The following is a 115,343-nucleotide window of genomic DNA, read 5'->3' as shown; positions in this document are numbered from 1 at the left end:
ATCTTCAGATTCATTTGTTCTGAACGAGGTAAAATTGAAGCATATTTCATATGCTCTTTGTCTTCTTTCCATTTTTATTTTGTTAGGTAATAGTTTAAATCTAAAATCAATATTCATAGAGTATTTATCCTTTGCAATATAGGGAGCTGTTCTTTAGATTAGATCCAAAAATTGACAAGGAAATACTTCAATAACTTTTCCATCTCGGACAATGGTATAATTAAAGGTTATCGCCAAAGACTTTTTAAGTTCTAGCTGAATTAGTTTTGCGCAGACTCCTGAATATTTATAGTACTGTTTAAACACTTCAGGTAAAATAAAGAGTAGCTTTGATTGCACTGCTGATGGTTTATACAGTATTAGATCCTGAGAATCCAATGCAAACCTTTTATTTCCGGAGTTTATTTGTCTTCTAAGCCAGTCTAAAAATTTAGGCAGAGGATTTTTTTTAAATAGTTTCTTCTTTCGTATAGTAATTAAAGGTTGAATTCTATTCTTGTTTTTAAAATTTTTTTTAGGTTCATTTAAAAAAATTTCATAATTACACAAGCTATTTTTTTTATTTATTTCCATACTATTTTTCCTAACCTCATTTAAAATTTTATGATTAATCAGTAAACACAGGCTCCACTTGATTTAATGTCCATGTGTACATTCTTTAGGGCCGCTATTTAGCCACTTAATTATTATTTATTAAATAATTTTTTTACCATGGCAAAAACCATAGTAAAATAACAGCTTGAAATATATCTTATTGTTGTCGTTTGTAGGTGTATTTATGGAACTAAGAAAAATCTATTGGAATGAAATTAGGAAAACAGTAAAAAACATTGATGTTAAATTTACGCAATTAGTTGATGAATTAGGCCCAGGCAATAATTATCCTCTTTATTTAGCATCTTATCATTACGGCGAAACAATTGGTGATAGCAAAGGTACTATTTTAAAAGATGACTTAGGACAATTTTATCACCTTGGAGACTCTAATACACCAAAGGATATATTTAAAAATCTAAGTTATGGCATTAAAAACTCTCCATTAATGATGATTTTAGATAAAAAATTTGAATGGTTTATATCCGATCACCAAAAACATACTTCTTTCCCTATTTACGTTGAAGGCCCTGGATTTTTTATTGGAACACGTCAGCTAATTGCTGAAAAAGCTTCAAGAACTTCTATTTCTAGCTCGATTATGTCTTGTACAGCTGGATCTAGAAGTGTCTTTATGCTTCCAAATATTGGAAATCAAAAAAAGCATATGTACCTTCAACGGCAATTAGGTATTACCTGTTCTACACCAAAAGACATACAAAATCACTGGGAGGTTTTTAAAGAAATAAGCTTATTAAGCAAAAGTACGTGGCGAGCTAACGTTTTATTCTTTTCCTCTAAATGGATTGATAGTCTAAAAAACAATTCTAAATGGATACACTTACAAAAATATCTAATTGAAAAAATGATTAAAAGCTGGGAACATGATAAAAATTATTTTTTTTATAATTTTGCTTTTTCAAAAGCTCAAGAAACTTACAATATTCTCTCTAACCCATATTTGAATGAGACAACTAAACATATACTAGGTATAGCTTTAGGAGCAAATTTAGGTTATAAGCCAGCTACAGATAATTTTTCTATTCCATTAGATGAAATACAATTAGCTTATCAGGAAATATATCGAATTCAACAAACTCCGATTTTGTTAGAACCAGATAAATTTGATATTTACAATAAGCCTCAGCTTCCTATCTATTATTCCTTACAAAAACCTTTTATTTGTTTAGAAAAGCAAACTAAAACTGAAACAAGGGCGTTAGCAAACCTTCATTCTTTGATCAGAATGATAAATAAATTATATGCCTTTTTAGAAGCTCAACAAAACGGAGATTACAAAGGAACATTATTTCAAGAAATAACAGGAAAAATTAAATTTACTTACTTTCATCATTCTCCTGGACAGGATGATAAATGCAAAAGCAATTTTATCATTAATAATTCTTCAGAGATTGCTAAGCAAGACACACGATTTAATTTGAAAAAATATAATATGGAATACCTCTTTCCTGCTGACGCTAAATTTTTTAGAGGTTGTATTAAAATTTCCAAAAATTAATTTTAAGTCTGTTTATCAATTATTATTTAAATTATTTCTATATAAAAAACCATATAAATTATATTAATTTTTCTCATTTAAGAGAACCATAAAAACTATACAATAACTTCAGCTTTTTTGAATAATTCAAAACCAATTATGCAAAGAATAATTGCTAATGATAAAGGCGCGCAAAACATCCAAACATTAATCGTTTTATAATTAACACCAAAGTAGCCTACTAATGACGCCCCAATAATACCACTTACATAATAAGTCATTTTCCAAGTAGCAAATCCAAGTCCTTCTTTTCCTTCTCCCAAACTTATTGCAGCAACTTTTTTTGAAATTGGCGAAAAAACCAATTCTCCAACCGTTGCAAAACAAATAAATAATAAGCTAGGCAAAAAATACGTCGTTAACCCAAAAAATAAATATCCAAATCCTACAAGGCTCCCTCCAATTAATAGTAAAAAGGTATTTGTTTTATATTTTAACTTATTAATAAGCATTGGTTGTAGTAAAACTACGCATAAAGGGTTGGCAGATAAAATTAACCATAAAATCCAGGGATTATTATTAAATCGGACATTTACTTCAAAAGGAAAATAAACTTTGACCAAAGAATAGATTAACCCATACAAAAAAACCACACATACGATCATCATTAAAAGCAGAGGATCAGCCTTATTTTTCTCTAATTTAATCAATTTTCCATTAGATGGATTAAAGCCTTTAATCCTAAATACAAATACACTAGTACAAGCTAGAACTATAGCGCATATAAAAAATAAATTTTTTATATGTTCTGTTTTTAAATAGCAAAGAAGAAAACTAAATATAGACAAAGAAAAATTAAATATCACTGACTGAATAACAAGGATTTTATTTTTCATAATATCATCTTCGGCTAGCTTAATTAGAGCAGTTAAGTTTGCCACCGTAATAAATACCCCACCACAACCACACAAAAGTAAAGTAAACATTAAAGGATAATAAGAAGTAATCATTGATAAGAAGGAAAAACCTAGGGCATAAATAAGAAATCCTAACGCAGCTACTTTAGTAGGATTTAATTTCACAGTTAAATAGCCACTAACTACAGAGCCTGTACAAACTCCAATAGATAATGCTGAGATAAGCTTGCCAACTTGAAAAGAGTCAAAACCTAAGGACTTTCTTAAATAGACTGAAATAAAATAAGTTATACATATAGCAGCTGATTCAATCACTATTAGTGGAATTAATTTACCTGTTCCCGTAGGGGCATTAAAATAAAAGGAGTAAAGTTTTTTAAAACTAGTTTTTAACATTTAATTTATATCTCATTATCTAGCTAACATACACTCAGTTATGAATGAGGAATTAAATCCTATTATCATACCAATAAATACATTAAAAAAAGAATTTATAAATTTAAATGTTTCTTATCTGAAATAGCTAATAACTTTTTTGTTAATTATTGATTTTCATTTAACATACGCCGAAACCAGGGTTTCACTCAGGCTACATTTGCTTAGCCCAACCTAGGCTGGCTTAATTATCAAAGGAATATAGATTTCTTCTAACCCTTTTGACTTATAATAAGCTCATGCCTTAAACCAAGCTGTAAGAGCGGTTCAATCCCAATCATTTATTTTTCAATGTCTACTCCATGATCCATCAACTATATCGAGAAGATACAGATAATGCTGACGACTATGCTGATTTCGTATTAGAATTAATTAAAGAAGTGCGTTCAATTGATACTTCTAAAAGTAATTTATTAAAAATAATTGACTTGGCTATTAGTTCTATTTCTTCCTACAAAGAGAAACATAAAAAATATACCCATGTCATTTAAGAAGTTGGTTAATATGGATGTAACAGCTGTAGAAATTATACTTCATCAGGAAACGAAGGATTTTCTTTTTGAACATTATGTAATATTACGTCGATTGTTCTCCAATGTGTTAGGACAACTCGAGACAGACTACATATCAATTGCTTTAATTAATCAAAACGGGCAACTCTTTTTTCTATCTTCAAAACCTTCTATAGAGCAAAATTTAATTGAAAAAGGGCTTTGGCAATATGACGGCAGTTATCAAGCTGATTTTATTTATCAAGAACAGCCTAAACTATGGGCAGAACTTCTTTGTCTAGATCATGCAGCTCTCTTAAAGCAATATAAGCAACAGAGCCAAGGCTTAGTAATGGGAACTTCAATCCCAACAAACTTTACGGACTATAGAGCTATATTTTCTTTCGGCTTCAAAGGAGAAAATTTTTTCATTCAGAAAAAAGAACCTAGTCAGTGCAATAAACTATTTGCTTTAGGTAATTATTGCTTGAGAGAAATTAAAGATGTTGTACCTTTTCCTGACCAAAAAAAGTGTTATACAACAAAACTAAAACTAAAGATAATTATTAATAATCGGGAACTCTATGAAAAAACTTCTAGATAAAAACGATCCAATTTTAAGACAAACTGCAGAAGCTGTATTAGAAGCAGAATTCGGCAGTGATTGGCTTAAACAACTTACTAAAGATATGTTTGATATTATGGCTGAACAAGGTGCAGTAGGTGTTGCAGCTCCTCAAATTGGGATTAGTAAGCGAGTAATCGTATTTGGAACGAACTACACTAAGCGCAGGCAACCTGAATATCCTATTCCAGATACTGCTTTAATTAATCCTTCTTACAAAGTTCTTTCAGATGCAATTCAAACAGATTATGAAGGATGCTTAAATTGTGGTAAATTAATGGGACAAATTCCGCGCTCTATGGAAATTGAATATACAGGTTTCGACATAGATGGTAATAGAATAACTAAGAAAGCTACTGGACTAGAAGCGAGAATTCTCCAACATGAAATAGATCATCTCGACGGTTTATTATTCTTTGACCACATAGATGAAGAATCCTTAACCACAAGATCAGAGTTACAAAAAAAACAGGCTTAATTTATGAAACATCAAACTCAAATCATTCTAGCAGGTGCGCTCGGTAATTTAGTTGAGTCCTTTGATATGGCTATTTGCGGCTTACTATCCGTTTACATTGCTAAATATCTGATGGGAGATACGTCTCAAGGATTATTTCTTGTATTTTTAACTTTCTTCGCCGGGTATTTAGCTAGGCTATTAGGCGCTATTTTGATGGGATTATTATCTGATATCTATGGTAGAAAAATAATCCTAGCCTACTCTATTCTGACCATGGGGGTAGCTACAATTTTAATTGGCTTTATACCGACAAATAATATGATAGGAGTATACTCTGCTATTACTTTATTAATTCTAAAAATTATTCAAAGCAAAAGTAGCCTTAATGCAACAAAGTGTAATCAAGGTTTATTTATTACAATCCTTCCATTACTATTGTCTTATCCAACCAGCAAAAAAGTTTAAAATGGTAAATTATAGAAAGAGTACCACTCCTGAAGGAACATTTTTCTTCACTGTAACCTTACAAGCTAGGAAATCAAATTTGCTAATTGAGAACATTCATTCACTACTTAAGTAAAGGGCTTATTCCTAAAAATTGGGCTGATTTGATCCTTGAGCCTAACAATGGTTCAGGCTTTGGCGAATAAACCCTGATTATGCTACGCTACATCAAAGCTACGCTGGCTAACTAGTATCCTAGGTGCAGGCCTGTAAGGCCGAAACCCGGGTTTCACTTCGTTTCAAGGGTAGGCTAGCTTAAAGCGTTTTTGTTGACAGAATTTCACTGGCAAATTTTTCGGTAGTATGCTGATTACTAACGCGGTACTCATGAATAAGCTCTAAGACTTCTTCTACCGCCTCTTCAATTTTACCGTCTTGATTCACAATTATCCTATCACCCAGTTGTTGATGCTCAATGATGTCTTTTGCATAAGTCATACGTTTAGCAATTATTTCTCCATTTTCACCACGCGATATTAACCTTATCTTTAATGACTCAAGTGAAGGCGGTACTATAAAGATTGAATAACAATTAGGAATTTTACTTTTCAAATCCAGTATTTGTGAGTAGTCTAAATCAACAATGAGATCAATCCCTTGTTTTAGTTTTGCCAATACTTCTTGCTTTGAAAGACCAAAACCATAAAGCTGATCACTAAATTCCATGTATTCAAGAAAGTCATTGTTTTTAATTTTATCTCTAAACGCTTCTCGGCTAATATAGTGATAGGTTCGATCGGCCTCTTCATGGGCACGTCTCTCGCGTGTTGTATATGCTACAATTTTTTCTAAATGATTATCTTTACTGAGAAGGCTCTCTATGATTGTTGTTTTTCCAACACCAGAAGGGCCTGAAACAATATAAAGACGCCCTCGATAAGATACATTTTCTTTAAAAAATGGTAATGACGTTTTTGCATACATTTAAATTAATTCCTTTGATTTTACTTAAACTGCTCAATCCACTGGCTAAAATCATCAACTGAGTTAAAATTAAAATGGGCACGCTGGGTAGGTTGTTGAACAAGTTTAGAAGAGCACCAACCAACTAATGCACATTTTACACCGGCAGCCATTGCACCTAATACATCGTGATCATGATCGCCCACATGCATAAGAGAGCTTAAAGAAACATTTAATTGTTGTGCCAATAAAAGCAAGCCCTCAGGAGATGGTTTATTTTTTGAAACCTCACAACCTCCTACAAGAGCTTTAAAGAAATGATCTATTTTATGATGTTTTATTATGCGCAAAGCTGAAGCTCTATCTCGTCCCGTCCAAATACCCATGGTTATCTTTTTGTTTTTTAGTTGCTCTAGAATCGGCTTAATTCCTTCAATAAGCAATGTATCAGTTATAGAACGATGTGAGTAATCCCATAGGCGCTTTACTGCAACTTTAGCTTTTGTTTCATCTAATCTATCTCTAAATAACTCGGCAGACGTTAAGGAGCGCATAGTTTCTAATTCTTCTACGGTTACCTGCATGTTATAAATGCTTAACGCATAATTAAAGGCACTCTCCATTAAATGCCCAGAATCGATTAACGTACCATCTAAATCAAACACAATGGTATGAAGTTTCATATAATTTTTGCCATTTTGTAGTTAGCTTAAATACTTTACACCATTATTCATCGCATAATAGTCTTTAGGCGTCTTAATCACTAATGGAAATTGCTCGTGAAGCAGCTGACACATTTTAGTACAAATTTCTTGTACTTCTTGTTCATTGCCCTGATTACTTAACCTGCCAATAAATAATTTATGATAATCTTTTAAATTCATACTAAAAGTAAATGCATTTACCTTAGTAGCTAAATTAAGCATATTTGCATATTCCATTCCTTTCTCTGATAATGTGCGCAGATTATATTCATGCTCAAATGTTTTTTTAAAATCAATAAAATTTAAAATAAATTTTTTTTGTAAGATTTGTTCTTCTGCTGCACCTTGCAAGCGATATAACGTCTCATCCATAGCTTTTGTATTGCTAGAAGTTAAACGTGCAACTTTAGCCTCGGTGTGTGCAACAAACTCAAGACAAGTTTCAATAGTCACTCCGGCAATTAAAAAATCAATGTGTGTAGCAGTGTGGACTGATAGATGTTGGTAAACTTGAGTCATTTTTTTATTATATTCTGTTGCGTCTTTAGGCTGTGTAGAGAATGATAAATAAGTAACTCTTGATTTAAACTCAGCACGCTGCTCATAAGCAGGCCTATCGATATCAATATTAAATTCTTGATAAAGTGCTTTTCCTTGTCCCGTTTCTTGAGTCATGTTGAGTATCATGCAACCTGGTTTTAAGACAAAGAAACCAGTTTCGTCAATTTCACCACCCGCGGACTTTATCAATTTAGTCATTTTTTCTCTATAAAGATTATTTTGTTTCATTTTTTTTAACCTCGCGCCATAACTCTTTAATCCTAATTGGAGTCACGTGTGACCAATTTTGATTATTTTTTTCAAGGGCCGTTTCAATGTGTTTACAACGTTGTAGATACTTCAATACATTTTTTTTCACAATACCTTCAGGGTGTAAGTTAATAAATCGGCATAAGTTAACTAATGAAAAAAGCAGTCCCCAATTTCTTCAATAAAATGTTCGAAGTTATCATTACGATGAGTAAAGGCTTCTCGAAGTTCGGTAAATTCTTCTTGTACTTTTTCCATCACTTGCTCAATAGTTGTGAAATCAAAATCAACCTCAGCTGAATAATCTTGCGCTAGATAAGCTAAATCTAGAGGGGTCGTCGCGTCTTGCATGGCAATTAGTTTTGTTGAAAAATAATGACTAGCATTTGGCTTTAAATTTTTTTCCAAATCTTCCCAACGGTACGGAAGACTTTCAACACAAAGAGCACCCCTTGACAATAACTCTAACAAGCAAGGGTAAAGTAAATGTTCACAACTTAGTTTAAGTTGTTCATGCACTAAAGAAATGTCACGTGTCAACCTACCATTTAGAGATAGTTTCTTAGAAATCATAACAGGCATGCCGCAGTCAACCTCACTATCAACAATATGCGCTGTACTTGCCAAATAAACTTCACCATTATTAATCGCGTCGCGAATAGCATGCATTCCTACATAACGCGGCTTTCCTTGCTCATTTTTAATGGTTAAATCAGCTGGATGGACATTAATTCCTGGGAACTCTTGCACAAAAAAAGAAGGACTAATTTTCATAAAACCAGCATAGATAAGCGTATCAATATTCAGAGATCGCAAATAAACTCCTAATTGCTGAAAATAGCTTTCTCGTTGTGCGTGGGTAGTCACCTTCCCTTCTAAACAAAAATAATCTAATTCATATTTTTCGCTAATTAAACGCGCTTGACTGGTTTTCTGATCAGTACATATCGTGACAAAATTTAAATTCGGATATCGGTAAGCTTGGCTCAATAAAGTCTCGGCATTACTGCCCTTTCCAGACATTAAAATTGCCATACGTGGTGTGCCTTTATAAATTTCGAAAAGACGTTGTGCTAAATTTAACTTAGTGGTAGAGGTGTCAATAATATTATTAGGCTGCATAAATACTCTCATAAGCGACTAGGGATAAATCCCGGTAAAACTCTTTTTTTTCATCATAAAAAGCAAAGCAAGGCTCAAAAACAGGGAATACATCTTTAAATGTCGCTGCATCATCATAATTAATAAAATTTTTATCCAATAAAAGAGCTATAAAATCGTTTTGTACCGTTTTACAAAATTGAATATTTTCCATTTTTATTTCTTCTTTAATTTCTACTAAATAATCTATAATCATTTTTTGATAGTCTTTAGCTTCTTTTATTACCTCCTCAAAGCGGACAAATAAGAGTAATTGACCCATCATGTATTTAAACAACGCTTTACGTTGGCGTTTTCCAAAATTATCAAGGCATTCAGTTTTGTATTGTAAACTTTCTCCCACTCGTTGAAAAAGAATGCTAAATATATTATCAATTAGGTCATCTGGGTGAAAAGTGCTCAATTGTAAGGAAAATTCTTCTATTGTATCAATGGCAAGATTTCCCTCATCGCGTAGAGGTTTTACTAATTTCCACCATTTTTTTAGTTCTTTCGAATTAGCTTTAAAACACTGATAGTTATGCTTGGTCCACTTAAAATCTTCACAGAAAAATTTCATATATTTTTCTTTAAATAATTCAAGGTTATTCGAACCATGACGATACTTTTTTGAAAGTTCGTATAAACCACTGTCATTGCCTTTAAGACAAAATTGAACTAAAGCACTTAATATTTTTTTTATATTTTTGAGAAAATCGCTCGTTTGCCTAAGATCAATGTCAAACTCTTCAAAAAGCGGATAAATTTTTCGCTTTGAATAATCATATTCAAAGCCACTCTTTTTAAGGCTATCAACAAACATCATATCAGCTAGAACTAAGGTGAATGCTTCACTCATCATGCGATAAATGATATAAATTTGTTGATTTTCTACTGTATGTTTTCCCGTATATAATAAATCGGGTATTAAGAAATGGCCAAAATCATGTGCCATATAGGTTAATTCATGAATAAGATCTCTTTTAGGTGTTAAAGGAAGACCCGCGTTAAGAGGAGGACACCAGTAATTCTTTTCCCTACGATTTTTTGCCGATTTAAAAAAGACACCACGGTTTAATACGATATAAAATAAATTGGTAATACCATATTGTTTGGCCACAGGATTATTAAAATAGCTATTTTTTCGTATAAAAATCGCTGGATCGTTGCAAAAATCAATACTGGATTGTTGTTCTTGTGGATTAAAATTAAGGTTAGTTGGCCTAGCGTAATGAATTTTATTACAAATAAATTTTGATACTGCCATCGCCTGCGATGTATTTTTCATACCTCGGCATTCTAAATCAGAATAGGTTAAATTAGATTTTTTAAGTATAAATTTTTTGTAAAAAAATTCTGAATGGGGACAAGGGAGTTGAATTTTAGCGTCATCCCAAAAACCTAATGTCGAATAATTAAATTTATTGCAAATTATTTTTCCATTTTTTAGTTGATACGCGTGTAAAATGCAACAATCTTTGACAATCCGCCTAACGGAATTAAACTGCTTATTTGATTCTAAGGTAAAGGTGTTGTGAATTTTTAAGGCAGCAAGTACCTCTTTATTATCAGTCCATTTTTCTTCTAAAAGTAATCTTAATTCTAACTCATTTTGTATTTTAATCGTGGTAATGATGTCAATATCATAACGCTTAAACAGTTTACTGATTTCTTCATACTGCCTTGAGGCATACAGTTGATTATCAGTTATTAAATAAATAACTTGTTTTCTCATTCTACAACTCTTATTTTTATTTTACAAAAAACGAATAAGACATAACACGTTGGTTTAAACGCGTATTAAGAAAATCCATTAGCGCTTTGTAGTCAGGGATTCTATTTCCTCTAAGTACTTCACCTAGCGTTCTGGACCCCAGTCAGTTCGTAATTTTTCTAAATATTGTGATTGATGACATAGATGAACTTGCATGACTGACCAAACAGCAACCTTCGAATCAGTGAGTGGTAGATAAAAGAGCGCTCTAGGGGCTTTTCTCAAGTATATTTAACATCGCCTCTTCTTAACCTTAATTAACTCGAGTAATATGTATTTTTCTTGTAGATAGGCAATAATAAAAATTCAGGATTCAGCCGGAATTTATGTGATGCGCTTTATTCAACCATTACATCGATACTCTAACTATATAATCACGCAAAAAACCGTAATTCTCTTTCAACTAAACAAATTGAATTGCCTCCATAGTGATCATATAGCAGCATTTTAGCAAATAAATAAACACTTAATTATCCGTAAAAACACGGATAATTAATCATATTATTCTATTGCTAAAGGTAGATCATTTGAGAATTGATATTATTCCGTTATTACAGGTAAACGCAGTTTTTAATTTTGATTAAGTTAATTTATCTCTTGCCATTGAAATATGGTACTTACCTTAAGACTAAGTGCCGTAAACACTAAACGCTGGAGCTTAATTCCAGTTTATAAAATAAAATAATTATCATACCCACACTAACAGAAAGGCTACCAAGCAAAAAAAGATGTGAATCCAGCTGAGTAATAATTTTAGATAAATAACCAGAAAGTAGTGCACCAATACTTAATAATAATAACCAACAGCCCATCATCAAACCTTGAGTATCTGGCGATGCAATTTTCGCTATTATGGAAAAACCAATCGGCACTATTAGTAATTCAGAAATGCCTTGCAATAGACTACTTACAATTACCCAATGAATACTAACAAGACTTCTAGACAATAAGATTCCTATAACAACAATAAATAATGAGGCACCCATCGCTATTAATCCGACAGAAAATTGCAAAGCTGGATTTATGTCTACTCCCTTTTCTCTTAGCCATTTAAATAGATAACTAAGTAAATGACCACCTATAATAATTGCTGTGATGTTCACTAACCCAACCCATTGGGGTGGAATTGTAAAAATAAAAAAATGCCTATCAACCTGTCTTTCAATAAACAATGTCAATAATGTAGGCGTTAAATTCTGTAAAGTTGCAAAGATAAGTACAGGTACAACAAATATAAAAAACAGGCCTAATTTATTTTGCAATGGCTTATTACTTTTTTTCATAACAAATGCACTTATTAACATAAACAAAATCAGATTGATAACAAAGAAATATGTTTTATTGATTACTATATTTTGCATTAACTTGCTTAATAAAAATGGCATAAGCATAATACCAAGCAAAGTGATTAACTGTTTTAAAAAAGTTTGATTTGGAACATTATTGTGTTCGAGCTTAAGTTGTTGCCAATTTACAACAATGATTACCCACCCAAGTAAACAGATGATACTCGTAATCATGAACAAGCGTTGATAGTCTTGGTAAATAGTGTAATAACCGCTCAAGAAAAAAGCTGTTAAATAACCAATATTCATTCCACTATAATTGCGAAGAAAGACTGTTTCCCTTTTTAAATTATCATTTTTAAATAAAGTCGTAAGTAAGCAGTTCACAGCAATCGTAGAGGCTGAACCTAGCGCAACAAAAGATATTCCAATGTAAAGATAACTTGGAAAAGTGGCTAAAAGGCAACCTATCATCATAAACAAAGGGCTAAATAACAATAATTGACGATAAGAAAGATGTAGGCCAGCAATATATCCAATTGTAATTCGTAAAATGCCAGTACATCCCAAAAAAAGGGCTATTAAGTTAATAGCCGATAAATCAGAAAGATTAAGTTTATGAGTCGTATATAGAACCAGTGTAGAGCTAATTACTCCAAATGGAATTACTAACAACATTTTAACAAAAAATAAGACTCTTACAGTTAAAAGTGCTCTGTCGGACGCAGGTTTAGTAGAGTGAGGCAAAGTAAGCGGTCTGTTCATACAAGCAGTTATCTGATTATTATTGATATAAATTTTAAAAAAAGTTGGCGCTTATCACACAGAATGATATCTTTGTTCATTTTTATAATCAAATAATCAAAATGAAGGCAAATATAGCTATCTCATCCTGTCATGAAGTTGCAGACATTATAAATCCTAAACTTACACCACATGGTATGACTGTTTTTAATTTTTACAGAATCTATTTTGATGGTCGAATGATACGCTTATCTTCCGATCAAAAATGGACAGAACATTTTTTCCAAAAAAATTACATGAATACAATGACAGTACCCCAATCCTACTTAATCAAACCTTTAAATCATTACATCTGGTTAACTGAAGACTGTCCGGAATTACTGCTTGATGCTGCGCTTAATTTTAATACTTCAAATGGCATTTCAATTGCAGAAAAGCATCAAGAATATATTGATTATTATTGCTTTGCTACCACGACAAACAATACGCGAATTATTAATCATTTTTATTTAAGCAACCTAGATTTATTACATCAATACGGGCTTTATTTTAAAGATAAAGCAAATAAATTAATAAAAATGGCAGAGAAAAGTACGATACAACTTCTTAACCCTGACACCTGTAAGGCGAATAATCGACCAGAAAAACATTCATTAATTAAATTATCTCATCGAGAATCAGAATGTGCGCAACTACTTTTACAAGGTTTAAAGTATAAAGAGATGGCAAAAGAACTTAAAGTATCTCCTCGAACAATTGAATGCTATATAGATAACCTTAAATCGAAACTTGATTGCCAAAATAAAGCTGAGATAATTATTAAACTGTTTAAACTAAATTTACCATTTATCCACAATTCCAATACTCGATAAATCTATCTATAAGAAAAGGGAAGCCTTTTTGATACTATTTTGGAGTATTAATTATAATTTGACCGCAATTAACAGGTATCAATCAACGTTTGTTCCCTTAAAATAATTATGTAAACCATTGGAATGCTTACCGACGCATAACTTGAAAAAACAAAGCAGAAAAGTGCACTGAAGCCATTACTCTAAAAGAGCAATATGCTATTACGATTAATAGTCTTATCTGATAACTAATGGAAATAATTTTTAATTGTAAAGATTGTGCCTAGACTCTAAGCAAGCGTAGCCTTGATGTAACGAAGTGTAATCAAGGTTTATTTATTCCAATCCTTCAATTACTATTGTCTTATCAAGGTGGAAGAAAATTAAAACTTTATTCTCAAACTCCCTACATAAGTCAGGTTTACCATTGCTTAAAACCAAACATAATGAATTTTGCCTCTGGCAGCGACGTTTTTGAGAACATACCATTAAAGATGAGGCAGATTTTATAAATCATGTTAATTATATTCATTATAATCCTATCAAATACGGCTCAGTTAAATCACTACACGACTGGCCTCACTCTTCATTCCATCATTACATAAGTCAAGGCCTTATTCCTAAAAACTGGGCGAATTTGATCCTTGAGCGTACTGCTAATTCTAGCTTTGGAGAATAAAAACCTTGATTACGCTGACGCTGCATCAAGGCTATGCTGGCTGAATCATAAAATGACGAGCGATGTTATTGCAGGCTATATTATTGCGGATGTAGAGCGGTTGAGAAAACCAATGCAACTAATTACCGATTATATTTTAAAGTGTATGGGAATCGTTAAATCGGCTGATATTATTGCCCTACAACCTAAAGAGAAAAAATTAAATGACTGATTTAACTAACCAACATTCAGAACTACTTGCTGCAATTCGAACCACATTAAATGAAGCAAGATCTCAGTTACAAACTACAGTTAACCATACAATGGTTCAAGCCTATTGGAACGTAGGGCGCTTGATTGTTGAACATGAGCAACAAGGGCAAAAACGCGCTGAGTACGGACAACAGCAACTAAAATCACTTTCTAAACAACTCAAAGGTAAGTTTGGAAAAGGCTTTGATGAACGTAATTTAAGAAATATGCGTGCATTTTATTTAGCTTACCCAAAATGGAACGCAGTGCGTTCCGAATTGACCTGGACGCATTATCGAGTGTTGTTAAGGGTAGAAAACCAAAAAGCTAGAGATTGGTATTTACAAGAGTGTATAGAACAAAATTGGAGTGCACGTGCATTAGAAAGGCAAATCAGTACATTATATTTTGAGAGATTGCTGTCAAGTAAGGATAAACAACCGGTAATTGCTGAAGCTAAAGAACATATCCAAGAGCTACAAACAAATCCAAAACACTATTTACGAGATCCCTATATCCTAGATTTTCTTAACTTACCTCATGCCCCACTACTAGAAAACACCATAGAGCAAGCACTAATTGATAACTTACAACATTTTTTACTGGAGCTAGGAAAGGGATTTGCCTTTGTTTCGCGTCAGCAACGAATTAGTACTGAAGATCAAGATTTCTACATCGATTTAGTTTTTTATAATTTTAAACTTAAATGCTTTTTGTTAGTCGATTTAAAATTAGGTAAACTCACCCATCAAGATGTTGGCCAAATAGATACCTATGTCAGAATTTACGACCAACATCGTAAAGGCTCTGACGACAACCCTACCATCGGCTTAATTCTCTGCAGCCAAAAAAGTGAAGCTGTCGCTAAATATTCTGTGTTAACTGACAGCAAACAACTCTTTGCTTCTAAGTACCTCCCTTACTTACCAACAGAGGAAGAATTACGGTTTGAACTAGAACGTGAACGTGCTGCTTTAAGTCAATTACCTGATAGCAAAGAAGAAGAAATTTAGTTCGTTTTTTCGCCACATACAACGTATGTATATTGCGCCCTTAGAAAAATGATTTTCTACGGGATGAAAGAGAATTGAAACCTAACTTGCGCAATCGATAGATACAATAGGAAATATAAAGGATCAACTTAGAAATGAACTAATGGTAATATTACTAATAATTAAATTATCGTAATTAACCTTTTAGATTTCAGTACGGTCCATTTTGAAACTCAGTTATCAAGGATTCCTTGACAGCTGAATTTGTTTTAACAGCATATAAACAAAACTTAATTATAAAAATAAATTTAAATCAGAGCTTATGCAGTAATTTTTTATCGCTTAGAAAATCAACTTTGTTCATTTTTTTAAGTTGTTCATTTTTATTGAACATACCATAATTATGAACAAGAAAGCAGGAGCGATAGTTATGGATACGGAAAAATTGTTGTCTATAATAAAAAACAAGTTAGGCGCTGAATGCAGGTATGACAAACGATCAAATCAGCTCAATATTCGTATTCAACAAAATAATCTTACCTTTAAGCCCGAGATAATTGGCAACATCGATAAATCGAATATTGGTGTAATCACCCACTATCTGCAGCACTTAAATAAAAAAAGTATATTAATTACTAACCACATCAACAAAGTCCTTGCTGAAAAATTACAAAAGGCAAATATTGAATACATTGATTTCTCAGGCAATATGTTTATCAACACAGCCCCCGTTTTTATCTCTATCAAAGGTGAAACGCCTCAGAAGTCACCTATATTAGATACCCAGCATTTTTCACTTAGCGTTGCCAGTATAAAAATTATTTTTACTTTACTAAACATTAAAAGCGCAGTAGATCGCACTTATCGTGAAATTGCAAAAATGAGCGATGTTGCCCTTGGAAGTGTAAGTAAAACTCTTTTAATGTTAGAAAAATACGGTTATATAGTCACAAAAAATCATGGTGAGAAGCATCTCGTTAATAAAGAAGATTTATTTAATAAATGGTGTATTGGATACATAGAAAAATTGCGCCCTAAATTAATAATGGAAAAATTCTCAACAGATAACATAGCTTTGTTAAAAGAAGTAAACCCTACAGATTTTAATTTTCTTTGGGGTGGAGAAATAGCAGCGGCCAAACTAACTACCTATTTAAAACCCGAGTTAATTACCCTCTATGCATATGATAAACTGCCTTTATTACAATACAAATGCCGGCTAAAACGAGATGTTAATGGCAATATTGAACTACTTAAAAAATTTTGGAATTTCGATACCAAAACTTACGAGCAGAATAATGTACCGTTTATCTTAATCTATGCAGATTTATTAAGTTCCTCTGACGAGAGAAATCAGGAAACAGCAGAAATTATTTATGACAAATTTATCAAGAAGCAAATGGAATAATATTTCAGGCAATGATATTGAATTATTTAAACTGATAAATAAAATTATCCTTAGCAATAATTGCCCTTATTTTCTAATTGGGGCAAGAGCAAGAGAAAGGGCTTACTGACTAAAGTAGCTAAAAGTATCGATAAAATAAAAATAAGAGTAGTCTACGCTTTCTATAAGTTCTAAGTATAATCATAAGCCTACTTTTTTCCTAAGCGCTGAACCTCAAAAGGCTTTTGTTTTTTATGACATTGTTAATAAATCAATTTGTTATTCTATTCTAATTAGACATAATTAAGATAAAATCCGCACCTCGAATAAGTAAAACTTAACAAATTGGAGAGGTTGGTTATGGCTAGTAATACAGCTGACATATTAAAACTACTAAGTGATACAAGGTTCTTTAATACTTCAAGACAAACAAGTGTGGTCTTTTCTAATGGCTCATCTATAACATTTAACGAAACTCGCTCTACTAATTTATTAGAAATTGATGGACATCGCTATTCTTTAGATGACCCGAATGCAGTAGTTAATATGCCACAATCAACACGTGAGACTTTCTGGAGTATTTGTTCTGACAAAGCTAAAGACTCTGAATTATACCGCACTTATGCTCGTGCAATCTTAGTGAAAAACGATATCTCTTTAGATAGATTTAGTTCAGAAAAAGTAAAACTAGCTATCATAAACAATGCTTCTGATTTTGCTAAACTAATATCTTCTTGTAAACAGTATGGCCATACAGATGCTTTACAAGACTTGCAAAATTGGGAAGAAGACCAATTGGTAACGCTTGTAAAAAAAGCAAGTAATATTAAAGAATTAGTAAAAATTTTTAATCAATTAGGATATAAATCACCGCTTACTACTTTAAAGAATATAGAGCCCACTTATTTAAATATTTTATTAGAAAATGCTTACAATGCAGGTGAATGTTTAAAAGGATTGATAAAAATTGGTTATCAAGATGCCCTTACATTACTGCTTTCAATGGAGACGCCTAAATTAACAAATCTTCTTAATAATCATTATAATTCGTTAGAGGTAATAAAAGGATTTGCGAAATTGGGGTATCAAAATGCATTTAATAAGTTTATAGAGCTTACCCCTGAACAGAATAATGTGTTTGTGAACAATCATTATAATTGCTTTGAGGTTATAAAAGGCTTTGCGAAACTAGGGTATCAAAATGCATTTAATAAGTTTTTAGCTCTTACTCCTGAGCAGAATAATGTACTTGTGAACAATCATTATAATTGCTTTGAAGTAATGAAGTCTTTATTAAAGCTAGGGCATCGCGATCCATTTGTAACTTTCTTTTCTATAGAGCCACAGAACCGTCAACTTATATTAGATAATCACTATAATTCATTTGAACTTATTAATTTCTTCCAGAAAATAAATTATTCAAACCCATTACAAACTTTTTTTGATTTGGATCCTACTACTCGTCATTTATACCTCAACAATACTTATGCTGCGAAAGAAATCATGTCGGCTTTCTATAAACAAGGTAAGAATGACCCCCTTTCTTATTTAAAGAAATTAGGTAATGATGCATTCATTACTATGGCGAATTCCCAATATGAATATATATCTCGGATTAAGCGTGGTGTAAACTTAGAACTTGAATTCTTACCAGCTGTTTTAGTCGATAATGAATTTAGTTCCGCATTAAAAGCTTTTATAAAAATGTTAGACAAGCAGGAATCAAATACTTCTCTATTAGAAGCTCTTAATGTTGATAATAAACAGCTAGAACAATTTAGAGATTCATATAATCAGAAGATTGTTAACAAGCCAGTTAGACTAGATGGTGATTTATTTGATTTAGACACTTTAACTAGTTTAAGAGTAGATAAAAAAGGATATCGAGCTAATCCTTTAACGCAAGAAAAGTTCTTATTAAGTGATTTACAACCTGCTAAAGATGTTCAACGAAAAATAAGTGAAGTAATTGAACATGCTCAGTTAGAACAATCAAGAAATCAAAGCTTCACTCTTTAGTAATTAAGATTAAAAATTTAATTTATATTATTTTTACATGGGCTTCTTGTTAAGAGAAGCTCTAAGTTAGTAGCGAATTTATAGCCAAAGTGGCTTAAGAACCAGAGCTATCATAGCTTGCATGTTGAGCCCTCATCTGCTGCGCTAAAATTTTATAGAAATAAGGGTTATATCGATATGCCATTTGATGATCCGGATGGCTATGAAGGAGATGCTCGAGATATTGCGGTAGGGAAGATATTATGATTCAAATTGAAAAAATAACGGGTGAATTAGCTCAAGCCATGTGTCAAACAATCACAGAAGATTTACCTGAGTATTTTGGTTTGCCCGAAGCTAACAAGCATTATGCAATAGGTATAAAAAAAAGAAATTGCTTGGAAGATAGCAGATTGGATAAAGAATACAGAAACAGCTGATTTCCAAGCAAAAGGTTTTTATCTCAAACACAGATATGAAGTGTTTTATACTACATAATAAGGCACTCCTCACCACTGCGCTGGGTTTTTAAACCATCAATTATTTGATTTTCCTCTTCAGAGGCAGGCGTATTTAATGTATTAATATAATCTTCGCGTGATACAAAACAGATTTCTGGATTGATTGTTTTTAAACATTCCAAGCCCTTTTCAAAAATTGTTTTATCTTCCATACATTCATGAGTAGGTTGAAAGCCAAAAAGTTTATTCGATGATTTTGTAAAATGTTTATTAAATAGAAATGCATTCACATTCTCGCCTTTTTCAAAAACTTCTATACAATGTGCTAGCATGCCTGCTAAATAAAAAGCGGTGTTAAATTTGAAGAAATATTCTTTATCTTTATATTGTTGGTAATCCAGGTCTGAATATTCTCTGTTTAACTCATTGTAATACTTCGACTCTCCACTTGGACACCGTAAAAAATTCTTTTCTTGTCCATAATAGACATAAGTTGAATCATCATCGGCTAAAATTACATTTTCTAATGTTGTACTATCTGTTACTTTAGTAATGTCTTTTTTAAAATTCCCTGCAGATAGGCCAAAGTTTTCATACATTTGCCTAGATTTAAGTCTATCCTCTGGTGTTAAGTCATCTCTTGATAAAATAATTAATGAAGGTTTTACTACTTGGTATCTGTCCGGACCTAAAGCTTTAATAAGTAATTTTTCTACAAATTCAACATTGCGTTGTTTTTGGCCTGAACTAAAAAAAGCAACTTCAATATTATCTTTACTATAAAGAAAACGCATTAATTCAATAACACCTGGAAAAACTTGATGTTCTCGTTCTGCTGCAGAGATTAAAGCACTTTTTCTAAGAAAATATAACTTTTCTTCATCTTCTATGGATGAATGGCCAGCTAAGGTATCATCTATATCGAAGATAACGGTTAAATTCTTATTTTTGTTTGACAACATTTTTTTCTGTGGATTTATTATATCATTTAAACCTGATTCTACTGCACGCTTTTTTAAAGCCTCTCTAGTATGTTTTGAGATAAATTCTTTAATAATATTTTGAGCGGCTATATATTTACTCTCAAATTCACGCTCAGCTGTTATTGAACTGAAGCTATATATCTTCTTGTCATTAACCATGGCTTTCGCTGAAAGTTGTAAAGGGTTTAATCCATCTTCATCAAGCAGGGTAAAATCAGCGCCTTCCTCCAGTAACAATTTTGTGGAAAGTTGGTTTCCGCAAGCCGCTGCACAATGTAACGGGGTGCGCTTTGTTTTACTTTGACAATTAATATCTGCCCCATGCTTGAGCAAATATTCGATCGCAACTAAGTCCCCTGTTCTAGCCGCTTCATGTAATGGTGTGAATCCATTATCATCAACAGCATTAACATTGGCTCCATGATTCATAAACCGATCCATTACAATCTCGGCTGCTTTTTCTAGATAATTTAAATCTTTTTTATCAATGAGCAACGCTAAAGGAGTCTGTCCATCGCGACCTCCTATTCGGGGATCTGCGCCATTTTCGAATAGAAAATCCAACATTTTTAACTCATCTTGAAAATATTTTTCCGAATCTTCAATCAGCTGTTTTTGTGTTTTTTCAAGCGCATTACGCATATGTGCTGCACCGTAACCACCGCGTACCAGATCGCTCATCGTACTAGTAATATTACTGAAAGATGGTAATGCATATATAGCTTCATTTAATAGTGTACTGCCATATTCACTTTTTACATTAAAATCTGCACCATACTCTTTTAATAAAGTTAACAACGCTATGCCATCTTTTTTGTGCAAAGCGCTGAACATCATGTCAACATACCAAGGGTCTCGACGGAGCTCTTTATGTTCTGGTGTTAAATAACTTTTTCTAATTATTTCATTTTTTATCGTCACTGGGAGCAACATAGCAACAACTTTAGTATTGCCCGCATTTATTGCAAGCTCCAAAGGCGATGACCATTTAAATTTATTGGGATCAGCTTTGTTTTCTAATAGTATTTGGACAATTTTGGTATGCTTGTCTGACATATCCCATTCACTACCAGAGTATTTTGCAGCGATACTTAAAGGGGTTTGGCCATCTTTATTTTCCAGATTGACATCTGCACCCTTTAAAATGAGTTCGCGCACACGCTCCAAATCGCCTGTCTTTATAGCCTTGTGTAAAAGTGTATTTCCATCGTTATCCTGCTGATTTACATCTTGGTTGTCTTGAAGAAACTCGACTATCGCGATATGATTTTGTTTTCTTGCAGCCTCAATTGCCTCAATACTAGCCGTTTTGCTTTTAGCGGCATCCTGATACTGCGAGATAATCAGTGTTTCAATGACATCAAAGTTATTACTGTTAGTAAAAATAGCAGGAAAGTAGTTCCACTCATCGGCAGCCAGTTTAATCATAGGCGTGATAGTTTCTATTAACGCCTTGCGATCAGTTAGATTACTGTATTCAATAAGTTTGATAGACCTATCATGGTTAACAACAACAATAAAGTTTTGATTTTTTGCTTCGGCATCCAAAGCAATAGTTTGGATAGCATTATTTAGTGTATCTTTACCAATTCCTCTAAGCATGTGCATAACTGAGGTCAATTTTTTATTGCCCGGTAAAATAATTTGATACTTATCAGGTGTTAGCGGAATTGAAGTTTTATGTACTCGACCCTTTACCACCGATAGAAATGCTACGCTTGGGTTGTGAGATATAAATTCCCTAGCTTCTGAAATCAAGCGGTTCGCCTTGTTGGCTGTATGTTCAGCGTGTGCATTAAATAAAATTTTCACAATCTCAATGTGACCGTTTTGAGCTGCTGAGACGAGTGGAGATCCATTTTCTAAATTTGGATCTTCACCTGCCTGAACTCTAGCTTTTACCGCCGCTACATCACCGATTGCTGCAGCTCGCTCTAAGGGAATTAAATTGATAACACCATCTTTACTCACCAATCTGCCTTTTTTATCCAGAGCTGTATTTAAACGACTAACTAAACTATCTTTTCTACCTTGATCATCAAGTGCCATTAAATTAAGCGGTGTGAGAATTGCATTTTGAGCACCAGATTTCGCTTCTTTTTCTAAAATTTCTTGAGTTACTGGCTTGCCTGCCACAGAGACACCAATAAAATTCATGCCAGAAACATCTAAATCGCCTAAAAATACTAATCCGCCATATTCTCCAGAAAAAAGACCTGTGCTTTTTGCTTCGAAATCACAACCTATTGCATAATCCATACATATTCTTACAATGCGTGTATATGAATTTTTTAATTTATCTGCTTTTTCTTGTAACTCTCTTTTTTTCTTATCAAACTCTTCTAAAGAATTTAATAAATTGTTCAGATCACGTTTAAGACGATCTTTATCGTTTACGATTATGTTAAATTGCTTAGATAAATTATCTGTAAGTAATCGTAAAAAATTGTCTTTTTCCCTTTCGTTATTCTTTAATTTGTCAACATCCTTTAACAACTCATTCAATTCAGCAAAGAATGCTTTAGCTTTTGATGTTAACGAATAATTAACATTAAAAGTTGATCTATTTTGATAGAAAATATTAAAAGCATATTCAAGCTTGCTTATCCTATCTCTATCACTGTAATTACGCTCTATAGCAGATATGTATTCTCTATATCCATGAACGTAGATTTTTTCATAAGCAAGATTTAGAGTAGATGGTACCTTAGCACCATGTCTAATCAATGATTCAAAAATATGGATATTTCCATCATCAGCAGCTCTGGCTAAGAACGTGGTGCCGCCGTACAACTCTCCCATTGTTCCACCACCGCATAATCCATTAGCGTCTGCGCCACAATCAAGTAAATAGTCAACGATATCTACATGTCCTTCTTTTACGGCGGTTCTTAAGCCATAATTATCGTTCCATCCGTCTCTATTATCGCGTTTGGTTAAATAGATTTTTGCACCATATTCAACCATTAACTTAACGGTACTTAGTCTGCCAGATTGGGCAGCAAAATGAATTAATGGCGCTAAACCACGATTATTATCATCTATGTATGCATAAGCATCTGGTGACAAACCAGCATCAAAAAGAAGTTTTACAATATCTTCATGCCCTGCCAAGATAGCATCGCGCGCTGCGCCTTCTATTAGGTGACTGTCTGTATGGTAATCCCAAAAATAATGCCCCCCTAACCTCGTTTGTTGTTGTGCGAGCAACTCTTTAAGTTCTGTTATTTTATTGTTTTTTGATAAATTATATATTTGTAATGCAGTTTCTTTTTGAATCATTTCAATCTCTTTTTATGGAGGAACAGATATTGGCCTGTGGGATATGCCTATATTTCGGGCAGTATTTTAGTATATTTTTTAATCGATCCGCAAATTATATTGATTTAGTGCATGAAGAAAATTAGTTGCGCTATATATTTTGGCACTCTAAATGACCTTCCAAAGGGCCGTTCATTTCTTATTGAGAACTTTATTATGCCCTTTTGCTTTGTAATGGCCAACGATATTTATTTAATGCTGCAGCAAATCTATTCTTATATTCTTTAAACATTAAATTAGATTCTTCTTCGCAGATTCCTATAATAAGGTTTGGTTTTTTAGGATGGTTATTGATAATAAATTCAGCTCTTAATTCGCTTTCAACGCCCCATAATTCTAACATGAGTGGGATGCCTGTTGCATATACCACTTCTTTTAAGTTCGCCCAACAGCAGGCAGCTGCACACATGCAACAAGGCTCACCGGTAGTATACAGTGTTAACGTATTCCACTTTATATTAGGATATTTTTTTGCACATGCATCAATAGCGAGTATTTCGGCATGATTAATAGGACTTAGATGATTACCACATGCACTTGCTAATAGCTCCCCATCTTCTGAATAAATGGAGCAGCCATATGGCGCAGTTGAATTATTCGTACGCGTATAGGCAATCAGCTCATGCATTCTTTGTTCATGAAAGTTCATAGATTTTAGTAAATTTATAATAAGACGGTCATATTATGAGCAAGATTCAGAAAATACAAGATTTCTTTACGAGATTAATTTTTCTTGCTTTTAAAAGTAAAAATGTTGCGAGGATATTGGTTCACCTCACGACTTATTTCTTGAAAACAACCATTGGCATATTCATTGATAATTTTTCGCCAAAAGCGATAAGCGCCTTCATTACCTGGCATCACAAAAACTTCCCAACGTCCTTGAAATTGATTAAAACAATGAAAAGCAATTTGCCTACCTAACCCACGTCCTTTAAATTTTCTGATGATAAAAAATTGCGCCATATTATAATCATTTTTGATATCACTTACCTCTTTATCGATAATCGCAAATCCAGCTAGTTTACCATCATAACGAATCAAAAATGGATAGGTATTTTCTTTATTAAAATAACGTAGGTAATCTTGGCCAATATCATAAATACCATTTTCTTCCATAGGCCACTGCATGTACTCACTGACATCATAAGCATAATAAGCAGTCATATTTTGAATAATGGGATAATCATCTATAGAAGCAGGTTGTAATTGTATCTGGTCTAGAGAAAGAATGATTTTTTTAATTTCATAACAAGGAACTAGATTATTGCTGAAATTAATCATTCCCAGATAGCTCATACCTGATTTCTCTAACACGTGCCTTGAGCGTTCATTTTCTGGATGAACTCTTGCAATTATCCGATTTAAATTCTTTTCCTCAAAACCCCATTTAATCAAAGCGCTTGCTAATTCAGTTGCATACCCTCGATGCCAATATTCTGGACGCAAGCGATAAGCGAGCTCAATTTCAGGCCGGCTACTATCAAAATCTAAATGAAACAGTCCAGCTTGACCAATAAAAACACTACTATCTTTTTTAAAAACGTTAAACAATCCTAAGCCATGTTTTTTAAAATAATCCGGCGCGGCTTCAATAAGAGGTTGCACTTGTTCCCTTGCTTGTACTACACCATTAGGGCTATATTTCCTTACAGCAGGATTAGATAAAAGAGAGAATATATGTTCAAAATCTTCTCTGGCCATTATTTTTAAGATTAATCTTTTTGTCTCCAAAACAACTGGCATCTTACTTTCTCAATTAATTTTTCTTATCAAATTACTTAAGTTAATAAATACTAACTTTGAGTTCTACTCTCATTTTAAAGGAATATTCTATTTAAGCTGACTACTGTCCCAATAATATTTATGTTCAGATCAGAATTGACTGATATTTTTGCCCAATCCTCATTAAGCGCAATTAACTCAAATTCAGGATTTATCTTTGTAGCAGAAAGCTGTTTATATTTACGAATTAAAATTTCTTTATCTTCATTGAGCTGAGCTACAATAAAATCACCAGGCTTAGGTAATATTTGTGGATCAACAATAAGAATATCCCCTACCCTAAATTCTGGAATCATACTTGAATCTTGCACTTCTAAAGCAAAAGCATATTCACTAATTCGCTCACTTAGCTTTGGCGCAATAGGTATTAAATCGACCTTTTCTGAATAGGTATCTTGTTTAATTTGATCAATATGCTCAACTGGGTTACAAGCTTGTTGATAAGTTAAGATAGGAATTAAAGCACCTAAGCCAGGTGATTTTTTCAAGGCGCCTTGTTTGTCATCTGATAAACACATTAAAAATGCTGCGGATACTTCTAGGGCTTTAGCAAGCTGCTTTATTTCCAGCGGACCTGGCGTTCTTTCACCGCGTTCATAGTTATTAATACGCGATACATTCAGGTCATTCGTTAATTCCGCTAACCCTTTTCGAGTTAAACCTTTTGCTAAGCGTTCATCCTTAATACGCTTTCCTATTTTTTCTTTAATACTCATAAGTTACTCACGATCCATACTGTTAAAAAACATCATATCAGATATTGAATACTTCTCAATATGTGTTAATATTTAATTTTAAATACTCGAAATAAGTATTAATGCACGCTTAGTGTTTTCATGGTTATTTTTCATCATTTTTTCTACCCGAAATGATGTGTAATTGGACTACAAAATTTGAGAGGACGCAATGTACTTCATGATCAATAGAGAAGAATTAGCAGCACTGTATGAATTACCACATATACAGCAGCTTGCTTACTTGAGGCATTAAGCCATATATGAATATAAAGACAGGCGTTGTTGGACTTGATCGGGGTATTAATCACCAATCTATCGCTGAACAACTTTTTGTTGAGTCTCATCAAGGAATAAAGAGTGTAACTTATTCACGTGCCCAGGTTAGACGTGCACTTGCTGGCTTTGAACGCGCCGGCTTAATTCAGCTGCAATCAACAAATGAGAAATTAATTTTAAAATGCTTATTAGCTTCGTTAGATTATTTTGCTCAAAAAAAAGCCGTGTGAAAATTTTAATCTGTTTAAAATTATCAAATAAATTTAATACCATTAAATGCTTATCCTAGAATTGCTCAATAACCTTTGAGGTACGAGTACCGTGCCATATGTTCTAAAACTATTTTTTGATACAACTTTTACCACATAATTATTTGTAATTACGATTAATGGATTTATCTTGAATCATTAAACTAACTTTTAATTGAAAAGGACTTAGTGAAAGAAAAATTATAAATTGTAAGAGATTAACTACCTGATTTAGTTAGGTAATTAAAATCTTACTTTTTTTTTAAACTTCAATTTTACAATTATTGGAGTTTAATACTTATGTATAAAGCAAAAATGTTTCAGCCAAACTCGCCACTTGAATTTACATTAGATGTTGATAGTTTATTGAAAAATTATCTTTATTTAGATAAAGCTTTATTTAAAAAAAGAAAAGATAATAGTATTGAGCAAGGTGATGCCTGTTTTAAAAAATTTTCTAATGAAGGAAAAGGTATTATTTTGCCTTTAAGAATGAAACTAGATGCTATTGCTACTGCTATTAGAGAAAAAGAATTTACGCCTGAAGATACTTTAGGTTACATTGATGTATTTACTTTATATTCTAATCATTTAGACCAACAACGATTTAACGAAAAGCCTGCGCCAAAAGAAAAAGAAAGATTGGTATTAAATTACCTTGAAGCAGCCTTTGCTCTTGATAAAAAATATGATTATGAGCATTTAGAAAAATACAGCCCGAGAGAATTATCTAGTCATGCTCAGTTGCTTCATTATTTAGGTAAAGCACGGCGTTACACAGGAATTTCTGCAAAAGAACGTTTACCTTTACTTTCAAATGCCTTAAAAATAGCTCAATACCTAAGTACTTTGAATTGTGATGAAAAAGAAGACCCTCACAATTATGAAAATCGTATTGCTACTTATGAAATGCCCGTTAATTATTGTCTGCAAGATATGAAACAGTATGATAAAGCCGCTGAATTAATCAAACCTCAACTCGCATTACCTAGTGCCTTTCATCGAGCTCAAGCTTCAATCCAATTAGCGAATATCTATATCAAAAAACATCAGGACTTTGGCTCTGGAATAGAGGTTGCGAAACAATATGCGCTACAGGCTGTCCAAGAAAGTCTTATGCCAGAAAGTAGCAGTTTAGTAAACTTTAATGCACGAGTTTGCTTGATGAATGTTTTAGAAGCTGCAGATGAAAAAGATGAAGCGCAATTAATGGCTAGCAGTATCTTAGAAGAAATGGATAATAATCCTGAGTGCGGTGCTAAACCCACTCATAGGGAAGCAGCAGAAAAAGTAATTAATACTCATAAAACCTGCACATTATAATTAAAAACATGATGCAGGTAATCATCGTCTTACCTGCATTTATTGAATTCTCTTATTGAAGGCTCATTATTTGTTGGGGCTCATGCTCTATAGTAGGCTCTACATATGGAAGCAATAAAGTGATAAATTTGTTCAACCAAGAAGATATTTGCTCTACTGCATTAAAGATAGAAGGATTATAAATATCGTAAATAAAATGAGAATAATTATACAGATTATTGTTAAGTTCAGAAAAACGATCGATATCCATTTTCATTACTGCAAAAATTTTTTCAAGTAGTCTCTGAGCCTTGCCATGGCAATTAAAATAAAGGCTCATTAAATACTGGCTATTCCAATAAATATCCAGATTAATAAAAAAATGCTCAATATATTGTTGTTCTTCAATATAAGGTAGAAGCAATTTAGGATTATCTTTAAAATTAAAATTATCTATTTTTTGTTCAGCAAAAAAATCATGAAGCTTTGCTATTTTCTCTTTAGATAGTCTAGAAGAAAGACAATATTTAGTAACATAAATTTTATCTTTTCGCTCATATTTTTCTGCTGTTCTGTCGTATAAAGGATAAGTAAGTAAATGAGTTACTTGAAATATTTTGGCTAGCTGGTTTTTAAAAAAAGCTAACTCTCGCCAGTCTAAGGAATATAGATGCAAATTAAAATAGACGTCATTTACCCTTTCCAAATAATAAAATGGTTTAGGGCCAAAATAATCAAAGTGAAGATTAAAGAGGGGATCATGCGCTCGTTCCCAAAAGATGTGTGCAGAATTGCCTAAATTAGTTGTTTGCGGTTTGAGTAATTGTAGATGCTTTACATCTACCCGCTTACCAGCAAGATTTACTTCCTCAAAATAATTGTTCCAAAAATAGGTTTGGCAATTAGCCGATTTTTTTACAATTTTATTAATACGATGAATTACATCTAAATAAGTTTGATTCGGCGTTGATAAATAAAGATTTGCCCATACGGGTATCTTATTAATTTCTTTTGTTTCGAGCATTAATAATAAATGTTGGCGTGCTAACAACAATAAAGCTTTTGATTCTTGTTTCACTACCTTTAAAATCAAAGAATCGAAACTTTTAGTAACTTGATCCAATGGAGACAGTTTATCAAACTTAATTAATTTAATGTGTTTAAGTTTTTCGTTGTAAAAGCGGTTATTTAAAGTTTGAATAACAAAATTAATCAATTCTTCTAATAATTCAGCATGGTCTTTCGCAGAGAGCTTTTGGTACATTTCTGGTGGAAACGCATCAACGAGATGTAATGCTTTGATGTGCTCACCCTGCTCAAGTAATTGTTTGGCTACAAAATAAGCAAGCGTACCTCCATAAGAAAACCCTAATAAATTATAAGGACCTTTAGGTTGAATTGTTTTAATCGCTTGTACATATCTACTAGCGGCTTCTTCCAAAGTTTTAGGTAATAATTTGGCGTCATAAATACTCGGATCTGATAAACCATAAACATTGAATTGATAATGAGATAAAAAAACCTGCGCTAATTCTTTATAAGTAAAATAACCCTCTCCTAACAAAGGCGGTAGAAAGAAATAGTTAGCTCTATCATTCACTGGTGGATATAAAGCTCGGACTATAGCACTAGTCTGTGTAGTTTGTTGCATATTTTTTAAAGAAGCTCGTATTTGCCTTAGTGTTAAAGAAGGTAAATTAAGTATTTTTTGATAATTAAAAGTTGGGGCAATATTCTGTTGAATTTGAAAGACTAGTTGGCTTAATTGAATAGAGTCCCCGCCTAAAAAAATAAACTCTTGATCTTCATCGCTCTCAGTTATTCCCAGAACATTACACCAGCTACGTGCTAACTGATCATAACGCTGTAATGTCTCTTTTGCGTCTTGCAAATGATGCGCCTTTACACCACAAAGTGGATTAGCTTTGTAGGCTGCAAGAATTTCTCTGGCTAACTCACACGCTTTATTTTCTTCTTTGTTTTCTATACAACACTTAATATAGGCTATTGCAGCATTACTAAATACAACCTGATATTTATAAAATTGTCTTGCTAATGTAAGCGCCTCGCTAGCCCATTGCAATGCTATCTCAGGTTGCTGAAGAGAGAGTAAAATCCTGGCAATATATGACTTATATTGTATGATATGGAAAACTTCTTGCTTTTCAACAGCCAAAGTAACTTGTTTTTTTGCTAATTCAAGCGCTTCCTGTAAGCTACCTTTATCACACAAACAAAGCATCAAGCCTAGATTATAAGTTAATAATCGGCCTCTAAAATCGTGCTGATCTACGAGTTCTGATTTTTCTTCTAGATAAGAAGCAATCGTTACTGCTGACTTTAGAAATTGACTGCGTTTTTCATGAATATTATCTTTATAACGTAAGGCTTTACCATAATAATGCAGTAATTGAGCATAGCTAGCTAGGTGAGTAAGTGAATAGCCTTCCAAAACAGTCTGCTTGACGTTCTCTTCCAAAAGCTCTAAATATTTCGGAAAAAATTTAGAAACTAACTGATAAGCTGCCTCTAACCATGCCAGGACTTTTTCTTTATTACCATTTAAAGTTAATTCTTGATCAAGATGGTTTGCTGCAAGAACTAATTTATCAATTTTCATAAATAAATCATCTTCAGTAGTGTACTCAATTTGATTATTTTTAATTCTTTCAACAAATTCATTCATTTCATGCATGATAGAAGGCTCTAAACCCATACCACTTGCAGAAAATTTTTCTTTATTTTGTCTTCCTTCATTAAAGAAGAATTCATCTGGATGATCAACTCTGGCAATAAGGGCTCGACGATCTATTTTTTCACTAGGAATTAAACGAGGAAAATCAGATAGTGTAACAATAATAGGTAACTCTTCTTTACGTAGCCATTTCTTCAAATAAGCCATAAAATGAGGTTTAGAAAATTCATGCTGTACTACAAGGTAGGCAAATGGTTTATTATTATTAAGCCAGGGTTTAACGACCACATAAACTTGTAACACATTTTGCCCTATTTCATCATTGTACTTTTCAATACATTGTTGAATGGCATATGGATCTACTTTAACGCCTGATACTTTTATATGTGCATCATTATCTATTCTTCCCTTAAAAATGAGTCGATTATCTTTAACTAAAAATTTATTTTCTGTATTAAAGACACGTACCCAGCGATTATTAATGAATAAAGTCGGGAAATTTTTTTTTGTAAGATCTGGAGCATCAATATAACCAGGCGATAAGAAAGGCGATTCTATATAAAGGCACTCATCAATAATATGAAATTTGACTTCTTCACCTTGGGGAAATCCTATTGGAACGACAAGTTGTCCATTTTCGTCCTCAATTTCCTCATGATTGACACGCAATATACTCATGCCAAACGTAGCTTCAGTTGGGCCATAACAATTCCATAAATTAATATGGTATTTTTCACAAAGCCTCTTTAAGCCCATGCTGCAAGCATCGCCTGTAACCATTAAATGAGTTAAACCAGCTTTAGCAAGTCGCTGTATAAGCGCTTCCTGATTAGGCATAGTTAATTGAGAGGCAATTAATATCAGGCAAGTTATTTTCTCTTGCTCACATCGTTCAATAATCTCATTGAAATCTTTACGTGCTGCTTGCGGCATGAGAACTAAGGTGCTACCTGCTGCAAAACTGCGAACATATTCAGAAATTCTGGCATCATAAGCAGGACTGCGTGTGCATAATATTTTATCTTTAGGTGATAGTTTAAGTAATGACTTTTCTACCTCTGCCCAATAAGTAAGCCCTGGTGAATTAATGGGAATCCATTTCTTATTACTTGATACACCTGATGAAGCAACTATATAGTTAGGAATATCAGGATTACGTTCAATGAGTGGCAAACAAACAGACGTTAGTTCATTATTATTTTTAGGGATAATACCTTGAATAGGAAGATACGATTTAATTTGCTCAGGTATTTCATAATTTTGACAGAGTTCTTCATCAATAACGATTTTATCTAAGTTGAGTTTCTTAATATCAGTTGCTAACTGCGCCGGTGGAATATCAATATCTAATGGTACAACAGTAGCATTAATTTTATCTAATGCGAGGTGTAGAAAAGGATGAAGATCTTCAGTTTTTGTAAGAACTGCGACTCTATTTCCTTGTTGTACGCCTACAAAAATAAAGTACTTTGCCCAAAGCTCGACAAGTTCATCAACTTTCTTATAACTTAACTTTTCTCCATTACTTAAAATGATTGCAATTGAGTCAGAATCTTGCTGAACAGAATGATAAAATATATTAAACATCAGAGTATAATTTGCTGAATAATTCTTTGATTGTAAACTGTCATGATCAAGCTACTTTTACTCGTAGCACCAAATTTCTCTTTAATATTTTCGAGGTAAAATTCGATAGTTGTTTGCTTAAGTCTAAATGTTTCCGCGATCTCTTTAGCATTCTTACCCTTAAGAAGCTCAATAATACATTGAATTTCTCTTTTTGAGAGTGTAATTTTTTTATCATAAATCACCACCGGATAAGAGCGCCTAATAAAATTATTATCCATCTCTTCCTTACTCATAGTAATAGCAGTTTCTAGAGTTAGTTTGAAAGGTAAATATTTTGTTTTTACAACGCCTAATATGGCTATAGGTTTACTTCCTTGGTTAAAGATAGGATAAATTGTCCCAGTCATTTGCTTTCTTAATAATCTATTTTTTTGCGGGAGAATTTCTTCATTGACTACCAAAGATTGCTCTGTTTCAAGAACTTCTTCATCATGCTGTAAATAAATTTTTATTTTTGTGGTATCTCTGCAAAGATCATAATCTGTTTTTTTATAGAGGTTCTTTAATGTATTAAGTCCCATAAGATCTAAAAATTGTTGATTTGCATTTTGATACACTGAGAATTTATTCTTTACAAATATAAAGTTTTCTTTTTCTGATAATAAAGATAGAAAATCTTTTTGTAAGATAGTTAGTTTATAAGAATTCAATTTGCTTATAGTAAAATCATACATCGTTAATATAACCCTAATTAAACAATGAGCATGCTCCTTTGCAAATTTCCCTAGAATTTAATTTAATATTCTCTCTAAGTATTAATTCTTAATAAAAAAATATTAGTGATGAAAGTGGCTGAGAGTAGCATATAAATTGGTTCTGTCGCAAAAAATTTCTATACTGGCCTTTTCATTTGACAAAGTATTCCTAAAGAATTACCGAATAAGAGTTAGAATATTATATTTGATAAACGTTCCTGATTGGGGAAGACCTATTTATAAGCAAGACAACTTGTTTTGCTACTACATAATAAATTTGCTCAAATACCAAGCAAAAGTGTTATAAAATAAAATTTATGCAGTGGAGTACTTATGGTTTTAGAAATTTTGAATTATAGAAGCCGTGTTAAGGTCCTCTGCGATTGATTAATAATGCCCCCGTAAATGAGAAAGACCCGAAAATATTGATTTAACAGACTCTATATCATTTAATATCAGACAATTACATTTTAAAATCGGTACCAAAATCGGTACCAAATATTTATAAATTCAAGCCAGCCAACTTTAAAACTCAATCCAGATCTATGCCGTTGAGCGGAATCGAACCGCTGGCCTATTGATTACGAGACTATTTTCCTCGATTATCAAACAGTATCAAACGATAGCAAATAGATACACTTAAATATTAAATATCAACAACTTATATAAATTTACTGTTGCAAACAGTTGCAAAAAATTGTAAACCAGTACAAAATTAAGTGTACCCATTGGTGTACCCAAAAAGAAGAATAAAAATGGCTACCTTTACTGACACTTACATAAAAAATTTAAAAGCAAAAGATAAACGGTATGAAGAGTATGAAGGAGGAGGATTTGGAATCCGCGTTTCACCCAATCAGCTTAAATCATGGATATACCGTTATAAAATAGGCAATAAAACCGATAAACTAACGTTAGGGCACTACCCTACTATGTCACTTTCTGCAGCTCGAAAGAAATATCTTGAGCTTCAAGAATTAAGACGTACAGGTCAAGCTCCAAAAGTCATTATTCAACAACAAATCGAAAAAAAGAATGACACTGTAGCCAAACTAATTACCTCTTGGTATATCAATTATATTGAAAAAAATAGAAAAAAACCTCTTCAAATTAAACAGCAAATTGAAGCAGATATTATTCCCCTTCTTGGCCATTGCGAATTAGAAAAAATTCAACCTATAGATATTTCTAATGCACTAGATAAGATTGTCCAACGTGGCGCTCCAATTCAAGCAAATCGAGTCTTAAGTACATTAAAGCAAGTCTTCAATTACGCAGTCAGTAGAGGAAGCATGCAAACAAACCCTGCTTCTAATATTCGTGCTCGCGATATTGGCGGGTTAGAAAAACATCGGGAGCGCTATTTAAACCTAGAAGAAATTAAAAAGATTTGGCTTTTTTTAGATAGTTCTCAATGCCAAATGTCAATTCAAACTAAAAGTGCTATAAAGATAATTATTCTTACCGGAGTTAGAACAGCTGAAATACGATTAGCGAAATGGAGCCAGGTCGATTTCAATAATTCACTTTGGATAGTACCACCTGAACATAATAAAGGCGGAATTACTGTTAAAATTCATCTATCAGATTTAACTAAATCAATTTTTAAAGCATTACATGATATTAGCGATTCTTCTTATGTCCTACCAAGTTTAGTTGAAGACAAGCCGCTTGACGAAAATTCTCTGCCAAGAGCTATCAGACGAATTCAATCAAAGGTAGGCATTCCAGAATGGACTGCTCATGATTTAAGACGTACGTTTGCAACTCAGCTTGGTGAAACGCTCCATATTGATCCAGTCGTGATTGAAAAATGCTTAGGCCATAAAATGCCTAAGATTATGGCTACTTATAATAAAAATGAAATGCTACCCCAAAGACAAGAAGCACTTGATAAATGGGCGGCCTATATCCAAAGACATATTACATATCAGCCCACTTTGCAAAAACAAGAGCAATTATGTATAATTTAATTAACATAACCGCCACGCCTAGAGAGTTTCGACTCTTGCGTAACCTTGGCGGTTTTTTTATATATGTATCATGACTACTACCAAAAAAGAAAAGTATCTCAAGCCCTCACTTAATTTCCAAGAACAGTTAGAGAAACTAAAAAAACGAGGCTTGATTATAACAAACGAAGTATTAGCCTTAGACGTTTTATCTAATATAAATTATTATCGTTTAAGTGCCTATTGGCTTCCCTTCAAGCAGAGAGACAAATACGGTAATCTTCTGGAGCAATTCCAAGAAAATGTTTCCTTAGAAAATATTCTAGAATTGTATGAGTTTGATAGAAAGCTAAGGCTCCTTATTATGGATGCTTTAGAACGAATAGAGATATCCATTAGGACACACATTACTTATCATTTAGCTGATTGCTATGGGCCATTTGCTCTTAACAACAGTAGGAATTTTCATAATAAGTTTGACCATAAGACTTGGCTTTTACAAGGCCAAGATGAAATTAAGCGCTCGAAAGAACCATTTATTGAGCACTACATGAATAAGTATGAAGGCTTCCCTAACCTACCTGTATGGATGGCAACGGAAGTTACCTCTTTTGGCTCAATCTCTTTTTTATATAAAGGGCTAAAGAATGAAGATAAGCGCGCTATCGCTAGAAAGCATTATAATCTACACCCAAAAACATTAGCTAACTTCCTACATTTTCTAACCTATGTTAGAAATATATGTGCCCACCACAGTAGACTTTGGAACAAAGAACTTGCAATAAGACCAACTCTCGAAGGGTTAAATGAATTATGGCACCCGCCCATTACTCCTAGAAATGATCGCTCTTTCTTTATTTTGATTACTCTTAAATATTTGTTAAATGAATCAGAAACAACTAGTATTTGGTTGAACACCTATAGAGAGCTTATTCTACCAATATTGAATAAATATCAGTGGAGTGCCGACTCAATGGGTTTACCTAAAAACTGGCAGTCTCATCCAATATTGGCTCTAAAGAAATCTATATCCTAGGATTAATATAAAAATCATATTTTAAACTTATTAACTTAAGCTTTATCAGTACGCCTAGCAAGCTCTATTGTTGCTTCTGTAACATTTAGTGAATAAATTTCAGTGGCACATTCTAGCTTACGAATAAAATGATTATCAAACCATTCAACTTGATATAGAAAGCCAGAACTCTCATTTCCTCTTACATCAACTAAAGTAGCTTTACCATTAACATCAGAAGTTGCATCTTCCTCAGCAACCCGAGCTGCACCATGAGAAATATGGAGATTATTTTCAGTATAAGCGCACATTCCAAAAGTAGTCTTGAAAAATTCAACTGCCCCTGACCAACCAATTACTGGCTTTTTTACATATGTTCCAGCAGGCGCTATACCAATAAATTCTTTCATTTCACTTTGAGGAACGCCGCTATAGGGATAAGCCATTAGCAGTTCAGCCACATTGTGTCGCATATGAGATTCATCAGGTAGATGCATTTTAGCTTCTATTGCCTCATTGCGCTTTATAACTTCTTTAAAGTGCAGTAACTCATAGGCTCGATCTGATGTTTCATTAATATAGCCTTTAGTTTTTAATTGATGTGTTTGCTCAATCTCTTTATTCTTCTGCCAATCAGGCAACATTAAAGCCTGCCTTGGCACTATCTCTACGCCAGAATCAGGCGTAACCAATCCTTGTTGTTTAAGTGTCTGAATACTCGCTTGAACCATAGTCTCTTTTTGTTCATCGGTGATAGCAAAGGTAACTACAGGTATAAAGCTAAATGCTATTAGTACTTTTTTCATATTATTTCTTACCTTAATTTTGATCCCACCAACCGTCATAGATGCTACAGTCTGAAGCTTGGGTATTCGTATCAAGAATTTCGCGGCCACGATCTAGAAAATAGTGAAACCCAGACACAAAATACGTTCCACCAGGTGCAGATTCATTCCAATGTACAGCTGCTTGTCGCCAGGTGTAACCCATGCCTGTATCAATATAATGGTAACCCTTATTTGGATGTTTTAAATCATAGTTATGAAAACTGACAACACGCCAATTGTAATTGTGCCATAGATACCAAGTGATTGACTCATTATTAAAACAATTAGCTCGACTATGGGCAGTAGTTGCATAAACGCCAGCATGAGAAGTAAGAGATAAAGATAATATAAATACTCCTATTATTTTTCTTAGGTACTTCATTGTATAGCCCTCGATATTTCACATTAATTTGTTTCTGGGCTCCATCTATAATTAAATATTTTTAACCTCTAAGGTCTGATTTATCCACTGCTCTATAACTTTATAGTGCCATGACAGAATTGAACCGTTTAGCTTAACTGGCTTTGGAAATTTACCTTCCATCCACCAACGTCGCAGAGTATGACGGTTACGACCTATAAGCTGCTCAACATCATTTATAAATAAAACTTGCTGCTTAAAGCTGCCATGATACATATTTAACTCCTGTTATTTAATTCAACCAAAATACTCGATTCGAGTATAATTAAAACATACCGAGTATTCATATGCAATATATAAATATGATAGGTGATATCCATTAGCAATTTTTTGAAACAACAATATTTTCTAATTAGTTAAATGTCTCAAATTAAAACAGATAGTAGCTCTATACCTCGGGGGATTTTATCAATACAATAGGGATGCAACTTGACTTAAGAGGAAATGGTATGAATTTTTTAGATGAAATTGAATTCGCAGTTGGCAATGAATACTTAAGTGATTATGAATCCATTGATTCAAAATTACTTTCTTCAATCACTAAAGAACAATTAACTAATTTATTAACTCAACCACATTCTAATACAATCTGTGATATAACTGATTAAATGCATACACTCATTGTTGCGGGCTCAGGGATTAAGTCTATTGCCCATTTAACTGCAGAAACTAGGCAGGTTATTAAGAAAGCAGATAAAGTTCTTTATTTAGTTAATGAAAATAATTTCAAAGCCTGGCTTGAGCGCGAAGCAATAGAAGCAGAATCCTTAGAGCCTATTTATTTTAAATCAATTAAACGAGCTGATGCATATAAAGAGATAACCAAGTATATTGTTGATCAATACTATCAAGTAAAAAATCTGTGTGTTATTTTTTATGGGCATCCCACTGTTTTTGCACAATCCGGGTTAGATGCAGTCAAGCAAATCAAAAAAGAAAAAGGAAATGCTATCATTCTACCTGCTGTAACAGCTATGGATTGTCTTTTTAGTGATTTAGAAATAGATCCAGGCCAGCATGGCTGCTTTACAATAGATGCTACAGAGCTTTTAATTTATGAGCGCACTCTAGATGTGCACGGACATCTTCTCATATGGCAAGTTGCCAATTTAGGTCAAGCAGATACTCAGATTTCATCTAAAATAGGTGTCTTGCAAAATTATCTGGAAAGGTACTACTCTAAAGCACATCCTATTTGTATTTATGAAGCAGCTCTTTTACCAACACAGAAACCTAGAGTTGATTGGCATCAAATAGCTGAATTAGGATTGCTAAATATTAATCCCTTATCAACGCTTTATGTTCCACCTACTATACAAAAAAAAGTAAGTCAAAATTACTTAGCCCTTTTAGAAATTGATCCACATAATTTTTAATCATCTACTTAGCTGAACACAACCACGAAATAATTTAGCATCGGCTGAAAATGTCGTGCTATTTTGGCTATAAGAAAATAAGAAGCGTTTGTCTTGTTCTAATAATTCTGCAGGTCCTCTTACCGAATGTTGTTCATTCGCTTGATAATGATAAAATGTAAATTTCAGTTCTTTACTTAAATGGTAAAGAGGACTTCCATAGGCATCACTATTTTCCGCAGTAAATTCCTCTTGATAAGTATGCAAAACATTTTTTAATGTTTCGAGTTCGGTAAGAGTACTATTGCTTTGGTTTGATTTAAAAGTATTAATGTTAGCAAATGGGCACTGTAATGGATAATAAATCATATCTCTACATCCGTTAAGTGAAGCTGGAACCATGACAGTAGGTGTATAAACTAAGCCATAACATTCAGCATAAGCATGCTGAATAGTTTTCAAAGGTAAATATTGCTCATCATTAGCTGGCTTTGCTCCAATACCTGGGCCCATACAAATATTAAAAATGTATTTTGCTGTATCAATAATAAAGGGCGTCGGCCGAAAACGATTCACCTTTTTGGCATTTAAAAATAAATTATTACTCGCCATATCAAACGTATCTCGAGTAATTTTTTTTCTTAACGCTTCAGAAAAATAAAGCTTTAACTTAAGCCAATGTTCGTCATTTTTAACTTTTTCAATAAAAGACTCAGAAAAATATAAAATTTCACTACACCAATCATTTGTCTCATTACGTACTATTTCCTGGAAAACTTGGTAGTGTTCATAAGGTGACTTAGGTGCAGGAGCTGTAATTTTAAAATATTTTTGAATTTGTCCATGCTTTCTTGCACAACCAATATTGGGCAAAAGGTAAGATGAAAGCGCTCCTGAAGAGACAGATAAAACATTATTATCAATGGTCTTATCTTCATCAAATATAATTTTCATATTAAAAATAGCGCCAGGGCCTTGAACGTATTCAGGAAAAATACGCTCATTTTCGCCAAAGTAATGCCATTCACAATATTTATCTAAAATCATACCTAAGGGCAGACTATCTTTACCATAACCTAAATGTTTATATAACTCATTATCAATGGCTGAACTGCCAATTTTAGCAAGCTGGCCAGAACTAGCGGGTAAATAAGCATGATTTTTTACACCAAAATGGGCACCAAATTGGTAATGGGCTAAAAAGAAAGGAATATTATTATCTGGTTGAAGTTGTTCGATAACTTCATAGATGGCGGGATTAACTATTCTAACTTTGTTTTTAACTTCTTCCCAGAATACTTTTTTAATACGGTTCATTCCTAAACACCTTAACAACAGGATGTAAACTTATAACGTCTAAAGAATTAGATAAATAGCAGTAAGTCTTAATAATAGCCATCTTTAATGATAGAGTCACCTTTTTCAGGATGTATAGGATGTAAAAATGAATAAGCAGCAAGCAAGAATGCCCAAAGGAGTTATCCCACTTTATTTTATTAAAGCATATTCCACCTTTTCGTATGCTACCCTTTACTCTTCTTTAGCACTTTTTATTACTAAGGAACTAGGTTTAGAAAGTTCTTTTTCAAATGGTATTGTTGGCTTGTTTTTAGCTTTTAATTATGTCATGCAATTATTTGGAGGAGTATTAGGCGGAAGTTATCTGAGTAATCGAGCATTATTTCTAATCACTGCTGTTATTCAAAGTAGCGGCTTATTTTTTCTCGCCAAATTTCAGGGTAATCTACTTTATATAAGCTTAAGCTTATATTTAGTGGGATGTGGGCTTAATACAACAAGTTACTATAATATGCTGACTCAACGTTTTGACGCAAACGATAATCGGCGTGAGAAAGCCTTCTTTTTTAATTATGCTGTGTTGAATTTTGGTTTTTTTGTAGGTTATTTTTGTAGTGGCTTTTATGATTATTCTAACCATTATGGCCCTTTATTCTATTTAAGCACTTTAGCTAATACATTATCTTTATTTTTTTTGGTCGCTAATTGGAAAGTACTAGCCGATCGAGAAACACCTTTGCTTAAGATTAATAACACATTAAAGCAGCAAGCCAAAAATATTAAAGGCGTTATTCTTATAATGTTCTTAATTCCTTTAATCTTATTTTGTTTTAAGTGGGCAACTTTAAGTAATTACTTAATTATTGCACTAAGTTTAGTCATGTTTGTTTTAATTCTCTATTTAAGAAAACAACAAAAGAACCTTGTCGATAGACAAAAACTACTTGCTTATCTCATTTTAGCAGTTACCTCTATTATTTTTTGGATGATATATTATACAGGCCCTATGGGCATTACGCTTTTTATTAAGAATAATGTGGATAAGCACCTTTTTAATTTTGAAATTGCTACCCAATGGATTTTAAATGTTAACACTGTAGTAATTATTTTAGGCGCGCCCACTCTTTCTATAGTTATCGATAAATTACGCAACAAAGGATTTATTTTCTCAATTTCAAGGCAGTTCTTTAGTGCGTTTGTAATGTTATCATTGTCATTCTTTTGCTTAGCTTATGGAATTAAATTTGCTAATAGCGAGGGCTATAGTAGTGCAAGCTGGGTAATAGGACACTATTTCTTTCAAGCTATTGCTGAGTTATTAATTGCACCTGTAGGGTACGCTATGATAGGACGTATTGCCCCTATAAACTTACAAGGCCTGCTTATGGGAATCTGGACAATGACATCCGGAGTTGCCGCAACATTATCTCATTACTTTTCTAATGCCATGACTAAGGCGTCTTCCATTCACCCATTAATAACTAATAACAACTACTTATATGTTTTTCAAGAACTAGGCATGTGGGCTCTTGCAGGGGCAATCTTTCTTTACTTCATTGCTAACAAAATCAGCCAATACATAGACGATTCTAATCAAGAAGAATCTGTTTTAGCTGATGGAGTTCCTACTTAATTGTATTTTATTAGTAATTTTTTCGAAGTAAAAATACTAATTTTTTCACCGATCCTATTATGGTTAACTTCTGTTTATGAAAACACAGTTCATTGTTGTTAAGTTGTAAACAGGAGTTTTTTACATGGGAAGTCTAGTTAAATTATTAACCTCCACTGATCTAACTATCCAGTATAGAAAAGAAGCTCAGAAATACTTAGTTGAGTTCATATTATTTCAAAGTAATAATGATTTAAAAATGTTAGCTGAGCTTTTAGATGTAAATCCGTTTTATTTAAGCCAAGTTGCCAGTGGCAAAGCTACGTTTGAAGAGGAAGTCGCAAATAAACTATTTAAATGGTTCCTAGTGATTATTAGTGACTAATTCGCTTTGCTAAACAATCACGAGTCCTTATTTTAACTGCGAACTGAGAAAGGACAACAGTAGCGTTAACATTATCTTGCCATTGAATAAAGTAAGTGTTTGAAACCTAACCTTACCGTAAAATATATTTGTTAATAATTCGTAAAAATCCAAAAAATTGCTCTATAACATAACCTTGATATATTAAAATTTGAACAAGTAGATGATGTTATGGAGTGCGAAATGCCAACTAATGCCAAAACTAAAGGAAAGCGAAGCGAGGAACGATCAAATGCTTTAGATAGCAACCCTTGCGGTATATGCCGGGCAATGGGCTCACCTATTTGCAAAGGCCATGGTGGTGGCGGAGGAGGCGGCGGTGGCGATAAAGGTGAAACAGCCCAAAAAGGTAGTGCGCCTACTCCAGAATATAAACCTACAAATCTAGAAGTCAGAGCATTATCCTCTTACCTAGAACATAGTGAAGTTTGGCAAACTGAAGATGATTTCCTTTATAATTTTAATAATGGATCTGCTGTGTTTTCAATGGGATTAGACTTAGCAAAGGGATTAATCCATTTTGAAGGTGATGAATCTCTTGATGATACTGATGCAAAGGATCTTAACGAGCTTTATGATAAAATTGAAGAAGAACTGAAACTATTTACTCAGGAAGTCAAGGGACAAAATATTAGCGTCTCAAGAAAAGGGAATGACCTGAAAATTAGTATTCCAGATCAAAAATTATATGATCAATTTGTTACTAAGCTTTTGAATAAAAACCTTATTCCAACCAATAACTATAATGCAGATCTTGCTTATAAGGCGAATCCAATTACTAACCAAAAAGTTGATGTAAAAGACATGGCTGATTCTACTTATAAATCACCAAATCCATTTGATATATCGAAAGGACCAAGGCCTAAAAATGATTTAGAGAGTAATTAAACAAAGATTTGCTTCTAATCTAATGAAAAAAACGCGATACACTCTTTAAGATAAGTTTACTTGTAGGGGTAAAAACTGCAACTATCAGGCACAAAGATTTGTTTTATAATGAATATATATTTAGATTATTTTTAATACATTATGCCTAAGCCGTCTGTTGATACTTTACAAAAAATAACAGCCCCTGCTCATATTCCAGCAATAAGCTATGCTTATGTTGAGCCAAAAGAGCAAAACAACACTGAATTTGAAAGTACTGCAATAGCTTTTGGCAAAAAAAACGCCGACTCCCCCGCTACTGACGTAAATAATAATACCCAATTCCCAGCGTCCTCCCTTAGCAAAATTGTATTTACTTATTTAGTTTTACAATGGGCTGAGGAAAATAAAGTTAAATTGGATACACCAATTTATGAGATTGTTAGGGAAAAACAAATCGAAGTGCGTAAACAATTGAATGAAGCTCCAAAAGAAACTACACAATTAGAGGAACAAGCTAAACAATTAAATGATGTTTTGGAATATGAGAGATTTATAGATGAGGGAAAATATCCTGAACAAGCTAAAAAGTTAACCATTAAACATGTATTATCACATACCACAGGCTTACCAAATGTAGGGGTTAACCCACATTCAACCTTGGCATTTAATTCAGAACCAGGAAAGGGATATTCCTATTCAGGTGAATCTTTTCTCTACTTACAAAAAGTCCTTGAGGCCATAACGGGGAAAGACCTAGAAAAGCTAGCAAAACAGTATGTGTTTGGCCCATTAAAAATGGAAAACTCAACATTTTTGCCTCACTCAGAGAACGCCCTCAATATTGTTAAAGTTCATACCGAACTAGGCCAATCAGAAAGTATTTATATAGGCGATCCTCCAGTGCATGCGGCTGGCTCACTAAAAACAACAGCTCAGGATTTTTCAAAATTAATGGCTGCTTGGTTAAAGAATATGGGAGACGCATTTAATCCCACCAACGCTAATGATTTTCCAACTTGTGGCTTAGGTTGGCATATCTATACCTATAAAAATAAAGATAACAAAGATGAGATAATCGCCTATCAATATGGTCAAAATCCCAATACTCGCTCTTTTGTTGCGATTAATGTAACCCATAAAAAAGGTGCTGTTTTTTTTACAAATTCTGAAAATGGAATGAGAATTGCAAACGAGCTCTTCAGTTCATCTGATTTGGCGCCCATTGGTAATACAGAAGAGCTATTTAAACGTATGCCTAATTATCCTCAAGGTTGCGATCCTGTTTGGCAAAATACGCTTGAAGGTTTGATTGCTGAACGTGAGGAAAAATTTGACCTAGCGCGAGATAAGTTTACTAAAGCGCTTGAGTTTTCGAATAATCACGAATCCAGCAGACTGCGTTTAGAATGGTTTAATCAAGCTCACCTGTCCACTTCTGAAGCGCAAACATTTGAAAAACCACTAGAACATTTTGAAGGTATGTTAACAAACAAATATAATGAACAGAGAACACTGTTTATTAGAGAAGGTAGTTTAATACACGAGCAATTTGGAGAAGAAATAAAGCTTATTAGAGTATCAGAAACGGAATTTTTACCGGAAAAGGATCAATCTTATAAAATAAGATTTAATGGAAACCAAGTAAGCATTGATTTTATCGATGGCCCTCCTAAACAATTTGATAAACATCCTTTACAAAAACTCCAAGAAGAATTGCTAGAAAAACAGCCAATAAATGAAATAACCAATACAGCGCATTTAGAGTCTGCTAGAGAAGTAAATCAAAGATATCGAGATGTTGTAGATGGTGTTCGGAATGAGACAGATAAGGTAAAACAAGAAAATTCACTTTCTTTTCAAACTAATCAATAACGTAGTTATATATACCCCTATGATATTAACGCCTATTGTTTGGGAAAAGAGAACTTTATTATAACCATTGATAAAAAAACAGGGTTTCATGAATTAAGAGTGGTTAAAGCATTAACGCCACGCGAATGTGATAAAGTACGCTATTTTAGGCAATTTTATCTTTTTGATGCGGCTGGGCTTTCAGCTCCTTATACGTGGACTTTTGAGCATAATGCCCATGTTCATTTGGTTTTATATCAAGGAAGTGACATCAGTGGTTATACTCACTTGAAACAATGCCCTCATAACAGAGCAGCATTACGGATCATTGTAATTGATGAGCATAAATGAAATCATCAATACGGTAGCCAATTTTTGGCTTTATGCGAAAAGTGGCTCAAAAGCCAGAATTATCAGAGCTTGCATGTTGAATCTTCATCCGCTGTGCTGAGATTTTATAGAAATAATGGTTATATTGATATGCCATTTGACGATCCAGATGGCTATAAAGGGGATGCTCAAGATATTGCGGTAGGAAAAATATTATGATTCAAATTGAAAAAATAAAAGGTGAAGTGGCTCAAGCCATATGTCAAACAATCACAGAAGATTTACCTGAGTATTTTGGTTTACCCGAAGCTAACAAGCACTATGTAATGGGTGTAAAAACACGTACTAATTTTGCAGCGCAAATGCAAGGTAATACAATTGGACTTATTTCGATTGATTTTCCTTATCCTAATAATGCCAATATTTATTGGATGGCTGTAAGACATGATTTTCATCGCCAGGGCGTAGGAAAGCAATTAATCGAAGGAGCTTGTCATTTTTCTAAAACAAAAGGCGCTAGAACCATAACTGTTGAAACACTAAGTCCTTCTGAATCAGATGAGAATTATCTTAGAACGTACTTATTCTATCAATCAGTTGGTTTTAATGCTCTTTTTGATTTAAAACCAGCGGGATATGAATGGAATATGGTTTATATGGTAAAAAACTTAAACCAACATTAAACTTTGTCAAAAAACCGTTGCAACATTTAGTTACGGCGATTACTTGGAAAAATTGTGCAAGGTTAGGTTCCTGATGATTTTTATCAACCTAATAAGCATACCTTAAGTTTCCAATCAAACAGGATTGACCCATGATTCAATTATATTTTATAGCCGGTGCTAGTGGCAGTGGTAAAACAGCCGTAATGCCAGATTTAAAGGAACTATTAGGCGATAATATTGCCGTTTATGATTTTGATGATATTGGTGTTCCTGAGAATGCTGATAAAAAATGGCGTCAGGAATCAACTGAACAATGGATTAAAAAATTACTAAGCGAAGGCAAAGATGCTTGTTTGTTGGGACAAATTGTTTTAGGTGAAATCCTAAGTAGCCCTTCTGCCAGGCAGATTGATAAAATTAACTTTTGTCTCTTGGATGTTAGTGATTTTAAGCGTATCCAGCGGCTTAAGAAGCGCAATACCTATGGCGCAGATCAGAATATGCTTAACTGGTCTGCATGGCTTCGTATGCATCATCAAGATCCAACATGGGCTGTACATGTTATTCAAGAATCTGCTGCAAGTATTATGGATTTTAGGCGATTTGACCAGCTAACGAATTATAATGATTTAGCTAATATTCTGATTCTTGATACAACCAATCTCACTTTAAAAGAAGTTGCTTGGAAAATAGTAGATTGGATAAAGAGCACAGAAACAGCTAACTTCGATGTGTATGTACCAAATACAAACTATAAGTTAGAACTCAATGCCAAAGATTCATTTAAGATTGTGGATCAAAAACTGTTTGAGTTTAATAAATCGTGTGCTCCGGCTACACAAAAGCCAGCAGTCATTGATATAAATTTTACGATCAAAAATGGTGATGAGACTATTGCAGGTATTTGTTCGGAGGTTTATATATGGAAGATCCTATATATCAGTGTCTTTTTTGTTGGAGAAAGCTACCGCAATCAAGGTCTTGGTACAATGTTAATTAACAAAGTTGAAGAAAAAGCAAAGCAATTAGGCGTAACTTTAGCTCATCTCGATACCTTTGATTTTCAGGCAAAAGATTTTTATCTCAAACACGGATACGAAGTGTTTGGCACTCTAGATGACTGTCCAAAGGGTCATAAGCGTTATTATATGAAGAAAGTTTTATGAAGTTATTTTTCATTAGTTAATAATCAGTTTCCTAAATGAAGGGCTCTAGTGTTCCTATCATCATTTTTACTAGCCGTATTAGTAGATGACGCCAATGTAGAAATTGTTTAGAGACCCAGCAATCTTTATTTACTTACCAGCTCTTAAACTTTGTTAAATTAAAGTAGAAATGGTTAAGCTTTTTTATCAAAAGCTATTATCTGTTTAAGAAGCTGGTAATTATATTGATATAATTTTTTATGGCTTGTGTCCCAGGTTCCTGTTTTAACCATGAAACCAATCATACCAATGACTTTGCTTAAACTTAGAATTGGCAGCATTCTACTGTAATTAGGTAGAGTACGAACGCTGGCATAGCCTTGCAAAAATAATTGTCTAACTTTAAGTGTGGAAAAGCAATGCGCATGCTCTAAGGAGTAAAAGTCTTCCTCAGCAAAACTTGCTCGCCCTGAAGCCCAATCAATGATACCGCTTATTTTATTATTCTCAACAAGGATATTCCCAGGACGAAAATCACGATGAGTGATACAAGGCCCATCTACTTCTTTAAGCAAATAAAGTTGCTCATTCATATAACAACGACAGCGCTCAAGTAAAACTTGCGGTAAATGAGCAGCACATTCGGCAAGCCCTTCTTCAAATTTAAACATAAAATGATTGCAGGGGTTAGAATCTAGTGGCGTATGAATTAAATCACCAAAGCCTTCTACACGATTTACATGAATCTCAGCTAACAATACACCAACTTGATAAGACATCACTAAAAAATCAGACTGTCTAAGTAAATCACCAGGCAAGCATTCCATTAACAGCGCACCATATGAGTTTTCAGAAGGCGGAATACTAGCAACAAGACGTGGCACGGGTAATTTATTCGCTAAACAATTTAAAAAATAAGCCTCACGATAATAGTCATCAGAGCGTGTACTTATCTTTAGAATAAGTGGTGAGCTCAAGGGGACTATCACTTTATAAACAATGGCAACCATCGTATCGTCGTGCTGAATATGCACAAATGTCGCATTTTCTAAACCTAATTGCTCTTTATAAAAATTAATGCAAACAACCATAAGTAGTATATTTAATTAACCGTTCATTTCTTTTTATGAAAGAATGAATCTAAATAAAATTATCTTAAAAAGCTATAATTTCTCTATTAATTTAAATCTAAACTATATAAACACTCATATCGATTTCTATATGGGCTAACTATAGGGTAACATCTAAAACCACATTGCTGATAAAATCTAACTGCTTCATCATCTGTTTCTGCTTTTAACTGTTTTAATGAAAATGAATGGATAACTTCTTTGATTAATTGCCATGCAATTCCCTGCCTTCTGTAATTTTCAACTACAGCAAGGTGCTTAATAACACCTAAGTTACCTTCAAGATAAATACCAATGATTGCGATAAGATGGTTATCAATAAATCCACCGATTAAGTAATGTTCCTTCTGATTATAACTTTGCAAAATCTTTTTAATTTTACTTTTAGTTGCATGGCCAATACTAAGGGCAATAACCTTATTAATACTCTTATAATCAGGTGTTATTTTATTTAGAGAAAGTACTTTTTTCATTGGTTAAATTACTTGATATCAGAATAGTTAAATTTTTGCTTAAATTATAAATTTATCACGCCCTATTTATCTAAATTTCAAATCCTATTTAATAGTCAGTTGTTTCTTTGTTACTTTCGAAGATAAAAATATTGCGAGGATACTGGTTCACTTCACGACTTACTTCTTGAAAATTATGATTAGTATATTCACCCACAATTTTACGCCAAAAGCAATAAGCACCCTCATTACCGGGCATCACAAAGATTTCCCAGCGGCCTTCGAATTGATTAAAACACTGAAAAGCAATTTGCCTACCTAATCCGCACCCTTTAAATTTTCTAATAATAAAAAATTGCGCCATATTGTAGTCATTATTGCTATCGCTTACTTCTTTATCGATAATAGCAAAACCCGCTAGCTCCCCATCATAACGAATCAAAAAAGGAAAGGTATTTTCCTTATTAAAATAACGTAAATAATCCTGGCCAATATCACAAACACCAGTCTCTTCCATAGGCCATTGCATATACTCACTGACATCATAAGCATAATAAGCAGTCATATTTTGAATAATGGGATAATCATCTATAGAAGCAAGCTGTAGTTTTACTTTATCTGGAAAAATAATAGTATTTTTAATCTCATAACATGGGATTAAATTATCGTGAAAATTAATCATTCCAACATAGCTCATCCCAGATTTTTCTAATACTCGCCTTGATTGCTCGTTTTCAGGATGAACCATAGCAATAATTCTATCTAGCTTCTTTTCTCTAAAACCCCATTTAATTAAAGCAATAGCTAATTCAGTCGCATAACCCTTGAGCCAATATTCTGGAAACAAACGATAAGCTATTTCAATTTCCGGCTGCTTAACATCGAAACCTAAATGAAACAACCCTGCCTGACCAATAAAATCACCATCACTTTTATTAAAAACATTAAAAAAACCTAAACCAAATTCTTTAAAATAATTTTGATCAAGGTTAATGAGCTCTTTGACCTGCTCTTTCGTTTGTAAGTTTCCACTACCTATATATTTCATTACCAAAGGGTCAGAGCGAAGAGCAAATAAAGAATCTAAATCTTTAAGTGCCATCGTTTTCAAAACCAACCTTTTTGTTTCTAAAATGATGGTCATGTAACTTTCTCAACTAATTTTCAATAAATTAAATTAACTCTAAATCTTCTAGTTAATTACTTTTTAGTTCATTGTTCTATTTAAACTCATTACTGTTCCAATAATATTTATGCTCACCTCTGAACTAACTGATATTTTTGCCCAATCTTCATTTAATGCAATTAACTCAAACTCAGGATTCATCTTAGTAGCAGAAAGCTGTTTATATTTACGAATTAAAATTTCTTTATCTTCATTGAGCTGAGCCACAATAAAATCACCAGGCTTGGGTAAAAGTTGTGGATCAACAATAAGAATATCCCCTACCCTAAACTCTGGAATCATACTTGAATCCTGCACCTCTATAGCAAAAGCATATTCACTAATTCGCTCACTTAGCTTTGGCGCAATAGGCATTAAATTTACCTTTTCTGAATAGGTATCTTGTTTAATTTGATTAATATACTCAACTGGGTTACAGGCTTGTTGATAAGTTAAGATAGGAATTAAAGCACCTAAGCCAGGCGATTTTTTCAAGGCGCCTTGTTTGTCATCTGATAAACACATTAAAAACGCTGCTGATACTTCTAGGGCTTTAGCAAGCTGCTTTATTTCCATCGGACCTGGCGTTCTTTCACCACGTTCATAGTTATTAATACGCGATACATTCAGGTCATTCGTTAATTCTGCTAACCCTTTTCGAGTTAAACCTTTTGCTAAGCGTTCATCCTTAATACGCTTTCCTATTTTCTCTTTAATACTCATAAGTTACTCACGATCCATACCGTTCAAAAACATCATATCAGATATTGACTACTTCTCAATATGTGTTAATGTTTAATTTTAAATGCTCGAATTGAGTATTAATACACATTTAGTGTTCATGTAATTGTTTTTCATCATTTTTTCTACCCGAAATGATGTGTAATTGGACTACAAAATTTAAGAGGATGCAATGTACTTCATGATCAATGGAGAAGAATTAGCAGCATTGTATGAATTACCACATGTACAACAGCTTGCTTACTTAAGAGGCATTAAGCCATACATGAATATAAAGACAGGAATTGTTGGACTTGATCGGGGTATTAGTCACCAATCTATCGCTGAACAGCTTTTTGTTGAATCTCATCAAGGGATAAAGAGCGTGACTTATTCTCGTGCGCAAGTTAGACGTGCACTTGCTGCCCTTGAACGTGCTGGCTTAATTCAGCTGCAGTCAACAAATGAGAAATTAATTTTAAAATGCTTGTTAGCCTCGTTGGATTATTTTGCTCAAAAAAAAGCCGTCACAAAGCCGTCAGCCCAAGCCATCACCTTAAATACTAATAAATACCTTGAAAACACTGGTTTAGAATCGGCAGGATACGTAAAAGCCAACATGGGCAAATTACGAAAAGCCGTCACACCTCATAAAGATAATAATTATTTATATCTTTTACAAAAATTCGAAAAATTTTGGTCAAATTATCCACATAAAAAATCTAAAGACAAAGCTCAAGAAGAGTTTCAAAAGATTAACCCCGATGACACTCTCTTAAGCGAAATACTTACAGCACTTCATGCACAAATCAAAAACCATGATGAGTTACAACTAGCTGGCCAATGGGCTCCTCCTTGGAAATATCCTGCTAACTGGCTCGCTCAACAATGCTGGAAGGACGAGCTTACACCTATTACAACCTCGGAGCGTAAACATGCAAAAACTACAACATATTCTCGAAAAAAATCTACAGGCGAATTTTTCTGGAAGGAATGCGCAGGCGCCGACTTCGATTTTGACGAAGATGAGCCAAGACGATCAAATCCAGAAAATGTCTTTCTCCTCAGAAAAAACTGAAATACAAGATAAACGTATAGATACACTATTTACTCGCCTAGGTGCTATTTATGGCTATATCTGGTGGAGTAGCTTTCAAAGTGAACATGCACTCACAGTTACTAAAAAAGAATGGTCTTCTGCTTTACAGCGTTTTGATAATCGAACTATTAGAGATGCCTTACTGATATTTCGTGAGCGCCATCACTTTCCACCTACATTGCCGCAATTTATTGAATGCTGCAAATCAATTTCTCAAAAAAATATATTTCGCAAATCAGTCGAAGAATTTGATAAGCAAGCCTTTCTAGAAGCAGCTGAATTAAACATTAAAGCCATGTTAGACATTTTAAAAGGTTAATTAAGGAGAGTTTCATGCTTATTCTTACCCGCCGAATTGGTGAACAAATTCTAATCGACAAAGGTCAAATAGAAATTAAGATTTTATATATTCGTAGAGGGAATATCGCTGTAGGTATTAAAGCCCCTAAGCATATCGATGTTGATCGCAAGGAGATTTTTCTTAAAAAAAGGGAGAGTCTACAACTAATAGCTACACCAGAAATATCAACTAAACCAAATTAGATAACCGGGCATCAGCCCGGCTGGAGTTTGTGTATGTTTAAAATCTTCATACTTATTTCATTGAGCTTAGTTGCCTTAATGGCTCAAGCTGCCAATGTTAGTCAAATTAATCGATACACAACTGTTGCTAATAAACCATTACCTGCACAAATTAATCCTCTTCTTGCAATACAGCAAATACGATTCTCGCAGGATATTAGAACGATCGCTGATGCAGTCGAGTACTGGCTGCAATATTCAGGTTACACGCTAGCACCTAAAGAGAAACAACCCAGTATATTAAAAACTTTAATGGGTAAGAAGCTACCACAAACTCAAAGAAATTTAGGCCCTATTTCTGTAAAGGAAGGATTAGAAATATTAGTTGGAGCACAAGTGTTTAGCCTGCTAGAAGATCATTTACAACGCGAAGTTAATTTTCAATTAAAACCTGCTTATCAACAAACCATTAAACATCAGTTGAAGGGTTAAATATGATTTACTTTAAGAAATGCATTAATAAACATTTAGCCTTTATCACTTTAATGATTCTTTTTGCTAGTGAAGGCCTGGTCATTAAAAATAAAAGCGAAGCAATTAATAAGAACACTCGAATTACAACGATTATCTTAAACGATATTCAATCGCAGCTTAACAGTATCGACCAGCAATTAAAGCAGCCAAGTGAAAAAATTGATTTAACCTCATTAAATCAAGAGCTAGATATATTAACAACCAAAATCGATCAGCTTAAAGTTAATGGTGAAAGCCAAATTAATCAATATCAATTGCTAACTAATAATCGCAATGAGGTAGCAAAACAATTAGAAAATATCCATCAGGTCGTAAACTCCTTAGATAAGAAACAAAATCCTATTCACTATCTTCCTATCTCTGCTCTACCTTTCCAACTTATAAGTATTGATAACATCCAACATGTTAATCTTATAAATGTATCTTATGACTACAAAACAGTTCCTTTAGAAAAAGGGGATTCATTAGCAGGTTGGCATGTTTTACATATTGATTTTGGTAAGCAATGCGTTGAGTTTGAAAATAAAAATAAAGAACATGTTGTTGTGAAGCTTGATGAAAGTGGAGAGCAGCATGGTTAGAAATAAAATTCTGTTGCTCCTCTGGCTAATAAATCAAACAGCACAAGCTGAACTGCTTATTCCCGGCTTTAGCTCTGAAAATTTAAATCCATTGACCATACAAGATCAAACGTTAGCTCGCGCCGGTTTAACTATCAATCAAGAAGACATAACCTCTGATCAAAATATTAATGAACTTGTTTTAAATCCTAACCAAATACATGAAGCTAAAGTTTGGGGTTTGACATTGGAAGAAGAAAAACGTTACGTACTTCTAATGCAAAATAGAAGTCAGCTCTATTACAAAGGATTAAATTTAACTCCCTTAGACATTCTAGGTATTAATGCTCGTAATGAGATAGAACGTAATCATTTTGCAACACTTGCAGCAGAACAAGAAGCTCAAAAAGTAGCAAAAAATATTGCTTGGAATAATGCTTTTTATAAAGCTTATAATAAACTTTTTGCTAATATTCCCATCGTTGGAAATTTTGATCCAACGCCCTACTCACCCTATGCACATAAGCCCGTACAATTAAGCCAAGGCGATATATTATATTTCTTTATTAAGCCTGAGGATTCAGTTGTAAGTATTATTTTAAGCATTATCGATGTAATCAATAGTACGCCTAATACTTACTTACACATCATGTTATTAAAAAGTGATGATGCGGCGATTCAATTATGGGCTAACCAGCACCAACTATCACAGCAATTAGTCAATAGTGGTCGTATTACCCTTAACCATGGTGATCTAAATTTTGATGCCCTTCAGATAAAAAATAAATTCACACCTTTATTACTTCTAGCAAAAAATGGCAAATCCAATATTGTCGACTTAGGGAAATTTTAAATGAAAACAAAGTCTTTATTTGTAGGCAGCTTATTAATAGCAACTGTTTGCTTTAGCCATCAAACAGAAACAATACAAACTCAGCTTAGTGCTGAATCTCTAGAATTAGAGGAAAAACTAGATGCTCGACTACCTATAAATAGCCAAGCCCAGGTAGGTCATATTAAGCGACGAAAAATAGATCTTACTCATCTTTCTCAACCTCTTTTTATTCTCGGTGGCGATCCTTTCTCATTTAATTGGCTTAAAGAACATGCCCATGAATTAGAAGAAAAGCATGCTATTGGATTTATAACCAACATTGATAACTCTAACCGCTTGGAGGAGTTTCAACGCTTAATTAAAGCCCCGCTCTTACCTGCTAACGTTGATGAACTGCTGATTATGTTTCATGAAAGTCATTACCCCTTTATTGCTCATGAGGATGAAATATGGCAGTAGAAAAGGTTAAACAAAAGCGTTCAAAAAGAATGGTGTTCAACCTACTTTTACTTATTTTTCTAGGTTGGTTAATTTTATTAGGCTGGAGTTTAAGCCTTTGGGGATTAAATGATTTTAATACAGCTTGGCAACGTATTTACAAACTGGCTAGCCAGCAGTCTTCTGCCGTTTCAGAGTTTAATGATGCTTCAATTGCTAACTACATTGACTCTAAAGTAAAAAGCATACCTACACAAAAATTAACTAAAAAAATAGAAAGTACAGGTATATTTATAAAAAGTGAATTTGATAACCTGCTGACTCATGCAGATTCTGATCTTGATGATCTTTTTATAAATGTATTTCAAGTAGTCCAACAAATCTGGAGCCTTATCTGTATAACCACCGCTGTAATATACGTTAAGGTCATGATTTTAGTTGCAAGCATTCCTCTGTTCGCTATGGCTACAACAGCCGGTTTAGTTGATGGATTAAATCAACGCGCCATTCGCACAGCATCTCTTGGGCGAGAATCATCTTATGTTTTTCACCGCTTAAATCACTATTTTAGACACGGTTTACTGCTGCTTTTAGCATTATGGCTAGCTATGCCTATTAGTGTGAATCCTGCATTGGTTTTTGTACCTGTCAGTATTTTTTTGAGTGTAATTGTCTCAATAACCGCTAGCCGTTTTAAAAAGTATTTATAGGAGATGAAATGAAATATTGGCTTTTATTCTTTGCGCTGACATTTAATTCCTGTCTGTATGCGAGTGAAGCAGCGTTAAATCAGATTTTAGTGCGCGTAATTAACCAAATTAATGCCATTATGCCTTTGCTAGATGAAGCAGAAAAGGAAGTAGATCCTACAAATCGCCTACAATTTCATATTGATTCTTTTAAGAGCGCTGATGGCAATTTCCATCCCGGCTTACGCCAGGATTTATTAGAAATTCGCAACACGCTAATTGACTACATTAACAAACCAGCAATAGAACCTAAAACAGTTAAGCCATTAGCGCTTGACTTTATAGGAAGATAGGCATGAACAAAGTAGATATTGCGAAGACATTTACAGAAAGTTTCAGACAAGCTACCGGTGATATAACTGCTAGCACTTTCTCAAGTTGCATTCGCTTTATCGCTATTATGCTCACCATTATCGCTGTCATTTGGTGCATTAATTATTTCATGGATAGCGCTGAAAAAGCGCAAGAAGGATTCCTCATTGTTCTTGGCTCACGCCTTGTGCGTTTAGTCATAGGACTGTGTCTTTTTATACTCATTTTAATCGTTAAGGGGAATTAACTATGAAAAATCAACTCAGCCAATTAAGGCAATGGACACAGCGACTAAGCCTCGGCTTTATCAGCTTAAATTATGCACCAGCGTTACTAGCCGATAATTGGTTTCCTAAAGTAGCTAATGCAGATGACATCAGCGATGGTAATAAAAGTTTGATGACTGTTACTAGTAACTACGTCAAACAAGGTCTAGGTCTATTACTCTTTATTGCATCTGTTATTAGCTTCATTAAATTCATCACTACTGTGCAACATGGCATAGAAGAAGCTAAAAAGAACGATGGGTCAATGGTGTCATTCGGCATGTTTGCCGTTATGGGCATTACCTACCTCGCTATAAGTATCGTTGCGGGTTATGTCGGCTATCTCATGATCACTAAATTTAAAATTTAAGGCCAATATGATAAACCGACCTTCCTCAAGACATCTATCTCACGATTATGAGGCCTATAAAGGGCTAAGCTTACGTGAATTATTTTGGATAGTTTTAATAGCGACGCCAACATCAAGTCTGTTATTAGTTTTTATTGGTTTACTTTTAGGCTATCCACTGGCTTTAGGATGCGTCGGTTTTTTATTGGGGTTCATTTTAGCAATAACCATTATTCCTAAATGGATTGCTCATGTCAAAGCAGGCAAACCATATGGTTATGTCATGAAAAAAACACTTCTTCTTTTTATACGGTTAGGTCTTAAACGCTCACCTTATCTTTACTATCAAGGTGTCTGGCAAACAAGTAAATTGGTAGATCAACATGATGTTTAAATATTGGCAAAAAATTGACAGCCTAAATCAACTAAATCGCTTAATGCTAGCCTTCACTGCCTCATTGCTGGTGATAATTTTAGGGCTGATTATCACGCTTTACTCCTTACCAAAACGCTATGAATTCTGGCTTTCGCCTAGCATGGCAGCTAATGGCGGACTTATCAAAGCAGAACATATTCCAGCAGAGTATGTTCATGGATTTGTAGCGACCCTTATGCCAGCTTTAAACACGTGGTCAAATGGTGGCAAAAAAGAATTTTCTACTAATCTTGCCGGTTTTCACTATTATTTTACAACCCGACACCGCAAGCTTCTAGATCAAACGCTTAAAGCTTATAAAGATGCCCAGTTATTTAATAGGACACAAGTAGCAAGTCTTTATCGCTTTATTGAAAATGGTGATGTTAAACCGCTTGGTAATAATACCTGGGAAGTACACCTTGTTTTACGGATTACACAACGCCTAAAGAATAATAGTCCGGTTGTTATCGCTGATAAAGTAGTCGACTACCACGTACGTGTTGTTAAAGTTAATTTATCTCGTCTCGAGAATCCATTCCAATTAGCACTAGATGGCTACACTCAACCTGAAAAATTAATAGAAGACCTGCTTGCTAACCCCCTGGAGAATAAATCACATGATTCGATTTAAATTTTTAATTGCCTTAATGATGTTAGTTTGTAGCATTAATACATTTGCGCTCGATGCTGACCATGTTCTTTGGGATAAAACACCCATTCCCATAACGCTCTCCTTAAACGAAGAGCGGCTTATCCATTTTCCACAAGCCATTAGTATTGTTGATAATGAAGCCGATGAAAAAATAGCTGTACTGAAAGTACAAGATAGCCTTTATTTAAAAGCTAAAGAACCTTTTACTAATCAGCGCTTGCTAGTGCAACTGATGCCACAGGGCGACGTTATTATCTTAACTTTATCTGCATCAGAAAATATTGTAGCTACAAAACCGATTGACGTACTACTTGAAAGTCATAATAGTGAACATGACAAAATAGACAATACTGTTGATTTTGATTTTAACGCCGTTACACTCACTCGCTTTGCAATCCAATCTCTTTACGCGCCAGCTCGTCTTCTAATTATTCCAGAAGGCGTTGATCGCGTGCCCATGCAAACACAACGTAAAATTAACCTTGTTTATGGGGCAAGTGTTGCAGCCTATCCCTTAATTTCGTGGCAAGGTGGAAGCCTTTATGTCACTGCAATTGAGCTAAAAAACCTATTAAAGAAAGAAATTACCTTAGATCCTCGTCGCCTGCTCGGGCATTGGCAAACAGCATCTTTTTACCCTACTAATACACTAGAACCTCGTGGTGAAAATGATACTACCACTTTATTCCTCGTCTCCGAGCGCCCTTTCAATGATGCTTTTACTGCAGATAAGGAATTTGTGCGATGACAAAAAACTTAGGCCTAAAAGTACTAACAGGAAGTGTAGTTGGCATTACTGCTTTAATAGTCTTAAACAATCATCATGCAGTAACGCCAGCTAATGAACAAACAGCGAATCCCAATAATTTTAATGAAGCAATTGCCAGTCAATTTAATGACAATATTCGCGATGTTGCTGCCCGCTTACAAGAAACAGAGCAAAAATTATTGTCTTTTGAGAAAGCGCAACAAACAGCAAACGATAAAGCCTCAGAAAATCAAGTCTCGCCTGATGCGCACTTGATTGAAGAATTAAATACATTAAAAGAGGAAATACGGGCGTTAAAATCAGCTAGTGAAAAAGGGTCTGAATCCTATCCTATTGAAACTTCTCAAGCCTCGAAATCATCAACTGATACGTTGATTAAAGATGTTGACCAACTATTGATGAAGCAAGAAAGTAATCAGGCTGAGCTGGCTTACTGGGAACGTCTTAGATCAAAGCAGAAAACCATTACTAAAAAAGTGACTTTCTCTAAAAAGCAGAAAGAAAAAACCACTATACCTTACTATACCATTCCTGCAGGGTCTGATTTAGGACATACCACCTTACTTTCTGCCTTAATCGGCGAAGTTCCTGTCGAAGGAAAACTCATGCAACCTTTGTTTCCTTTTTCTGCGATTATTAATCGTGGTGATTTAATGGCAGCTAATGGTATTGCGCTTCCTCCAGCTATCTCTGGCATGAAAGTAAATGGCTATGCAATTGGGGTTGGATCTTTTCTCGATAATATCAGCTGTGTACGAGCTTACGTTACCTCTGCTTTATTTGTTTTTACTGATGGCCACTTTGTAACGGTTGGTAAAGAACAGATGACCGGCACAGCAGATCTCATTAATAATGAGAGTTTAGGCTATTTAACTACGGCATTTGGTAACCCTTGCATTAAAGGACAATATTTTACTAACGCCCCACAAGTTTTAACAGCCATGGTTACTGCCGATGCTATGAAAGGCTTTGGTAATGCCTTATCACAATGGCAAATGTCTTATACCGCTAATGTCAATGGCAGTATTAATACACCAACAGGTTCATTGGGAAATTATGCGCTTGGCGGCGCCTTATCGCAAAGCTCTATAAAGGGCGCTGAGTGGCTTGAAAAGCGCATTCAAGGTAGCTTTGATATGGTATTTGTCCCAGCTAGCTTCTTAACACCGGTCGGTTATAAACCTACACAGTTATCACTTCATATCACCCAAACCATTCACCTCGATAAAGATGTCAACGGGAGAGTATTAAATTATGGTCAGTCACAACAAACATTACATGATTTTAGTTTGCGCTAGTGCCCTCGCTTTAAGTGCTTGTGCGTCGTCTGTCAAATCAACGCAACCCTTACCTGAAGGTGGCCTAACAGTTAGTGAGCTTTACCAGCAAAGTATTGAAAAACCCATACAGCGCTGGTCTGTTAATATAGCAAAACCAATTCACTACTCTGGCTATACTCGCACAGCAGTGAATGAAATTAAGTCCCTCTTTAAACCATTAGATAATCCACAAATCCCAATCTATGTCTTTCCACATATAGCATTGATTGGTGATGAGCAATTAATTAAGCCAGGTTATACAACTAGCTTTTTTCTATATAAGCAAAATCAATTTGCTCTCGCATCAGAGTATTATTAAGGAGTGCTATGAAGCAATGGTTACAGTCATTAAATAACTGGTTGATAGGTGAGTACAGCTCATCTCCGGTTACCGAGAAGGCAGTTAAAGCACGCTATCAAAATAAACTACCCTCTTTACCTGATCAATGGGCTATTGTTGATTTCTGTGACAAAGAAAATCTTTTCTTGTTACAAGATGGTGTTAGCATTGGCTCTGGTTTTGAACTTGCCAGTATTCCAGCAGAAGCCTCCTCAACTGACCACCTAGAAGCAGTCTTTCAAAAGGTAAAGGAAACCTTTGCCACAGTTGTACCTCTTTACAAAGAAGACCCTTGGGTTATGCAAATGTATGTTAACGATGATTACTGTCTTAAACCAGTGTTAAAACACATAAAACAACATGTTAATTCCGGCCTTATTGATGATTCATTTACTCAGGATTATTGCAATCGACTGGCTGATTTAATGACTAAGATGACCAGAGAGGAAGGACTATTTTATGATCCTAAAACCGGCATGCCTTATCGCGGTCGACGTCGACGAATTCGAGTTTTGTTTTATCGGTTGTATCAACAGCTAGAGTCAACGAGAGAACAAGCGCTTGCTGAACATCTCGATGTTATAGCACAAATTGAAAATAAACTTCGTTCACCTGGATTACAATTAAAACGCCTAACAGGTAAAGACTATTATTATTGGTGGGTGCGTTGGTTTAATCCAAATTCTCAATTAACGCAAGGAAATATAGAAGAACTGATTACTCGTTTTCCTTATCCCATTAATAAAAAACCTGCTGGATATACGCTTGCACAAGCTGTATTTTTTACGCCGCCACAAAGCACGAATCAAGGCTTTATTTTTGATAGCTGCCATCATCGAATTTTATATGTTGATGGCTTACGTGAAGCGCCTGATATCGGCCTACTGTCTCGAGAGCGACCTCAGGCCAATCCTAAACATCGCTATGCCCTACTAGATCGATTACCAGAAGGAGCAACCTACACTATACAAGTTATATTTAGTCATGATGATGCCTTAGACGCACATTTAATACGCTTAGAGAAAGGCATTATTGGAACAAGCTTAAAACCAACCCAAGTAAAACAAGACATTAAAACAGCACGTGATGAATTAGCGACTGGAAACCGCTTATTTTGGGTGAATCAAGCTGTCTTATATCGAGCAGAAACTGAAGAAAAAGCGCTTCATATTGAAAAAGAATTAAAAGATCTATTTGTGGATGCCAAAATGCCACTTATATCCTCGCAACATGATTTGCATCCATTAAATAGTTATCTTTGTGCACTTCCTTTTAATTTTATTCCGGCCTTTGCACGCCAATTTTTACGCTTTGATCGCTTATTATATGCTTCAGAGCTCGCAGCCCTATTACCTGTTTATGGCCGCAATCAAGGAGCAAAACACCTACCTTGCTTTACCTTCTTTAATCGATTAGGTGAGCCTGTCTTATTTGACTTATTACATACTGATTTCATCAGTCAAAATTCTCACTGTGCTATATTTGCTAATTCAGGCGGTGGCAAATCTGTCTTAATTGGCTGGATGATTAATTCCTTAATGGCCATTAAAAATGCCCGTATCGTTTTATTTGAAATGGGTAACTCTTTTGATCGCATGCTTATTCATGCTAAAGCTCATGGCAAACATACCAAACAATTATTACTTAGCAACAAAAAAGGTGAAGCTGTTCCGTTAAATCCTTTTTGTGAGGCTTACAAAGCCATTCCTGAAATTACTGATAATCTAAATTCAGAGCAAGCCGCTTTAATTGCGCAAAAGATAATGGCTTTGAAAGAAAATTTGGAGCAACCGGCTAATCCCTTTGAGCTTTCATGTAATGATTCTCGCTCTTATCTTGCAGAGCTTGCTTTGGCTTTGCGTACCATGATTACCGAAGCAAATACTTTGGAAGAAGAGCAATTTACTTTAGCTGATGAAACACTTTTAATCGAAGTCTTAAGTGATGCCATTTTAACTTCCTTTAAGAATGACATACCCCAAATGCTAACAGAGCATATCGTAGCTGCTTTTAAACGGCGTATGGAGAATGAAACGGTTGCGCGTAAAAAAGATCGAATTTTGGATATGCATGACCGCTTAAACAGTTATGTAATAAACAGTGCCAAATCCCGTTTTTTTAATGTGCCTACTGAGCCCTTAGGTGATTTTGATATCTTTCATATCGATATTTCAGCTATAAAAGATGAGCCAGGAAAACTAGCCTTAGTGATGGTGTCTCTGCTGCCAAGAATACTTGGCATGGCAGAAGCAACACAAAATGATAACCGCCCTACTTTTCTCTTTATTGATGAATCACATCTGCAATTTCAAATTCCATCAGTGGTTACGGCATGTTTATTAGTAGCTAAAGTCGCAAGAAAACTAGGCTTGTGGCTTGCTGCTATTACACAGAACGTTACTGATATGAATTCTGAAAAAGCCACTAAAATTCTATCGCTTATTGAGACCTGGATTTTATTAGGTCTGGATGAAAAAGAAATTAATGATGTCAAACGATTTAAACAATTAACACCGCAGCAGGAAGCCTTAATCAGAGATATTGATTCACAAAAAGGCTTGTATGCAGAAGCTGTCTTGTTAGGTTCACGTTATCAGGGATTATTTCGTGTTATTCCACCTCGCTATTTACTTGCCTTACTTATGAATGAAAAAACAGAAAAGGCAGAGCGACATGCTTTGGAGAAAGAACATGATGTCCTTAAGGCTGCAGAAATTATTGCTAAACGCTTGGAAAACAAAAATCAAAAACCAAAACAAGAGGACTGCTTTTACAGCGATTAATCTAGCCATTTTAACTATAATGACTTGCTTAACCGCACAAGCTAAAGAAAGTATTAAGCCACCGCATCCCGTTAATACGTTTACTATCGCCACACGCGTTTTAAGTAAAACATTAAGTAATTCCCATTATAAAATTATTGGTAGCTGCACTTGGGCTGAAGGAAAATTCCCACCGAAAATGGTAGCCGTTCCAGCAGTGGAACAATTCTTACCTGATTTAATTGTAACTGTTGCTAATCGACCTGAGACCAATCCATGGATTGAGGCAAAAGCATTATTTGAAAATCCGGGAAGTCAAGCACTCTATCAGCGTGCTTATAAACTAGCTACTGGTTCTGATCTAGGTTTTGGCGATGATGCTGGCCAGATCAACAATATGCATATTAATGATGAGCGTACTCGAGTTGTTGATGTAATTGGCAGCCCTGCGGGATTTTATCAGATTCCTTATCTATCACATCGTGCAGAAACACATTATGGCTACCCTTATTATATCAGTGAAGCCGATGCTGTTTCAGATAGAACGGAAGTAGCAGAAATAGCTTATATGCTTACTCATCCCTATCTGCTTATTAATCATGATATTGGTAGCCTAGGAGATATCTGGGGACATGAAGTACCAAGGCTTATGCGCGTTACTCAACCCTCACGCTTTCGCGCATCAGTGGTTGCTGCAATGCATGCTGCCGATATCGTTACCAATAGAAATAGCCTACACGTTACACAAAGTACTAAGAACTCATGTGGTAAAAACTGTATTGTTGCCAATGTCACTTTTGATCCACGCCAAAAGCATGTTATTTGGCAAGAAGTTTACCCTAGAAATCGGAATATAAATGCTGCCAATGCAAAGGATTTCGGCATTGCTGATGATATAGCAGGTAATGGTAATTATGTTTTCGTGGTTTGGCGTAAATACCGTGGCTGCGTTCAGCACGGCGGTAAATACATCGCATCTTTATCCTTTCCAAAAGTTAAACACCCAGAAAAAAGGTAGGTGTAACAATGAAGCAGCCCATATTTGTACTAATTGCCAGCTTAACCTCATCAGCAGCCCTAGCTGGTTCGTTTCTTCCTAATGAATCTGACTATTACTATAAGTTAGGCGGTATTTCTAATTTATATATTCCGCCAGTAAACACTGATCAAACAATAACGATTGGTGGACATGTTAATGGTCGCCTTGGCTTTACTTGCAACGGCTTTAATCCAGTGGTTTCCATTACTAATACTTTCCAGGATATGAAATCATCCGCTATGAATATTCCTAGTGGCATTATTGAAAACTTAAAAGGCTCTGTAGCCGGTTTTCCTATGTATAAATTACAACAATCAATGCCAGCCTTATATAACGTTTTACAAAACACCGCAGCTGGTGCACAAAATGAATTTTCAATTAAAGTTAAAGATTGCCAAGATGTTAAAAAAACACTAGAGGAAGGCCAGTCACCTATGGAAAGTATGCTGTCTGTTTCAAACAGTCAAGGCTGGCTTGAAGCAGCAAAGCGCGCTAAAACTGGTAACGTAGATGTGCGCGAAACAGCTAAAACAATTGCTCAAAAAAGAGATGAGTATGGCTTACCTTGGATAGGGCGAGAAAAAGGTAACGCTGGTGGAAAATATCAAAGACCAATTAAAGTAATTAATGATGTTGTCATTGCAGGTTACAATATTTTACTGAATCGAATCCCTCTGGATAATCAACAAGCGCCCACCGCGCAAATACCATTAACTCAAAGCTGGAAAAACCCCACTGAAGCAGCTAATTGGGCCGTGAAAGTATTAGGCGATATTCATGTTAGTGCCACTGAAGATAAAACAAAAACAGCCAATCATGACGCTAAAGCCGGTATAGGATTATCTGCTCTATTACAAAGTTGCGATAGCAGCAATACATGCACGAGTAATGTATCTCGAGCACTTTGGCAGCTGGTTGATCGAAAATGGCCGCTCACAGAAGAAAAATTAAAGCTCGTTAGCGCCTCAAACCTCATGATTACAGATGAAATAATCATGACCATTCAGCGTATGTCACGAGAGGAGCAGATTTTAACTGTTTCTAAGCTTGCCGAAGAGATTGCTGTACAAAATATGCTAGATAAAGCGCTAATGATGCGTCGTATTCTGCAAGCAGGATTACAAGTGCAAGAAGTTCAAAATCTAAAACCCGCTTTAGATATGGTGCGCTTCGCACTAAAGAAACTTGACGATGATATCCATTCACTAGCTTTTGAAAATGAAGTCCGCAAAAAAATGATGACAGAAACGCTTGGTGTGCTAATGGATTTAAGACATCAAGGTATTGCTAAAGGCTTACCAGGTGACGACCACGAACAACCTGTTGTTAAAAATGGCGCTGTATACTTAAAATCTGAAAATAAGGGAGCTTGATATGGTTGTCTTTAGCCCTCTATCTCTTTATACCACCTACTTAGGCTGGCAGCAGTATGAAATTTTATTTAATGCGCTCTGGCAAACAGGATTGCTTTATTTAGGGTTTTTAATGGTAGCTTATCGTTTCTTAAAGAATGTATTGGCGCCTTCTGGATCAACCCACCATGCAGCTGAATATGCATTAAATAACTTTCTCTATGAGTTAGCAGTTACTTTTTTAATCTGCGCTATTTTCGTTTATCCATGCGTTCCTTTAGAAGAAAAAGCCTTAAACTTTAAACCCATGTGTGGAATTAAAGGTAATGCCAAAACCTCTATCCTAAAAGATACCGGTACAACCTACGATGAAGCATTTGCAGATGTATTAACATCGAATGTTAAAATGCCTATTGGCTTTGCTATTCTACAGAATTACATGTCCGGATTAACATATAGCTTAATGAAGGTAACTGGATGCTCTGATAGCTTACAAGCCATAGAAGGCGATTTGATCTCAACGTATCTTCCAACAGATGTACGTGAATCAGCTTTAAAATTTCATCGGCAATGTTTTCTAGAAGCTAGAAATAGTTATTACAGCGAATCTCAAGACAATGCTAAAATTGATGACATTCTCAAAAAATATGGTGGTGAGGAAGATCTTAAATGGGTAGGATCAAAAGTCTATCAAACGCTTTACTACGATAAGATTCACGCGCGCCAACCTGTTCCTGGATTTAGCTTTAAAGAAGCACCTAACAGTAATTTAGAAAATGCCGCAGAACGCGGTGATATTGATGCGAAACATCTACCCGACGAAGGCTATCCAACCTGTAATCAATGGTGGTTAAAACTTCGCAATGCTTTAGTGCAAGTGGCTAATAATGCAAGTGTCTTTGACAGTCATCTAAACTACTTTGCTGTCTTAGATAGAGTGCGATCCTTTAAAAACAGCCATCCTAAAGCATGGAACTCTAACCTAACCTCTGAAGATTATATTGCCAAAATGTTGCTAAATGATAGCCGCGACATGCAATCTAATAGTGTCAAAAATTTAATGGATAACGCCAATGGCGTATTTAGTAGTGTCATCACCCAAAGCCTAGTTAATGCGGGACAATGGGCTAAATCTTGGACTGCGACACCATTAAAAAGAGAAGCTATTATGCAAACACTTCCTGTTATGCAAGCATTTCTTTATTTCTTTTTAATTATTATGACGCCTATTGTTTTAGCTTTAAGCGGCTATAGCCTTAGGGCACTAGGTAGTTTATGTGGTTTATTTATTATGGCTATCTTTATCCAATATCTTTGGCATTTAGTGGGCTTCGTGGAGAGAAGCGTTTTAGATCCACTTGGCAAAAATGAGGTCTTGTCTGCCATGCGTAATATAGCGGTGATGTTTTATTTTATCGCTCCTTTCTTATTGTTAAAACTTTCAAGCCATTTTGGTGGTGAAGCAGGTGCAGGTCTTATGGGATTAATTAATGAAGCTAACGTTCACAGTGAAAATGCCACCCATGTCAGTACTCAAGTTTTAAGAGCAGGTGCTAAAGTAGCTAGTGCAGGAAGATTATAAGAGATCGTTTTTTATTGCTCTATTGTATTCTGCAGCATTTATCAGACCTTTTTTATAAAGATCTTGCGCTTGATAAGGTGAATAGCGCGAGTAAGAGCGACGATCTGAAGTAAATAGACAGACTACTTGTAGTAGTAAAGCTAACATTTTGCAAAGGATTTTAAATGCCGTAAAGGCCATGGATTGATGACTTTTGATAGGCTTAATCATGAGGAGACATTCCATGTTTTATTATTTATGTTCAACCATTATAGTCTTAATTAAATTTCTTATACCAGCCTTCTTGCTTTTCTTACTTATTCCGCAAGTACTACAGTTAAGTAAGCCTTTACAGGAAGCCCAGCATTTTTTACAAATTCATCATGTCCATTTTTTAATAAGCCATCTTTTATTCTATCTACTACTTTACCTTCTTTGGCCTCAATTTATTCAAATTATTATTAATCGAAAAAACTATGAAGTTACCTCCGATCAACTAAAGCTAGCATTACGTAGCCGCTGGTCCTTGTTAGTAGTCTTAATCTTTACTGAAATTATATTTTGGTGGAGGTAGCCACATGGCAGATTATCCAGTTGAAAACTTGCTTCGCGAACCCACTGAACTTTATACTAGTTTGACCTGTGCTGCGCTAGCTTTCCTTGCACTACATAAACCTCATCTTTTTCTTTTAACACAGAGCATGGGATGTTATGCAGCAACAGGACTAAGCTGTTTAAGTTTATTAAGAGGCTTGCAAGGCTTAAAAATTAAACGCTTTCATTGGCGTTTATTAGCCATGCCTTACTACGCATTGTCTACTACGCAAATTCCCTTATCAAAAAAATGGTTATTCTTAGGTAAAGGTTTTCGCTGGCTACCGCATCATACTCAACGCTTACATCAAATTAAGCAAATCAAAAACGAATCGTTTATGCAGCGCAATAAATACTATCGAGCTGCAAGAGAATACTGCCAAAATCACGAAGACACTTACTTAGCTAAATGGCTTAATTACCCTTCCAGATTAAACCCTTTTAAGCCAGATCCATCTGTCGGTGGCAGCCCTTATCTGCATGGTTTAGGTGAAAAAGACTCACCCGTGTATATTCCGCAAGAGGTACGCGTAGGACATACTTTTGTTGTTGGCACAACACGTGTAGGGAAAACAAGGCTTGCCAGTATTCTAATTAACCAAGATATTAGAAATGGCGATGCAGTTATTGTTGTTGATCCTAAAGGCGACTTAGACTTAGTTCGCGATATGTATGCCGCTTGCGAAGTATCGAACAGATTAAATGATTTTCGCATTGTACACCTAGGTTTTCCTAACTTATCTGCTCAATACAACCCTTTAAAAAACTATGATCAGGTCAGTGAAGTTGCAACACGTATTACGGATGCTATCGCTGCTGAAGGTGAAGGCAAACAATTTGCAGCCTTTGCCTGGAAATATATCAATATTGTGGCCATCTGCCTTGAAGAAATGCAGCAGCACATTACTTATAAATCTATTGCTTTTTATATTAGTCGTTTAGATCAATTACTGATGGCCTATGCTGATACAATCATGCCTCTGCATTACTCTGACTATCATTCACAGATTGAAATCATTCTTACTACTCATGAAGAGAAGGTAAGCCGTAAAAATAAAAAGATAGCACCGATGGATAGAACAAAAGCGGTAATTGAATACTTAAAAAATTATATTTCTAAGACAATCACTACGGGAAATGTAGAAAGTCTACACGATCAAATACTGATTGATCTCTATGATGCCGCCATCATGGATAAACATTATTATGATAAAATTACCGCCAGTGTCGGACCAGTCCTATCCGAAATTAACAAGAGTAATGCATCAAAAATATTTTCATTTAAGCATAGCAATAACGAAATTGAGTTAATGAAGGCAATCAAAGAAAAGAAAGTAATTTATATCGGCCTTGATAGCTTAACCAACCCTAATATTGCTCAAGCTGTAGGTAAAGCCTTTTTATCTGACTTAGTATCAACTGCTGGAAAAATCTATAAAGAAAGTACCACTCATTATCGTTTAAATCTTCACTGCGATGAACTCTCAGAAATTATTCAAGATTCATTTGTAAAAATCTTAAACAAAGCCGGTGGCGCAGGTTTCCAAGTCACAGCCTATGCGCAAACAATTCAAGATATGGAAGTAGCATTTGGATCAAGAGCGAAAGCTGATGTTTCTGAAGGTAACTTCAATACTTTAATTGTGCTTCGAGTTAAAAATGAGGAAACAGCTAACCTCCTAGTTAAAGTATTACCGCAAGTTGGTGTAGTCGGCCATACGCAAGTTTCTATGGTCAATGATACGCCCCATGGGGAAGATGGCGTTTATTTTAATACGACAAATGAAGATCGAGTTCAGACTACTTCTATACCTATGATTGAGGTAAACGATATTATTTCTTTGCCTAAGGGGCAGGCTTTTGTTTTGGTTAATGGTGGGGAACTTTATAAAGTTAGAATACCGCTTCCTTTAACTCAAAAACACTATACAGATAATAAGACTATTATTAATCAAGTTAATGAACTTAAAAAATAAATCTATTTACCTTTAACAATACTCAATTGTGATATATTTCAAATGTAAAATTAGATAAATTTCTAGATTGCTAAGTTAATTAATCACTTAAACATAAAGTGTTAATTATTTATTAAATAATTTCATCTTTAACTATCATTTAGACGAACTACTACAAAAATTTTCTGAAATTTTTAGATAATGGGTAATTTTTAATCTTTTAAGTAGTAAATCCTTATAATAATTATAAAAGTTAGGTTTTGGCTTTAGGCATAATTTTATATAAAGTCAATGATTAAAAGAATTTTTAAAGTCATACAGTCATAATGTTGAATTCTAAAACTAATTCTATAACTCTAAAAAATTTACTTTTTTAAATTAATAAACATCTTGGATTTCGAAACTTAGATTGTCTATTATTTAATCATATAAATTTATACTTAATACTATTAATAAAATCGAAGCAAGATTAATGGCTCCGGAATTATAATTATTAGGAACATTGAATAATCAGGAAGTTAGAAATGTCCAAAATTAATCAAATACAAAATGCATTAAAAGAGTTAGATGGAGGAAAATTTCAGAAACTCTGCGACTGCTATCTGATTGAAAAAGGATATGCTAATGCTAACTTAAACCCTATTGGTTCTGTCTTTGGAGCGGATAAAGTACGCAAGGGGACACCAGATACAGCGATAAGAGATGCGAATGGGAAATTTATATTAGTAGAATATACAACTAGTCAAAATAACTTATTTGACAAACTTTCATCCGATATAAAAAAATGCCTTGATGAAGAAAAGACAGGTATTAAAATTGCTAACATACAGCAAATAATTCTCTGCATTACAACTGGACTGACCCTTCAAGAAGAACAGAAGCTACATCAGCAAGTAAAAAACAGTAAAATTTCACTTAAAATTTATGATATGGAAAGTTTATCTTTTGATTTGTATCGTCATTTTCCCGGCTTAGCAAAGGACTTTCTGGGAGTAAATATTGATACAGGCCAAATAATAACAATAACTGACTTTGTATTGAATTATGATAAAAGTTATTACTCTACCCCATTGAATACAGATTTTTGTTTTCGTGATAAGGAAGTGGAAAAAGCATTGTCTAACTTGAATTCAAATAACTTGCTATTAATATCAGGTTCGGCTGGTGTAGGAAAATCACGCCTTGCTTTAGAAATTATACACCAATTTAATCAAAGAAATCCTGAATACCAATCCTTTTGTATTAGAGATCGAGGACAGGACTTATTCGACGACTTGCAAATATATTTCTCAAGACCAGGTAGTTTTTTAATTTTTGTAGATGATGCAAATCGTATAGGTGGATTTAATTATATAACTCAATTATTGCAAGACTGCAAACAAAACAAACAAATTAAGGTTGTTGCTACTGTTCGTGATTATGCTATTGAGAAAGTAAGAAGAACTACTCAACTATTAAATAATGTTTCAGAAATAAATCTTTCTGCCTTTGAGAAAGAGCAGATCAGGGAACTAATACAAAAACTCTATAATATTTCTAATGGTTTGTGGCTTGACAGAATTTGTGAAGTTGCCTCAGGGAACCCTAGAATTGCAGTAATGGCTGCAAAAGTAGCAATTGAAGAAAACAATTTAAATAGTATAAAAGATGTCTCCAGTCTTTATGATCGATATTTTTCTTCAATACGCGATGATCTGCAAGAACTAGATGATCCCAACATACTTAAATGTGCTGGAATTATTAGCTTATTCAAAAGTATAGATAAAGCAAATGACAAACTCATGAGAACAATATGGAAAGCTTTTAATATTGACTCCCATACCCTCTGGCAGTTAGCACAACGCCTTCATGAGCTTGAATTAGTTGATATATATGAAGAAGAAGTTGTAAAAATTAAAGATCAAGTTCTAGCAACCTATCTCTTTTATCTATGCGTATTTAAACAAAAAGCAATAGACCTAAAAATTATCCTTGAGCAACTATTTCCCAATCAAATTAATAGAATACAAGACGCTATCTATTCCTGCCTAAATGCCTTCGATTATGAACAGCTTGAAAAACAAATTCGGCCAGTAATTTTAGATCAATGGACAGTGTATCGAAAAAATAATAAAGATGATAATTTGCGTCAGCTGATAAGAACATTCTGGTTTCTATTGCAGACCGATGCATTATTATATATCCATGAGAAGGTGCAATTAATAGAATTAGAACCCTTTGATATAACTACAATCAATTGGGATGTATCTAGCAGTATAGACAGGAACTCGATTCTCTCTTTGTTGTCTCATTTTTATCAAGCTGACAATAACAATTTAAAATTAGCATTAGAAATTATATGTGACTATATAGAAAGAAAACCTAAGATTGTAGCTGATTTAGTATTCTTTTTATCAACAAATTTTGGATTTAGACGGTACTCTCATTATCAAAATTATAATAAACAGCATATGCTAATAGATATGCTTATTAAGCGTACTAAAGATGGAGAGAATATATTGTTCTCTAAGCTATTGATAGCCTTAAGTAAGAAACTTTTATATACCTATTTTGATGATAAAGAAGCAACACAGGAAGTCATAACTATTTATCAGTATAACCTTCATGCTATTCCCTCCTTATTAGAGCTAAGAAAAAAAATGTGGACTCACCTTTTTAAGCTCTTTAATAAAAAGGAACTACAGCCTGATATTATAGATCTTTTAATTTGCTACTGTAGATCTGGCTATTATATAAACGTGAAAGAAATAGCGGATTATGATTGCAAACTATTAATACCATTTTTTTCAACTAAACTTGATCCTAAAAATTGGCAATCTTGTTTAATTGTACAGAATTATATCAAATTTGCCACTGATAAAGAACTAAACTCTAATACGAGTGAACTATCTAAACTCTTTTATAGTGAAAAATACCACATATATAAATTACTTTCCCTAGATTATCTCGGTATTAAAGATAATATAGATCTGCAAAATTTTGAAAAATTTAAGCGTGACGAGATAGATAAGTATACTCGTCAATTTAAGTTGGAAGATTACAAACTCTTACTTTTAACTGCACAAGATATTTATTACAAAATGAAAAATAATCGTGAAAAATACCAGCTACTCGAAGGGCTTAAAGAAATATTTAGCACCTTAGCATATAAAAATAACCCGGCTTTGTATGTTAGTGTTATTACTTACTACCTCGCTGAGGGCGAATCATTTAATTTTGCTTGTCCCATACCGCTTATAAGAAACTTGATAACCATAATAGGAGTAGAGGAGACAAAAAAACTTCTTGAGAAGAATAATTTTCCTACAAAAATACATTGGTTATTTGCCTTCTATCAAACCTTAAAAATTGAACAAATAAAGCCTGAGCACATCAATCAATTATATGCTCTCTATGAAAAAGCAGGGCCTGGAGAAGTACCTTTTGATTTTGATTATTTACTTAACTATTTAGCGAAAGATAATTCCGCGATCGTCAATATTATAGGAATTCTACTAAATAGGGCTTCAGCTAATCAAAATTTTGGTCATAGTTTGCATGCACTCTTTAATCCTTATATGGAAGTCAATAAACAATTATTGCATGTATTTAAGGGCAATGAAATTATGGTAAAGCAAGCATATTTAACACATGCTCGTATGGAGCCACATATTGATCATAATGGTCAAAATTTTAATCGCATATTAAATATTGATCCTAAATTTTTATTAGAATATATTGATCATATTTATTCAGATAGTGAATATCCTGAGCACTATGATGATTTACGTGATTATAGTTTCTTATGGAGACGTAAAGATATCAAAAAGATAATGACTTCTGCTATACAAAGGATTCTCAGTTATGGATCGGCCAGAGGGTATAGAGTTGAGAATTACTTAAAAAAATTGTTTTGCGTTAGTGAAAGTCAGTCCGTTTCTCAGGATATTAAAGAGAAACAGGATATTTTCATAAAAGCGATAGTCGATAAAAATGCATATAACATGGATATGATGTCGTTAATTTACGGTACTATTACACATTTTGAGGTTGAAAGACGTACTCAGTTAGTAGCACATTTCCTAGCCAAAAATCAAAATATTGAAGATTTTAAAATTCTACCTCTTGAACCTAGTGTTTGGGGATGGTCTGATAGCGCTGTTCCCATGATTACAGCTAGAATTACTTATCTGGAGTCTCTTTTACCCTACTGTAATTCAACTAGTTATCTAGTACACAAGAAATATATTGAGGAAAGAATTCGAGAAATTCAGAGACACTTAGAAGCAGAAAAGAAATCTGATTTCTTAAAAGATTAATAAAAATATCTCTGTCAACTTAAGTAATAAAGCATCTTATATCTAAACAGTTTAGTAAGTTTTAGCTGCGTCACTGTTACATAACAGTGACGCAGAATAAAATTATTAAATTTCTAATTTATAATCAATAAATTATATTATTTTATCCTATCGGGCCAAATCCGATAGGATGAAATATCCCTTCCAATACTATTGTCCAACAAACTCCATTCTGCTAAATTTTTCATTAAGCACAACTGAAGAGCCTGGGCAGTTCAGGTGAAACCTTTATGGTCTTGTGCAAAGCCACACTGTTCCCTAACCTTGTGGCGGGACGTTTAAGTCGGGAAACCCTGCATGGATACCTGCCAATTGGCAGCGTAAATTTCTTCAAAATTTACTGTCATTACAGTTTATTGTTATGACCTAGCTTCTAGGCGATATTGCTTTGCCTATTTATAAATGTCTAAAACAAAGGAGGAAACACAACAAAAGCCGGTTGTATTTTGGCAATATCGTTTGCCTTAAAGCGATTGATTTGCCCCTAACTTGAGCCTTGCAGCAACAAGCTGGGTATCACCTTTTGAGTGAACCGCTCGACCAACACTAAACTAAATCAGGGCAAATATTTTCAGAGACATTAATAATGCGTAAACAATCTTTGAGGCAAGCTGCTAACCGATATTTACAATTGGATAATCGAGGCAGTATCAAGGATAAAAAACATCGTGCTTTTGTCATCCATAAGATGATAAATGACTTATTTAAATTAGGCATTGTCCCCAGCGCTTGGCTATCTCTAAACCATGATCACCTTCACAAGTTAATAGAGCTTTGGCAAAAGGAGAAGATTAAGCCTGCGACCATGATGGATTATATGACTACTATCCGCGTTTTTCTGAGTAATATAGGATGCCATTTAGACAAAATTGACAATAAGTCACTTGGCTTAACACGATCATATAGCAGTAAAAGAAAGAAGCGAGTTTCTGAAGATTTTTGGATCAATATTATTGATCCAATCCCACGTTTTATTATGGCGTTGCAAACTCAATTTGGCTTAACTTTTCGCGAAGCAATTTCACTGGTTCCTGATATTCATATTCAAGAACATACCCTTTGGATAACACGTGAAATAGCCTTTAACTCTTTAGATAGAATTATCCCTATACGCTATGACCAACAAAAGCAAATAGCTGAGGAATTAATTCAGTTTACTCAAGGTAATAGAAATTTAGTAAATAGTCTTTCCTATGAAGCTATTCGCGTCCTCTGGCGAAGCGCTTTAAGTATTCACAAGCTACCATCCAATAAAACCTATCGCTATCTCTATGCACAACAATTAAAAAAGAATTTATCACCTATACTTGGACGCTATCAAACCAATTGGATTATCCGCGATGAAATGGGCATTAAATCACCCAATACCTTATGGTTATACTTAAGTGAGTAAATCAAAGCTTAAAAATGCATGTTATTCAGTTAATGAATGCTTGAAAGACATCAAAGGATATTCTTTTGCTAGCAAAGCAGACATGCGCCATATCTTAAATCGTTGTATGAAGGATTTACATAAACTCGGCTATAAATTAAATCATATTAATGGCTTAAAACCTAAGCATATTTTTGTTTTAGTAGAACACTGGAAAAAACAGGAAAAGAATACTGGCACTTTAAAAAATTACATGGCAAAGCTACGTAAGGTTTCGCTACTACTCAATAAACCACAATTAGTGAAACCCACTAATGAAGCTTATCAAATTAATCGACGTAGCTATATGCCAACTATAAACAAAGCCATTCATCAAATCGATTTTACTAAATGTACTAACCCCTTAATACGATTATCACTAGAGGCACAACGCCTATTTGGACTTCGGCGAGAAGAATCAATGAAGCTTGTAGTTAGTGAAGCATGGCTCGGTAATACTCTCAAAATTAAACCTAGCTGGACTAAAGGGGGTATTGGTCGTACATTGCACATTATCAATAATGAGCATCGCCAATGGCTTATCAGAGCGTTACAACTAGTTCCAGCAGGACAATCTTTAATTCCTGAAAATAGAAGTTATAAGCAGCACTTAAGTCATTATCAACTTGAAACGAAAAAAATGGGAGTTAGCAAATGCCATGGATTAAGGCATGCTTATGCGCAACAACGTTATCATGAATTAACTAAAGAATTTGACATTAAAAAAATCGGCTTAATTTGTCCTATTCAAGGTGGAAAACCTAGTAAATTACTTAATAGCTATGAAAAGAGGCTTGATATCAAAGCGCGTGAAATTATTAGCCGGGAATTAGGCCATTCAAGGCTGGCTATTACTAAAATTTATTGTGGTTAGTAAAATATCATGCGCGGTAAATATAATTTATTATTATTTTTAAATTAGTTATTTCAAAATTACTGCACATAACATTTAAATAGTCAAAAATATTTTCTGACTAGTTACCCTGTACTTACATTTGGAGCAAAAATGAAAAATCCTTTCTTTACTTTCTATTTGAAAAATTAAAGTAATCTTAGCGACTATACACTAAACTACTGGATCTTGATTTTCAAAGTGTAAAGATAACTAGAATGTTAATTATCTTAAAAGATACTGTCCATAAAAACTATAAAATTATGAGACAATTTTCGGTCCTTATTATAAGTATTGTCCTTGTACTCTCCAGTGGAGTCTCCCTAGCTAATACCTGGCAGCCGTCACTTGGGCATAAACAAATACCTATATGGCCAAATGGAAAAATGCCAAATCCTGTCTCAGATATAAGTCCAGAACATGTTAAGCTAATAACTGACCGTCCTATTGCTGGAAAAACCTGGAAGGCGATATATAATGTTTCTCAACCTACAATGACTGTTTATTCTCCACGAGAAAAAAACACAGGTATTGCAATTGTCGTATTTCCAGGTGGTGGATTTAATGGTTTAGCAATTGATTTGGAAGGAACAGAAGTCTGTACTAGATTAACATCACAAGGAATAACTTGTGTATTGCTAAAATATAGAGTTCCTGACTCCGGGCCCGCGTGGCATGATAGCTGCCAATGTAATATTCATCCAATAGCACCCACGGCTCTTCAAGATGCACAAAGAACAGTTGGGCTTGTCCGAAAAAATGCGGTGCAATGGCATATCAATCCTAATAAAATTGGTGTACTTGGATTTTCAGCTGGTGGTTATATGGTCGCTGACATCAGTACCCACTTTAAAAAGCGCGCTTATAAACCCATTGATATCGCAGATAGAGTAAGTTGCCGACCAGATTTTGCGATTGCTCTTTATCCAGGACATTTATGGACTAATGAAAAAAAATTTGAGCTAGACCCAGATATCACAGTTACCAGTCTGACACCACCTACTTTTCTGATACAGGCAGAAGATGATCAGGTAGATAGTATTCATCACTCACTTGTTTATTATACTGCTTTAAAGAAAGCCAAGGTACCAGTTGAAATGCACTTATATGCGCAAGGCGGTCACGGATTTGGAGTGAGAACAACAAATCTTCCAATAACAAACTGGCCTCATTTAGTAGAAATTTGGCTGAAAACTATAGGGATGATCTCGAAGTAAATACTGTATTGAAACTCAACTACACTTTTGAAGGAGAACTATTTGGACTTCTATAATGTTATAGATTAAATTATTAATTGGATATAACAATTTTTATCAGACTGTGAACAAAAAATACTTGAAAATAGAATCGCTGCTTCAATGGGCTTTTGAATACTTAAAGGCTAACCTTAAATTCGACATTAATAACTATGAAAAGATTGTTGAAACATCTTATTCTGTAGTATATAAAATAACTACAAATCAAGAGACGCTTTACTTAAAACAAACACCCAAATCCCTCTTTCTAGAGCCTAAGACGTTAACCTATTTTAATAAACAGACATGCCAAAATATTCCTAAAATCATTGCTGAAAATAAAATTTTAAATTGCTTTTTGATGACATCTTGTGGCGAGGAATCATTACGTCATCTTTTTAAAAGGAAAGTTGATTTAAATCTGCTCAACCTTGGCATTTCTAACTATACAAAAATCCAACGAACATTAGAAAGCAAACTACCACAGCTATTAGCCTTAGGCATACCTGATTGGCGGCTTGAAAAATTTCCTTCATTATTCTTTAAGCTTATAGAGCAGAAAGAATTATTAATTAATGATGGCTTATCTGAAAAAGAAATTAATCAACTCAATGAATCCTATAAAACCTGTGTCAATTTATGTGAGGTCTTATCTCAATATCAATTACCAGAGACAATTAATCATTGTGATTTCCATGAAAATAATATGCTACTTAATAAAACCACGAATGAAATCAGCATTATTGACTGGGGAGAAACAGTTATTTCCCATCCATTTTTCTCTCTAAATGGGTGCTTGTGGAACATAACTTATTTTAATGAGGTAAAACAAGATGACAAAATATATAAAGAATTACAACGGCAATGTATTACTCCTTGGTTAGAGTTATATAATGAGCAACAGTTGTTAGAATCCTTAACTATTACAAATCAATTAAATGGTATTTTTGCGGCACTGAGTTATGAACGTATTTATAATGCAACAATGGATCAAACTCGAACTGTACAACAAGATCATCCTGGCTCAATAGCAGGCTGTTTGAGATCGTTCTTAAATCACTTATCACACTAACTTGGTTAATATGATTAACAATCTTTTGATATCAAATAGGTAAATTTAGTTACATTTTTTGAATAGCTATTGATTTCTTTTTTTGGCTTGCTAGAATCAAATTAATACAGCTGACGAGCCAGTGAAATTATGGCGAAACTAGATTTCTAGTCCTGTAAATGCCATCTTCTTCCCTAATCCTATGGCAGAACGTTTAGTCGGGAAAACCATTAAATCTGATGTTTTTAGATTTAATTCATGGATTAAGTTTCAGTACTTACCCTCAAGGAAGGCTTACGCCTACTTTCATTAATAACTTGGCAAAACCAACCGACGAATCGGTGATGTTTTCTATGCATAACCAATAGGGATTGAACTATTCTCTTTGGGATATCAGTCTCTTTGGTTCAAAGGAGAGATCATGCAATATACAAGCACTGTAGAAAGAGACATTGAGCACTTACTTGCTGAATTAATTTATTGTTTAAATGCTTTGCGTCACTTTCGTGAGCAGTGGACTTTAAATGACATTCAACAAGTTGAGCTCGTCCTTGCAGATTTTAAGCAACATGTATCTGCTTACCACTGATTGAATTTAGCTGTCTTTCCGCATCACAGAAAAACTACTGCTGATGCGGAAGTTTTCCTGTGGTGCTTTTACTTAAAAACAACTAGGAGAACACGATGACTGCTTTTTTAAATAAAATTCAACTTATTGGTCATTTAGGTACGGAACCAAAAACTATCACTTGTAAGAGTGGTCAGTCATTAGTTACGGCTACGTTAGCGACAAATGAGTCATTCAAAATTAAGGAAGAACGGCATACGCGAGTTGAATGGCATCAGCTGGTCTTCTTTGGCTCTTTAACTAAAGTCACTGAATATTTAAAGAAAGGAAGTTTAGTCTTTGTTGAAGGCAAGCTTCGCTCAAATCCATGGACTGATGAAGATGGCAATAACCGCCACTCTATTAGTATTGTGGTGAGTAATATACAGTGTTTAGGGCAAGAAAAGGCTAATCAAGCTCCAACAAATGTTGCTGACAGTCACATTGCTAACCTGCGAGACATGTTGCAAGACAATACAGTAGATGTCTCCTTTTAACTATTCATCATTTAAGGGATATAAGTCTGTTTATTAATCTATTTAATTAAGGAGAATGCAAGATGCTTACCCCAAGCATTTATGTTGCATGCCTGGCCTCTTACAACCATGGCATTTTACACGGAGCTTGGATTAATGCTAATCAACATGCTGATGAGATTAGTGATGAAATCCAAACGATGTTAGCTAAAAGTACCATTGAAGAAGCTGGCGACTATGCACTTCATGATTATGAAGGATTCGGGAATATCCATCTTAGCGAATCTGAAGACATAGAAACCGTCTCTAGATATGCTGACTTCATGGCAACATACGGCAAACTAGGGCAAGCTCTTATTGCCAATGTTGGCTTTGAGGAAGCAGTTCTTATGATGAATGAATGTTATCTTGGCGCTTATGATTCAGAAGTCGATTTTGCCTGGCATATTTTGGAAGAATGCTATAGCCATGCGATACCGGATAATTTAGTAAGTTACTTAGATTACGAAGCGTTCGCTCGTGATTTGTTTCTTAGTGATTATTATTCGGTTGAAGCGAATGGTGAGATTTATGTTTTTTCAAGGTATTAAGCCCCTATTTTGGGGCTTAAGTTGCCTGTACAATTAATTCTATTTTCTAATTTGAGGTAGGAATTCTAATTTATTTATGTAACTTTAAAACATCTCTAAAATAAATTTAATACCATTAAATGCTCATCATAAAATTGATCATTTACTTTTAAAGCCCGAGGTTCAGTGCCATATATTGTAAAACCATTTTTTTGATACAATTCAATTGCCGCTCGATTAGTTGTTACCACAGTTAAATGAAGTTGCATAACTTTATCCTTTGCATATGCAATAACATATTGCAACAGAGCATTTCCAACACCTAAATTTCTATATTCTGGCTTAGTATACATACTAAAAACAGCGCCTTTATGCTTCATTTTTAAAAAAGAATAAATAAAAAAACCAACGCAACCAATTAAATCCTTTTCCTCAAAAGCGCCAAAGATAGTACTTTTATTAAAATTTATCTCAAATTCTTTATCAGATAAATTAACCTCTTCCTCAAAAGAAGAGCCAAATGCTTCTGGGTTTGAAAGTAAAGCTTCGAGTCTTAATGTTCGAAACTGTTTCCAATCCTTATTTTTAATTAACTCTATATTCATTTTATTTTTGCTTATCTAAATAATTTATAATTGAAAAAGTCTCTAAACACATGAGGCAATAGCTAATAATTTAGCTATATTTATCTTAATAAACTAAGTCATATTAATTTATTTATCTTGAAATTATAAGTTACGAGTTACAGTGCTATGTGGATGGCCGAAGTGCCCTCGGATTTGGGAAAGACCCTTTAATTTGCTAAGTGTACCCTAAAGTGTACCCAAATGATTATTAAAATTTAATTTACAGAAGAAAACCCTTTTCAGTTCTATGCCGTTGAGCGGAATCGAACCGCTGGCCTATTGATTACGAGTCAATCGCTCTACCGACTGAGCTACAACGGCAGTTTTTAAAGTATATACTTGGGGGTTTGGGGGAGCAAGTTTGGGCTATGCTCCTTCTTTGGCTAACTCAAATAGGCGTCTAAGGACCAGCTGCCGGCGCCTACTATTAATAAATAGCAGCAGCCCATAAGCATAGCCCAGTCAGATCGGGATTCGTGTAGGAAGCTCCATGTGCCGTAACGGTTTACTTCGTGTACATGGAAAATTCCTAATTTGCCACCAAAACAAATAGGAAGTTTAGTGGTTATTAGAGCAATAATCATTAGAATAATTAGCGGAATGCAAGCAATCTTAGTACATAATCCTAAAAGAATTAAGAAGCCACAAATTAACTCAAGCCAGCCTACTAAGGGACCTAAGAATTGTGGAAAAGGTAGTCCTAAGGATTTAAACCAGCCTTTGCCAAAAAGTTCAGGAAAAATAAGTTTTTGTAGCCCTTCGGTAAAGAAAACCAACCCAACGCTTAAGCGAATAAAAATAACCCAGGGGGAGGCTGTAGTGCTGAAAAGGTCATGTAATAGATTGTGCTCCATGCTAAATTCCTTTTATTAATTCTCAGTAATTTTTAAATTAACAGCACAACTTTAAAATAACTAAGCAAGTTTAACTAGACTTTTTGCTGTAATACCACGCCTAAGCTCCAGTCGGTACTTTGCTCACTAGGTAGGTAATTTAGAGCTTGGTCAGGTTTGATACCATAGCCGTCAACCATTAATGCATAATAATAGGCTGGAAAGAGACAATAACCGTATAAGTAGTCGTTGGCTGCGTATTGAGCACTTAAATCTTGCCACTGTTGATTACAAACTAAGGAATTGGCTTGCTCAAGTAGTTCTTGGCTTGTGAAGTGATTATTAGAAAAAGTAAACGGTTGACTCTTAGCGAGTTCTTCTAAGCCACCGCCCACATACCAATTGGTCACTGTAGTTGAGCTTAATATTGGTTGAACAACTTGATTAACATGATGTACTGCATTCATCAATGCAGACACCTCACTTTTGCATTGATAAGCATCTCCACTTGCAAGCTCACCTGTTGGCATTTCATAATCTTTAATAAAACAGCTATTGGTATCTAAAAATTGGTGAGTTACTTCGGTTTGTCCAAGCCCTAAAAAGCTGTGAATGTAGACTTTAAAATGCTTGCCATATAAATCAATGTCTTTAACATCTTTTGAATTGCTAGCTTGATTGCTGATTATGGGAAATGCGATTTCCACTGAAGCACCACCCATATCCATATAGCCTACCGGCTTGTCATCTGATAATTTATTTAAGCGGTAATTTAAAGCAAGCCAACCATATAAGCCCTCATCATTACCACTAATTGTTTTCGCAGCAGCGAGTTGCCAATTAGAATGAGTTTGAAACCAATTGTTAACAAGGCTATAGAGTTGTTGCTGTTTAGCTTGTGGCAAAAGACGCATACCAGCAGTAGCATAAAAATAGACAGGATAGTTTGACTCAGGAACGCCTGAAAAAAGAATAGTTAAATAAGCATCTATGGTTGCTTCATTGGCTTCAATAGTTGCAAAGCCTGGTTTAATTTTTTTATTAAAACGCTCGGTAATTTCAATAGGAGAGTTAGTTTTATCTAAATCATAGGAATAAAGATGTAAACGAGAACCGGTGCTGCCAACATCAATGACTACTACGCACTGTTGTTGCTCACATCCACTAGAGGAAACGGCGAAAAGAGTAGAGGTATAAAAAAGACCTGCTAAGCAAAAACTAACTAATAAACGCATTAATAAGACATCCAAATCCCTAGTGCGCGCATAGTACATAATGGACATTTTAATGTCAATACTTAATGCCAGCTCTAATTAACTTACACGTTAATACAATGACTAGAGTAAAATTAAAAACAAGTTATCAACTTGATTTTAACCTTAAAACAATTCTATTCCAGAAAAATGCTAAAGATTTTTCATAACAACTTTAGTCAAATAGCAAACTTGCTAATTTAAGTAAGTTAATTTATTAAGTAAATGATTTATAAAAATAAATACAAATTGTATAAAAATTTATCAATAAATGCAACCTTTAATATAATTAACTATTTTTTAATAAATTATTACAAATATTTTACAACTTTGATTACTTTATTTAATATTGCCTTAACTCATATTTTTTATAGTTATTAAAAGGCTGTAGATTGCAAATTTGATGCTAACATTAAGTGATTATAAAGAGGAAGTTAAAAAGGATTGGCATAAATTACAAGATATTCCGCAAAACTTAATCCCTGCTGAAGATAGTGATAGTTTTAAAGAATACCTTGAGATCTGTACTATTGCTGTTAAGGACTGTCCGGCTGCTTTGCAGTTTATTAAGCCACCTAAGGATAATGTAATTTCAGATGATTATTTAAAAGTATATCTAGCAGCCTTAAATAACCCACTTATCTCATCAATCTATGTTGAATTTTTACCGCTGCCTGACATTACTATTGCTAAAAATTTCACTGTAAATCAACTAAAGCTCTTAGAAAAAGCAGTTTTAATTAGCCCTTTATATATACTTAATCATCTTGGAATGATTAAGCGAGATACGCCTTTATATAATGAATATTTAGATTTTTTTAAAAAGTTAATTGAGAAGGAATCTTCACTTCCTAAAGAAAGCTTAGGCCTCTTTTTTTCTAAAAAAAATGAAGATTTCTCCGAAAAAGAAAAAGCACTTTATATCTATTTTGTCCAAAAATATCCTCTAGGCTTTAAAAATCTGAAAAATGAAACTATAGAAAAAATAGTTATTAATGCTTTAGGCTTAAAGCATTTTATTTTAGCAGACTTTACCTTAATAAATGCTGTTCCCGCGGAATTTAAAAAAGAAGCGGAAAGCATTATTTTGGAACAGTTTAAAGATAAAACTTATTTGATTGTAACGCCAAATATTTTAGAAAATGAACTTAAAGATGCTTATGAAACTTATTGTAATCATCCAAAACGTAAAGGTAAATGTGCGCGTATAACTGCTGACTATAACCAAATTAGTGTGGTTTTAAAGCTATGTTCAACACTCCAGCAGGATATTCACTTAACTTTTATTGGTCACACGCTTAATAATTCAAACGATATTAATAACTTTGATGCTAGCAAAATTTTAGAATGTATTAACTTATGTCCACGTATTAAAGAAGTTATTTTATTAGGATGTAAAACTGCCGTTTTAAAAAAAACGGAAGAAGAAAAAAATACACCAACTAGCCCTATACCGCAGAGCACTACAAGTAGTTTTTGCCTATCTCATGAAAAAATATTACAAAATGCAAGCACTAGTCAGCAAAGCTTAATTAGGATAATAAAAAATATAGGTTTAACGAGCGGCTTTGTTTTAGTTTTGGCCGAACCTATTAAACTATTTTTTATAAATCATGATCAAGTTACAGGCTACACGATTACTAAGAACCAATTCGGCAAGATAATTGAATTAGTTAATATAGGCGATATCGATGAGCTTAAGTTACCTAGTGATAAAGATCCCTTATGTATCCTACGCACAAAAAAGAAACCTTTACAAGCTTGGCAAGTGGAAAAAATTATTGACCTTACAGATAATGAGCTATCTAAATTCGATCGCACTGTTCCAGAATTATATAAACGAAATAAGCAAAAATATCCCTTTTTACGTTGCATAACGTTACGAGATGACGACATTAAAAAAATAGATGCTGAATGCTTGTTAGGACGAGTAGTAAAAGAATTGCAAGCAAAAAAAGTAAGGCCTGTAACAATTAAAGCCTATGTTGGCGTTGTCTATGCCGACACGAAAGAGTTACGTTTTTATTCCATACATTCTGGTGCTTCTGTTTACGCCGGTGATCATAATCAGACATTTTGGAGCACAGGCAAAGATAATATTGATAGAAAAAAACTATTAGAAGCAGAAAACTACGAAATAAAAAGTATAAAGCAAAACGAGCACGCTGATAGCGAAAGCGCGGAGTGCCTGGCAAAATGTGTACGCGTTGAATTTAAATAGAAATCTTAACCTAGCCAATAATCTTTTAATGAGCTTTATAACAGCTAGGCTTTATACCCTGACTATTAGTATTAAATTCAACAGTTATCATACCGCAATCTATAGTATTTAAAATTTTACTATTATAACGTTTTAAAGTTTCAAGCGTTTGCTGATGAGGAAAATGATAGCGATTGTCAAAGCCTGCTGAAATAAGTGCAAATTTTGGTAGTACTTGCGCAATAAAAGCATCAGTCGAAGAGGTCTTACTGCCATGGTGGGCAACAACTAAAATATCTGACGCTAACTGTTTGGGGTAATGCCTTATTAAATAGCGTTCTGCTTCCTTTTCAATATCACCTGTTATTAAAGCGTTGCCACTGGGTGTAATAATTTGTAATACGCAAGAAGAATTATTTTTATTTTTCTTCGATAGATAGATGGGTAAAAAACGAAAAGTAATACCATCCCATTGCCAAGTAGCATATTCATGGCACTTGGTGCCGCGGTGATAGAATTGAGGGTTATCTACTAACAATTCCACTTGGCCATATTTATCTTCTACTGAGGCAAGCCCACCTCGATGATCCAAATCAGAATGACTAATAATAATCTTATCAATTTTTTTAATTCCGCGCGTTGTTAGATAAGGAATTATAGCCATCTGTGCCATATCACCACCTTGATAAAATTTCATACCAGTATCATATAGCAGCACATGGTTTGTGGTACTAATTACAATGGCTAGGCCTTGGCCTACATCAAGTACATCAAGGCGAGCAGTGTTTGGTTTTAATTTAGGCACATAAGGAAACAGTACCGCTAATATTAACAAGCTGGCACCTGCAAGCCAGCTTCTAAGAGGAAGAATAAATAAAATAACAAGTGCACTACTAAGCGCAAATAAGTTTGAAAAATTAACAAGGGAAAAATTTAAATTAAGGTAATTAAACTTATCTATTGCTTGTAAAAAAATTAATAATCCTTTGATTAAGTAATCTGTAGGCCATAATACCCAAGGCTGTGTCGTTAACTGGCTTAATAACAAACTCAATAGACTTAAAGGAACTATTAAATAACCTACCAATGGAATAGCTATTAAATTAGCGAAAAGGCCATTAAGCGCACCATAAGAGAACCAGTAAAGAGTAAAAGGTAGCAAACCAATTAAACAGGCCGCTTGTAGGGCAATTAATTTTTTTAAACCTTGATAAGGAATACGCTGGCTTGCAACCATTAAAATAGCAACAGCGATAAAAGATAAGTAAAAACCAGGAAGTAAAACCGCATGTGGCTCAATAACAATAATGAGCATTAAAGCATAACGCCAAGCTTGCCAGCTGGAATAATAGCGTTTAGAAAAATAACGAAGCAACAAAACAGTACAGGCAATAACAGCTCGTTGCGCAGGTATAGCAAATCCAGCTAACAGCGCATAGAAAAAGCCCATCAATAAGCCACCTAAACTGGCTGCTTGCATGGCTGGACGATATAAACAAAGATAACTGGACCGCCGCCAGAACCAATCCATCAAATGATAGAAAAGGTTAGCTACTAAATAAATGTGTGCCCCAGAAATAACCATTAGATGGGTGGTTCCTGTATGGCGAAATAATTCCCACTGTGACTTATCAATATGGCTGGTTAATCCTAGCGTTAAAGCTTCTATAATCCCTAATGTGCTACTATTGGGTAGCAGTAATGCTAATCTCGCCGCAAGTGATTCACGAATTGCCAGCATGTTATTTTGCTGCTTTGCTCTCAATAATTGATTTTGGCCTGGCTTTAAATACCCTACCCACTGAATATGCTCGGCTTGAAGACGTTCCCGAAAATTAAAATGGCCCGGGTTGCCTAAGTTTTCTGGGCGTTTTAATTTAGCTTGTAATTGCCATAGCTGACCGACTTTAAAAACTGGGCAATGATTAAAACAGGTTAATAAAACATAAGCCTTCACCGGTTTTTGATTTAATTGTCGTAGATGAAATTTAAATTGAGTTTTAAATTCTGTGACGATTGGAATAGATGCAATTTCACCGACCATAGCGGCATGCTGTATAACCCTAGGCGCTTTTGTTTCCTCACGAGCCATTGAAGCTTGATGCAGGTAAGCCCAAAGTATTGCCAAGCTAAACCAAAAGACAATATACCAGCTGGCTCTTAGCCAAAGAGCAACCATAATAATTAAGACTGGATATATTGATTTTGTATAAATCAAAACCACTCCAGCTAAAAAGCAGAGAATTTCCATATTGATATTATTGGACTTGCAAGCAGGCTAATTTAGATTAAATTAATATATTAATCAATCAATTAATTATTAATTTATCAGCGGTGACTTTTTCCTTAAATATCATATAATTGCATTTAACATGCTTATTAATATACAATTTTTACAAATTTTTTACTATTTGTACTATTATATTTAATACTATCTTAATAAAAAATCTTTATAGTAGGAAGAAAGTTGTAATGCGATAGGTTTACTATGCAAACGTTAGAAGAGTATAAAATCGAAGTGAGTAGAGATTGGCGAAAGCTAAGAGCTATCCCTACCCATTTAATTCTTCAGCCGGCAGATTATTTTAGCCTTTATAAAAGCGCTGTTGAACAATCGCCTGAAGCATTAACATTAGTTTCGCGTTCAGCAGATACCAATAAAATATCTAATGAACAGTTAGAAATTTATTTAATAGCGCTTAATCATCGCTACTTCACTTCAAAAGAATTAGATTTTTTACCGATGCCCAATATCTCCACAGCGCAAAGATTAACAGAAAACCAATTAAAATTATTGGAAAAAGCTGCTGCTATCAATCACCTAGCAGTTTTAGAACCTCTAAGCCAGATTTCTCCAGCCAATGGTACTTTATATAGCAATTACCTTACACTTCTTCGCCGATTAATTGATAAGGATGATGAGCCGCAACTTAGAGAAAATATAGGCTTTCATTTACCATTTCATGGTACAAACTTTTCTAAAGAAGAGGAAGATACTTATATCGCTTTTGCTCGCAAATACCCTGATGGAATACGAAATGTTCATAACGATGCTATAAAAAGTTTTATGATTAAAAAATTAGGTTTGGAACATTTTCTTAAATCAGATCTTACTTTAATGTCTGTGGTACCAGCTGAGTATCAAGATGATGCAGAACTCTTAGTAAAAGAACTCCTGAAAACAACGCACGTTAAAGGTAAAACTAATTTAGTTATTACCCCGCCTTTCTTACAAGATAATGTTAAAGAAGCTTACGAATCGTATAGCGAAGAAAAACATTCAGGCCAATGTGTACGTTTATCTTCTCTACATTTTGAAACTGTTAGGGAAGTGTTAGCGATGGCAAATGATGTAATTCCTAACATGAGAGCTAAGTTGGTTTTGATGGGGCCAACACTTAGTACTTCAACAAAAATTGCAAATGTTGAGCCAAGTCAAATCGCTGCCTGTATAGAAACATACAGAGGCATTCAAGAAGTTGTGCTAATGGGCTATAACACAGCCGGACTTAAAGGTTCTGCTGAGGATAAAGAAGGCTTACTAGGACGCGTTGCAAACGAATTTAAAGAAAGGGATATCAAAGGGGTAACAGTTAAAGCTTATACTGGCGATGGATTTAGCCATGCTAAAAAACCTGATATTAGCTCGCCTGTTGGCTCTCCAGCAGTTTCTTTTTTTAGTCACATACCTTCTTCAGAAAGTACCAGCCCAGTTTCAGAAACATCTAGAAAAGTTAAATTTATTTCTTAGCACTAACGAATTACTTTCAAAGTAATGCCATAGCAAGGATGCTAACCTTTATAGAGCTTTTTAATTTACGTTTAGAATTTTATAAAAGAAGGTTCTGATAAAATTGATAAGCTAATTTCATAAATTTATTTTCAAATTGCGATAAAGAGTAGCAAAATTTATCTGTTTACAATACGATAAATTATTTAGTTAAAGGATTAGCTATGATTATTGCTGCTTTAAATGAAAGTCCAGCAGACTCTCGAGTTGCCATTACTCCATCTATTGTTAAGCATTATACTAAATTAGGTTTTAAAGTTTATTGCGAAAAAAATGCAGGCCTTGCTTCTGGTTTTAATGATAAAGCTTATGAAGAAGCCGAAGCAACTATCAGCGATAATCGACAAGAATTATTAAATAATACTAATGTCTTGACCTTTGTTAACACCCCAGATCCTACCTTACTAGCCAATCTACCGGAGAAAGCACTTATTATTGCACCTATTGATAATGAGCCTGAGAGTGAGCTAATTAAATGGTGTTGTCAACAGAGAATAAGCCTTTTTTCTATGAATCTAATTCCACGAATTAGCCGTGCTCAAGCGATGGATAGCTTATCTTCACAAGCTAATTTAGCAGGCTATCGAGCAGTCCTTGAGGGTATTAATCATTTTAATCGTGCTATCCCTATGATGATGACTGCTGCAGGTATGATTAAACCCGCTAAAATTTTAATTTTAGGTGCAGGAGTTGCGGGGCTTCAGGCTATCGCTACAGCTAAACGCCTAGGCGCTGTTGTTTATGCCTTTGATGTTCGCCGTGCAGCAAAAGAGCAAGTTGAAAGCCTAGGTGCTGAATTTATTGAAGTCGAAGATGGGGCTGATCTTGAAACGGCTGGCGGTTATGCTCATGAAATGAGTGAAAGCTATAAAGCGCGCCAGGCAGCACTTATTCACAAATATACGAAATTAGCTGATATCGTCGTAACAACTGCTCTTATTCCAGGCCGGCCTGCCCCTGTTTTAATTACTCGCCATACTGTTGCCGAAATGAAGGCAGGCTCTGTGATTGTTGATTTAGCGACTTCTAGAGGTGGTAATTGTGAATTAAGTGAGAAAGATAAAATAACTAAATGTGGTGATGTTACGATCGTTGGCTATAGTAATTTTGCAGGTTTAGTACCTGCTACAGCTAGTGAACTTTATGCCAACAATATTTTAAATTTAGTTCGTTTAATAACCGTTGCACCTACTTCGTTAGTTTTTCAAGTAGAAGATGAAATAATTCAGCAAGCGCTACTTTGTCATGAAGGAAAATACATGCCATTTCAATCAACCACGGAGGTTTAACATGTTAAATCATACGGTTACTATGAATGATTATATTGCTATTTTAACTATCTTCATTTTAGCTTGTTTTGTTGGTTATTATGTTATCTGGAAAGTAACTCCAGCGCTGCATACCCCATTAATGTCGGTGACTAATGCTATCTCTAGTATTATTATTTTGGGTGCTTTAATTGCCGCAGGTAGCACGGCGTTAGGAACAATTACTATTCTAGGCGGGATTGCTATTTTTGTTACCGCAATTAATATCTTTGGCGGCTTTGTTGTAACGCAACGGATGCTCAGGATGTATAAAAAATAACAACGGATCATGTTATGACTTCACTAATTTCATTTCTTTATTTAATTGCAGCTGTTTTCTTTATTTTGGCCTTAAAAGGTTTAGCAAGCCCGACTACAGCTAGGCGCGGAAATTTACTCGGTATACTAGGGATGGTTATTGCTGTAGTTGCCACACTTATGATGCCAACTATTGATAATCATTTACTGTTAATTGGTTTAATTGCTGCAGGCGGCATAGTAGGAACCCTTATTGCACTTAAAATTAATATGACGGCTATTCCGCAATTGGTGGCAGCCTTTCACTCATTAGTCGGCTTGGCGGCGGTTTTAGTTGCTTTTTGTGCGTTTCTCTCCCCTGCTTCGTTTCACATTGGACTACCAGGAAATATTGAGTTTAAAAGTTTAATTGAAATGAGTTTAGGGTTAATAATTGGAGCTATTACGTTTTCTGGTTCAGTCATTGCCTTTTTAAAGCTACAAGGCATTATGTCTGGCCAACCTATCCGTTTCATAGGTCATGCTTGGATTAATTTAATTATTGCGCTCGCTATTGTAGCTTTACTTATTGTATTTGTTATGCAGCAATCACTCAGTATTTTCCTAACGCTAACGATTTTAGCCTTTTTAATTGGTATTTTCTTAATCATCCCTATTGGGGGTGCAGATATGCCTGTTGTCATTTCAATGCTTAATTCCTATTCAGGGTGGGCTGCCGCGGGCATTGGTTTTACTTTAAATAATAATCTTTTAGTTATTACAGGCGCCTTAGTTGGCGCAAGTGGAGCTATTTTAAGCTATATCATGTGTGTCGGCATGAATCGCTCCATTATTAATGTTATTTTTGGTGGCTTTAATACAACGCACGATGATAATGCGGTTAGTAGTCAACGAGATAATCAATCCGTGCGGCAAGCCAATGGTGAAGACGCTGCCTTTTTATTAAGTAATGCCCAAGACGTTATTATTGTTCCTGGTTATGGCATGGCTGTTGCTCATGCGCAGCATGCTGTTAAAGAATTAATGGATGCACTTGAAAAGCGTTCTATTCGGGTACGTTTTGCCATTCATCCGGTTGCAGGACGCATGCCTGGTCATATGAATGTTTTATTAGCTGAAGCAAATATTCCTTATGATCGCGTTTTTGAGCAAAGTGAAATTAACTCCGATTTTGCAACCTGCGATGTTGCTTTTGTAATTGGTGCGAATGACATTACCAATCCTGCGGCAAAGACTAATTCTAGTTCACCTATTTACGGTATGCCTATTTTAGAGGTAGAAAGGGCTCGAACTGTCTTGTTTGTCAAACGTAGCCTCGCCTCAGGTTATGCCGGTGTTGAAAATGAGTTATTTTATCGGGATAACACTTACATGTTATTTGGTGATGCTAAAGCGATGACCGAATCGATTGTTAAAGCGTTAGCAAATTTATAGCAATCAATAGGCTTAAAAGTTAATTAATAGTTAATTTTTAAGTCAGATTGTTTTATTGCTAAGGATTTAAAAAAGTAGACTCAGGTAAATCATAATTGCCATAGTTAAAATTTAAGGGTATCTTAGAGCCATTTTTTTCTATAAAGGATATTTCAATGCGAAAAATTGCTCTAAGTTTATTATGTGCAGGTGCTTTAATAAGTAATACAACCATGGCAATGACTCATAGCTTAAGCCCACAGGCAAGCGTAGAATATGAATTAGCGGCTAACAAGCCAGAAGTTTTTACTAATTTTACTATTTTTAAAGTCCATGCTGTTTGTAAAGTACAAACTCAAGATGAAAGCAATACGCTTCATGTGAAAGGTTTATACCGCTCAGGTCAAGTTAATGGCAAAGTCATTAATGCTGGCGATGAGGTAGATATTATTGTTCGTAACGGTGATTCATTTGATTTAGTAGCTGAGGCTGCTGCACAAGTAGAATTAACCAATATTGGTGTTCATTCTATCAAGACTAAATGTCAAGTTTCTTAGTGTATTTAAGTGAGCTAGCCCCTCTTTCTATCCTGAAAGAGGGGCTAGTTAATAAAGTAATCCTTTAGGTCAGCAAAATTAATTGATTAAATAAAAAGCATAAATCATAATCTAATTAGCATTAAATCCCATTAATGCCGTTCTAGAATAATCATCTAAGTCTTCACGACTAAAATTACCAGCTACAGCATTCTTTACATTATTACTTAAGTTCTTTATTTGATCAGGATTAGCTTCCAATAAATTACTAGCAAAAGTGCGATCATCTTTTACGAGCTCGGCGTGTAAATGACGCAGATAGTTACGGAAAGAATATTGCTTATGACTACTAAATCGCTCATTAGCTAACGCTGAACTTATATTTTTAACAATAATTTGACCTAAATCCTTTGATAATTTTTCTAATCTTTGCGCTATTACTTGCTGACTATTATCTACATTACCTACTTTATTTACATCTATTATAAATTTCTGTATCTCTTTTACTACTTCACTTTGTAAATGAGCTTTAAAGGTTTCTATAACTTCTTCAGCATTCTTTGCCCCATTCTGGTTATGGCTAAAAAACCATGTTGCATCTTTGTTTTTAGAGTCACTTTTATAAGCTTCCCTAACTTTACCAACCTCTATAAGAATAGTTTGTATATTATCTACTACAGTAGCCATGCCTTGGTTTAAGTCCGGAGTAAGTTTTTTGTTTAAAAATTCACAAAAATTATCAAATCTTATAGAGCAAATTCTCTCTCTCGTAATAAATATAGGGGACCTTATAATGCGGGTAATATTATCTTTATTTTTATTTTCTACTTGTAATTTAGCATTTTCCTCCTGAAATTTAATTTCTATTTCCTTTAGTCTAGCAACTTCTTCTTCTAATTTTTTATTCTTAGAATCTAAATCGCTCTTTTCATGCTCTAATTCTTTAATTTTTCTGTTAGCTTCTTCAATTTCTTGCTTATGTTCTTTCAATGTTTGCTTAAGTTTCTCGATTTCTTCGGTGCTCTTAGAGCCTAGTGTTAAATATTTTTTAAATATTTGCAAAAAGCCATTTTGATCTTCTTCACAAATGACACTTGCACCTCTATCAATTTCAATAAGCACCCAATCATCAAGTTGTGAATCTTGTCTATCTTGTTTGAAAGCCTTTAGAGCTTGTTCCATGACCTCTTTGCGGTAAGTTAATAATGCTATTACTTTTTCTAACTCTTCTTGATTTTGATCCGCTGAAGATTTTGCTTGTTGTGCTTTGTTAAGTAAATCAACATATTCAACGATAATCGCCTCTAAGCGACTTACTAATAGCTCATCTTGACGTTTTAACTCTGTGTTTTGGGCTTTATCAATATCTTTTGAAAAAGTGCTCTCTGTAAGATCAGCAAATTGAGCTCCAAATAAGCTTTGCCCTCGCTTAGCTACTGCAGTAGCATCGTCATGAAGACTTACAAATGCTTGATAAAAATCAAAAGGAATGGCAGTAAAGGTCTCATTCAAATTTTGATACACGACTTTAAACTGTTCTTTAGCTTGCTCTAGTGGCACTTTATCAGAAAAAATACTTTGCCACTCTGTGTTAATTGTACCATTGCGTTTTCCTTCCGTATAAACTTGGTAACAATCTATATCGAATTGCTCGATAGCATTGTGAAGTAACTTATTTACCCGATCAATTTCAAGTAAATAAGGATTGGCTAGCTTAAGGAATTGATGAAAAAAGTTAACCCCATTTTGATTAGCCAATTTATAAATTTTATTAAGCTCTTCTGTCAGAACCATCAATCTATCGCGTAATTGAATTAATTCAATTAGATTTTTCTTATTTTTTTCTATTGCCTTTAATAAATAATTTTGTTCTGGCTTTAATTTATAAGCTAAACCTTTATATAAATTTTGATATAGCTCTTCATAAGAAAAGACTGGGTCTATAAATACTTGTTTAATTATGGGGTCATTTAGAAGCTTGGCTTCTTCGGTAGTTATAGGGCCTTTACTTGGCGCAAGATCAAGCAATGTTGATAGCGTAACAGTAGTTTGCGAACTTAATAAAGGAAAGAGAAGATTATTTGTTCTTCGAGTCATTTCCCCTAAGGATGTCAACGTTTTACTAACTTTAGTATAAAATTCTTTTACTCGATTACCAGGTTCCGGTTTATGTATTTCCATTTCTTCACTATAAATTCTTTGTAATGCAGAAAGACAGGAAAGATAGTTAGTATCATTGCTATGACTCTTTTGAATTTCTGGATTTTTTAATAGTCTTTTTACAAAGGATTGAATACGATTATGATATTTCTCCCTTTCATTAGGACACTTTAATGCTTGCTCACATAAGTGAGCTAATAGCGCCATGGCAATCACTTTACCATGTGAAATATCAGCTAAATTAGCACTACCAAAATAGCGCTTTTGATTATCAGCAATATATTGAGCACACGTATTATAAACAAAATTATAATAATGACATTTCCTCTTTAGCTCCTCGTCTTCCTTATTTTGCATAGCAATAGCTAAAGTTAACTCTGATAATCCACCTGGAGTTGGTAATTTTAACCCTTGTATAGCCCCTCTCTGATTGGCTAGATGTAGGTATGCCAACCAACCTTGAACTTGATCAAGATCATGAGATATGATGCTTCCTGAAATATCACCCTTTCCTTCCTCATAAATTTTTAAAATTTCTTCTATAAAAGGTGTCTTACGATATATAACTGAAGGCATAAAAGGACTCACAAAGAACAAATAATGATCAAATTATACGTGAGTAAGCTTAAGCTAAGATTAAATTCTAAAATTTTTAGCCATTATTTTGTATAATTATTTATATTTTTGATTATTTTTAATACAATAATTAATTAAACCTTAACATCAATAAAGAAATATTTATACGTACTAAATAAAAACATAAAATACTTATTTTATGTAATTGGGTTTAATTTTTAACTAAATATTTGCTAAATTTTCGTCCATTATAATTTCATCAAATAATATTAGCTTCAGGCTAAATAGATTGATCAAAACTTAAATGTCTTCTTGCGCTCTAACTTCTTTTTTGGAAGCCATACTAAGTATTTTGTCTAACTGTTTAGTACTTAAAATACGTTTTAATATCGCAAAAAGATGCGCAGGAAAAGTAATTAAATATTTTGCTTTAGGGTTAGGTGATTCAATAGCATGGACTAATTTATCAATAACAGCTTCTGTTTTTTTGGTAAAAAGTGAATTTTTCTTCTGTTGTCGATAGGAACTAAGCATATAATTATATTCATTTTTAAAGTGACTATGCTCTAGATCAATTTTTGTTAGCGAGAAATCAAGCACATTGTCTCTAAATTTACTTTCTATGGGGCCAGGTTGTACGGTAATCACTTTTATCCCCGATGGAGCAAGCTCAAGCCTTAAGGTATCACTTAAGCCTTCAACAGCATATTTGGAAGCATTATAAGCGCCGCGAAAACGCATGCTAATAAGCCCTAAAATAGAACTAATATTAATGATTCGCCCAGAACCCTGTTGCCGCATAATTGGAATTGCGGCGCGTGTTACTTCAAGCAAGCCAAACACATTGGTTTCAAATTGAGCGCGTAGTACTTCACGTGAAATATCCTCAAGAGCTCCTGCCTGACCGAAGCCTGCATTATTAATTAAAATATCTAAACGACCGGACGTTTTTGCTAGCACCTCTTTAAATGCTTGTTCAATGGAGTGAGAGTCATTTACATCTAATAGTATAGCTTCTAAGCCCTGAGCTTTTAATCGCTCTAAATCAGGAGCTTTGCGGCAGGTAGCAATAACCTTATGGCCACGTTTTGCTAGGGCCAGTGCTGAATCATAACCGATACCACTTGAACAGCCTGTAATAAGAATAACTTTTGGTTGCATCATTAATTATCCATCTAAATATATGCGCTAATTTTGCCAGAAGCAGGAAAGAAAAGCGAAAATTAGGAGATTTTATTCGCGCTTAGGAAATAATTGTAAAAATTCGTCAATAGTTTGTGAATTGGCTTTTTGGTAGGTGGCTCGGCGGCTAATAAAGTTACCCGTTAATTCCTGTAATTTTAGCGCCATTTCAGCAAATTTTGCACAGACTGCTATTCCATTAACGATAACAGCGCCATCAATAGTTAAATTCTTTTGCCTGGCTAACAAAAGCATAGGTAAACCACCTGCTAAGATAATTACTTCAACGCCCTGTGCTACCATAGGTTTAATCTGCGCTATAAAATCATCTCGCAAGCGTCGATAGACTGTTTCATCTTTAAATGCTTGTTCGAAGTCGTCCACTTCGGCATTAACCGCGCTAACGGCCGTAATGCGTTGTTGCAGCCCATAATAATTAATTTGATTTTCATGCCAAGGAATAAAGATAGGGTTAATGGTTGCAAGCCCTATTGTACGCCCAATACTACAGGCATAAAGCATATTTGCTTCCCCTAAACCAATAACCGGAATATCAAGAATAGCTTTAATTTCATTAATACCAGGCTCTTGAAAGTGACCAATTACAAACGCGTCAAAGCCTTCTTTCTCAGCCTGGATAGCATGACAAATCGTTTGCGCCGCACAGCGAAATTCTGTTAAAGGATGGAGATTTTTATCTGGTGGGGTTAAGCCATGAACGGCAAACTTAAAATTTTTATCAGCATAAGTATCTAGATAAGCTTGTAAATGTTTGATGTAATTTTTCTGCTCGTTTGCATCAACAAAGCTTTGATACCAGATACGCTTTTGCTGCTTCAAGTAAGCTCTCCTAGCAATTTCGCAATAATGAGTAGATTATAGCACCTGAGGAAAATTTACTTTTAAAGCCATGAAAAAGCTTAAAAAATAATTTTAATTACAAAAGGCTCAATATGACTAGAATATTAACATTTTTTAATTATAATGTGGCTTAACCTTGCGCGAGATATTATTCGTGTTTAAAAGTTAGATGACCAATAACTATGACTACCCTCCCAAATATCATTTCTAATTACTATTTAAAACAAGATTTTAAACAAGATAAAAATATCTGCGAAGTTTTTTCAAGTCAATTTATGCGTTTTATTGCACAAAAAATTGGTGAAGATCCAGATATTATTGCTAATGTTTCCTATGTTACGAGAAACTCTGCAGAGGGAAAGCAAATTTATATTGGCTCTAAAATATTTAATGGTTACCGCGATTTATTTTTAGATGCTTATCTTGCCTATCAACTACCTGCTTATCAAAATTTACGTCAAGTAGCTGGTAGAAAAATAAATACTTTGCCTCACAAAAGACCAGGCTATCTTAAACATGATTTCTGTACTGATACCATAATTGAGGCAGGACGCTATACTGCTCTTACTCCCGGGTTAGCACTACGAGCTATCGTTGATGATCCAGACAGCCATTTTAAAAATATTGGTGCAATACCTATCGTTTCCTCAAGTGATGAAGAGTTAATCCCTCTTTATGAAAACAATGGTTATAGCGGATATTGTGTCCAAAAAGCAAAACCCATAGATCATTTAGGTAAAGTTACCACGATAAAAATTAAGGGCATTAACTATTATCAAATTCGTATAGCTCGTGAGCCAGATATTGAAGAATATAAAGAAGCCTTAATTAAACATAATAACCACTATTATTTAATACCAAATATTAACAATACTCACGCGGTCCAAATTGATTTTGGTGGCGCCCTTGGCGATTTTCGTCTGCCTAGTCGGCGTACATTGGATGGCAAAATTCATATCAAAGCGCTACATAATTTATTTCGCTACTATCCCTCTTATGAGGGTCCACCGGCTTATCAGAATCAAATTTCGACAGCTTTAACTAGTGGTGCTACTTATTTTTTTGAAACATTAGCACGCTTTGCCATGATTGATAAAAATGAAATAGCTTCTTTCATTAATAAGGAAATTGATAAAGCATTCCTCACCTATGAGGACAAACCAGAAGTTTTATTACACTTTGCCCAACGTATAGGTTTAAATGCCTCACAAAAAGAATTAGCTAATCTTAATTTACTAGGCAATCGAATCAAGCAATTTCTGCAATTAAATTTTACCAATCGTCAAGAACACGCCAAATTACTTTTTCTAGATCACTTTTGCAAATTAGATTATAGTACCCAACGCAATTTAATGGATAGCTATAGTCAAGCTATTGAGCCGCAAGAGAAATTAAAAGATAAACTAATTAGACAATTTTTTTATCATTTAAAACAAGAGAACTTACTACTTTTTGATACACTCAAAGCAATAGATAATTTACATCTTAATATTGTCTATGATCCTGACAGTAGTATTTACTTAGAAAAAATTAAAGTCAGACTCAATCGACAAGTATGTCGTGCTTTCCTTAAAAATAAGTTAGAAGAGACTGCTAAAGAAGTTAACCCTATTATTAAGAAGACGGATAACCTTTTAAAAGAATTTGTTAATACTAAATCTAAGTTAAGCAAGATACCACTAAGTAATCTTTATGAAGCCAGCAAACACATAGTAAATTTTATTAATATAGCTAACCAGTATAAAGAAGACTGTATTGCTACTTCTACGAAGCAAGACATCATAATAGCAGCTTGCACATTAAGTGGTGCCTTAACAGGAGCAATTTTAGGTGCAGCAGTTGGTCTATTTCTAGGTGGTTTAATATTTGGACCACTCACGATGGCTGCAGGTACAACGCAAGGTTTAATAATAGGTACAGCCATAGGAAGCGCTATTATTAGTCTTTTAGCTGGTGGAAGTACTGCTAATAAGTTAACGCGTTATCACCTCTTTAAATCTATAGATGAGCATACTAAAAATTTAAGTGACTCCTTAGCGTTGTCAACCTATGATTTAGGCAAACCACAATTAGCTTAACTTACATCAACATATCTAAAAGCTGTATTTGGTGTGATAGATCACTTAATAACATCAATTTAAAAATAGCCCTATCCTCCCGCGTAGAAAGGAAGCTATTTTCTTAAAGGCACCGTGCAAGTATTAGAATAGATTTCCGCCTACGCGGAAATGACAAGTCTTTGGCAACGACAAAGTTATTCAAATGATATGAATCTTGTAAATGACAGAACTTTTGCAATAACGGCCTATTAAGGTTTAGAACTATCAAACTAGATTTTTATTATGTCTTTCCCGCGTAGGCGGGAATCTATTTTCTTCTAAGCACAGTGCCAGTGTGAAGATAGATTTCCGCCTACGCGGAAATGACAGGTAAAAAGCGGAAATGTCAGATAAAAGGATTGTGGGTGCTTTAATTTAATGTTCTCTTGTGGCTAAAAATTGGATTTTCGGATATCGCTCTTCCGCCATAGTTAAGTTTACCCTCGTTGGAGCTAAATAAATTAACGAATCGCTACCGTCTAGCGCCAAATAATCATACGCTTTAGTACGAAACTCTTGCATTGCTTTATCATCTTCACTATATACCCAGCGAGCGCAACTGATGTTAACTGCTTCGTAAATACAATCTACTTTATATTCATGACGAAGGCGATGGGCAACTACATCAAATTGTAATACGCCAACAGCACCTAAAATTAATTGATTACTATTTAAGGGCCTAAAGATTTGTGTAGCTCCTTCTTCGGATAATTCAATCAAACCTTTTAACAACGCTTTGCTTTTTAAAGGATCTTTCAAACGCACAAGCCGATACAATTCTGGCGCAAAATTAGGAATACCAGTAAATTTTAAGACTTCACCTTGCGTAAAAGTATCTCCAATACGAATAGTACCATGATTATGTAGTCCTATTATGTCGCCTGCCATTGCAGTCTCAGCGTGAGAGCGATCGCCGGCCATAAAGGTTAATGCATTAGCAATGGTTACCTCTTTGCCTAACCGTAAATGATTTAATTTCATCCCACGTTTAAAGGTTCCCGCACAAATTCTTAAAAATGCAATTCTGTCGCGGTGTTTAGGATCCATATTAGCCTGAATTTTAAATACAAAGCCACTAAAATTGGGTTCTTCTGGAGCAACCTTACGTTCGCTAGCTTGGCGTGGTCGTGGGCCTGGCGCATATTGCGTAAAGTCATCTAACAGTTCTTTTATGCCAAAGTTATTAATCGCTGAGCCAAAATAAACAGGGGTTAATTTACCAGCTAAGTAGTCATTTAGATCAAAAGAATGGGAAGCACCCTTAACTAACTCGATTTCATCACGCAATTCTTGCGCCATATCACCAAGTAATTGATCTAATTCAGGACTATCTAAACCCGCAATTTGATAAGCTTCCTGCTTCTCTGCATTTTTTCCAGTTTGATAAAGATATATTTTATCTTGATACAAATGATAAATACCTTTAAATCGTTTACCCATACCTACAGGCCAGGTGACTGGTGCACATTGAATGCCTAAAACTTCTTCAACTTCATCAAGTAGAGAAATAGGTTCGCGCCCTTCACGGTCTAATTTATTGATAAACGTCATAATGGGCGTATCACGCAGCCGACACACTTCCATGAGTTTAACAGTTCGTTCTTCAACGCCTTTAGCTACGTCAATAACCATCAGTGCTGAATCCACTGCTGTTAAAGTTCGATAGGTATCTTCCGAAAAATCCTCATGCCCAGGTGTATCTAAAAGATTAACTACATGTTCATTGTGTACAAATTGCATAACGGATGTAGTAATAGAAATTCCCCGCTCTTTTTCCATTTCCATCCAGTCAGAAGTTGCATGACGTGCAGCTTTACGCCCTTTTACCGTCCCTGCTAATTGAATAGCACCACCAAATAACAATAATTTTTCTGTTACTGTTGTTTTACCAGCGTCTGGATGGGAAATAATGGCAAATGTTCGTCTTTTAGTGAAATCTTCATAAAAATCAGACATACAATAACCCAATTTAAGAAAAGCGGTAATTTTAAGGGAAAGTGTGGCAACAAACAAATGTATATAATAGAAAGCGCTCTAAACTTAATTTATTCCATTGTATCTTCATCATTATTTATTATAATGAACAAAATTAAACTTTTTATTATATTCCTTGAACAGATTAAAATTAGCAAGTTGTCTTTTACTTTTTTCTACTTATCTATGGTCTGCTGCCCCTAGCTTTTTAACTATTTCAGATATTCATTACGGTACAACTAACAAGATTGGGAATGGCTACGATACAGGAGATGTATTATGGAATACAACCCTACCTAAATTTACAGACTTACATAAAAAGGCTGATTTTATTTTGCTACTAGGCGATTTACCTACGCATTCACTTATGATGAGTGATGCTAAAAAAGCTCTCTTGGAGACAAAAATATTTCATGATTTATATTTAGCTGATACAGAGCATAAGCCTATTTTTTATATTCCTGGTAATAATGATTCGTTAACAGGAAATTATCAGCCCTTTGCCAAAGAGGGAAAGTCACCACTTACTTATGCTTATGATTGGCAAGGCGCTTGTGCTTATTGCGATAAATTAATTATTGATAAAACAGCCATGGAAAGTGATGGCTATTACACAACGTATGTTTTACCTGATAATAAAGATATTTTACTTATTGTTCTAAATACCACACAATTTGCTAAACTTCCTTTCTGGATGTCACCTTATTTAAATCAAGAGATAGATGCTGACCGGCAATTAAAATGGTTAGCAGCACAACTAAAAAATCATAAAGCGAAGCAATTATTAATTGCCATGCATGAAGAACCTGGCCTTGATTACCGCAATCAAATGGTTTGGCAGCAAAAACCACAGAATGAATTTATTGCACTATTAAATACCTATCAGCAAAATTATCAGCAAATCTCTTTGTTAACATCACATAGTCATTATGATGAATTAAGAAAAATTACCTTAAAAAATGATAAACATATCTATGCCTACTCAGCGCCTTCTATTAGCCGCCGTCATTATAACAATCCTGCCATGAAGATATTTCAACTAAACGATAACTTAGTTATGCAAGATTTTACTACTTACTATACAACTGATGAAACCCAATGGAAGGATAGTCATTACCAGGCAATTAAATCGCAGTCTAACATTTTTAGTACTTGCCAAGGCCTTACCTTGCCTGCTTGCTTAAATTCATTAACTACAAACCAGGTATGTGAATTAATGGAAGGTAAAGCCATCTATAGTACCAAAAATGAAGATAAAAAAGGATTTAATTGCTTAAATACTTATCAAATAAATTAAGTTTTTACATAATAAGTTATTCACTAACTTCTCGGTATTAAACTTTTTTCTTAAAATAAAATTAGCTATTCCGATAAGAGAAAAAAGATAATAATTTAGCATCTTTTTTCAAAGTCTACTAAGGTAGCCAAGAAGGGTTAGTTTTCTGTGGTCCGTTAGCTTACAAACTTCTATATATAATTCGCTATAGTCTTCCAATTAACCCCTTTTGTCTCTCCCTAGCGACTATTAAGACTCGTGTTTAAATTTTTAAGCGCTGTACAGAAACTTTCAATTTCCTCTTCTGTATTATAATAATGCACAGACGCTCTAACTAAATCGGTAATATTTCTACTTTCTAAATCGAGACGAGAATATTCTTGCAAAGAAACTGAAACATTAATATTTAATTGCGCTAAATGTTTTTTAATATCTTGGGCAGACAAATTTTTTAACGTAAAGGTAACTAATCCACACTGATTCTCACCTAAATCTTGTAATTGCAAATTGGGTAGTTGAGCTAAACGTTGGCGCAATAGACTTGCTAAATTATAAATCCTAGACCAAATTGTAGGCATCTTTAAATCTAAGGCATATTCTATTGCTTTAGCCAAACCAAGTTTGGCTGCAATATTCTGCTCCCATACTTCAAAACGTCTAGCATCAGCCCGCCACTTATACTGGTTTTTTGCTGTCCAAGTCGCTGAATGCAAATCAATAAAAACAGGTTCACTTTGGTTAAGCATTTTTTCGCGAATATATAAAAAGCCAGTACCACGTGGACCACGTAGATACTTACGTCCTGTCGCACAAAGAAAGTCACAACCTATCGCCTCAACATCGATAGGAATTTGTCCTACTGATTGGGTTGCGTCAAGCAAATAGGGAATATTAGATTGACGCGCTATTTTACCTATTTCTATTACAGGATTAATTAATCCACCCTGCGTAGGCACATGAGTAATGGCAATTAGCTTTACATCATTAGTTAACTTATTTTTTAAATTCTCTAAATCTAATTGGCCACTTTGATCATTTTTAACTACCTCAATATCAACACCAATGTTTTTAGCACGCTGTAAAAATGCTAAGTAATTACTGGCATACTCACTCATACCAGTTAAAATACGATCGCCCTTCTTTAAGGGTAAGCTATAAAAAGCCATATCCCATGCACGCGTCGCATTATCCATAAAAGCAATTTCATTAGCCTGACAATTTATAAATTGGGCAGTTAAAGTATAGAAACGTTCAATTTGCTCTTCTACTTGCTCAGCCGCTTCATATCCTCCTCTAACCGCCTCTAGATCAAGATGAGCTTTAACAGTATTAATAACCGGTAAAGGCATTAAAGCAGCGCCAGCGTTATTAAAATGTAAAACTTGTTTAGTACCTGGCGTTTCTTCACGTAATTTATTTATAAGTTGCTTATCAATACTCATTACTTATTAAACCTCTTTTATTAACCTAGTCTTAAAACTTTTAAGTTTTCTGGCATTTTAGCATCTCGATATCTATTATTGATAAAGATAACTTACAATAGGTCATTTAGTTATGGACAACAACAATAACCTTATAGCTATTCCGGCAAGTTTAAAACGTCATTGGGGCTGGTTACTGGCATTAGGAATTTTATTTATTATTCTCGGAACCTTAGCCTTAGGAATGCTTGTTTTAGTTACGTTAGCAAGTATTTTAGTGATTGGCGCTATTTTAATTATTGCCGGCATCATTCAGCTTATAGATGCCTTTAAATCGAAAGGCTGGAAGGCAATCATTTGGCATATTCTTATTGCTATACTCTATATCTGGGCTGGAATTTTAATTGTTTATGATCCAATATTGGCTTCAACTATTCTAACTGCCATGCTAGCTTGGGTTCTAATTGCCATAGGTTTTATTCGGTTTATGATGGCTTTTACCCTAAAAAAAACAAAGGGCTGGTTTTGGTTGATTTTAGCAGGCATTGCTTCAATTATTATGGGTATTATTATTCTTAGTAGTTGGCCTGTTAGTGGACTTTGGGTTATTGGCCTACTTATTGCTATTGAAATTCTAATTAGTGGCTGGAGTTATGTCTTTTTAGCTCTCGCGCTTCGCCATGGAAAGTAGCTTTTTGTTATAAGGATGATGTAGTATAATAGGCTGCAGTTATTTTACTGCAGTTCATTTTATTTATTATAACTGAATAAAAATTATTCTGCTATAATAAACGTCGTATGGTTTAGATGTTCAAAATAGGATATTAACTTAACATAAGGAAGAGCATCATGAATAAAGCTATCTTAGGTTTTTCTATTTTAATGGCAAGCAGCGTTGCTTGTTTCGCTAGCTCCGGTAGCATGAGCAATACTGGCACTACAGGTACTACTGGTACCACAGGCGCTACAACTACTAATACTAGTACTACTAGCAACATGGGTAGTAATAATGGCCAAATGACTCATACGAGTATGAAAGCTCATTGGATGTGCACAACTAATGCTAGCAGCAGCAATTCTCAAGCTGATAAAGCTGCTGATGATAAAATGCAACAACAAAAAATGTCTGCTAAAGATGCTTTTAGTTTTGCAGCTAAGCATTGCCGTGATTGCACTAAGATTACTTGTGAAGTACAAAATGACAATAGCAGCAACAGCAACAATAACAATAGCTAAGACTATTGATTTTACTTCTAGGGCTCTTAAGAGCCCTATTTTTTTAAAGCACGCTGAGCTATTAATTTGCCTGTGCTAACGCGAGATCATTAGGAGGCTAATTTGCAAATTGTCTTTTTATTTTATGATAATATGACCGCTTTAGATGTGATTGGCCCTCATGAAGTCTTAAGTAGAATACCGGGTGCCGAAATCAAACGCGTTGCTTTAACTAAGGGCGTCATAAATACTTATGCTGGAGACCTTAAATTAATTGCTGATTATCAGCTATCTGAAATTAGCAAAGCTGATGTACTGGTTGTTCCCGGAGCTGGTAATGCTACCTCACTAATTGAATACCCTACTATTTTAAATTGGATTAATACAATTCACGAAACGACAACTTGGACTACTTCTGTATGTACAGGCAGTCTTATATTAGGCGCTGCAGGCCTTTTAAAAGGTCTTGATGCTACTTCGCATTGGGCTGTATTAAATCAATTACCCAATTGGGGAGCTAAACCAATTCAACAGCGTGTAGTTGAAGCTGGGAAAATTATTACCGCAGCAGGCGTCTCTGCCGGAATTGATATGGCTTTGTTACTTACGGCAAAGCTTACTAATGATACTATTGCTCAAAGTTTACAGCTTAGGTTGGAATATGATCCAAAACCTCCTTTTGACACGGGTTCTCCACAAAAAGCATCTTTAGAAATTATTCAATTAGCAAAGCAAAACTTAGGCGATTTTAATACCTCTTCGGATAATAAAAAATAATTTGCACAAGATAAAAAATGAAAACTCAAAAGGATTTCTCCTTCAGGCTGATATTCTGTGGTTTATCTACAAAATCCAAAGACTTAATTAGATTATTCTACCACGCCTACGTCCTGTGGTTTAGCCACAGGACCCAGTGATTTAACTAACTTACTGGATCCCGCGAACAAGTCGCGAGACGTAGGCAGAAGTGAAAGAGGAAGAATAAAGAAGAATTTTGCCAGGCTATCAGTCTGTGGTTTATCTACTAATCCAGAGACTTAATTAGATTACTCTATCAAGCCTACGTCCTGTGGTTTAGCCACAGGATCCAGTGATTTAACTAATTTACTGGATCCCGCGAACAAGTTGCGGGACGTAAGCAGAAGTTAAAGGGGAAGAATAAATAAGGACTTCCCTAGGTTATTATTCGGCAACTTATCTACTAATCCAAAGATTTAATTAGATATTCTACCAGGCTATTATTCGGCAGCTTATCTACTAATCTAGAGACTTAATTAGATTACTCTACCACGCCTACGTCCTGTGGTTTAGCCACAGGACCCAGTGATTTAACTAACTTACTGGATCCCGCGAATAAGTCGCAGGACATAGGCAGAAGTTAAGGGACGTAGGCAGAAGTTAAGAAGTGGGAAAAAGTTAAAGAGTAGGAAAAAATTAAGAGGCAGACAAGGTTAAAAAATAGGTACAGGTTAAAAAGGTATTTCTATCCTTTATAAAGTAAAATAAAGCGTTTACCTAGTATTAATTTTGGTAGAATATTCATCATAAGCAGCTTTTAGCTGCTTTAATAAATCTTCAATCAAAAAAATTTGATAAGATGGATGTTCTCCTAGCCAGAGTCCAGCGAAATCAAAATTATCATTTCTTTTAGCCTCGCTTCTTAAATAAGATGTTGCATAATGCTGAATTGGAAATGAATAGTTAGATTGGCTTAATAGATGAGTTAAGGGGTTTGCTATACTGCGTACCCATTTACCTGTCAGAGCATCAGTCAAAATGGTTTTAACATGTGGGGCCTGAGAAACGAGGTAGTGTAGGCACTCCGCATTTAATAAGCTCAAATTACTTAACATAAACAATGTTCCTAACTGTACGAAATTAGCACCTGCTTCCCAATAAGCGCTAATATTACTTAAATTAATTCCACCTGCAGCAATTAAAGGCAAATTTAAATTTAAGGCTTTAATTTGCTTTAATAAGGTGAGAGAAGAGAGCTTATTTGGTTTATTGGTTAAAAAGCTACCCTGATGGCCTCCTGCTTCAGCCCCTTGTAAAATTAAAGCATCACTACCCTGTGAAGCGGCTAATTTTGCCTCGGCACAATTGCAACAATTAACTAGAATTTTAATACCATTAGCTTTTAAATAATTTGTGATGTCTAAATCAAAAATACCAAATGTAGTACTAACAGCAGGCACCCCGTATTTCACAAGCAGTTTCGCAAAATCTTCTTGCTCAATACTCTTAGGTATCACGAATGTATCTTGTGGTATGAGACTCGCTTCTCTTTCAAGAGCTAAAAGCGTTCTAGGTTTTGGTAGAACTTGTTCCTTAGGTCGATTTTTTCAATAAAAATATTAACGATATAAGGCTTTTTAGTAAGTTTTTTAACAGCTAAAATGAGCTTCTCGGATGCTTTTAAACTAAGATACCCTGTGGCAATTGAACCTAACATACCTGCATTAGAAACAGCCGCCGTTAATTCAGGGCTAACAATTTTGCCTGCCATAGGGGCTTGAATAATTGGGTAAGGGATAGTATTAAATAAGTCCGTATTGTCCATGCTAAGCTCAATAATCCTTTATTTCAATTAAGCTTAGCATTTCATTTAAGCTTAACAAGCGTCTTTAGGAATAATAATTAATTCAGCAAAATAAGAAAAATAACAAGGCCCGTGGTATTTTTGCGCAATCAGAGGTATTAAATAATTAGTAAGTGTTTCACCATTTTCTGCATCAGTCATAATAACAGCGCTAACTCTGCAATTTGGAAACATAATCAATCGGCTAAAGGACACCTTAACTAAGAAAGCTTTAGCATAAAGTCAGTTATGGGGTAAACCACTTATGTGTTTCAGTCCTTGGTAGCGCTTTAACATTATGGGCATCAATAAAAGCAACGAGTGCCCAACGGGCGAATGGTTGTCCAATTAATTTTTCATCCAGTTGAATAACATCATGCCAAGCGGGAAACAAGTCATCGCTAGGCATAATTTTTTGATAATTTGATGAAATCATAAAAAGCGCATGACCTGAGTCATGTTTTATTATTTTTAAATCATCGGGATTTTTACCAATTCGAAGGCCCGGGCAACTTTCTGCAATAGCGAGGGTAAAAGAACCCGCATCATAATGAGGTTTAGCTAAATATTTTCCTGATTGTTGCCAATTATATTTTAAAAATCGTAAGAGAATATGCGGCTTATCTGTTGCAAAGATACTATCAACTATACCTGAATAAATTGGTTCTAATAATTTACATATATTAAAAGTAGTCTGATAAACCTCATCCCAAATAGGTTTGGCTTTATTAATAAAGTCAGCCACATCCTTATGTGTAGCTAAATAATCTTTACAGTGGGTAAAAATAGCAGGATGAAAATGAAAAAATTCTTTATTATCATTATAAATATGATCATCTGCTTGTCGATGCTTAAAGCCAACATCACCGCGACGATGATTAGGCGCTATAGTAAAATTTATATACTCTTTAACCTCTTTGGGCTCCTCGAGAAACTTAAAAAAACCTGCCATTGCTTGCTCTATTTGTTCATTATTAATAGCAAAAGGGATTTGAATATAAGCTTGTTTTTTTAAAGTTTGTAAGATTTTATCTACTGTTATCATAAAGGTTGTTTAGACTACGAATTTTTCCTATCATTATCTAATTAATAGCATTTAATTAATAGTCTACTTAAGTTTTTAATAGTAATCTTGAGCAAACCCTTAGTCCAAAACTCGTTAAATCATTAGTTGGGTCAATGCTCAACTTACTTTATAATAAAATTCTAATATTATTTTTCGCCCGTTACTAAATACATTGAAACTTGAAATTGATACTTCCCCTGCCATTTTTCCTGACATTCTTTTTCATACCAATTAACCATTTCTGCATTAAGTATTTTTATTTCAGATTCTTGTATTTGTCCTTGATAAAAGGCTATACCATTAATAAATTTTCTAAAAAAATCTAGATTTGGCAAAGTTATAGATTCAGATAATAAAGCTACATTAATTTTTTTACAGGTAATAGTACTTAACTTTTCTGTAAGATTATCTAGCTCCTTATAATCTACTGGTGGCTTAAAACCTTGAAGAGCTGGGAACTTGTCTGAATTTTTAAGCGCATAATATGCATTAATATAAGGATCATCCCCTGCTGGAAAAAGCGTAAAGATTCTGCCACCGGGCTTAAGTGCTCTAATAATGTTTGTAAACGCTTTTTTAAGGTTTGTAGCCCACTGCAAGCACCAAAAAGAAACTACCAAATCAAATTGCTCAACATAATTCATGCTAAGTACATTAGCTCTTTTTACCGAGAAATTAGGGTAATCTAGGCAAACCTGTTGCGCTAAAGAAAGCATATTGTCAGAAGGGTCAATTCCTAACACTGACCCTTGGGGGACTTTAGCAAGGATTTTGCGGCTGTAATTACCATTGCCGCAGCCGATATCTAAAACGTTATCCGTTGGCTTTATAGCTAAATTTGGTAATAATTTATCCGCCAATGTTGCCTGGACATACGAGCCAATTGCATAATCCTCAGCGGGCCACTCCACATTAGCCATAGTTATAACCCCTTAAATTAATTAATAAATTAAACAAACACATTACAGTAAGAATATTACGTTATTTAATTAAAAAACAAATGTAATTTACCAAAATTTTTCTTTGCAAAATAAATATTTATTTCATGCCTTCTTTTTAAGTAAACCTTAAGTTTTCAAATATATAATCTGGCACAGTGTGTTCTATTTGAAATCATAAAGAGGTATTTTGTGACAACCCATGTTTTTGTTGGCGCAGGTCCTGTTAACTTGCATCGTGCTTTAAAAGTTAGAAAGCTAGATCCAGAAGCTAAAATTGTCATTATAGATAAGCGCTTAGACGTAGAAAATAGGTGCTTTAATCGTGCTGCATCACGCGCTAATATTTTTCGCTTCGAATACGAAGACGTCACTGCTAAACTTATTGAAGATGGTGTTGATAAAGAAGCATTATTAAAATTAATGCATCAACGTAGCTTTTCAGTTGAACAAGGATTTCAACAAGGTGATGACACTGTTTTTGCTGCTAAGCAATTTAGTCAAATCCAAATTCGTGATATACAGCAAATATTACTAAATACCTTATGTAATCAAGGAAATACCTATCTTATCTCTGAAAATCTTAATTTAACGTCTACCTTAGCAGATCAAGTGATTTTTATTTTAGAAGAGCAAGGCTTAAAAGATGATGATATCCAAATTCATTTGGCTGTAGGCACTCTAAAAGGGGATAGTGAGAAACATGAGATTATTTATCCGGATAAAAGAACTTATTCTTTAGAAGATACTACCTCAGATGTAGCTGCAATGCCTGTTGTACCCTTTCATGGTACCACAACCTTCTTTATTAAAGATGAATTTGGTGTAGATATTCTTACCTGCGATCAGTTAGAAAAAGCGCAGCGCTCCTTAGACCTAACTGCCTGGCAAAAACCCCTAGAGAAATATGGTTGGAATTTAATAAGGCCGCCAAGAATTCGGGTATTTTATGCCAATGACGTATTGTATATCGGTGCTGAAATTCCTTTTTCAATGATGAATATGTCAGATAAGCGTGAATTTGAAAAGCAAATTGCTGAATACACGCGTGAAATTGCTTCATTAGTTTTCCCTACCTTGCCTATTCATGAACTGCCAACTAATACTGTCCTTCGCTCACGCTTTCCGACTGGACGTGGTGAATGTGGTAACGTCATCTCAACTAACCTTTCTCCTATAGATGACAAAAAAATCAAAGTAACCCTTTTTAATAATGGCGATAGTCGCTACCTCCCTCATTACCAAACAGGCAGTGGTTTTGTAACTGGTTTTTTACAAAATGAATTATATGCCAAAATTTATGGCCATAAACATTTTACAGACTTGTTCACTTGGGCAAAAAAGGAAGGTTATCTTGCTCAAGATATAAATTTCGGCCAACTACTTGTCCATTTTAAACGATTAACTGAAAAAGAGGGTGAGGCATTACCACCAAAAGAATACAGCCAAATGCTCTTACGTGCTTTTCAGCATGAGTTATATGTTGTTGCAAGTCGTCAAGTTATTGCAGAAAACAAAGAAAAAGTAGGCCGATATTTTAATGCTTTACATAGGCAAACACTAACCTTGCTACCAAATCAGTATGAAGAGGTATTTAGTCAATTTAAAAAATATTCTGCCATTCCGCCCATTCTACCTGCAAACATCAAAACAGATACTGATAAGTTAATTGCCATTTTAGCCATGCTTAAAAGTGACAATATTAATTTTTTAAGAACTGTTTTACCTCGTCTTTTAAACATAGATATTAATGACCTTAAAGAGGAAAAAAGTGTAATACATTTAAGGGATGTTCACCTTGAAGACTTAGAACGTAATCTTACAGCAGAGGAAGCTAAAGCCTTTAATATCTTTAAACAAAGTAAAAAATTTACAGCGTTGCTTAAACAAGATCAATTTAAGTTTGAGGAAATTTTATTTTTCTATAATCAAGAACATAATACGAATTATGAGACTTATCAATTTCCTAAAGAAACACGCTTGTTAATCTTAATGGAGATGCTTAATCGCAATAACCCTAATATAAAGTTTCTGCGTAACGTTTTACCTATGCTAGTTGATGAGGATATCTCTCAATACGAAGATAAAGCTATTTTAAACTTACGTAATCAGATTACTGAGAATTATATTGATTATATTGATTCAGATTTTATTAAGGAAGCAGCAAAAGTCATTTATAGTAATTTTGATTTTACTAGGCTACTTCCTTCTAAAGATTCCCTACTAAAACTTAGAGGTTTAAATCCCGAACAGCAATATATGCGCATCATTGCCGCCTTCGCGCAAAAACCCAATACTGAGCTAGTCCGATTAGTTATGCATCAGTGTGGTCTACCCTTTATTGCAAAAGAAAAAGATCAACAGGAACTAGGTTTACGCTTGGCAAATGAGCTTTTAAACCAACAAGATGAACAATTAATGCCAAGTAATTCTTTTTCTTCTATAGAAACTGATATAAATCGTTTAATACTAGCGGACAGAAATACATTAATTAATAGACTTAAATTAGTTAAATCCAATTTTGAAGACCATAAAGAATTACATCAACGTAAACATAAAGGTATGTCTTTTTTTAAAGGAAAACATAGTCATACCATTAATGAATTTATTCAAGCCCTAGACGATTTAATAAAACAAGATTTATCTAAAGAAGACTTACAATTAGAAACGCTTACGCTTTTACTTATATTTCATGATAACTTGAAAGCTAATTATTCAATAAGAGCCATTGCAACTTTAAGAGGGGCTATTGTCAATAGTATAGAAACTAGGGATCAAGAAATCGCATTTCAACACCAAAGTAGCGCTTCGATATAATTAGAAAAATTTTCTTTAATGGTTAAAGCGTCTATTAATTAATTTTTCATTTTGTGCTAGTATTTGCCAAAATGTTTATATCTATTAATGATGCTTTTTCGTAATAAACTGTCAATTTGGGAAGAAAATCCAACAGCGCCGCTTACCTTATTATTTTTGCATGGCCACTGTACTAATAAAAATTTTTTTTATCAACAGATGAATGCTGCCGAGTTTAAACCTTATCATCGATTTGCTATTGACCTACCTGGCTATGGATTAAGCCCACCGCCAACTAATCCCTTAGAAACTTACAATTTTCCTGGCTTTGCAAAAGCTATTATTACGACTTTACAACAAACAGCTATTGAAAAATTAATAATTATTGGTTGGTCTTTAGGTGGCCATGTAGCTTTGGAAATGATTGATCAGCTTCCTCAACTAATTGGCTTATTCATTACTGGAACTCCTCCTATTGAAATTTCTGTACATGGATTACAAAGTGCTTTTAAAGCTCTTGATCCAGAGATTATGGCCTGCTTCGGTAAACCACACCTAACCTTAGAGGAGGCCAAATTATTGGCTAAAGTTTCAGGCTTTGATGGTAGTAGAGAAAAAGAATTTTTAGTCGATGCAATATTAACTACCGATGAAAACGCACGTGTGCTTTATCCCCAATCTATCCTTAATGGCATAGGAAGAAACCAATGCACGCTTGTTGCAGCCTCAGATAAGCCTATTGCTATTGTAGGCGGAGAAAAAGACATTGCAATTAACTATGACTATGTTCAGCAAGAAATAGTTGTAAAAAATCTTTGGCGAAACAAAGTACATTTTATTAACAATGCTGGCCATGCGGTCATGCTTGATGAGCCCAATAAATTTAATCAATTACTTTTAGAATTTATTCATGATGTAAGTTAATTACCGGTTTCACAATATTAATAAACTATTCCTTTAACAAAAAAATAGTTAATCGAATAATCTTAACTAAGTCAGTCAGAAGCTACTTTAAAAATATAATCAAACATTGCAAAGCTTAGCAAAATTTATAGAATACGCCTGTTAACAATCTTAATTAAATTTACAATGACTAAAGGGAGTTAAATAATGCCTCTTAAGCTTAATACCAAAAAAGATGATGTCTTAGTTTTTACGCAAGATTTTGCTGCAACTTTGATACCTGTGCATGGCTCTTCTAATGGCACAGCAAAAGACAATCTTGAAAAAATTTTATCATCTGCAGAAAGTGGTGACATTATTAGTGGTGATTTTAATATTAACTTTTTAGAGCCTTCTAATATTAAGGAATTAGTTGCTTACTTAAATACAAAACAATTTCGCATTGACATTGCAGAAGAGGTAGTAAAATCCTTACAGCCCTGGTTTAAGATGCGCTCTGTTAACTCACTTTATAGTCAACAACTTTTAAAAAATGGTATCCCAGATATTTTTATTAAAGATTTATCCTTTAAATTACTTAAAAAAAGTAACTCAGAGGAGCCTTCTATCCCATCATATTTACAAGATAAGTTAAATGATTTGCAACAATTACGGCAACAATTACTGATTAAGCTTGAGCAATTAAAAGAAAATAATCAGTTTAATGAAACTTCAGTTAGCCTGCTTTGTACCCAGTTAGGTATTATAAGTTACCATAACCTGCAACAATCTTTTGGCAATGATCATCCTTATACCTATTATTATGATAATAGTACTAATACAGTATTTTTCTCCCAAAATAGTGTTCAACACACGGCTTACGATTTCAAAAACCACTTTAAAGATGGCATTAATGTTGATATAGAACATTTAAAAACGCTTTATACAAATTTAGACAATCTTGTTTGTACAGAAATGTATTGTTTATTAGCTATAAGAGATAATATAACTATTAATAAAGAAGATATTCATCAATTAAACAACCAAGAAAAAATAGCTTTTATTAAAGAGCATTTAAAGTTTAATCGAACTAATTCTAATACAGCTACTGCAATTACTTTATCTAAAGAAAATATAGCTAATTACTTTAATACTATACTTCGCTCACAAGAATTATCCGCAATCAATGCATTATTAAAAAAACCGTTTAATTTAGCTGATGAGAACTTTATTTTAGAGCAACTTAAACTGTTACTATCAGATAAAAACTTAACTAGTTACGCTGGTGCGCTTGATAAAATAATTAATGCCATTTATCAAGGGTTAAATCCTGAAAGACCAAAAAAAGACGAGCAGTCTATTGCTTTAAATGGTACAGGCTTTTTACCCTTTAGAAATATTGCTAATGAATTAATACCCTTAGAGGAAATTGAGCAGAAACAAATTGATTATCAAATTGAGGCAATGAATCAATTACATAGCCAATATCCAAACGCTACCTTTGTGGTAACTATGATAGAAGCTAAAGGGCAAGAACATAAATGTGAGCTAATAAAAAACGCTGTAGAAAAAATTAATGCAGAAGTAAATAATGAGTCAGCGGCTTATAAAACATCATTAAAGCAAGTTAAAAGTTTGAGTGTATTTAATAAGAAAAGTAGCCCATCTGAGCAACAAACCACGCAGTCTCAATTTGTATTAAATTAATAATATTCGATTTATTCTCTTACGAAATACCTACAGGCAGTAGGTATTTCTATTCATTTAAAATTGACTTTACCAAAGCTGCTCATCCTAGAGTTCAACAAATTACTCTACTACGTCCCGCAAAGTGGTCACAGGACATAGCTTAAATTCGGTTAATAAGCTGGTAGGTTTTGTGGCATTTACATCCTGTAATACCAAGCTAAACTTTAGCAATTAATTAATGCTCTAAAAGTAAAGTCAGCTCTTCTCCATCGTGTTCAAAATAGTTCGCTACTAAAGCTGGGGTAATAGCTTTTAAGTTATCGGGCGACCATCGTGGATTTTTATCTTTATCAATTAACAATGCCCTTATCCCCTCATAAAAGTCATGATCTTGCATAAAATGACCAACTAAACGGTAGTCCATTTTAACACATTCAGCCATTGACAAAGATTTCGCTCTGTTAATTTGCTCAAACGTCACTGCTAAGCTTAAAGGTGATTTTTGCTCTAGCGTTTTTAACGTTGCTAAAGCCCAAGGATCATCACTTTCTTTTAAAGAAGAGATAATGTCTAGCACACTACTTTTAGCAAAATAATAGTTAATTTTTTCACTATTAGGAAAAGTTAAATCGCTATTTTTAGCAAGAGTTTGGAAGAAATTTTTAATCTGTTCATGTGAGTTTTGACTTAAATCTAATTCACAAAGTCTAGGTATTACTGTTGTCAGGTCGTTATTACTGATTAAATAATTTACTAAGCCCGCAGCGTAAGCTTCCTCTGCATTTAGACGATTACCAGTTAATGCTAAATACAGTCCTATTTCACCTGGACACCGAGCTAGTAAATAACTTGCGCCAATATCAGGGAATAACCCAATCCCTGTTTCCGGCATAGCAAATATAAATTTTTCGTTAGCGACTGCATAAGAGCCATGCAAAGAAATACCGACACCACCGCCCATAGTAATTCCATTGAGCAAAGCAATATAAGGTTTTTTTAAGTGATGAATATAATGGTTTA

104 protein-coding genes, 1 tRNA gene and 4 pseudogenes (2 of these 109 cut by a window edge) are annotated in these 115,343 nt (G+C 34.3%); 68 read left to right on the top strand and 41 right to left on the bottom strand.

The genetic code is table 11. The annotated features are described in order from the left end of the window. Both ACNVED_RS05525 and ACNVED_RS05520 read right to left on the bottom strand, forming a co-directional pair. A protein-coding gene (locus ACNVED_RS05525; protein WP_419420754.1) for a hypothetical protein crosses the window boundary here: on the bottom strand, positions 1-117 show its 5' end (the start). The gene continues 300 nt to the left of window position 1, outside the view; the window shows 117 of its 417 coding nt (coding positions 1-117); the start codon lies at positions 115-117; its stop codon lies beyond the left edge, outside the window. A 36-nt stretch (positions 118-153) separates the two neighbouring features. Continuing rightward, positions 154-573 (bottom strand): hypothetical protein, encoded by a 420-nt coding sequence (locus ACNVED_RS05520; RefSeq protein WP_419420753.1) that lies wholly within the window; start codon positions 571-573, stop codon positions 154-156. A gap of 205 nt (positions 574-778) precedes the next feature. Between ACNVED_RS05520 and ACNVED_RS05515 the strand changes: the two genes are divergently transcribed. Next, positions 779-2,113 carry a hypothetical protein gene (locus ACNVED_RS05515; RefSeq protein WP_419420752.1) on the top strand — a complete coding sequence of 445 codons (1,335 nt, stop codon included), beginning with the start codon at positions 779-781 and terminating at the stop codon, positions 2,111-2,113. Between the two features lie 95 nt (positions 2,114-2,208). Here ACNVED_RS05515 and ACNVED_RS05510 read toward each other — a convergent pair whose 3' ends face one another. Further along, positions 2,209-3,405 carry an MFS transporter gene (locus ACNVED_RS05510; RefSeq protein ID WP_419420751.1) on the bottom strand — a complete coding sequence of 399 codons (1,197 nt, stop codon included), beginning with the start codon at positions 3,403-3,405 and terminating at the stop codon, positions 2,209-2,211. A 377-nt stretch (positions 3,406-3,782) separates the two neighbouring features. Here ACNVED_RS05510 and ACNVED_RS05505 point away from each other — a divergent pair. The 4 genes and pseudogenes from ACNVED_RS05505 to ACNVED_RS05490 all read left to right on the top strand — a co-directional run. Next, positions 3,783-3,935 (top strand): annotated as a pseudogene (locus ACNVED_RS05505) (transcriptional regulator); the annotation flags it as partial. Positions 3,936-3,948: 13 nt separating this feature from the next. Next, complete coding sequence (locus ACNVED_RS05500; protein WP_419420750.1) at positions 3,949-4,539, top strand: flagellar biosynthesis protein FlgJ; 591 nt, start codon at positions 3,949-3,951, stop codon at positions 4,537-4,539. After that, on the top strand, positions 4,520-5,038 hold the full coding sequence (gene def / locus ACNVED_RS05495) for a peptide deformylase (protein ID WP_419420749.1): 519 nt from the start codon (positions 4,520-4,522) through the stop codon (positions 5,036-5,038). Before ACNVED_RS05500 ends, def begins: the two co-directional genes overlap by 20 nt. A 3-nt stretch (positions 5,039-5,041) precedes the next feature. Next, positions 5,042-5,398, top strand: a pseudogene (locus ACNVED_RS05490) (MFS transporter); the annotation flags it as partial. A gap of 381 nt (positions 5,399-5,779) precedes the next feature. Here the strand turns inward: ACNVED_RS05490 and ACNVED_RS05485 are convergent. The 7 genes from ACNVED_RS05485 to ACNVED_RS05455 form a co-directional block, all read right to left on the bottom strand. Next, entirely contained in the window at positions 5,780-6,448 is a 669-nt protein-coding gene (locus ACNVED_RS05485) for a guanylate kinase (RefSeq protein WP_419420748.1), read from the bottom strand. 20 nt (positions 6,449-6,468) lie between these two features. Then, complete coding sequence (locus tag ACNVED_RS05480) at positions 6,469-7,110, bottom strand: HAD family hydrolase (RefSeq protein ID WP_419420747.1); 642 nt, start codon at positions 7,108-7,110, stop codon at positions 6,469-6,471. 21 nt (positions 7,111-7,131) lie between these two features. Beyond that, the gene (locus tag ACNVED_RS05475; protein WP_419420746.1) at positions 7,132-7,920 is read right to left on the bottom strand and encodes an FAD-dependent thymidylate synthase; all 789 of its coding nucleotides are present in this window, start codon (positions 7,918-7,920) and stop codon (positions 7,132-7,134) included. A 171-nt stretch (positions 7,921-8,091) separates the two neighbouring features. Further along, positions 8,092-9,063, bottom strand: a complete 972-nt coding sequence (locus ACNVED_RS05470) for a formyltransferase family protein (protein ID WP_419420745.1) — start codon at positions 9,061-9,063, stop codon at positions 8,092-8,094. Beyond that, positions 9,053-10,816 carry a hypothetical protein gene (locus ACNVED_RS05465; protein WP_419420744.1) on the bottom strand — a complete coding sequence of 588 codons (1,764 nt, stop codon included), beginning with the start codon at positions 10,814-10,816 and terminating at the stop codon, positions 9,053-9,055. The genes ACNVED_RS05470 and ACNVED_RS05465 overlap by 11 nt, the downstream gene beginning before the upstream one ends. Positions 10,817-10,939: 123 nt before the next feature. Then, the gene (locus ACNVED_RS05460; RefSeq protein WP_419420743.1) at positions 10,940-11,080 is read right to left on the bottom strand and encodes a hypothetical protein; all 141 of its coding nucleotides are present in this window, start codon (positions 11,078-11,080) and stop codon (positions 10,940-10,942) included. Positions 11,081-11,499: 419 nt separating this feature from the next. After that, a complete protein-coding gene (locus ACNVED_RS05455; RefSeq protein WP_419420742.1) occupies positions 11,500-12,906 on the bottom strand; it encodes an MFS transporter in 1,407 nt (468 codons plus the stop codon). A 101-nt stretch (positions 12,907-13,007) separates the two neighbouring features. Here ACNVED_RS05455 and ACNVED_RS05450 point away from each other — a divergent pair, with 101 nt between their 5' ends. The 6 genes and pseudogenes from ACNVED_RS05450 to ACNVED_RS05425 all read left to right on the top strand — a co-directional run bounded on the left by ACNVED_RS05450 (position 13,008) and on the right by ACNVED_RS05425 (position 19,463). Then, the gene (locus tag ACNVED_RS05450; RefSeq protein WP_419420741.1) at positions 13,008-13,757 is read left to right on the top strand and encodes a response regulator transcription factor; all 750 of its coding nucleotides are present in this window, start codon (positions 13,008-13,010) and stop codon (positions 13,755-13,757) included. Positions 13,758-14,455: 698 nt separating this feature from the next. Next, a pseudogene (locus ACNVED_RS05445) lies at positions 14,456-14,626 on the top strand (integrase); the annotation flags it as partial. Continuing rightward, entirely contained in the window at positions 14,619-15,659 is a 1,041-nt protein-coding gene (locus ACNVED_RS05440; RefSeq protein WP_419420740.1) for a PDDEXK nuclease domain-containing protein, read from the top strand. The pseudogene ACNVED_RS05445 and the gene ACNVED_RS05440, both read left to right, overlap by 8 nt. A gap of 409 nt (positions 15,660-16,068) precedes the next feature. Next, positions 16,069-17,046 carry a type IV toxin-antitoxin system AbiEi family antitoxin gene (locus tag ACNVED_RS05435; protein WP_419420739.1) on the top strand — a complete coding sequence of 326 codons (978 nt, stop codon included), beginning with the start codon at positions 16,069-16,071 and terminating at the stop codon, positions 17,044-17,046. 339 nt (positions 17,047-17,385) lie between these two features. Next, on the top strand, positions 17,386-19,044 hold the full coding sequence (locus ACNVED_RS05430; RefSeq protein ID WP_419420738.1) for a hypothetical protein: 1,659 nt from the start codon (positions 17,386-17,388) through the stop codon (positions 19,042-19,044). Between the two features lie 242 nt (positions 19,045-19,286). Then, positions 19,287-19,463 carry a hypothetical protein gene (locus tag ACNVED_RS05425; RefSeq protein ID WP_419420737.1) on the top strand — a complete coding sequence of 59 codons (177 nt, stop codon included), beginning with the start codon at positions 19,287-19,289 and terminating at the stop codon, positions 19,461-19,463. Positions 19,464-19,513: 50 nt separating this feature from the next. Here ACNVED_RS05425 and ACNVED_RS05420 read toward each other — a convergent pair whose 3' ends face one another. The 4 genes from ACNVED_RS05420 to ACNVED_RS05405 form a co-directional block, all read right to left on the bottom strand. After that, a complete protein-coding gene (locus tag ACNVED_RS05420; protein ID WP_419420736.1) occupies positions 19,514-23,749 on the bottom strand; it encodes an ankyrin repeat domain-containing protein in 4,236 nt (1,411 codons plus the stop codon). Positions 23,750-23,942: 193 nt separating this feature from the next. After that, positions 23,943-24,416: a deaminase gene (locus ACNVED_RS05415; RefSeq protein WP_419420735.1), complete on the bottom strand. Its 474-nt coding sequence runs from the start codon at positions 24,414-24,416 to the stop codon at positions 23,943-23,945. Positions 24,417-24,511: 95 nt separating this feature from the next. Beyond that, positions 24,512-25,534, bottom strand: coding sequence for a GNAT family N-acetyltransferase (locus tag ACNVED_RS05410; protein ID WP_419420734.1), 1,023 nt, complete (start codon positions 25,532-25,534; stop codon positions 24,512-24,514). A gap of 74 nt (positions 25,535-25,608) precedes the next feature. Next, a complete protein-coding gene (locus tag ACNVED_RS05405) occupies positions 25,609-26,289 on the bottom strand; it encodes a helix-turn-helix domain-containing protein (protein WP_419420733.1) in 681 nt (226 codons plus the stop codon). Positions 26,290-26,479: 190 nt separating this feature from the next. On the opposite strand from ACNVED_RS05405, the pseudogene ACNVED_RS05400 reads away from it, so the two are divergent. Continuing rightward, positions 26,480-26,810, top strand: a pseudogene (locus ACNVED_RS05400) (hypothetical protein); the annotation flags it as partial. A 324-nt stretch (positions 26,811-27,134) separates the two neighbouring features. Beyond that, positions 27,135-28,157 carry a hypothetical protein gene (locus tag ACNVED_RS05395; RefSeq protein WP_419420732.1) on the top strand — a complete coding sequence of 341 codons (1,023 nt, stop codon included), beginning with the start codon at positions 27,135-27,137 and terminating at the stop codon, positions 28,155-28,157. A gap of 52 nt (positions 28,158-28,209) precedes the next feature. On the opposite strand, the gene ACNVED_RS05390 is transcribed toward ACNVED_RS05395, so the two are convergent. Together ACNVED_RS05390 and ACNVED_RS05385 are read right to left on the bottom strand one after the other, a co-directional pair. Further along, positions 28,210-32,418: an AMP-binding protein gene (locus tag ACNVED_RS05390; protein WP_419420731.1), complete on the bottom strand. Its 4,209-nt coding sequence runs from the start codon at positions 32,416-32,418 to the stop codon at positions 28,210-28,212. Beyond that, the gene (locus tag ACNVED_RS05385; RefSeq protein ID WP_419420730.1) at positions 32,418-33,134 is read right to left on the bottom strand and encodes a helix-turn-helix transcriptional regulator; all 717 of its coding nucleotides are present in this window, start codon (positions 33,132-33,134) and stop codon (positions 32,418-32,420) included. The genes ACNVED_RS05390 and ACNVED_RS05385 overlap by 1 nt, the downstream gene beginning before the upstream one ends. A 776-nt stretch (positions 33,135-33,910) precedes the next feature. On the opposite strand from ACNVED_RS05385, the gene ACNVED_RS05380 reads away from it, so the two are divergent. Then, complete coding sequence (locus tag ACNVED_RS05380; RefSeq protein WP_419420729.1) at positions 33,911-35,128, top strand: tyrosine-type recombinase/integrase; 1,218 nt, start codon at positions 33,911-33,913, stop codon at positions 35,126-35,128. A gap of 70 nt (positions 35,129-35,198) precedes the next feature. Next, positions 35,199-36,143: an Abi family protein gene (locus ACNVED_RS05375; RefSeq protein WP_419420728.1), complete on the top strand. Its 945-nt coding sequence runs from the start codon at positions 35,199-35,201 to the stop codon at positions 36,141-36,143. A 35-nt stretch (positions 36,144-36,178) separates the two neighbouring features. Here the strand turns inward: ACNVED_RS05375 and ACNVED_RS05370 are convergent, their stop codons facing one another. The 3 genes from ACNVED_RS05370 to ACNVED_RS05360 are packed head-to-tail and all read right to left on the bottom strand — an operon-like array spanning position 36,179 to position 37,586. Next, positions 36,179-36,928 (bottom strand): hypothetical protein, encoded by a 750-nt coding sequence (locus ACNVED_RS05370; RefSeq protein WP_419420727.1) that lies wholly within the window; start codon positions 36,926-36,928, stop codon positions 36,179-36,181. Between the two features lie 13 nt (positions 36,929-36,941). Beyond that, positions 36,942-37,331: a hypothetical protein gene (locus tag ACNVED_RS05365; RefSeq protein WP_419420726.1), complete on the bottom strand. Its 390-nt coding sequence runs from the start codon at positions 37,329-37,331 to the stop codon at positions 36,942-36,944. 51 nt (positions 37,332-37,382) lie between these two features. Then, positions 37,383-37,586, bottom strand: a complete 204-nt coding sequence (locus ACNVED_RS05360; protein ID WP_419420725.1) for a helix-turn-helix transcriptional regulator — start codon at positions 37,584-37,586, stop codon at positions 37,383-37,385. Positions 37,587-37,792: 206 nt separating this feature from the next. Here ACNVED_RS05360 and ACNVED_RS05355 point away from each other — a divergent pair, with 206 nt between their 5' ends. Both ACNVED_RS05355 and ACNVED_RS05350 read left to right on the top strand, forming a co-directional pair. After that, positions 37,793-37,978, top strand: a complete 186-nt coding sequence (locus tag ACNVED_RS05355) for a hypothetical protein (RefSeq protein WP_419420724.1) — start codon at positions 37,793-37,795, stop codon at positions 37,976-37,978. Further along, the gene (locus ACNVED_RS05350) at positions 37,979-38,746 is read left to right on the top strand and encodes an SAM-dependent methyltransferase (RefSeq protein ID WP_419420723.1); all 768 of its coding nucleotides are present in this window, start codon (positions 37,979-37,981) and stop codon (positions 38,744-38,746) included. On the opposite strand, the gene ACNVED_RS05345 is transcribed toward ACNVED_RS05350, so the two are convergent. Continuing rightward, complete coding sequence (locus tag ACNVED_RS05345; protein WP_419420722.1) at positions 38,747-40,042, bottom strand: hypothetical protein; 1,296 nt, start codon at positions 40,040-40,042, stop codon at positions 38,747-38,749. It abuts the gene before it with no gap. A 127-nt stretch (positions 40,043-40,169) separates the two neighbouring features. On the opposite strand from ACNVED_RS05345, the gene ACNVED_RS05340 reads away from it, so the two are divergent. The 7 genes from ACNVED_RS05340 (at position 40,170) to ACNVED_RS05310 (ending at position 46,942) form a co-directional block, all read left to right on the top strand. Further along, a complete protein-coding gene (locus tag ACNVED_RS05340; RefSeq protein ID WP_419420721.1) occupies positions 40,170-41,657 on the top strand; it encodes a peptide MFS transporter in 1,488 nt (495 codons plus the stop codon). Between the two features lie 124 nt (positions 41,658-41,781). Next, entirely contained in the window at positions 41,782-42,021 is a 240-nt protein-coding gene (locus tag ACNVED_RS05335; protein ID WP_419420720.1) for a hypothetical protein, read from the top strand. Between the two features lie 222 nt (positions 42,022-42,243). Continuing rightward, complete coding sequence (locus ACNVED_RS05330) at positions 42,244-42,948, top strand: hypothetical protein (RefSeq protein WP_419420719.1); 705 nt, start codon at positions 42,244-42,246, stop codon at positions 42,946-42,948. Between the two features lie 141 nt (positions 42,949-43,089). Then, positions 43,090-44,802, top strand: a complete 1,713-nt coding sequence (locus tag ACNVED_RS05325; RefSeq protein WP_419420718.1) for a serine hydrolase domain-containing protein — start codon at positions 43,090-43,092, stop codon at positions 44,800-44,802. A 39-nt stretch (positions 44,803-44,841) separates the two neighbouring features. Continuing rightward, on the top strand, positions 44,842-45,132 hold the full coding sequence (locus tag ACNVED_RS05320; protein ID WP_419420717.1) for a hypothetical protein: 291 nt from the start codon (positions 44,842-44,844) through the stop codon (positions 45,130-45,132). A 194-nt stretch (positions 45,133-45,326) separates the two neighbouring features. Beyond that, entirely contained in the window at positions 45,327-45,794 is a 468-nt protein-coding gene (locus ACNVED_RS05315; protein ID WP_419420716.1) for a GNAT family N-acetyltransferase, read from the top strand. 131 nt (positions 45,795-45,925) lie between these two features. After that, positions 45,926-46,942, top strand: a complete 1,017-nt coding sequence (locus ACNVED_RS05310) for a GNAT family N-acetyltransferase (RefSeq protein ID WP_419420715.1) — start codon at positions 45,926-45,928, stop codon at positions 46,940-46,942. Between the two features lie 173 nt (positions 46,943-47,115). Here ACNVED_RS05310 and ACNVED_RS05305 read toward each other — a convergent pair whose 3' ends face one another. The 4 genes from ACNVED_RS05305 to ACNVED_RS05290 all read right to left on the bottom strand — a co-directional run bounded on the left by ACNVED_RS05305 (position 47,116) and on the right by ACNVED_RS05290 (position 50,391). Continuing rightward, positions 47,116-48,012 (bottom strand): aminoglycoside phosphotransferase family protein, encoded by an 897-nt coding sequence (locus ACNVED_RS05305; RefSeq protein ID WP_419420714.1) that lies wholly within the window; start codon positions 48,010-48,012, stop codon positions 47,116-47,118. Positions 48,013-48,098: 86 nt separating this feature from the next. Beyond that, a complete protein-coding gene (locus tag ACNVED_RS05300) occupies positions 48,099-48,524 on the bottom strand; it encodes a GNAT family N-acetyltransferase (RefSeq protein ID WP_419420713.1) in 426 nt (141 codons plus the stop codon). 88 nt (positions 48,525-48,612) lie between these two features. Then, positions 48,613-49,647 (bottom strand): GNAT family N-acetyltransferase, encoded by a 1,035-nt coding sequence (locus tag ACNVED_RS05295; RefSeq protein ID WP_419420712.1) that lies wholly within the window; start codon positions 49,645-49,647, stop codon positions 48,613-48,615. Between the two features lie 63 nt (positions 49,648-49,710). Further along, positions 49,711-50,391, bottom strand: a complete 681-nt coding sequence (locus ACNVED_RS05290; RefSeq protein ID WP_419420711.1) for a helix-turn-helix domain-containing protein — start codon at positions 50,389-50,391, stop codon at positions 49,711-49,713. A gap of 190 nt (positions 50,392-50,581) precedes the next feature. Here ACNVED_RS05290 and ACNVED_RS05285 point away from each other — a divergent pair, with 190 nt between their 5' ends. The 20 genes from ACNVED_RS05285 to ACNVED_RS05190 are packed head-to-tail and all read left to right on the top strand — an operon-like array spanning position 50,582 to position 66,285. Further along, positions 50,582-51,466, top strand: a complete 885-nt coding sequence (locus ACNVED_RS05285; protein ID WP_419420710.1) for a hypothetical protein — start codon at positions 50,582-50,584, stop codon at positions 51,464-51,466. Beyond that, positions 51,414-51,806: a Vir protein gene (locus ACNVED_RS05280; RefSeq protein ID WP_419420709.1), complete on the top strand. Its 393-nt coding sequence runs from the start codon at positions 51,414-51,416 to the stop codon at positions 51,804-51,806. Before ACNVED_RS05285 ends, ACNVED_RS05280 begins: the two co-directional genes overlap by 53 nt. Positions 51,807-51,820: 14 nt before the next feature. Continuing rightward, positions 51,821-52,030 carry a carbon storage regulator gene (locus ACNVED_RS05275; protein WP_419420708.1) on the top strand — a complete coding sequence of 70 codons (210 nt, stop codon included), beginning with the start codon at positions 51,821-51,823 and terminating at the stop codon, positions 52,028-52,030. A gap of 33 nt (positions 52,031-52,063) precedes the next feature. Next, the gene (locus tag ACNVED_RS05270; protein WP_419420707.1) at positions 52,064-52,501 is read left to right on the top strand and encodes a hypothetical protein; all 438 of its coding nucleotides are present in this window, start codon (positions 52,064-52,066) and stop codon (positions 52,499-52,501) included. Between the two features lie 2 nt (positions 52,502-52,503). Beyond that, positions 52,504-53,124: a hypothetical protein gene (locus tag ACNVED_RS05265; protein ID WP_419420706.1), complete on the top strand. Its 621-nt coding sequence runs from the start codon at positions 52,504-52,506 to the stop codon at positions 53,122-53,124. After that, positions 53,117-53,956 (top strand): TIGR03759 family integrating conjugative element protein, encoded by an 840-nt coding sequence (locus ACNVED_RS05260; RefSeq protein ID WP_419420705.1) that lies wholly within the window; start codon positions 53,117-53,119, stop codon positions 53,954-53,956. Before ACNVED_RS05265 ends, ACNVED_RS05260 begins: the two co-directional genes overlap by 8 nt. After that, positions 53,957-54,397, top strand: coding sequence for a PFL_4695 family integrating conjugative element protein (locus ACNVED_RS05255; protein ID WP_419420704.1), 441 nt, complete (start codon positions 53,957-53,959; stop codon positions 54,395-54,397). Beyond that, positions 54,388-55,086, top strand: a complete 699-nt coding sequence (locus tag ACNVED_RS05250; protein ID WP_419420703.1) for a TIGR03747 family integrating conjugative element membrane protein — start codon at positions 54,388-54,390, stop codon at positions 55,084-55,086. The genes ACNVED_RS05255 and ACNVED_RS05250 overlap by 10 nt, the downstream gene beginning before the upstream one ends. An 8-nt stretch (positions 55,087-55,094) precedes the next feature. Further along, entirely contained in the window at positions 55,095-55,418 is a 324-nt protein-coding gene (locus tag ACNVED_RS05245; protein ID WP_131783804.1) for an RAQPRD family integrative conjugative element protein, read from the top strand. 2 nt (positions 55,419-55,420) lie between these two features. After that, positions 55,421-55,684, top strand: a complete 264-nt coding sequence (locus ACNVED_RS05240) for a hypothetical protein (RefSeq protein ID WP_131783803.1) — start codon at positions 55,421-55,423, stop codon at positions 55,682-55,684. Between the two features lie 2 nt (positions 55,685-55,686). Further along, the gene (locus tag ACNVED_RS05235; RefSeq protein WP_419420702.1) at positions 55,687-56,073 is read left to right on the top strand and encodes a hypothetical protein; all 387 of its coding nucleotides are present in this window, start codon (positions 55,687-55,689) and stop codon (positions 56,071-56,073) included. Between the two features lie 10 nt (positions 56,074-56,083). Further along, positions 56,084-56,446, top strand: a complete 363-nt coding sequence (locus ACNVED_RS05230) for a TIGR03750 family conjugal transfer protein (protein WP_419421150.1) — start codon at positions 56,084-56,086, stop codon at positions 56,444-56,446. Then, entirely contained in the window at positions 56,439-57,101 is a 663-nt protein-coding gene (locus ACNVED_RS05225; protein WP_131783825.1) for a DUF2895 family protein, read from the top strand. Before ACNVED_RS05230 ends, ACNVED_RS05225 begins: the two co-directional genes overlap by 8 nt. Next, complete coding sequence (locus tag ACNVED_RS05220; RefSeq protein WP_419420701.1) at positions 57,088-57,870, top strand: TIGR03749 family integrating conjugative element protein; 783 nt, start codon at positions 57,088-57,090, stop codon at positions 57,868-57,870. The genes ACNVED_RS05225 and ACNVED_RS05220 overlap by 14 nt, the downstream gene beginning before the upstream one ends. Then, positions 57,867-59,189 carry a TIGR03752 family integrating conjugative element protein gene (locus tag ACNVED_RS05215; RefSeq protein WP_419420700.1) on the top strand — a complete coding sequence of 441 codons (1,323 nt, stop codon included), beginning with the start codon at positions 57,867-57,869 and terminating at the stop codon, positions 59,187-59,189. The genes ACNVED_RS05220 and ACNVED_RS05215 overlap by 4 nt, the downstream gene beginning before the upstream one ends. Further along, a complete protein-coding gene (locus ACNVED_RS05210) occupies positions 59,146-59,529 on the top strand; it encodes a TIGR03751 family conjugal transfer lipoprotein (protein WP_419420699.1) in 384 nt (127 codons plus the stop codon). The genes ACNVED_RS05215 and ACNVED_RS05210 overlap by 44 nt, the downstream gene beginning before the upstream one ends. Before the next feature lie 8 nt (positions 59,530-59,537). Next, entirely contained in the window at positions 59,538-62,333 is a 2,796-nt protein-coding gene (locus ACNVED_RS05205; RefSeq protein ID WP_419420698.1) for a conjugative transfer ATPase, read from the top strand. 19 nt (positions 62,334-62,352) lie between these two features. Next, positions 62,353-63,330: a TIGR03756 family integrating conjugative element protein gene (locus ACNVED_RS05200; protein ID WP_419421149.1), complete on the top strand. Its 978-nt coding sequence runs from the start codon at positions 62,353-62,355 to the stop codon at positions 63,328-63,330. A gap of 8 nt (positions 63,331-63,338) precedes the next feature. Continuing rightward, a complete protein-coding gene (locus tag ACNVED_RS05195) occupies positions 63,339-64,724 on the top strand; it encodes an integrating conjugative element protein (RefSeq protein ID WP_419420697.1) in 1,386 nt (461 codons plus the stop codon). A 1-nt stretch (position 64,725) separates the two neighbouring features. Continuing rightward, positions 64,726-66,285: a conjugal transfer protein TraG N-terminal domain-containing protein gene (locus ACNVED_RS05190; RefSeq protein WP_419420696.1), complete on the top strand. Its 1,560-nt coding sequence runs from the start codon at positions 64,726-64,728 to the stop codon at positions 66,283-66,285. Here the strand turns inward: ACNVED_RS05190 and ACNVED_RS05185 are convergent. After that, positions 66,280-66,495: a hypothetical protein gene (locus tag ACNVED_RS05185; RefSeq protein WP_419420695.1), complete on the bottom strand. Its 216-nt coding sequence runs from the start codon at positions 66,493-66,495 to the stop codon at positions 66,280-66,282. The two genes, ACNVED_RS05190 and ACNVED_RS05185, sit on opposite strands and share 6 nt — an antisense overlap. A 13-nt stretch (positions 66,496-66,508) precedes the next feature. Here ACNVED_RS05185 and ACNVED_RS05180 point away from each other — a divergent pair, with 13 nt between their 5' ends. The 10 genes from ACNVED_RS05180 to ACNVED_RS05135 all read left to right on the top strand — a co-directional run bounded on the left by ACNVED_RS05180 (position 66,509) and on the right by ACNVED_RS05135 (position 79,412). Continuing rightward, positions 66,509-66,838 carry a hypothetical protein gene (locus ACNVED_RS05180; RefSeq protein WP_419420694.1) on the top strand — a complete coding sequence of 110 codons (330 nt, stop codon included), beginning with the start codon at positions 66,509-66,511 and terminating at the stop codon, positions 66,836-66,838. Positions 66,839-66,842: 4 nt separating this feature from the next. Next, positions 66,843-68,834, top strand: coding sequence for a type IV conjugative transfer system coupling protein TraD (gene traD / locus ACNVED_RS05175; protein WP_419420693.1), 1,992 nt, complete (start codon positions 66,843-66,845; stop codon positions 68,832-68,834). Between the two features lie 503 nt (positions 68,835-69,337). Next, positions 69,338-73,111, top strand: coding sequence for a hypothetical protein (locus tag ACNVED_RS05170; RefSeq protein ID WP_419420692.1), 3,774 nt, complete (start codon positions 69,338-69,340; stop codon positions 73,109-73,111). A 625-nt stretch (positions 73,112-73,736) separates the two neighbouring features. Beyond that, positions 73,737-74,543, top strand: coding sequence for a phage integrase N-terminal domain-containing protein (locus ACNVED_RS05165; protein ID WP_419420691.1), 807 nt, complete (start codon positions 73,737-73,739; stop codon positions 74,541-74,543). Then, entirely contained in the window at positions 74,536-75,435 is a 900-nt protein-coding gene (locus ACNVED_RS05160) for a phage integrase N-terminal domain-containing protein (protein WP_419420690.1), read from the top strand. The genes ACNVED_RS05165 and ACNVED_RS05160 overlap by 8 nt, the downstream gene beginning before the upstream one ends. Before the next feature lie 236 nt (positions 75,436-75,671). Continuing rightward, positions 75,672-76,670: an alpha/beta hydrolase gene (locus tag ACNVED_RS05155; RefSeq protein WP_419420689.1), complete on the top strand. Its 999-nt coding sequence runs from the start codon at positions 75,672-75,674 to the stop codon at positions 76,668-76,670. Between the two features lie 118 nt (positions 76,671-76,788). Beyond that, complete coding sequence (locus ACNVED_RS05150) at positions 76,789-77,760, top strand: phosphotransferase (protein WP_419420688.1); 972 nt, start codon at positions 76,789-76,791, stop codon at positions 77,758-77,760. Positions 77,761-78,160: 400 nt separating this feature from the next. After that, positions 78,161-78,328 (top strand): hypothetical protein, encoded by a 168-nt coding sequence (locus ACNVED_RS05145; RefSeq protein WP_419420687.1) that lies wholly within the window; start codon positions 78,161-78,163, stop codon positions 78,326-78,328. Positions 78,329-78,423: 95 nt separating this feature from the next. Next, complete coding sequence (locus ACNVED_RS05140) at positions 78,424-78,843, top strand: single-stranded DNA-binding protein (protein ID WP_419420686.1); 420 nt, start codon at positions 78,424-78,426, stop codon at positions 78,841-78,843. 62 nt (positions 78,844-78,905) lie between these two features. Further along, the gene (locus ACNVED_RS05135) at positions 78,906-79,412 is read left to right on the top strand and encodes an antirestriction protein ArdA (RefSeq protein WP_419420685.1); all 507 of its coding nucleotides are present in this window, start codon (positions 78,906-78,908) and stop codon (positions 79,410-79,412) included. A 95-nt stretch (positions 79,413-79,507) separates the two neighbouring features. Here ACNVED_RS05135 and ACNVED_RS05130 read toward each other — a convergent pair whose 3' ends face one another. The 4 genes from ACNVED_RS05130 to ACNVED_RS05115 all read right to left on the bottom strand — a co-directional run bounded on the left by ACNVED_RS05130 (position 79,508) and on the right by ACNVED_RS05115 (position 82,085). Next, positions 79,508-79,996, bottom strand: a complete 489-nt coding sequence (locus ACNVED_RS05130; protein WP_419420684.1) for an N-acetyltransferase family protein — start codon at positions 79,994-79,996, stop codon at positions 79,508-79,510. Positions 79,997-80,265: 269 nt separating this feature from the next. Beyond that, positions 80,266-80,338: transfer RNA gene (locus tag ACNVED_RS05125), tRNA-Thr, on the bottom strand. 62 nt (positions 80,339-80,400) lie between these two features. Then, on the bottom strand, positions 80,401-80,871 hold the full coding sequence (locus ACNVED_RS05120; protein WP_419420683.1) for a DoxX family protein: 471 nt from the start codon (positions 80,869-80,871) through the stop codon (positions 80,401-80,403). A 74-nt stretch (positions 80,872-80,945) separates the two neighbouring features. Beyond that, entirely contained in the window at positions 80,946-82,085 is a 1,140-nt protein-coding gene (locus ACNVED_RS05115; protein ID WP_419420682.1) for a multidrug DMT transporter permease, read from the bottom strand. 421 nt (positions 82,086-82,506) lie between these two features. On the opposite strand from ACNVED_RS05115, the gene ACNVED_RS05110 reads away from it, so the two are divergent. Continuing rightward, positions 82,507-84,324 (top strand): hypothetical protein, encoded by a 1,818-nt coding sequence (locus ACNVED_RS05110; RefSeq protein ID WP_419420681.1) that lies wholly within the window; start codon positions 82,507-82,509, stop codon positions 84,322-84,324. 25 nt (positions 84,325-84,349) lie between these two features. Here the strand turns inward: ACNVED_RS05110 and ACNVED_RS05105 are convergent, their stop codons facing one another. Beyond that, the gene (locus ACNVED_RS05105; RefSeq protein ID WP_419420680.1) at positions 84,350-86,521 is read right to left on the bottom strand and encodes a DNA internalization-related competence protein ComEC/Rec2; all 2,172 of its coding nucleotides are present in this window, start codon (positions 86,519-86,521) and stop codon (positions 84,350-84,352) included. Between the two features lie 270 nt (positions 86,522-86,791). On the opposite strand from ACNVED_RS05105, the gene ACNVED_RS05100 reads away from it, so the two are divergent. The 5 genes from ACNVED_RS05100 (at position 86,792) to ACNVED_RS05080 (ending at position 91,628) form a co-directional block, all read left to right on the top strand. Beyond that, positions 86,792-88,054 (top strand): hypothetical protein, encoded by a 1,263-nt coding sequence (locus ACNVED_RS05100; RefSeq protein WP_419420679.1) that lies wholly within the window; start codon positions 86,792-86,794, stop codon positions 88,052-88,054. Positions 88,055-88,257: 203 nt separating this feature from the next. Then, positions 88,258-89,382 (top strand): Re/Si-specific NAD(P)(+) transhydrogenase subunit alpha, encoded by a 1,125-nt coding sequence (locus ACNVED_RS05095; protein WP_419420678.1) that lies wholly within the window; start codon positions 88,258-88,260, stop codon positions 89,380-89,382. A gap of 1 nt (position 89,383) precedes the next feature. Then, complete coding sequence (locus ACNVED_RS05090; RefSeq protein WP_419420677.1) at positions 89,384-89,680, top strand: proton-translocating transhydrogenase family protein; 297 nt, start codon at positions 89,384-89,386, stop codon at positions 89,678-89,680. Positions 89,681-89,694: 14 nt separating this feature from the next. Then, positions 89,695-91,092 (top strand): NAD(P)(+) transhydrogenase (Re/Si-specific) subunit beta, encoded by a 1,398-nt coding sequence (locus tag ACNVED_RS05085; RefSeq protein WP_419420676.1) that lies wholly within the window; start codon positions 89,695-89,697, stop codon positions 91,090-91,092. Between the two features lie 155 nt (positions 91,093-91,247). After that, complete coding sequence (locus ACNVED_RS05080) at positions 91,248-91,628, top strand: hypothetical protein (RefSeq protein ID WP_419420675.1); 381 nt, start codon at positions 91,248-91,250, stop codon at positions 91,626-91,628. 111 nt (positions 91,629-91,739) lie between these two features. Here ACNVED_RS05080 and ACNVED_RS05075 read toward each other — a convergent pair whose 3' ends face one another. From ACNVED_RS05075 to ACNVED_RS05065, 3 genes are all read right to left on the bottom strand, one after another. Further along, the gene (locus tag ACNVED_RS05075; protein ID WP_419420674.1) at positions 91,740-94,343 is read right to left on the bottom strand and encodes a coiled-coil domain-containing protein; all 2,604 of its coding nucleotides are present in this window, start codon (positions 94,341-94,343) and stop codon (positions 91,740-91,742) included. A gap of 300 nt (positions 94,344-94,643) precedes the next feature. Next, positions 94,644-95,504, bottom strand: coding sequence for an SDR family NAD(P)-dependent oxidoreductase (locus ACNVED_RS05070; protein ID WP_419421148.1), 861 nt, complete (start codon positions 95,502-95,504; stop codon positions 94,644-94,646). Positions 95,505-95,576: 72 nt separating this feature from the next. Then, complete coding sequence (locus ACNVED_RS05065; RefSeq protein WP_419420673.1) at positions 95,577-96,365, bottom strand: aspartate/glutamate racemase family protein; 789 nt, start codon at positions 96,363-96,365, stop codon at positions 95,577-95,579. Positions 96,366-96,568: 203 nt separating this feature from the next. On the opposite strand from ACNVED_RS05065, the gene ACNVED_RS05060 reads away from it, so the two are divergent. After that, complete coding sequence (locus ACNVED_RS05060) at positions 96,569-98,464, top strand: hypothetical protein (RefSeq protein ID WP_419420672.1); 1,896 nt, start codon at positions 96,569-96,571, stop codon at positions 98,462-98,464. Positions 98,465-98,860: 396 nt separating this feature from the next. Here ACNVED_RS05060 and ACNVED_RS05055 read toward each other — a convergent pair whose 3' ends face one another. After that, positions 98,861-100,441 carry a peptide chain release factor 3 gene (locus tag ACNVED_RS05055; protein ID WP_419420671.1) on the bottom strand — a complete coding sequence of 527 codons (1,581 nt, stop codon included), beginning with the start codon at positions 100,439-100,441 and terminating at the stop codon, positions 98,861-98,863. A 154-nt stretch (positions 100,442-100,595) separates the two neighbouring features. Between ACNVED_RS05055 and ACNVED_RS05050 the strand changes: the two genes are divergently transcribed. Continuing rightward, entirely contained in the window at positions 100,596-101,756 is a 1,161-nt protein-coding gene (locus ACNVED_RS05050) for a metallophosphoesterase (protein ID WP_419420670.1), read from the top strand. Between the two features lie 218 nt (positions 101,757-101,974). On the opposite strand, the gene ACNVED_RS05045 is transcribed toward ACNVED_RS05050, so the two are convergent. Further along, positions 101,975-103,177 (bottom strand): aminotransferase class V-fold PLP-dependent enzyme, encoded by a 1,203-nt coding sequence (locus ACNVED_RS05045; protein ID WP_419420669.1) that lies wholly within the window; start codon positions 103,175-103,177, stop codon positions 101,975-101,977. 112 nt (positions 103,178-103,289) lie between these two features. Between ACNVED_RS05045 and ACNVED_RS05040 the strand changes: the two genes are divergently transcribed. The 3 genes from ACNVED_RS05040 to ACNVED_RS05030 all read left to right on the top strand — a co-directional run bounded on the left by ACNVED_RS05040 (position 103,290) and on the right by ACNVED_RS05030 (position 105,148). Next, positions 103,290-103,847, top strand: a complete 558-nt coding sequence (locus ACNVED_RS05040) for an HdeD family acid-resistance protein (protein ID WP_419420668.1) — start codon at positions 103,290-103,292, stop codon at positions 103,845-103,847. A 158-nt stretch (positions 103,848-104,005) separates the two neighbouring features. Continuing rightward, positions 104,006-104,392, top strand: coding sequence for a hypothetical protein (locus ACNVED_RS05035; protein ID WP_419420667.1), 387 nt, complete (start codon positions 104,006-104,008; stop codon positions 104,390-104,392). A 102-nt stretch (positions 104,393-104,494) separates the two neighbouring features. Continuing rightward, positions 104,495-105,148 (top strand): DJ-1/PfpI family protein, encoded by a 654-nt coding sequence (locus ACNVED_RS05030; RefSeq protein ID WP_419420666.1) that lies wholly within the window; start codon positions 104,495-104,497, stop codon positions 105,146-105,148. A gap of 734 nt (positions 105,149-105,882) precedes the next feature. Here ACNVED_RS05030 and ACNVED_RS05025 read toward each other — a convergent pair. The 5 genes from ACNVED_RS05025 to ACNVED_RS05005 all read right to left on the bottom strand — a co-directional run bounded on the left by ACNVED_RS05025 (position 105,883) and on the right by ACNVED_RS05005 (position 108,938). Then, entirely contained in the window at positions 105,883-106,626 is a 744-nt protein-coding gene (locus tag ACNVED_RS05025; RefSeq protein WP_419420665.1) for a nitronate monooxygenase, read from the bottom strand. Between the two features lie 41 nt (positions 106,627-106,667). After that, complete coding sequence (locus ACNVED_RS05020) at positions 106,668-106,934, bottom strand: nitronate monooxygenase (protein WP_419420664.1); 267 nt, start codon at positions 106,932-106,934, stop codon at positions 106,668-106,670. 51 nt (positions 106,935-106,985) lie between these two features. After that, positions 106,986-107,114: a hypothetical protein gene (locus ACNVED_RS05015; RefSeq protein ID WP_419420663.1), complete on the bottom strand. Its 129-nt coding sequence runs from the start codon at positions 107,112-107,114 to the stop codon at positions 106,986-106,988. An 85-nt stretch (positions 107,115-107,199) separates the two neighbouring features. Then, positions 107,200-107,997 carry a hypothetical protein gene (locus tag ACNVED_RS05010; protein ID WP_419420662.1) on the bottom strand — a complete coding sequence of 266 codons (798 nt, stop codon included), beginning with the start codon at positions 107,995-107,997 and terminating at the stop codon, positions 107,200-107,202. Positions 107,998-108,164: 167 nt separating this feature from the next. Next, entirely contained in the window at positions 108,165-108,938 is a 774-nt protein-coding gene (locus ACNVED_RS05005; protein WP_419420661.1) for a class I SAM-dependent methyltransferase, read from the bottom strand. 210 nt (positions 108,939-109,148) lie between these two features. Here ACNVED_RS05005 and ACNVED_RS05000 point away from each other — a divergent pair, with 210 nt between their 5' ends. The 3 genes from ACNVED_RS05000 to ACNVED_RS04990 all read left to right on the top strand — a co-directional run bounded on the left by ACNVED_RS05000 (position 109,149) and on the right by ACNVED_RS04990 (position 114,341). Then, the gene (locus tag ACNVED_RS05000; protein ID WP_419420660.1) at positions 109,149-111,773 is read left to right on the top strand and encodes a hypothetical protein; all 2,625 of its coding nucleotides are present in this window, start codon (positions 109,149-109,151) and stop codon (positions 111,771-111,773) included. Between the two features lie 87 nt (positions 111,774-111,860). Next, positions 111,861-112,676, top strand: coding sequence for an alpha/beta fold hydrolase (locus ACNVED_RS04995; RefSeq protein ID WP_419420659.1), 816 nt, complete (start codon positions 111,861-111,863; stop codon positions 112,674-112,676). A gap of 186 nt (positions 112,677-112,862) precedes the next feature. Further along, entirely contained in the window at positions 112,863-114,341 is a 1,479-nt protein-coding gene (locus ACNVED_RS04990) for a hypothetical protein (RefSeq protein ID WP_419420658.1), read from the top strand. 217 nt (positions 114,342-114,558) lie between these two features. Here ACNVED_RS04990 and ACNVED_RS04985 read toward each other — a convergent pair whose 3' ends face one another. Further along, positions 114,559-115,343: the 3' portion of an enoyl-CoA hydratase/isomerase family protein gene (locus ACNVED_RS04985; RefSeq protein WP_419420657.1), read on the bottom strand. The gene runs 268 nt beyond the window's last position; the window shows 785 of its 1,053 coding nt (coding positions 269-1,053); the start codon falls outside the window, past its right edge; its stop codon occupies positions 114,559-114,561.

Origin of the sequence: Legionella sp. D16C41, assembly GCF_048541585.1 — a bacterium.
GTDB lineage: Bacteria > Pseudomonadota > Gammaproteobacteria > Legionellales > Legionellaceae > Legionella_C.
Note: the sequence above shows the minus strand (reverse complement) of the source record. Positions and strands in the feature narration are given on the sequence as shown.

Excerpts from the sequence above, each read along its gene's own strand:
- traD (WP_419420693.1), top strand. The coding sequence starts at position 66,843 with ATGGCAGATTATCCAGTTGAAAACTTGCTTCGCGAACCCACTGAACTT.
- ACNVED_RS05290 (WP_419420711.1), bottom strand. The coding sequence starts at position 50,391 with ATGAGTATTAAAGAGAAAATAGGAAAGCGTATTAAGGATGAACGCTTA.
- ACNVED_RS05385 (WP_419420730.1), bottom strand. The coding sequence starts at position 33,134 with ATGTATGATTTTACTATAAGCAAATTGAATTCTTATAAACTAACTATC.
- ACNVED_RS05145 (WP_419420687.1), top strand. The coding sequence starts at position 78,161 with ATGCAATATACAAGCACTGTAGAAAGAGACATTGAGCACTTACTTGCT.
- ACNVED_RS05295 (WP_419420712.1), bottom strand. The coding sequence starts at position 49,647 with ATGACCATCATTTTAGAAACAAAAAGGTTGGTTTTGAAAACGATGGCA.
- ACNVED_RS05190 (WP_419420696.1), top strand. The coding sequence starts at position 64,726 with ATGGTTGTCTTTAGCCCTCTATCTCTTTATACCACCTACTTAGGCTGG.
- ACNVED_RS05120 (WP_419420683.1), bottom strand. The coding sequence starts at position 80,871 with ATGGAGCACAATCTATTACATGACCTTTTCAGCACTACAGCCTCCCCC.
- ACNVED_RS05165 (WP_419420691.1), top strand. The coding sequence starts at position 73,737 with ATGCGTAAACAATCTTTGAGGCAAGCTGCTAACCGATATTTACAATTG.
- ACNVED_RS05345 (WP_419420722.1), bottom strand. The coding sequence starts at position 40,042 with ATGAACCGTATTAAAAAAGTATTCTGGGAAGAAGTTAAAAACAAAGTT.
- ACNVED_RS05370 (WP_419420727.1), bottom strand. The coding sequence starts at position 36,928 with ATGAAAAAAGTACTAATAGCATTTAGCTTTATACCTGTAGTTACCTTT.
- ACNVED_RS05250 (WP_419420703.1), top strand. The coding sequence starts at position 54,388 with ATGGCAGTAGAAAAGGTTAAACAAAAGCGTTCAAAAAGAATGGTGTTC.
- ACNVED_RS05155 (WP_419420689.1), top strand. The coding sequence starts at position 75,672 with ATGTTAATTATCTTAAAAGATACTGTCCATAAAAACTATAAAATTATG.
- ACNVED_RS05140 (WP_419420686.1), top strand. The coding sequence starts at position 78,424 with ATGACTGCTTTTTTAAATAAAATTCAACTTATTGGTCATTTAGGTACG.
- ACNVED_RS05335 (WP_419420720.1), top strand. The coding sequence starts at position 41,782 with ATGGGAAGTCTAGTTAAATTATTAACCTCCACTGATCTAACTATCCAG.
- ACNVED_RS05130 (WP_419420684.1), bottom strand. The coding sequence starts at position 79,996 with ATGAATATAGAGTTAATTAAAAATAAGGATTGGAAACAGTTTCGAACA.
- ACNVED_RS05430 (WP_419420738.1), top strand. The coding sequence starts at position 17,386 with ATGGCTAGTAATACAGCTGACATATTAAAACTACTAAGTGATACAAGG.
- ACNVED_RS05325 (WP_419420718.1), top strand. The coding sequence starts at position 43,090 with ATGCCTAAGCCGTCTGTTGATACTTTACAAAAAATAACAGCCCCTGCT.
- ACNVED_RS05285 (WP_419420710.1), top strand. The coding sequence starts at position 50,582 with ATGTACTTCATGATCAATGGAGAAGAATTAGCAGCATTGTATGAATTA.
- ACNVED_RS05170 (WP_419420692.1), top strand. The coding sequence starts at position 69,338 with ATGTCCAAAATTAATCAAATACAAAATGCATTAAAAGAGTTAGATGGA.
- ACNVED_RS05220 (WP_419420701.1), top strand. The coding sequence starts at position 57,088 with ATGATTCGATTTAAATTTTTAATTGCCTTAATGATGTTAGTTTGTAGC.
- ACNVED_RS05405 (WP_419420733.1), bottom strand. The coding sequence starts at position 26,289 with ATGAGTATTAAAGAAAAAATAGGAAAGCGTATTAAGGATGAACGCTTA.
- ACNVED_RS05075 (WP_419420674.1), bottom strand. The coding sequence starts at position 94,343 with ATGCCTTCAGTTATATATCGTAAGACACCTTTTATAGAAGAAATTTTA.
- ACNVED_RS05275 (WP_419420708.1), top strand. The coding sequence starts at position 51,821 with ATGCTTATTCTTACCCGCCGAATTGGTGAACAAATTCTAATCGACAAA.
- ACNVED_RS05365 (WP_419420726.1), bottom strand. The coding sequence starts at position 37,331 with ATGAAGTACCTAAGAAAAATAATAGGAGTATTTATATTATCTTTATCT.
- ACNVED_RS05255 (WP_419420704.1), top strand. The coding sequence starts at position 53,957 with ATGAAAACAAAGTCTTTATTTGTAGGCAGCTTATTAATAGCAACTGTT.
- ACNVED_RS05480 (WP_419420747.1), bottom strand. The coding sequence starts at position 7,110 with ATGAAACTTCATACCATTGTGTTTGATTTAGATGGTACGTTAATCGAT.
- ACNVED_RS05455 (WP_419420742.1), bottom strand. The coding sequence starts at position 12,906 with ATGAACAGACCGCTTACTTTGCCTCACTCTACTAAACCTGCGTCCGAC.
- ACNVED_RS05360 (WP_419420725.1), bottom strand. The coding sequence starts at position 37,586 with ATGTATCATGGCAGCTTTAAGCAGCAAGTTTTATTTATAAATGATGTT.
- ACNVED_RS04990 (WP_419420658.1), top strand. The coding sequence starts at position 112,863 with ATGCCTCTTAAGCTTAATACCAAAAAAGATGATGTCTTAGTTTTTACG.
- ACNVED_RS05090 (WP_419420677.1), top strand. The coding sequence starts at position 89,384 with ATGTTAAATCATACGGTTACTATGAATGATTATATTGCTATTTTAACT.
- ACNVED_RS05215 (WP_419420700.1), top strand. The coding sequence starts at position 57,867 with ATGACAAAAAACTTAGGCCTAAAAGTACTAACAGGAAGTGTAGTTGGC.
- ACNVED_RS05475 (WP_419420746.1), bottom strand. The coding sequence starts at position 7,920 with ATGAAACAAAATAATCTTTATAGAGAAAAAATGACTAAATTGATAAAG.
- ACNVED_RS05340 (WP_419420721.1), top strand. The coding sequence starts at position 40,170 with ATGAATAAGCAGCAAGCAAGAATGCCCAAAGGAGTTATCCCACTTTAT.
- ACNVED_RS05270 (WP_419420707.1), top strand. The coding sequence starts at position 52,064 with ATGTTTAAAATCTTCATACTTATTTCATTGAGCTTAGTTGCCTTAATG.
- ACNVED_RS05390 (WP_419420731.1), bottom strand. The coding sequence starts at position 32,418 with ATGTTTAATATATTTTATCATTCTGTTCAGCAAGATTCTGACTCAATT.
- ACNVED_RS05110 (WP_419420681.1), top strand. The coding sequence starts at position 82,507 with ATGCTAACATTAAGTGATTATAAAGAGGAAGTTAAAAAGGATTGGCAT.
- ACNVED_RS05010 (WP_419420662.1), bottom strand. The coding sequence starts at position 107,997 with ATGATAACAGTAGATAAAATCTTACAAACTTTAAAAAAACAAGCTTAT.
- ACNVED_RS05205 (WP_419420698.1), top strand. The coding sequence starts at position 59,538 with ATGAAGCAATGGTTACAGTCATTAAATAACTGGTTGATAGGTGAGTAC.
- ACNVED_RS05330 (WP_419420719.1), top strand. The coding sequence starts at position 42,244 with ATGCCAACTAATGCCAAAACTAAAGGAAAGCGAAGCGAGGAACGATCA.
- ACNVED_RS05210 (WP_419420699.1), top strand. The coding sequence starts at position 59,146 with ATGGTCAGTCACAACAAACATTACATGATTTTAGTTTGCGCTAGTGCC.
- def (WP_419420749.1), top strand. The coding sequence starts at position 4,520 with ATGAAAAAACTTCTAGATAAAAACGATCCAATTTTAAGACAAACTGCA.
- ACNVED_RS05395 (WP_419420732.1), top strand. The coding sequence starts at position 27,135 with ATGTATAAAGCAAAAATGTTTCAGCCAAACTCGCCACTTGAATTTACA.
- ACNVED_RS05070 (WP_419421148.1), bottom strand. The coding sequence starts at position 95,504 with ATGCAACCAAAAGTTATTCTTATTACAGGCTGTTCAAGTGGTATCGGT.
- ACNVED_RS05315 (WP_419420716.1), top strand. The coding sequence starts at position 45,327 with ATGATTCAAATTGAAAAAATAAAAGGTGAAGTGGCTCAAGCCATATGT.
- ACNVED_RS05300 (WP_419420713.1), bottom strand. The coding sequence starts at position 48,524 with ATGAAAAAAGTACTTTCTCTAAATAAAATAACACCTGATTATAAGAGT.
- ACNVED_RS05055 (WP_419420671.1), bottom strand. The coding sequence starts at position 100,441 with ATGTCTGATTTTTATGAAGATTTCACTAAAAGACGAACATTTGCCATT.
- ACNVED_RS05470 (WP_419420745.1), bottom strand. The coding sequence starts at position 9,063 with ATGCAGCCTAATAATATTATTGACACCTCTACCACTAAGTTAAATTTA.
- ACNVED_RS05410 (WP_419420734.1), bottom strand. The coding sequence starts at position 25,534 with ATGCCAGTTGTTTTGGAGACAAAAAGATTAATCTTAAAAATAATGGCC.
- ACNVED_RS05485 (WP_419420748.1), bottom strand. The coding sequence starts at position 6,448 with ATGTATGCAAAAACGTCATTACCATTTTTTAAAGAAAATGTATCTTAT.
- ACNVED_RS05440 (WP_419420740.1), top strand. The coding sequence starts at position 14,619 with ATGACTGATTTAACTAACCAACATTCAGAACTACTTGCTGCAATTCGA.
- ACNVED_RS05040 (WP_419420668.1), top strand. The coding sequence starts at position 103,290 with ATGGACAACAACAATAACCTTATAGCTATTCCGGCAAGTTTAAAACGT.
- ACNVED_RS05225 (WP_131783825.1), top strand. The coding sequence starts at position 56,439 with ATGTTTAAATATTGGCAAAAAATTGACAGCCTAAATCAACTAAATCGC.
- ACNVED_RS05450 (WP_419420741.1), top strand. The coding sequence starts at position 13,008 with ATGAAGGCAAATATAGCTATCTCATCCTGTCATGAAGTTGCAGACATT.
- ACNVED_RS04995 (WP_419420659.1), top strand. The coding sequence starts at position 111,861 with ATGATGCTTTTTCGTAATAAACTGTCAATTTGGGAAGAAAATCCAACA.
- ACNVED_RS05375 (WP_419420728.1), top strand. The coding sequence starts at position 35,199 with ATGACTACTACCAAAAAAGAAAAGTATCTCAAGCCCTCACTTAATTTC.
- ACNVED_RS05510 (WP_419420751.1), bottom strand. The coding sequence starts at position 3,405 with ATGTTAAAAACTAGTTTTAAAAAACTTTACTCCTTTTATTTTAATGCC.
- ACNVED_RS05310 (WP_419420715.1), top strand. The coding sequence starts at position 45,926 with ATGATTCAATTATATTTTATAGCCGGTGCTAGTGGCAGTGGTAAAACA.
- ACNVED_RS05305 (WP_419420714.1), bottom strand. The coding sequence starts at position 48,012 with ATGGTTGTTTGCATTAATTTTTATAAAGAGCAATTAGGTTTAGAAAAT.
- ACNVED_RS05435 (WP_419420739.1), top strand. The coding sequence starts at position 16,069 with ATGGATACGGAAAAATTGTTGTCTATAATAAAAAACAAGTTAGGCGCT.
- ACNVED_RS05415 (WP_419420735.1), bottom strand. The coding sequence starts at position 24,416 with ATGCATGAGCTGATTGCCTATACGCGTACGAATAATTCAACTGCGCCA.
- ACNVED_RS05045 (WP_419420669.1), bottom strand. The coding sequence starts at position 103,177 with ATGAGTATTGATAAGCAACTTATAAATAAATTACGTGAAGAAACGCCA.
- ACNVED_RS05085 (WP_419420676.1), top strand. The coding sequence starts at position 89,695 with ATGACTTCACTAATTTCATTTCTTTATTTAATTGCAGCTGTTTTCTTT.
- ACNVED_RS05280 (WP_419420709.1), top strand. The coding sequence starts at position 51,414 with ATGAGCCAAGACGATCAAATCCAGAAAATGTCTTTCTCCTCAGAAAAA.
- ACNVED_RS05020 (WP_419420664.1), bottom strand. The coding sequence starts at position 106,934 with ATGGACAATACGGACTTATTTAATACTATCCCTTACCCAATTATTCAA.
- ACNVED_RS05005 (WP_419420661.1), bottom strand. The coding sequence starts at position 108,938 with ATGGCTAATGTGGAGTGGCCCGCTGAGGATTATGCAATTGGCTCGTAT.
- ACNVED_RS05465 (WP_419420744.1), bottom strand. The coding sequence starts at position 10,816 with ATGAGAAAACAAGTTATTTATTTAATAACTGATAATCAACTGTATGCC.
- ACNVED_RS05135 (WP_419420685.1), top strand. The coding sequence starts at position 78,906 with ATGCTTACCCCAAGCATTTATGTTGCATGCCTGGCCTCTTACAACCAT.
- ACNVED_RS05500 (WP_419420750.1), top strand. The coding sequence starts at position 3,949 with ATGGATGTAACAGCTGTAGAAATTATACTTCATCAGGAAACGAAGGAT.
- ACNVED_RS05200 (WP_419421149.1), top strand. The coding sequence starts at position 62,353 with ATGACTTGCTTAACCGCACAAGCTAAAGAAAGTATTAAGCCACCGCAT.
- ACNVED_RS05035 (WP_419420667.1), top strand. The coding sequence starts at position 104,006 with ATGAATAAAGCTATCTTAGGTTTTTCTATTTTAATGGCAAGCAGCGTT.
- ACNVED_RS05380 (WP_419420729.1), top strand. The coding sequence starts at position 33,911 with ATGGCTACCTTTACTGACACTTACATAAAAAATTTAAAAGCAAAAGAT.
- ACNVED_RS05235 (WP_419420702.1), top strand. The coding sequence starts at position 55,687 with ATGAAAAATCAACTCAGCCAATTAAGGCAATGGACACAGCGACTAAGC.
- ACNVED_RS05100 (WP_419420679.1), top strand. The coding sequence starts at position 86,792 with ATGCAAACGTTAGAAGAGTATAAAATCGAAGTGAGTAGAGATTGGCGA.
- ACNVED_RS05095 (WP_419420678.1), top strand. The coding sequence starts at position 88,258 with ATGATTATTGCTGCTTTAAATGAAAGTCCAGCAGACTCTCGAGTTGCC.
- ACNVED_RS05265 (WP_419420706.1), top strand. The coding sequence starts at position 52,504 with ATGATTTACTTTAAGAAATGCATTAATAAACATTTAGCCTTTATCACT.
- ACNVED_RS05350 (WP_419420723.1), top strand. The coding sequence starts at position 37,979 with ATGCATACACTCATTGTTGCGGGCTCAGGGATTAAGTCTATTGCCCAT.
- ACNVED_RS05355 (WP_419420724.1), top strand. The coding sequence starts at position 37,793 with ATGCAACTTGACTTAAGAGGAAATGGTATGAATTTTTTAGATGAAATT.
- ACNVED_RS05260 (WP_419420705.1), top strand. The coding sequence starts at position 53,117 with ATGGTTAGAAATAAAATTCTGTTGCTCCTCTGGCTAATAAATCAAACA.
- ACNVED_RS05520 (WP_419420753.1), bottom strand. The coding sequence starts at position 573 with ATGGAAATAAATAAAAAAAATAGCTTGTGTAATTATGAAATTTTTTTA.
- ACNVED_RS05240 (WP_131783803.1), top strand. The coding sequence starts at position 55,421 with ATGAACAAAGTAGATATTGCGAAGACATTTACAGAAAGTTTCAGACAA.
- ACNVED_RS05425 (WP_419420737.1), top strand. The coding sequence starts at position 19,287 with ATGATTCAAATTGAAAAAATAACGGGTGAATTAGCTCAAGCCATGTGT.
- ACNVED_RS05180 (WP_419420694.1), top strand. The coding sequence starts at position 66,509 with ATGTTTTATTATTTATGTTCAACCATTATAGTCTTAATTAAATTTCTT.
- ACNVED_RS05115 (WP_419420682.1), bottom strand. The coding sequence starts at position 82,085 with ATGCGTTTATTAGTTAGTTTTTGCTTAGCAGGTCTTTTTTATACCTCT.
- ACNVED_RS05060 (WP_419420672.1), top strand. The coding sequence starts at position 96,569 with ATGACTACCCTCCCAAATATCATTTCTAATTACTATTTAAAACAAGAT.
- ACNVED_RS05015 (WP_419420663.1), bottom strand. The coding sequence starts at position 107,114 with ATGACTGATGCAGAAAATGGTGAAACACTTACTAATTATTTAATACCT.
- ACNVED_RS05195 (WP_419420697.1), top strand. The coding sequence starts at position 63,339 with ATGAAGCAGCCCATATTTGTACTAATTGCCAGCTTAACCTCATCAGCA.
- ACNVED_RS05185 (WP_419420695.1), bottom strand. The coding sequence starts at position 66,495 with ATGATTAAGCCTATCAAAAGTCATCAATCCATGGCCTTTACGGCATTT.
- ACNVED_RS05420 (WP_419420736.1), bottom strand. The coding sequence starts at position 23,749 with ATGATTCAAAAAGAAACTGCATTACAAATATATAATTTATCAAAAAAC.
- ACNVED_RS05245 (WP_131783804.1), top strand. The coding sequence starts at position 55,095 with ATGAAATATTGGCTTTTATTCTTTGCGCTGACATTTAATTCCTGTCTG.
- ACNVED_RS05515 (WP_419420752.1), top strand. The coding sequence starts at position 779 with ATGGAACTAAGAAAAATCTATTGGAATGAAATTAGGAAAACAGTAAAA.
- ACNVED_RS05080 (WP_419420675.1), top strand. The coding sequence starts at position 91,248 with ATGCGAAAAATTGCTCTAAGTTTATTATGTGCAGGTGCTTTAATAAGT.